Genomic DNA, 115,343 nt, shown 5'->3' on the forward strand with positions numbered 1-115,343 from the left:
CCGAAACGGAGGTCGCCTGAAACACCCCGATCCACAGGTATTGACAATTCCTCGTTGACATCACTCCGCGAATGCAGATGCACGGCGCCCGCCGAGTCCTATCGTTCATGTCGGCCCATCCCGAAGGTTTCGACAGCCTAGAGTCGGCCGCTGACGTGATCGCCGCCTACAACCCGCACCGCCCTCGCCCCGAAAACGTCGACGGCCTTCAAAAAGTCCTCCGCCGACGTGGAGACGGTCGCTGGGCCTGGCGATGGGATCCGGCGTTTGCGACGTCGAATTTTCAGTTCCTGCAGAGTGATTCAGACGACGGCGCAGAGGAGTTCGAGATGATGAGCGCATTCCTTGTCGATGGCGCGCGACAGGTGTCCGCGCCGGCGCTGCTGGTCCGCGGCCTGCTGTCGGACATAGTCTCCGAAGAGACAGTGAAGGATTTCCTCACCTTGGTTCCCCACGCGCAAACCGTTGACGTGTCAGGCGCGGGCCACATGGTTGCTGGCGACAACAACGACGCATTCTCGACGGCGGTCGTCGACTTTCTCGACCGTACCGTTTGACGCCAGTCGTCGGGCTGCGCGGGAGATCCCAGTTCGCCACCTATTCTGCTCGTATGCCAACTGATTCGGCGCGGATGTCGTTTCGCCGACATATCCGCGAGCAGGTCTTGAGGGCGACACGGGAACTCACCATTGAGAAGGGCTGGGAACAAGTCCGAGTGAGTGAGGTCGCCGAACTTGTCGGCGTCTCCCGACCGACGCTATACAAGGAGTTCGGCGATAAGCAGGGACTTGGTGACGCGCTCGTGGTGGCCGAGGGTCAGCGCTTCCTGGAGGGTATCCACGCCATTCTCGCCGAACACACCGGCGACGTTCAGGGCGGCATCACCGCAGCGGTGCGGTTCACCCTGCGTGAAGCAGAAGCCAGTCCGCTCCTGAAGTCGGTGCTGACGTCCAACCACTCAGGGGATGATCGCGCCGGTGCGCCGACGACGGGCGTTCTTCCTCTCCTGCCGACATCGGCGTCCCTGCTCCAGCTCTCCTCCGCGGCTTTGGTCGCGTGGTTTCACGACCACTTCGCCGATCTCGACTCCGAAGACGTCGAGGAGGTCGCAGACGTTCTGGTGCGGCTCACCGTGAGTCACGTCGTTCTTCCCTCCGCGGACATCGCCACCACGGGTGCGCGGATCTCGCGGGTGGCGCTCCGCTACCTCGGCGTTGGCTATAGATAGCTGTGACTTGAGCGGTCTTGGCCTCGATCCACTGACAATGGACTGTTTGTCGGGGTGTCGGGATAAGGAAAGTGCGTTCTGAGCTGGGAAGATTGATATTGTTCAGGCAACAATCGGTCCAGTTCGAGAACGGCACTTCCGGCGCGAGTGTCCCACACGTTCACCCCGCGGTCCGATGTGTTCGATGAGGATATCTGGTGTCGTGCGCGGGCCTGGTGCCGGTGATGGCGCTGGCTGAGCAGGCAGGCCTATCGGAGTTGTTGGCCAACAAGATTCACATCGCAGCTCCCAGGGTCAAGTCGAGGTCGGCCAATCCGGCTCCGAAACTGGCCACCCTGATCGCGAGCATGTAAGCGGGCGCGGATTACATCGATGATGTCGACCTGGTCCGCGCTGGCGGCATAAATCCCTTTTTCCGCCGGGTGTATCCCCCGTCAACGATGGGAACGCTGTTGCGGGAGTTCACTTTCGGTCATGCCCGCCAATTGGATTCGGTGCTGGCCGAGCATCTGGCCGGCTTGTGTGACCGGGTGAATCTGCTGCCCGGCGCGCAGGCTCGGGCCTCCATCGAACACCCGGGGAGAGGCGACGCTGCAGAAAGACGCCGCAAAGGTCGGATCTCCGGACCCGCCGGGACAGCTCAATGTGGTGAGAGCCGGAACTCGCTCGGAGAGCGGCCGGTCCATCGCTTGAAGGCGTGTGAGAAGTTGGCGAGGTCGCTGTATCCGAGATCCGTGGCTATCTCACTCACCGATAGGGATCGGTCGAGTAGCTGCAGCATCGCGCGCTCGCGCAGGAATGCTTGGCGCAACTCGCGAAAGGTGGTCTCCTCTTCGGAGAGGCGCCGCTTGAGTGTGCTGGTGGACATTGACAGCTCATGTGCGAACCAATGTTTACTTCGGCGTCCGGGCTCCTTCTGCAGCAGCCGTCTCACCTTCTCCGAGAACGACGTGGTTTCGCTCCGCTGGTCGAGAGTTCGCTGCAGATCGACGATGGCGAGTCGGTATGCGACGGGATCGGAGAACCGGCACACCTCGTTGAGCGTGTCCGCGGGAACATGGAGGAAGGACATCGGAGCGTCGAAGAACAGGCGCCCGGCGGTAAGGTCGTCCTCGCGATCTTTCAAGGCGGCGGGCGCTGGCCAACTCAAGTGGAGTGTGAGGGTCGGCGCCGCACGGACGAGCATGTCCAGCAGTCGCAACAACGCCAACCCGGCGTACGTGACGGCGAGGCAGTCCAGGGCCCGATCGCTGGTGTGTCCCCAGAGCCCGACGGTGAGGCCTTGGTCATCTGGATGAAACTGTGCTTTGACAGCCGTCGTGATCAACGGCAGATAAGTCAGCAGCTCTACGATCTCGGCCACTGAGCCCGCGCTGACCAGCGGAACACTCAGCGGGCCGAAGGACGTCAACTGTGCCTGTTCGGCTAACGCAAATCCGAGCAGCGTTGCCTGATCGATGTCTAGACCGGGGTACGCCTCACGAAACCACCGTAACGGGGCCTGGACATCACGCTGAATCAGCGTCGCCTCGTCGGTTCCTTCGCGAGCCATGATGTTGCGAAGCCGCGCGACGGCGTCTGGGTCAAACGCCGGGCTCTCGAGCATTTGCACGAATGCGAGTGGGGGCACACCCGCGTCATTGGGGTTCACTGACCATGGCCCCTTTGAGCCGAAATCACAAGTTTCTGACTCCGGCGAACATAGCCGCAGCGCTCATCTGGCGCAAGACTTGTGTCAAGTAACTGAGGACACGCAAGGAGCCTGGCTATGGCAGTTGTCACATTTGTCTCCCACGGCGGCGAGAAGTATGAGGCGCCTCTCGAGGAAGGTCAGTCACTGATGCGGGTCGCGACCAACAATGCGGTGCCCGGCATCGACGGCGACTGCGGAGGCGAAGCCGCGTGCGGCACCTGCCATGTGATCGTCGATCCGCAATGGTCCGATCGGGTCGGCCTCTCCGGGGCCAATGAAGAGGAGATGCTCGCGATGAACCCCGAGCGTCAGCCGACCTCCCGGCTGTCCTGCCAGATGCAGGTCTCTGAGGCGTGGGACGGTTTGATCGTCCATCTGCCCGAGTTCCAACTGTGATGACGAAAGAGAGGTGAGACGTGAGCAATATTCGCGAGGCAGTCACTGCCAAGGCTCAGGCAACAATTCCGATGGACCGAATAATCCAGGGCGCCCACCTCTACGACAGAACGCGGCGCTGGGTCACCGGCACCAACGGTGAAAAAATCTTCATCGAGCGACCGATCCCGCCGGCTGACGAGGTTGAACTGACCGACATCGACCTTAGCAATCCTTTCCTCTATCGTCAGGGTCGCTGGAAGTCCTATTACGAGCGCCTACGCAACGAGGCTCCCGTGCACTATCAGGCCCACAGCGCGTTCGGCCCGTTCTGGTCGGTGACGCGGCATGCCGACATCGTGGCCGTCGACAAGAACCACGAGGTCTTCTCCTCCGAGCCGTTCATCGTCATCGGGAGCCCGCCGCGCTTCCTCGACATTGCGATGTTCATCGCGATGGACCCCCCGAAACACGACCGGCAACGGCAGGCTGTCCAGGGTGTGGTCGCACCGAAGAACCTGCGTGAGATGGAGGGCCTCATCCGCGAGCGGGTGGTAGACGTGCTCGACGCTCTGCCGCTTGGCGAACCGTTCAACTGGGTGCAGCACGTCTCGATCGAGCTAACCGCGCGCATGCTGGCCACGCTGCTGGACTTCCCGTACGAGCAGCGGCGCAAGCTCGTCCAATGGTCCGATCTCGCCACCTCCATGGAGCAAGCCAACGGTGGGCCCTCGGACAACGACGAGATATTTCGCGGCATGGTCGATATGGCTAGAGGTCTCAGCGCTCACTGGCGGGACAAGGCAGCCCGGAAAGCTGCCGGAGAGCTGCCCGGCTTCGATCTGATCACCATGTTGCAGAGCGACGAGAGCACCAAGGACCTGATCGATCGCCCGATGGAGTTCTTGGGCAACTTGGTATTGCTGATCGTGGGTGGCAACGATACGACCCGCAATTCCATGAGCGGTGGTGTTCTGGCGCTGAACGAGTTCCCTGACCAGTTTGAGAAGCTGAAGGCGAACCCCGAGCTGATCCCCAACATGGTCTCGGAGATCATCCGGTGGCAAACCCCGCTCGCGCATATGCGCCGGATCGCCAAGGCCGACACTGTGCTCAACGGGCAGTTCATCCGCAAGGGCGATAAGGTCCTGATGTGGTACGCCTCGGGCAACCGCGACGAGCGCGTGTTCGATCGGCCCGATGACCTGATTATCGACCGGGCCAACGCCCGTAACCACATCTCCTTCGGTTTCGGCGTGCACCGCTGTATGGGTAACCGGCTGGCCGAGATGCAGTTGCGGATCCTGTGGGAGGAGCTGCTTCCGCGGTTCGAGAACATCGAGGTCGTCGGTGAGCCCGAGTACGTGCAGTCCAACTTCGTGAGGGGGATCAGTAAGCTGATGGTCCGCCTCATCCCGAAAGGTGGCGCATGACCGTGCAGCGAGCGGTCATCGCGGGGGCCAGCCACGCGGGCACCCAGCTCGCCGCCAGTCTTCGCCGAGAAGGGTGGGACGGCGAGATCGTCCTCGTCGGCGATGAGTCGGCGTTGCCCTACCAGCGGCCCCCGCTGTCCAAGTCGTACCTGGCCGACAAATGCGAACTGGCCGAACTCGCGATCCGCAACTCGGATTTCTACGCCAAGCAGCGGATCCGACTCCTGGATGCGACGGTGGCGGCGATCGACCGCTCGGCTGGTCATGTCGTGCTGAGTACCGGCGACGCACTGCCCTACGACAAGCTCGCGCTGTGCACTGGCGCCCGGCCTCGTCGGCTCCCCACCCCGGGAGCGGACCTGGCCGGAGTCTTCTACCTACGCACCGCCGCGGACGGCGAGATGATCCGAGAGGCCGCCGGCCCCGGGCGTCGGGCGGTGATCGTGGGCGGCGGCTACATCGGACTGGAGACAGCCGCCTCGTTGCGTGCACTGGGTCTGGAGGTCACCCTGCTCGAGGCGACCGGGCGCGTCCTTGAACGGGTCACCGCCCCGGAGGTATCGGAGTTCTTCGACCGGATCCACCGGGAGGAGGGCGTCAACATCCGGACGGGCACGCTGGTCGAGGCTCTGTCCGGCGACGGCAGGGTCCGCGAAGTAATCCTGGCCAGTGGCGAATCAATTCCCGCCGACCTCGTCATTGTCGGCATCGGCGTGGAGCCGAACACCGAGCTCGCCGCCACCGCGGGCCTGGTCGTCGACAACGGCGTCGTGATCGACGATCGGGCCCGGACTAGCGACCCCGACATCGTGGCCGCCGGGGACTGCGCCAGCCACGACATGGCCCGTTACGGCCGTCGCATCCGCCTGGAGTCCGTGCCGAGCGCGGCCGAGCAGGCCAAGGTCGCCGCCGCGACCGTCTGTGGGAAGTCCAAGAAGATTGCGGCCCTTCCATGGTTCTGGTCAGATCAATACGACCTCAAGCTCCAGATCGCCGGTCTCAACACCGGGTACGACGAGGTCGTCCTCAGCGGCGACCCGACCCGGGACCGCGACTTCACCTGCTTCTACCTCCGTGCCGGCGAGCTCATTGCCGCCGACTGCATCAACCGTCCCCGCGACTTCATGTTCAGCAAGCGGGTCATCACGCAGCAAGTCGCCGTCGAACGGGCCGAACTGGTGCTCGCCGGCTCGGACTGAGGTGCCGGCGGTGCGTAGGCGGTGGGAACGACGACGGCGGATGCGACGCGTGTCTTGGAGAGGTACTTCAGTGACAATTGCCATCCAGCCCCGCTGGCAAAGGAACGCTAGCGGCTGCCCGGCGGTCGCCTTGGCGCAGCGCATCAGGACCTAGTGGGGTTTCCCAACGAGCATGACGATTCTTTCCGGAGGAGCAGCGTCAGAAGTCGGTGCCTGTTCTGTTCTGTTCTGTTCTGACAATGAGGTTAGTTGAGGTTGACGGTGGCGGTATTTAGGGACGAGGACGAGGTCTATGCCTTCCTGGGCGGGATCTTTCGGCGGGGTTTGGAGAAGGAAGGTCTGGCGGACAAGCTCGCGAATTCGGGTGTGGTGTTGCGGGTGCATTACACAGATCCGGATGCGGTTGTGACGGTGGACATGCCGAACAAGGTGGTGGAGACCGGAGCGGCCAGTACCGCGGTGCCCAACGTGGAGTTGTTCATGTCGGCAGACACGGGGAACAAGTTCTGGTTGGGGAAGGTGAACTTGACGATGGCGATGGCCAAGGGAACGGTACGTGCGAAAGGTCCGGTGCCGAAGTTGATCAAGTTGATCCCGCAGGCCAAGAACCTGTTCCCCGAGTACCGGTTGATGCTGGAGAGCCAGAATCGGCAGGACCTCATCGATGCGTGACCCTCGCCTCACCGCGGGCTGTAGGGCGGGTGTGCGATGAGGAGCACGATGCAGGACGTTGCGTTGACTGTGCCCGCGATCGTGGCCCATGCTTCGGCAGTTCATGGCGATCGCGAGGTGCTGACTGCGCGCGGACCCCGGCAGATCTCTGGGGTGTCCTATCGCGAGGTGGGTGAGCGTGCGGCACGGTTGGCAAATGCTCTGCGCCAGATCGGCATCCGTGGAGATGAGCGTGTCGCGACGTTACAGTGGAGCAACCAGGAGCATCTGGACTGTTACGCGGCGGTGCCGTCGATGGGCGCGGTGCTGCATACGTTGAACCTGCGGCTGCCGCCGGAACAGCTGACGTGGATCGCCAATCATGCCGAGGATCGGGTGATCATCGTCGACAGTACGGTGCTGGCCCTTTTGGCGGCGGCGTTGCCGTCGATGACCTCGGTGCGCACGGTGCTAGTGACCGGAACCGGCGATCTTGCCGCGGTCGAGGGGTGCGGAAAGGACGTCCTACGGTACGACGATGTGGTGGCCGCCCAGTCGAGTACGTTCGACTGGCCCGACGTCGACGAGCAGTCGGCCGCAGCGATGTGCTATACGAGCGGTACCACCGGGCATCCGAAAGGTGTTGTCTACAGCCATCGTTCGACGTGGTTGCACTCGCAGGCGGCGTGCACTTCGAATGCCTTGGGCATCGGTCATGACGACACGGTGTTGGCGATCGTTCCGATGTTCCACGCCAACGCGTGGGGGTTGCCGTATGCGGCGATGATGGCCGGCGCGCAGCTTCTGCTGCCTGACCGTTTCCTGCAGGCGGGGCCTCTAGTGGAGATGATCGAGGCGGTGCGACCGACGATGGCGGGGGCGGTGCCGACGATCTGGACCGATGTTCTGCACTACCTGCGCGACAATCCCGGCCATGACGTGAGTTCGCTGAAGATGGTGGCCTGCGGTGGTTCGGCGGTTCCGCGGTCGTTGATGACCGCCTATGACGAGCTGGGCATCCGCATTGTGCAGGCTTGGGGGATGACTGAGACTTCCCCGCTGGCCTCGGTCGCTCTGCCGCGGAGTTCTGATACCCCGGAGAGGTCGCTTCACCTGCGCGCAACCCAGGGCCGGGTGGTGGCCGGTGTGCAGGCCCGCATCGTCGATGACAGCGGTGCAGAACAACCGTGGGACGGAAAATCGGTGGGGGAGATTCAAGTCCGCGGCCCGTGGATCACTCAGTCGTATTACGAGAATGACAGTCCGGCGGCGTCGCCGGACGGGTGGTTGCGTACCGGGGACGTCGGGACGATCAGCGCGGACGCGTTCATCGCGCTGACCGACCGCTCCAAGGATGTCATCAAGTCCGGGGGCGAATGGATCTCCTCGGTGGAATTGGAGAACGAGTTGGCCGCTCACCCTGCGGTGCGCACCGCCACGGTGATTGGAGTGCCCGACGACAAGTGGCAGGAACGGCCGCTGGCGGTGGTCGTCCTGGCTGCCGACCGCACCGCCACCGCGGCGGAGCTGACCGAATTTCTGCGTGCGCGGGTGGCCAAGTGGTGGCTACCGGAACGGTGGGCGTTCGTCACCGACATTCCGCTGACTTCCACTGGCAAGTTCGACAAGAAGAAGCTGCGCCGCCAGTTCGGCGACGGTGACCTCATCATCGAGACGCTGGCGTGAATCATCAATCCACTGCGACCGAAACACTGACGTTAAGGAGACACATATGAAGACACGTGCTGCAGTGCTGTGGGGCCTAGGAGAAAAGTGGGAAGTCGAGGACATCGAGTTGGATCCTCCCGGCCCCGATGAAGTGCTCGTCCAGCTGACCGCGACCGGGTTGTGCCATTCCGACGAACACCTCGTGACCGGCGACCTGCCCATTCCGCTGCCCGTCGTCGGTGGCCACGAGGGTGCCGGCACCGTGGTCGAAGTGGGTGCGGGTGTCGAGAACGTCGCCGAGGGCGATTCGGTGATCCTGACGTTCCTGCCGTCGTGTGGGCACTGTTCCTATTGCGCGCGGGGGATGGGGAACATGTGCGACTTGGGTGCCGCGCTCATGATGGGACCCCAGATCGACGGCACTTACCGTTTCCATGCCCGGGGTGAGGACGTCGGCCAGATGTGCCTGCTGGGCACGTTCTCGGAATACACCGTGGTCCCCAAGGCGTCTCTGGTCAAAATCGACCAGGGGACACCGCTGGACAAGGCGGCGTTGATCGGGTGTGGTGTGACGACCGGGTACGGGTCGGCGGTGCGCACCGGTGAGGTGCGTGCCGGGGATACCGTGGTAGTGATCGGAGCCGGTGGCATCGGCATGAATGCGATTCAGGGTGCCCGCATCGCGGGCGCGTTGAACATCGTGGCTGTCGATCCGGTGGCGTTCAAGCGTGAACAAGCCGGCGGTTTCGGTGCGACGCATGCCGTTGCCACGATCGACGAGGCCTGGTCACTGATCAGTGACATCACCCGCGGCAAACTCGCCGATGTCTGCGTCTTGACCACCGATGTCGCCGAAGGGTCCTACATCGGCGAGGCGCTGTCCTTGGTCGGTAAACGCGGCCGTGTGGTCGTTACCGCGATCGGGCACCCCGAAGACACCTCGATGTCGGGTTCACTGCTGGAATTGACGCTGTATGAAAAGCAGATCCGCGGCGCTCTGTACGGTTCGTCGAACGCCGCCCACGACATCCCGCGGCTCGTCGAGCTCTACAACGCCGGACACCTCAAGCTGGATGAGCTGATCACCCGTGAGTACACCCTCGATCAGATCAACGAAGGCTACGCGGATATGCGATCGGGCCGCAACATCCGAGGACTCATCCGATTCTGATAAAGCAGCCGAAGCGCGGGAGCGCGACCACGGGAGCAAGCGAGCTGAGTACAACGGTTGAGTGCTGCGCGTCTGTGGCTCTTACCGTTGACGTGTTGATGCAGGACTAGCGATCGAAAGTCAATGTGCCCCATCGCCATAGGCGGTCGAGATGCGCGGCTGAGGTTGGCTGCGGTCACGCGTGTTGGTGTTGGCACCTACTGTCAGCCGGGAAGCCGTGATGAAACGTAGCTTTTGACGAGTCTCAACAGTGCTACTGACAAGAGAGGAAGCGGCGATGACGAGGATTCAAATTCCCTATCCCCATAGGAGGGGAGGGCACTGTGGTTCCGGTGCGCTTCGTGACCTTACTGAATGGGCCCAACTCGGATGGGGGACAGAAGCACTCAGTGAAGGATTGGTCTTCACCCTCGGCGGAGCCTTGGACTTCTCGTACGTCCGCTCTACGCAGTTGTTCCCCCAGGTGTACCTGGTAGGACGAGGAAGCGACCTGGAACAAGATTACCTCTCCCGGGTTGGCGCAAAGTTCGTCGTGCGATCGACCGATGACCCGGACGTGGGATGGGCATTTGTGACCGACGAAATCGACAAAGGTCGACCCGTCATGGTCTGGGCTGACATCGGCGAACTTCCTTACCTGCGCGTCCGATTGCACATGAGCCGTCACGACATTGTCATCACCGGATACGATGACGAACAACGGGTCGCCTATGTGGTCGATAATGACCGCGAGACAACCCAGACGGTGGCCTACGACGACCTACGCCGGGCGCGGTCCTCGGTCGGGTTTCCCACACCTACCCGGCACACCACATATCACGTCGACTGGCCAGAGCGAGTGCCAGACCTTGGGCCGATCGCGGCCGCTTCACTCGCCGCGAGCGCAGCGTTCATGCGCGGCGGTGCCGTAGGTGCGCCGCTACTGCGCATCGAGGCAGCTGAAGTCGAATCTTCCGGTTTGAAGGGTGTGCAGGACTTCGCCGATGACGTAGGGCATTGGCCAACGCTGTTCGATGACGATGCCCTGACCGCGGCATTGTTCGGGCTCGGGGCGTTCATCGAGAAAGCCGGTACCGGCGGCGGGCTCTTTCGTACGCTGCAGGCACACGGTTGCCAGAACATCGCCGATCTCCTAGATGACGCCGCCACTGCCGAAGCGGCTGCCGCGGCCCGACATGCTTCCAAAGCGTGGTCTACGCTTGCGGCCGCAGCCACGGATGCCGGCACATCGCTACGGAGTCGTAGTCTAGCTGCGGCCAAAGTCGCCGCGACGATCCCGGACGCCGAAACGCGCCTCGTCGAAGCCCTCGAAACGGCCAGTCGATCCGTTGGCACTGTCGATACCGGCATCGAAGCTCATCTGAAAGGCTATCTGTGAGTGGCACTTCAAACCAATCGAGTTTCCTGGAGACTACTGGTTTCTCGATTGGCAGCATGACGATGTTCAGCGCTTCGCCCAGAACGCGGTCGGTGACGTTCGTGACCCTTGTGCAGAAGGCGAGGTTGACCGTCACCGCTGTGGGGGACAGGATTTGGTATGACCCCTATAGCACCGACGACGACCCCGAGCATTATCGGGCGAGCTATGCGGCGACAGCGTCGAGGGCGTATTGCGGGGCAGGACCAAATGGCTGATAGTGACCGAACTGGAAGGTGTACCGCAGCGATGATCTCGGCGGGCTAACGAGTCCTTTACATACTGTCTTCCGGCGATCAGCCCAGCCGACGTCGGCGCAGTTCTTCAGTCGCATGGTGGTCCATGCACTGCGTGGTCCTATTTAGGAGGATTTCGTCATCGACGAGCAAGCAGAAGATTCGGCCATCGCGTGGTGGCATAACTTTCAGAATCGTGTTATCGCCGCCGACGGCGACTACCTCGATGCGCACCATCCGTGGTGCCTTGGTTGCGGCACAGACAATCCGCACGGTCATCGCCTGCGAGCGCGTCGGCGTGGCGACGGGGTGGGCGCCAGGCATATCTTCGACGGCCGACATCGCGGCGCACCCGGGATCGCACATGGCGGCGCAGTCATGACGGTTCTTGACGACACGGTGGGCATGCTGCTCTACGTCGTCGGTGAGATGGCCGTCACCCGTAAGCTCGACACCGAGTTCTTCGCGCCGGTATTGCTGGGGGTTCCCTACGAGGTCAGCGCGGAGCTCGTGTCCAGAACCGGCCGGAAACTCGAAGTGCGGGCAGAATTGCGCGAGGAAGCCACCGGCCAGCTGGTCGCGTCCGCGTCCGGGTTATTCGTCGTCGTCACGCTGGATCACTTCACTAGCTCCATACAGAAGGCGTCGTCAATACGCTGCACTGCGCGACCACCCTGGGAGGGATGACGCAACCCGTAAATCTGCTCATTTTTCAACCGGCGCAGGCTGCTCGGATTAAACCGGGGCCGACAGGCGGGTTTGCTAAGCAAACGCGTACTCGACCACATCGTGGTGTACCAGCCTTCGGTAGCGTGACGCCGCAGCGTGTCGGCGAAAAGACCGCCGGTCTCATCAGCTGTGGCCCGCAGGGGAGTTGATATCGACCTGGATGTGCGAAGCGGCCGGGTCAGGTTTCTGGCCGAGGGTATACAGGCCAAGACTGCCGAGAAAACCCGCACAATGCTCGATAAGCACTTCGGTCGATAGGTTTAGTTGTCCGTCTATCCAGCGACGGAGAATCTCGAACAGGCCCCCGACACCGTAGGTAGCGGCGAGATCTGCGACCTGAATCACCTCGCTGGGTATATCGAGATGCAGGCGGGCCTCTCTGAGGACGAGCTCCGCAAATTCGGACATCAGTTCGCTTCGCAGCTGCCGAAGCAGGGGTTCAGCGCCCGATTCGACAAACAATATGCGGGCCATGCTGGGATCGTTCTCGATCATCTGAACCAGGGCCTTTATCGGAGCGTAAGCGAGTTCTTGAGGAGCAACGGTGTCATCCGGTATCGCCTTGGTGATCACGGCTTGGAAGGTGGTGGAGATCTTGGTGAACATCGCACGCAGGAGCGCGTCTCTGTCGCGAAACTGCTGGTAGAAGTACCGGCTCGTCACTCCTGACTCCGTACACACAGCGGTCACGGTGCACGCGGCGGCTCCCTGCTTGCCCATGAGCGCGACCGCGGCGTCAATCAGCAGTGCGCGGCGCTGCGCATCGCGTTGAGTTGCGGACAGCCCGCCATAAACACGTGCTGGACTCATGCCCTACATTCTGGCAGTCTCATGTGACAAGGCCTAAAGTCAGATCAGACTACGGAGGAAGGACCCCGTCAAGATGCCGGAAGATCGAGCCTCGACCAAGAGCCGTGTATTGCCAAAACCCCGGCGCGTTCGTTTCCCCATGCCCACCTCCACGAAGCGGCAACACTTCGTGGATGGCGACCTGGTGATGAGCCATTTCATCTCGGTGCTTTCTGCGACCTTCCCGGAAGGGGAAGACTTCTTCATCCGCTCGGTCAAGTATTTCCAGAGTTCCATCGACGATCCCCAATTGCTGACAGCGGTCAAGGGTTTCATCGGACAAGAGGCCACACACCGACACCAGCATCGGCTCCTCAACGAACGGCTCCAGGCCATGGGTTATCCGACCGCGCGGATCGACCGCCACGTCGCACGCCTGATCAAGCTATTGGAGCGGCGCTTTTCGCCAGAAATGCGGCTGTCGATGACCTCTGCATTGGAGCACTACACCGCGACGCTCGCTGAAATCATTCTCACCAGCGATGACGCCCAGAAGCTCATCGGACAGACAGAGGTTCGACCGATTCTGCTGTGGCATGCGTTCGAGGAGTCGGAGCACAAAGCCGTCGCCTTCGACGCCTATCGGCTGATTGGAGGCACCGAGCGCACCCGCGTACGGGGCATGCGGATCGCCTCTGCAATTCTGTTCGGCGAACTCATTCTGCAGACTGCGCTTTCGATGGCCTCTGACAAGGCCTCGTATAACCCGGTCACGTTGGTGCGTAGCCTACATCGCTTCAGTCGCACCCCGATGTTCACCGCCGATGCGCTGCAGCGATTCCGTTCGTACAACCGCCCCGGCTTCCACCCTGATGATTGGGACAGTGCCGCGGTCCTGGAGCGATGGAGCAAGGAACTGTTCGACCAAGACGGCTCACAGAAGGTCATCGCTCAGCCTGGGTAGCAAAAGTGCGTGAGGAGGGCGACGCAGAAAGACACTGTTTCTGCGTCGTTCCTCCAAACAAACGACAGCGCGCCTGTCGTCACGGATTGGATGCCCGGTGGCGGGTCAAGGCGACAGTCATACAGACAAATGCAGTCGGCCTCGAAACTCACGGAAAGGTTAAGCCTCAGCCGCTGACGACGTAGCGTTGAGCCAAGGTTTCAGCCAGTCGGCTAGTGTGCGCGACCACTTCCTTTTCGGTCACCGCAAGCAAACCGGAGTGCCAGGCCGTGATGACTTCGACGAACCCCCCCACCGCAACCAAAGTGTCCATACGAAGGGCCGTCTCGTCGGCGTCTTCTCTGAGATGTGGCCGGCTTGCCTCGACGACCAACTGCGTTGCCTCCTGCAGCGCCACAGCGCGGCGATCTTGCAGCGGTGAGCTACCTACATGCTGAGCGAGGAGGATGTGCGCCCGGCCAGGATCGCGTGCGATCCGGTCAACCACGATGGCGATCGCCGCGGTGATGGTTTCGATCGGCGGCCGATCCACACGCTCGTCGAAGAGCGCGGAAACCTCGCCGAGCATGTCATTGCGAACGCCATCCCACGCTGCGACGAGAAGATCCTCGCGCGTCTTGAAGTCCTCGTAGAAGTATCGATCGTTGAGCCCTGTCCGGGCGCAAACGCCGCGCATAGTCACTGCGGCCCAACCGCTCTCACTCCAAATCTCGGTCGCAGCCTCGATCAATTGCTGCCGTCGCTCTGCTCGACGCTCAGCACCGGTCCGACCACCCCAGACCTTGCTTCTCGACCTCACCTCACCATCTTGACAAAACGTCGGGCTCACGCCCAAACTGGTGGCATGCGACCCCAATGGTGGCTGATGCCCCCAAATGAATATCCTCCCGCACCGGAAATCAGTGTCGCGATCCAAAGGGCAAGCAGATGAGGTTCTTGCCGTTCGGTAATTCACCAGGTAGAACCCACCGCGCCCACGCAGTAGTCACAGGCGCAGGGAGCGGTATCGGCCGCGCGTTCGCCGTTGAGCTTGCTCGCAGAGGTGGACGTGTTGTGTGTGCGGACAAAGACCCCATCACTGCGAAGGAGTCGGCCGAGATGGTGAGGCAGGCCGGCGGCGAGGGTTTCGACGTCGTATGCGACGTCACCGAACTTGAGCAGGTCCGTAACCTCGCTGATGCCAGTGAAGACTGGTTCGGCAAGGCGGCGAGTCTGGTGATCAACAACGCCGGAATCGGTGCCGGCGGCAATCGCATCGGCGATACGTCGGTCGAGGACTGGAACGCTGCGATTTCTGTCAACCTTTGGGGTGTTATCTACGGTTGCGAGACTTTTGTTCCTCGCCTCCGGAGCAACGGCCGGGGCGGAGTGATCAATGTGGCGTCCGCCGCAAGTTTCGGCTCGGCGCCCCGAATGGGCGCATACAACGTGAGTAAGGCCGGCGTGCTCGCTCTGTCCGAGACATTGGCGGCCGAACTCAGCGGTACCAACGTCAACGTCACAGTGCTTTGCCCCACCTTCGTCAAGACGAACATCGCCAATAATCCTCAGATTGAGGAGTCGGCGGCGAGACTCGCGACCAACCTGATGAGGTGGACCGGCATTTCGCCGGATCAAGTGGCTCGAACGACTCTGAACGCGCACGATCGCGGACAAATCTATGTCGTGCCCCAACTGGACGCGAAAATTTTGTGGCAACTGAAAAGAGCTTTACCCGGTCCGTTTACGCGCGCGTTGGGGCTGGTGGAGCGCATGGCCTCGTGGAACGATCCAGCCGACCAGAGGGAGCAGTGAAATGGCGTTCGCATATAGCGACATGCTCGAGACGATCAAGAACAAGCAATGGGCTCTCGCCGATATCGATTGGGACGCCCCTGGTGCGGAGTTGATCACCGACGAACAGCGTCCCAAACTCAAGCAATTCATGTCCGACGTGGTGTGGATTGAGCATGTCGGAGCGCGCGCCTTTGCTGCGATGGCCCCGAAGGCGCCCTTCGAAGCGCTCGGAGACATTTACCGTTACTTTCACGCCGAGGAGCAGCGTCACGCCAACGCCGAACTTGCTCTGATGCGTCGCTGGGGCATGATCGAGGAAGGCGAAAAGCCTGTACCGAATAAGAACATCCGTCTCGTGATCGAGTGGCTAGATCGGTACGCTGAGGCTCTTCCCCTGACTGTCATCGGCGCCGCGATTCCCGCACTGGAGACCGCGCTGGACGGGGCCCTGCTGAAATTTCTCCTTGATGAGGTCGACGACCCAATTTGCGGGGAAGTATTCAATAAGGTCAACAGCGACGAATCGCGGCACCTTGCAGTAGGTTTTCAAGTCCTGAATGACCTCGGCGCCAGTCCCATGCGAATCCATGCAATCCAAACGGTCGGCGCTGTGATGGACCCCCGTATTCTCACTGGCGCGTTGCTGTATATACCGCTTCTCACGCGCATGTTGATGAATCTCAACGCGATGGGGCTATCCGAAGAGAAGCTGTACAACGCGGTGACGCGATATGGCAATGTCGGGGACCGCAGTGAGCACACGCGGAGGGTGCCTGGATATCACATCTTGAAGGCCCACATGTCCTCCTCGATCAAGCGGTCCCAACCCCTTCACTTCGTTTCCCAGCGCTTAGGCAATGCGATCGACATCTTCCCCGTGCAAGTACTCGGGCGACCGCCTTCATGGACGGATGAACTGACCTATGAACCGGTCGCTAAATGACGGACACGGTAACGACTTTGATCGTCGGCGCCGGCTTCGCGGGTATCGGTACGGCGATGAGAATGCTTCAAGCGGGCATTAACGACTTTGTCATCTTGGAGCGATCACATCGCATCGGGGGCACCTGGCGTGACAACACTTACCCCGGCGCCGCCTGCGACATTCCGTCATTGCTGTACTCCTACTCGTTCGAGCCGAACCCAGGCTGGACTCGCGCATACTCGGGGAGCGCAGAGATCCTCGCCTATATCGACGCGATTGTCGCGAAATACGATCTTGGGAGGTTCATTCATTTCGGTGCGGACGTGAGTGCACTGGAATTCGACGAGGATGCCGGAGAGTGGGTTGTCGACACGACCGGCGGCAGGCGGTATAGGGGCCGTTCAGTCGTGATGGCTAGCGGACCACTTGCTGACGCCAGTTTCCCGGATATTCGTGGCATCGAGTCGTACGAGGGGAAAAAGATTCACAGTGCTCGGTGGGACCACTCCTATGACATGAGCGGTAAGAGGGTGGCGGTTATCGGGACCGGGGCGAGCGCTGTGCAGATCGTTCCCGAATTGGTCCAGTTGGCGGCGTCGGTCAAGGTGTTTCAGAGGACGCCCGGCTGGGTCCTACCGAGGGTGAATTTCCGGCATCCGGCCTGGGCGCGTTCGACTTTCAAGCGCATGCCGGCAACCGAACAGGCCCTACGAGGTGCGTGGTTCTGGGCGCATGAGGTCATGGCCGTGGGCATGGTTTGGGATACCGCTGCCACATCTGTCATCCAAGCGGCCGCGAAGGCGAATCTGCGTCGGCAGGTGAAGGATACCTGGTTGAGACGTCAGCTAACACCGCAGTTCAGACCTGGGTGCAAACGCATGCTTATGACTAACGACTATTACCCTGCTCTCCAGGCCGATAACTGCAAACTCGTCAGCTGGCCGATCGCCACACTGGCTCCGAACGGAATTCGAACCGCCGACGGCATCGAGCATGAGGTGGACTGCATAGTATTCGCGACAGGCTTCGATGTGTGTAAACGCGGTACGCCATTTCCGATCCGAGGGCGCGACGGACGAAAACTCGAAGACGCGTGGTCTGAGGGGAGATTTGCCTACAAGAGCGTGAGTGTGGCCGGCTATCCGAATTTGTTCTTCACTTTCGGGCCTAATTCCGGTCCTGGCCACAACTCTGCCCTTCTATATATGGAGGCAGCAATCGATTACATCGTAAAAGCGATCGAGCTCTTGCGCGACGAAGGTAACGGAGTCCATACCCTGGATGTGAAAGAGGGTAGCCAAAACGCGTACCACTCCAATATTCAGCGGCGGTTACGACGCACGACATGGAACTCGGGTTGCAGCAGCTGGTATTTAACGGAGGACGGCTATAACGGCACGATGTATCCGGGCTTTGCGACTCAGTTCACCAGGGAACTGTCCCGTCTGGATATGCGGGATTACGACATCACTCGGCGTGACGATGCTGACCTGAAGTTGACACAAACACGCTGAACTGCAGCAGCGGATAGGGTAAACATCAAAGCGCACGTGAGGAAGTAATGGGTTCTGAGTCTGGGCAGCACTACAAAATTGTAATAGTCGGAGCCGGGTTTTCTGGGATTGGTACAGCCATCAGCCTGTTGAAGGCCGGATTTGCGGACTTTCTTATAGTCGATGACGCCGATGGCGTCGGCGGCACATGGCACTGGAATACGTATCCGGGAATAGCGGTCGATATTCCGTCCTATAGTTACCAGTTCTCTTATGAGATGCGAACATCCTGGTCACGTACTTACGCTCACGGGGATGAGTTGAAGGCTTATGCAGAGCGGTGTGTAGAAAAATACGGACTCCAAAATTACATCCGGTTCAACACGACTGTGGACGAAGCCTGTTTCGACGAAGGCGCCGCACTATGGCGGCTGAGCTGCTCCTCTGGTCAGAATCTGACCGCGCGTTTTGTGATAAATTGCTCTGGCGTTCTCAGTCGGCCGAAGTGGCCTGATATTCCAGGAGTGCGCGACTTCGCCGGCGTGACGCTGCATACGGCCAGATGGGACCACACGAAAGATCTCACCGGTAAGCGGGTGGCGGTGATCGGGACTGGGGCATCTGCGGTGCAGCTGATTCCCGAAATCGCGAAGATCGCATCAAGTCTGACGGTCTTCCAGCGAACGCCGATTTACTGCTTGCCGAAGCCGGATTTCTCCATACCGAGCTGGGCCGCGACAGTGATGCGGTTGGTGCCAGGGGCACAACTGATGACGCGCACTGCGAGTCAGGCGTTCGTCGAGTTCACATTTCCAATCGCAGCTCATTTTCACTCGTTGATCCCTGTGTCGGACCTCATGGAAGAGGCGGCGAAACGCTATATGCGTCGGGCGGTCGACGATCCGGTGACTCGAGACCAACTCATTCCTCGCTATTCGTTGGGTTGTAAGCGACCGAGTTTCCACAATTCCTATCTCGCAACGTACAACCGTCGCAATGTTTCGCTCGAGACCAGCGGCATCACCCATGTCGACCATGCCTCGGTTCACACGGAAGATGGCAAGAGTTATCCGATCGATGTCATGGTCTTGGCCACCGGGTTCAAAGTGATGGAGTCGGGCAATATGCCGACTTATGTGCTGAAGGGACGCGGTGGAGTGGAGCAGTCTGCCTGGTGGGATGAGCACCGCCTCCAAGCCTTCGAGGGTGTGAGCGTCCCAGGGTTCCCGAATCACTTCAATATCTTCGGTCCCTATGGTTACAACGGCTCCTCCTACTTCACACTCATCGAGGCGCAAAGTCGGCATATCGTCCGCTGTCTTCGTCGTGCGCGCACGCTGAAGGCTGATTACGTAGAGGTCAGACAGCAGGCGAACGACCGCTACTTCGCTGACATGGTTAACCGCCGACATCGACAGGTTTTCTGGCAGCCGAGCTGTTCCAATGCCAACAGTTACTATTTCGACAAACACGGCGATGTTCCGTTGCGTCCGTCAACGACCCTGGAGACTTACTGGCGTAGCCGCACCTTCCGGCTCTCCGATTACCGATTTGAACGTCGCGCAGAATCCGTGGGCGCACGGTGACCGACACTGATGCGACGGACCGGCGCCCCAGTCTTGCAAGTCATTTCGTGGCAATGACTTCGCGAAACACACTGCGTCCGCTGTCGCAACTCATCCCGTCGAACGCCCACGGCCTCGCGGTGATGGATCGCGTACTCCGGATGGCGCTTGTGGGATCGCGGCCCCGCCGAAGCGTGGCGGTTCGCACAATAGATACCGAGTTCGCCGGGAATCAGATACGCGGGGATTGGATCACTTCTCCTGCAGTCGATCCACACGCGGTTCCGTTGCTCTACATTCATGGCGGCGCCTACTCCATGTGCTCACCGGCTACCCACCGCGGCCTGCTCGGTGAACTTGCCTCCGCGAGCGGTCGGCCCATCTTTGCGGTGAGGTATCGGCTAGCTCCACGCTATCCCTTTCCCGCTGCCGCCGACGATGCACTGAACGCATACCGCTGGCTCGTCACAGGGCAGCCTTCGGCTTCCGGCGAACGCGGTGTTGCGGTGGCCGGGGACTCGGCGGGCGGCCAGCTCACGATGGCCACCGCCCTTGGCGCACGTAGTGACGGACTTCCGCTGCCGGATTCGATGCTTCTCATGTCTCCGGTCCTGGATCTGACATGTGAACTCGCGAGGGCACGCGAACTTCGCCGCCGTGATCCTTTCGCCTCTGCTCGGTCCGCGGCCCGCGCTCTTGACCTGTACGTGGCTGGTGCAGATCACCGCAATGAGCGAATCAGCGTGCTCGACGCAGACCTCAGGTCCATGCCACCGATCCTGATTCAGGTAGGCGGAAGAGAAATGTTGATCGATGACTCGAGGCATCTTGCCGACCGCCTCCGATCGGCCGGATCAAGCGTTGAGATACAGGTGTACCGGGGACAGATCCACGTGTTCCAAGCCATGTTCCGAATCCTGCCCGAGGCTCGTGAGGCGATCCACCGCGCTGGAAACTTCCTGAAAGCTTCGGCCCACCGGTGAAAGTGTTGGGACCGTGGATGCTCCACTGCCACCGCGCCATCAACTGCTTCTTAGCTGTCTCATGACAGGCGGCTTTGCGAGGGATCCTCGAGGACACGATCCGTCGATAGTGATCATCGGGGCCGGCGTCGCGGGTATCGCCATGGCCCATCAGCTGAAGAGGGACGGATTCACCAACTTCACCATGGTGGAAAAGGCTGCAGACATCGGCGGCGTCTGGCGCGACAACACCTATCCAGGAGCGGCTTGCGACGTGCCGTCAGCGTTGTACTCACTCTCGGACAAGCCCAACACTCGTTGGTCGAGACGTTATGCAGAACAGCCCGAGATACTCCAATATCTTCGCCGACTCGTCCTGGCCGACGGAATGGACCTGCAGCTGCGCACGCGGACCGAAGTCGTCGAGATGACCTTCGATGAACAGGCCGGCCGTTGGCGTTTGGTGACCGAATCCAGCGAGACGATCTGGTGCGATGTCGTGATTTCGGCCGTGGGGCAGCTCTCGCGACCTCATACGCCGAATATTGCCGGCGAAGACACCTTCGAGGGGCCGCGTTTTCATTCGGCGCGTTGGGACCATTCGGTATCGCTGCGCGGCAAGGAAGTAGCCGTCATCGGGACAGGCGCAAGCGCGATACAGTTTGTGCCATGGATCGCACACGAGGCACAGCGCGTAACGCTGTATCAGCGCACGGCGCCTTGGATTTTGCCGAAGTGGGACAGCAGGTACGGACGTCTTCACCAACAGCTGATTAAGGTTCTGCCGCTGTGGCCGCGTCTTGAGCGTTTCGCGGTATGGCTGATTTTTGAAGTGCTCGCAGTGACGTTGGTCGACGCGAAGCCCTTGTCACGCATTCTCGGCGCGGTCGCCCGCTACCACCTCCATCGGCAGGTTGCCGATCCAATGCTGCGCCGGCAACTCACGCCATCAGATGCGCCGGGGTGCAAGCGGGTGTTGTTCTCGAATGATTACTACCCCGCGATTGCCAACGGTGAAGTCTCGTTGGTGACCAACGCGGTTGCGAAGCTTTGCGACAAGGGAGTCGTGACCGACGATGGCGTACTCCACCACGCGGACGTCGTCATTTACGGAACAGGTTTCCGCGCTACCGACTTCCTCGCCCCGATGCGTGTTCGCGGCTGGGGCGGAGTGACTCTGGACGAGGTGTGGGGGACGCAGGCGCACGCATACCTGGGCATTACAGTCCCGATGTTCCCGAATCTCTTTCTCCTCTATGGCCCGAACACGAACGTCGGTTCCGGGTCGATCATTTACATGATCGAGTCTCAGGTCCGCTATGTCGGTGCCCTCATCAAGATTTTGGCGAGTGCCCCAGGGCGTACGGTCGACGTCAGGCCAGACATCGAGCAAAGCTACAACACACGATTGGGCCGGCGGCTGCGAAGGTCGGTGTGGGCGCTTTGCGCGAGCTGGTACACGACCTCGAGTGGCGCGATCCCGACGAACTGGCCTGGGCCTACATTTGCCTACCGGATCCTCACCCGCAAACCACGCAATCACGATTATCTATTCAGGCACGTTGAACGCCTTCAGTTAGACGGCCCGAGTGAGAACGGCGCGAGGCTGCGCAGATGATCCGGGTCGCAGGCGGTGTCTAACATTTCACTGTTCATTGTTCGAATATTGACATTCAGCACATCTATGTAAACTGTTACCAGATACCCGTGCAGCAGAGCGCCCAGGAGGCATCGTGGCTAATCAGCTTCTCGCACTCACGCGTCACCCCAAGGAGCGGTTGACGTCTGTCCTGTTGGCGCCCGCCCCCCGCGTCGTCGATGACAAATGGCGACAGTGGAGTCGGGACTGGAGAGTCCGGGAACTTGCGCTGGCCCCCGCCGGATCTGGGCTGAGAGCCGTCCTAGGGGACGCTGGACTCCCGTTGCTGGGGCACACTGTCGACTACATCCGATTTGGTTCAGAATTCAGTCGGGAGCGTTACGAACGTTTGGGCTCGGTGTCGTGGATGGGCGCATTCGGTACCAAAATGGTGGTCATCGCCGGTCCAGACGCAACGCGTGAGGCGTTCACAAGCGAAGCCAAGGCCTTTTCTCAGGATGGCTGGTCCTTCTTGATCGATGCTTTCTTCCATCGCGGGTTGATGCTCATGAGCTTCGACGAACATTTGATGCACCGGCGCATCATGCAGGAGGCGTTCACGCGTCCTCGCCTGACCGGATATGTCGGGCAGGTGGCCCCGTGCGTTCGCGCAGCCGTGCCCGCGTGGCCGACCGGTCCGTCGGTCCGGATCTACCCGTTGTTGAAGAATCTCACCCTCGATATTGCCACGGATGTCTTCATGGGTGGCCGCGGCAAGGACGAGAGCGCTGCTGTCAACGAGGCGTTCATTTCCACTGTTCGCGCGGCGAGTTCCTTTGTGCGAGTTCCACTCCCGGGCACCAGGTTCCGCGCCGGCGTGCATGGGCGGCGCGTGTTGGAGGACTACTTCTCCCGACACCTGCCGGCCGCGCGTGCAGGCGAGACCGACGATCTATTCGCCGCCCTATGCCAGGCGACCACGGAAGACGGTGAACGATTCTCCGACGAGGATGTGATCAACCACATGATCTTTCTCATGATGGCCGCCCATGATACCTCCACGATCACCACCACTGCTGTGACCTACTTCCTCGCTAAACATCCTGAGTGGCAGGAGAAGGCAGCGGCGGAGGCGCGGTCCTTCGGTGACGATTCGCCAGATATCGACGAACTGGAGCAGATGACGGTCCTCGATCTGATCCTCAAAGAAGCTCTGCGTCTGCTGGCGCCCGTTCCGCTGGTGATGCGCAAGACCGTCCGCGATGTCGCCATCGACGGCTATCACATCCCCCGTGAAACCTTGTGCGCAATCACACCCGCCGTAAATCACTTCGACCGCAGAATATGGAGCGACCCGGACCGTTTCGATCCGTCGCGCTTCGATGAGCCCCGGCGCGAGGACCAACAGCACCGATTCGCCTGGGTGCCGTTCGGCGGGGGGGCGCACAAATGCATTGGGATGCAGTTCGGCACACTCGAGGTGAAGGCAATCCTGCACCAGATGTTGCGTACCTACACTTGGACGGTCCCAAACGACTATCACGTGCGTTGGGACAACACCTCGCTGCCCATTCCCGTGGACGGACTGCCTGTGACGTTGCGGCACCGATGAGCGGTGAGAACTCGCCTTACCTGGAGCCCACGGAGTTCCTCGATTGGCAACATGAATCGGTACGCGACTTCGTTGCATCGGCGACCCGCGGCGCGGTCGACGACACCACGAAGGCCATAGCCATCTTCACTGCGGTCCGCGACTCGATTTGGTATGACCCCTACACCGTGACCGATGACCCGCATGCGTATCGCGCCAGCACCATCGCAACTGCAGACCGCGCTTACTGCGTCCCGAAGGCGGTGCTCTTGACGGCGGCCTGCCGAGCAGCAGGCATCCCAGCGCGGCTGGGGTTCGCCGATGTCCGAAACCACCTTCAGACCGAGACATTGCGTGAGCGGATGGGCGGTACCGACGTATTCGTCTACCACGGATACAGCCTCATGCATCTCTGCGGTGTCTGGGTCAAGGCAACTCCGGCGTTCAATCGCGAGCTATGCGCACGGTTCGGCGTCCCGCCAATTGATTTCGACGGGCGCACAGACGCCCTGCTGCACGGGTTCGCCGGTGACGGCACACAACACATGGAATATCTGAGGGATCGAGGCGCCTTCGACGATCTACCGCTGGCAGAGATCCTGCAAGCGCTCAGAACCCACTACGGGACGCTCATAGGCGATGCGAGTCGCCATCCAGACCTGTTCGCCTGAAGGGCCGATGCGAAATGCACAGCACGATGCAAGACGTCCAGCTCACAATCTCGGCAATTGTCCGCCATGCCGCCTCCATTCACGGAAACAGCGAGGTGATCACCCCCGACGGAACTGGATGCCGAAGTATGTCCTACCGTAGCGTCCTGGGGCGAGCGGGCCGACTTGCCAATGCGTTGCGCGGGCTGGGAATAACGGCAGATCAACGGGTGGCCACTTTTCAGTGGAGTAACCAAGAGCATCTCGAGGCCTACTGCGCGGTTCCCTCCATGGGCGCGGTGCTGCACACCCTCAACATTCGTTTGGCTCCAGAGCAACTCGCGTACATCGCCAACCATGCCAGCGATCAGATCATCCTGGTGGATGCGTCGGTTGCGCCATTGTTGGCTAGTGCGCTACCAGCGATGGAGTCGGTGCATACGGTCATCGCCACCGGGGGCGGCGACCTCGCTCCGCTGCAGCGATGCGGGAAGACGGTGTTGCGTTACGAGGAGATCCTGGCGCAGCAACCGGAGACTTTCGATTGGCCCGAGATCGATGAGCGTTCCGCCGCGGCCATGTGCTACACCAGCGGGACTACTGGAAATCCCAAAGGTGTTGTCTACAGCCACCGTTCGACCTACCTACATGCACTGACCGCCTGCACGTCGAACGCCCTGGCAGTGAGCGAGGCCGACCGTATCCTGGCCATTGTCCCGATGTTTCACGCCAATGCGTGGGGACTGATCTACGCGGCGTTGATGTCTGGTGCGGACTTGGTATTACCCGATCGCCATCTGCAGGCCGCGCCGCTGGTGTCGATCATCGAAGAGACTCAGCCGACTATCGCCGGTGCAGTGCCGACGATCTGGAACGATGTCGATCGATACCTGGAATCGAATCCCGCCCGGGATATCTCCTCACTTCGGCTGGTTGCCTGCGGGGGATCGGCAGTCCCCGTCTCGCTGATGCGGGCATTCGAAGACAAGTACAACGTGCCTATCGTGCAGGCATGGGGCATGACCGAAACCTCGCCGCTGGCTACCGTCGCACGCGCAGCGCACGGAGTAGGCGAGACCCGTGCGTGGGAGATGCGCGAAAGCCAGGGTCGGCCGATGTGCGGTGTCGAGATCCGGTTGCGTGACGACCATAAGAAGACCGTGCCGTGGGACGGTCGATCAGTGGGTGAAATACAGGCGCGGGGCCCGTGGATCACCGGCGCCTACTTCGGCGAAAATGATCCGGACAAGTTCGACGGAGGGTGGCTGCGCACCGGCGACGTCGGCCGGATCGACCCAGACGGGTATCTCACGCTGACCGATCGTGCGAAGGACGTCATCAAGTCAGGTGGAGAATGGATCTCCTCAGTCGAGCTGGAAAACACGCTGATTGGTCACCCGGCGATCTACGAGGCTGCGGTGGTGGCAGTTCCCGACGACAAATGGCAGGAAAGACCGCTCGCCCTGGTCGTGGTTCACCGTGGAGCCGAGGTCGACATCGACCGACTGCGCGCGTTTCTGTTGGACAAGGTCGCCAAGTGGTGGATCCCGGAGCGGTGGAGCTTCGTGTCTGAGATTCCCCGAACAAGCGTCGGAAAATACGACAAGAAGGCCATACGCGCGCGTCACTCCGCCGGCGAGTATCAGATCGAAACGTCCTAAGAAATCAAACCCATTGATATTGAACAGCCGAGAGGGAATCCTGTGACAGCATCAATTTCTCCCTGGATGAGCGCCGAATTGCTCGAGCTTCGTGACCTTGCCGCGAAGTTCTTCTCGACCGAATTGGCACCACATGCGCAACGTTTCGCAGACCAGCACCAAGTTGACCGAGAATTGTGGCACAAAGCCGGCGAACTAGGCCTGCTCTGCATGTCCATACCCGAAGAATACGGCGGGGGAGGCGGCACATTCGCGCACGAAGCCGTCGTACTCGAAGAGCAAGCCCGAGTCGGGGACAGCTCATGGGGCGCAGGGCTGCACAGCGGAATCGTCGCGCACTACATCCTCCAGTATGCGGCCGAAGAACTACGGAGGCAGTGGCTGCCCAAGATGGCCTCAGGCGAAATGATCGGTGCTATCGCCATGACGGAGCCAGGGACCGGTTCTGATCTGCAGAGTGTCAAGACCAAAGCAATTCTTGACGGTGACGAGTACGTGATCACCGGCGCAAAGACCTTCATCACCAACGGTCAGCAAGCCGACCTGATCATCGTCGTCGCCAAGACAGATCCAAGTCAGGGCGCCGCCGGCATCTCGCTGATCGTCGCCGAAGCCGATCGACCCGGATTCCGGCGCGGCAAGGTCCTCGACAAAATCGGCCAACGCGGACAAGACACCTCCGAGTTGTTCTTCGACGACGTAAGAGTTCCCCGCTCGCACCTCCTGGGCGAGACCGAGGGTCAGGGTTTCATTCAGCTGATGACGCAGCTACCTCAAGAGCGGCTCATCGTCGCGGTTGGGGCGGTCGCGGCGATGGAACTTGCCGTGGAGCAGACACTCAAATACACCCGTGAGCGGGAAGCGTTCGGACGGCCCGTCTTCGGCTTCCAGAACACGAAATTCATCTTGGCCGAAGCTGCAACCGAAACGCGCATCGCACGAGTATTTTTGGACTACTGCATCGACCTACACCTCGCGGGCCAACTCGACGTCCAGACCGTCGCCATGGCGAAATGGTGGACCACTGAGCGAGCGATGAAGGTGCTCGATGACTGTTTGCAGCTCCACGGCGGATATGGGTACATGACCGAGTATCCCATCTCGAGATTGTGGGTGGACCAGCGCGTGCAGAAAATCTACGCCGGCACAAATGAGGTGATGAAGGAAATCATCTCGCGTTCCCTATGACCCTGAACGATTTGCCACCTGCACATTACTCACCTGTGAGGGTGATGGCATCGACAGTGGTGCCGTATCGCCACGAAATGGGTGGACATTGCGGATCGGGTGCCCTTCGGGAGTTGATACCAGATGCTCCTATCTTCAGGCAATGAGTTCTTCAGGCAATGAGTTCGTTGGTTCTTCTGCTGGGTTGGCGGAGGGCGTGGTAGATCTCGCGGGCGATGTACGCTTGATGCAGCGCATGATCTCGTTCTTGGTTTTGCCTTCGGCCAGGCGGTGAACGAAGTAGTCGCGGGTGGGCTGGTGACGGTGCATGCGCACCACCAGGATGACGTGCAGGGCACGGTTGGCGTCGCGATTGCCTCCCCAATTGAGCCGGTGGCGGATCGTTTTGCCGCTGGAGGCTTCCAGTGGGCTGACCCCGCAGAGTTTGGCGAAAGCGGCGTCGCTGCCGATCCGAGCGGGGTTGTCGCCGAGGGCGGTCAGCAGGGTGGCAGCGGTGTCGGGCCCGACGCTGTAGCTCGGGTGCGGCGGTGGCGGTGATGGTGTCGACGTGGCGTTCGAGTCGGGCGGCTGCGGTGTCGAGCTGGTGGCAACGTGCCGCCATCGACTTGATAGCAGTAAAGAAAGTTCTCACATCGCAGGCCAGCGGCGGTCAGGCGGGCGTTGGTCGCGCCTGCTGCCCGCGCCGTCTCGATGCGGCGAGGAGCGAGGACAGTCCTGGCTTGTCGTGGTGCCAGGATGCCGTGGCCGTTGAGATGTACAGCGCTCGTCGTCGTGTGCAAGCTTGTGTGGCGGCGGACGGAGGGCGAAGCGTAGCGAGCGGCGCGGACGGGAGCGCCAGCGGACGGGAGCAGAGGGAGCGTAGCGAAGCCCGCAGGTAGCCGCCGGTTCCTCGCGGGCTATGGCGGCCCGGGCTCCGCTGAGCATCAGTTGCGGGTCTGCGCCATGGCGATGGGACTCGTAGGATGGCGGTTGTGAGCGGGATGCTGGCGCAGCGTGCACGGCGAGAGGCCGAGACGCGACTGGTGGGGCAGCTGCGGCGGTTGGCGCATGTGCGGGGTGTCGCGACGACTGCCGAGCGGCTGAGTCGGCGGTTCGATGCCCAGACAGCGGACTCTTTGGTGGCAGCGGCGTGGCTGCACGATATCGGCTACGCACCGTCGTTGCGCCGGACCGGGTTTCATCCGCTCGATGGCGCAGAGTTTGCCCGGGCGGCGGGTTTTCGGGAGCTGGTCGCCTCCCTGGTGGCGTTCCATACTGGGGCGCACGCGGAAGCTGCCGAGCGCGGCTTGTCAGGTTTAGCGGCGTTCAGCGATCCGCCCAGCGATGTTCTGGATGTGTTGACCTTTTGCGATCTGACGACCGGGCCGGACGGGGCGCCGGTATCACCGCGAGATCGATTGATCGAGGTGTTGGGCCGCTATGGACCCGAGGACCCGGTGCACCGCGCGGTCGACGCGGGGCGCGACGAACTGTTGGCGGCGGTCCGACGGGTACGCGATTGGCTGTAAACCCAGCCGGTTAGCCGAGGTAGGGGCTGTCGCGGTGTTGCAGGTAGTGCTCGATGCGCAGTCGCATCGACGGGTGCATGTCCAGATTGGGGATGTCGTCGGGATCGGTCCAGGCGATGTCGGTGCTTTCGTGATCGATGGCCAGGGTACCGCCGAGCACCTTGGTGGTGAAGGACAGAGAGAACTGTTGGCGGACTTCGCCATCGGTGAACGCGACGACATGCTGCGGGTTGGTGTAGACACCGACAAGGCCGGTGACTTCAATGTCGAGCCCGGTTTCCTCTTTGACTTCCCGGACGGCGGTGTCGGCAATCGTTTCGCCGATGTCGTGTCCGCCGCCGGGTAGCGCCCACAGGGTGTTGTCGCGGCGTTTGATCAGCAGGATACGACCCTGTTCGTCGGTGACGATGGCCGAGGCTGACGGAACGACGCTGTTGGGCAGCGGGGCGTTGGGGTCGTTGTAGTAGTCGGTTCGCATAGGGTTCAGCCTTTCGCGCTGAGCGGTCTGGCGCGATCCCAGACCTGGGTGAAAGCGTCTTCGAGGGTGGCCCAGAGCCGTGGTTCGTGGTGGCGCGACAGCACAAGCACGGGGTTGTTGCGCCCGGGTGAGCCGTAGATGTGGAAGTTGACGATCATGGCGTCGTCGACCCGGAAGATCGACGTGTAGAGCGTGGTGTCGTGGGTGCGGATATCCAGCCCCGGGGTATCGGCATGCGGGGCGAGCAACTCCACGGACGTGCGGCAGCGGGCGATGACGGCCTCGCCGATGCCTTCCTCCTTGCCGCGCAGGATCGTGGTGGCAGTGTCAGGATCCCCGACGAGAAACCGCACCGCCACACCGCGGGCGGCGGCGTCGAGCAGAATGTCGAGGAAGCCGTCGAGGGTGTCAAACAGGAACGTGGCCGCCAGGACGAGGATGTCGATGCCGGTGGTGGCGTCGCCGAAATGCTGCTGCCACGTCGTGATCGGCAGCTGGGTGCGGCTGGCATACAGCGTCGCGGTGAACGGACCACCCAGCGACGTCGTCGCCAGCGCGCTCGCGGTAGGGGCAGGATACTGGTTGGGCCACAGGTTGTGCGGTGTGCAGCCAAGCAGCTTAGCGGCGCGGCGGGCGTTGTCCTCGCGGACGTTGTAGTCGATGTTGGCCAGCCAGCGGCGCACCGTCTTGATATCCACGCCCACCGCAGTGGCGAACCTCTGTGGGGAGAGTCCCTTGGCGTGCAGCCGTTGGGTGAGGCGATCGTTGGGGATCGTGGCGGCCTCGGCGTCGCCGTCCTGATCGCCCGTCGTCTCAGCGCACATCTTTCCGTGTCATCCCTGTCCATCCTCAGCGCGTGGTTCCTAGTTTGCCATGCGACTGCCGCCGCCCCGCGGCGGTGATGCCCGTCCGATGCCCACGGGCATGTCCCTGTCGTGTCCGAAATGTCTGCGGCAGTGTCGGCAATGCCTGCCAACGTCCCTCGCTACGTCCGCGATGTCCACGTGAACTGAGCCCAGCGCCGCAACGGGGCGCAAACAGATCACGAAAGGAACAGCGGGACAATGCGTTTAAGAATCGACACATCAGGCACACGGTTCATCGTCACCCGAGCGGCCGAGCCGCGGCTGAACTTCGAGACCGGCAGCCCAAAAGTGGACACCGCCACCGGCGTGCCACTGTATGCCGCGCAGCTGTTGGCGTTGGATGACACCGGTGGTGAAGTGCTCAACGTCACCGTCGCCGGGGATCCGAAAGTGACAGTCACCCAACCTGTTTCAGTCGCGGGTCTGGTTGCTATCCCTTGGGCTCAAGGTGATCGCAGCGGCGTGGCGTTCCGTGCCGACGCCATCACCCCCACCAACCCCGCGGCTGCGCCGAGCGATCAAGCGTCCCGCGCGCAGAAATAACCCCATTTGCTGGGGCGCGGCGCTCGTGGGTGTCGCGCCCCAGCACGTGAGCTGCTATCGACCATTCACTCACCAGAGGGACGCTTGTCATGGCATCAAACTACAAAAACAGCAAGAACTCTCAATCCAACGACGACGACTGGATCACCGACCTCATCCTCTCACTGTTCAAAGCGGCCGGGTATCTGCTGTGGTGGGCGGTCCTGTTCCCGGCCATCAGCATCCCGATCATCGCCAGCGTGGCGATGGCCATTACCCATGGCTCACGCGCGGGTCTGATCATCGGTATTGCTTTCGCTGCCGCGTATGCGGGCTGGGCGTGGCTGGACCCGCGATCGTTTCACGGATGGGTCACCGAGCCGGTGCGGCGGCGCTGGTTGACCTGGTCGCGCTACACCCGCACCTGGCAATCGGTGTGCACCCTGCACGGCCTGACCGCCACACTTGGCGAACGCACCTTGGTGCCGACCTTGCAGTCGGTGCGCATCGGCAAGACGACCGACGTCCTGGCGCTGCGAGTGGTCACCGGCCACTCCCTGGCTGATTGGCACAAGCAATCCGAGGCGCTAGCCGCCGCCTGGCGTGCCGACCGGATCGCCATCCGCGCGACCGCGCCCGGAGAGCTACGCATCACCCTGATGCGCGGCGACGTGCTGGCCGACCCGATTGCCCTGCCCATGCCCACGACGGCGACTGCGGTGGATGTGGGGTCGCTGCGGGTCGGGATCACCGAAACCCGCCACTGGTGGCACCTACCTCTGCTTGGCCACCACCTGCTCGTGGCTGGCGCGACCGGCGCGGGGAAAGGTTCAGTGTTGTGGTCACTGATCGCTGGCCTCGCCCCCGCCGTGAAAACCGGACAAGTGCGGCTCTGCGTCATCGACCCGAAAGGCGGCATGGAACTGGGCGCCGGAGCACCCATGTTCACGGTGTTCACCCACGACGCCACTGGCACCACCCTGTACCTGCTGCGGCAACTAGTGGAGGTGATGCACGCCCGCGCCAATCGGTTACGGGGCAAGACGCGCATGCACACCCCGACTCCGACTGAGCCGTTATTCGTGGTGGTGATCGATGAGATCGCCGCGCTGACTGCGTATGTGACCGACCGCAAGGTGCGCAGCGAAATTGAACAGCTGTTGGGCCTGCTGCTCTCCCAAGGCCGGGCCGTCGGCATTTCGGTGGTGGCAGCGGTGCAAGATCCGGCCAAAGACACCCTGCCGATGCGGCAGCTGTTTACCGTGCGAATCGGGTTGCGGTTGACCGAAGCCACCCAAACCACCATGGTTTTGGGCCAGGGCGCCCGCGACGCGGGGGCCGACTGCGATCACATCCCCGACACCACTCCCGGTGTGGGCTACATGATGATCGATGGCACGGCCCAACCGGTGCGGGTACGGGCATTTCACGTCGCCGACCACGACATCGCCACTCTGGCAGCACGATTCCGGCCACCTCGTGCCGCGACCCGAACCAACCAGTCCAACAGCGGGCGCACCGACACCGCCCGGGGTCAACGGTGACTACTGCAACGACAGCCCCCACGCTGGTGTTGCCCGGGGTTCCCGGCTCGATCGACACCAATGCGGTGGTGGATCAGATGGTGCGCCGCGCGTCCTCGACGGGGTTCGAATCGTGGTGGCGGCGCGCGGAATCTGTTGGCTTCTGCGCCCACCCCATCCAACTCAGAGGTACCGACGAGATAGGCCGCGATCGGGTGGTGTGGACACGGTGCAACAACCGCCGCGCACAGGTATGCCCATCGTGCTCAGACCTGTACGCCCGCGACACGTGGCAGCTCGTGCACGCTGGCACCGCCGGCGGCCACCACAACATCCCCGCAGCAGTGGCCGATCGTCCGCAGGTGTTCGTCACCCTCACCGCACCTAGCTACGGGCCTGTTCACGCCGCCGCGCGTGCAGGCGACAAGAAGCAGCGTGTGTGTCGCGACCACCACCACACTGGCGGCTACCGCCGATGCCCGCATGGGAAACCACTGTGGTGCAGCACAACCCACGGCGAAGGTGATATCTATGCGGGACAGCCGATCTGCGCGGACTGCTACGACTACACCGGGCATGTCCTGTTCACATGGCACCTGCCCGAACTGTGGCGACGCTTCACCATCACCCTGCGACGCACACTGCGCCGAGAGCTACGTGCTTCGGGCGCCGACCCGGATGCGGTGCAGGTCAGCTTCATCAAAGTCGTCGAACTGCAAGCCCGGCTCATCCCGCACATTCATGCCCTGATCCGCCTCGACCCGCCCGACAGCGATGACTCTGGCGGTCATGACTGGCATGCGCCCCTTGCGGCAACCGAACTGGCCACCATCATCCAACAGGCCGTTCGAACCGTGGCCGTGACGGTCACCGACTCATCCTCAAATACAGCGACACGCTCATCCTCAAATACAGCGACACGGGTGATCAGGTTCGGCACACAAGTCGACACCCAACCCATCGACAACCGGCACGCCGGCACGGACGGCTCTGCTGTGCAGGAGGATTCACCACACGGCGGGGTTCTTCCAGGCCGCCGCGTAGCTCGCTACCTCGCGAAATACGTCACCAAATCCTTAGCTGACGTCGGGATCAGCGCGCGACGCATCTCCACCGAGGCCATCGCTGACCTCGATGTCTGCGACCACGTTCGGGCGATCCTGACCGCCATCAGCCAACTCGCCGATAAGGGACTGGCCGGTGTCGGTCGGTGGCTGCACACCCTGGGCTACCGGGGCCACATCACCAGCAAATCCCGCCGCTATTCCACCACGATGACCGCGCTGCGCGAACGTCGCGCGGCCTGGACCCGTGAACAACGTTTAAAAAGCACTGCGCACCAACATGATCTCGGCCTCGACTCCACCGATGGCGATGATCTGGTGGCATGGGAATTCGATCGTGCCGGCCCCACCAGCCTCGGCGACCGGACCCTCATCTACTCCGCGGCCGTCCAACACATCCACACCCGCCGCATCGGACTGATCGAAGTCCGTGGCCAAGCCCGCAATCAACAATGGGATCCGCCAGGGGGAAGCGATGGCTGACAGGTCCCGAGCAGCACGTGCTCGCTCCGGGTGTGACGCTCGTCCCGATGCGCCGACGGTGTCAGAGGGGGGTGTTGAAATTGTTGTGCCCAACCAATATCGACTTCCGTCCGAGGCCAACCGCGCGCTGGTACACGTGATAATGGCTGTGCGGGACCGGATGCTTGGATCAGGGAGGGGAGTGGCGTGAGCCTGAGGTTCGCCTTCTATGGCCGAGTGAGCACGGAGGACGCTCAAGACCCGGAGGCGAGCCGCAGCTGGCAGAAGCGGCGTGCCATGGACCTGATCACTCCGCACGGCGGATTCATCGCCGCCGACTACTTCGATGTGGGACAGAGCCGTTCACTGCCGTGGAAGCGCAGGCCAGAGGCGTCACGTCTGCTTGCTGATGTCGCTTGTCGGGACCGTAGCTTTGATGCCGTAGTGATTGGGGAACCCGCCCGTGCGTTCTACGGGCCGCAGTTCGCGCTCACCTTCCCTGTCCTCACGCACTACGGAGTTGGCCTGTGGGTACCCGAGGTCGGCGGAGCGGTCGATCCCGGCTCCGAGGCACACGACCTGGTGATGACTCTGTTCGGCGGCATGAGCAAGGGAGAGCGCGCTCGAATCCAGATGCGCGTCCGTACGGCGATGTCAGCACTCGCGCACGACACCGCCAGATATCTCGGTGGTCGACCACCCTACGGTTACCGGCTCGTCGATGCCGGCCCGCATCCAAACCCTGCCAAGGCCAATCTTGGGCAGCGGCTTCACCGCCTCGAACCCGACCCCGCGACATCTTCGGTCGTCGAGCGGATCTACCGCATGTACGCCGACGGAGCGGGCCTGCGCTATATCGCGCAACGGCTCACCGACGATGGTGTACCGTCACCGAGCCAGTACGACCCGGCACGGAATCGGCATCGTGACCCACGAGGATGGTCCCATTCGGCGATCCGCGCGATACTCGACAACCCGGCGTACCGCGGTATCCGTGTTTGGGGCAAGCAGGAGAAATACGAGGTTCTGGTCAACCCCGATGATGTCGCTGCGGGGTATGAGACTCGTATGCGGTGGCGTGATGAGGCCGACTGGATCGCACCAGAACGCCGCACGCATGAAGCGCTGATCCGTGACGAACTAGCGCAGGCTGTTCGTCTTCGGATGCAGGCGCGGCGGGGTCCCGGTCTTGTTTGCAGCAGAGAGTCAACAGTGCCATATGCACTGCGTGGGCTGCTGTTCTGTGCCGCATGTGGACGGCGGATGCAGGGCGCTGCCCGCGCCGGGAAGCGAACAACACGCATCCTCTACCGTTGTGAGCTCGGTAAGTCGCGTTCGGTACCCGCGGACCTGAGTGATCACCCGCGCACCGTCTACCTCCGTGAAGATGAGGTGACTGCGCGACTTGACGAATGGATCGCCACCCTGGCCGATCCGGCCGACTTGGCACGCGGGCAAGACGCGGACCCGGTAGCAGGGGCTGGCTACGCGGCCTTGCGGCGCCAGCTCAGCGAGGCGAATGCGAAGGTTGCTGCTCTGGTTACCGCCGTGGAGTCTGGTGTGGCCGTTGAGGATTTGACTGTTGCATTGCGCCGCCGCACCGCCGAGCGCGACGAGCTGAAGGTCCGTCTTGAGCAAGCGGAGCGACCTCGCGTCATGACTGCCGCACAAATCAGCGAGTTGGTTGAGGAATTGGGCGGGCTGTCAGCAGTGCTTGGTGAGGCAACCGGGGCGGAACGCGCTCAGGTATACGCAAGCCTGGGCCTGCGCCTCGACTACGACCCGCATCTTCAGCGAGTCACGGCGACTGCCGACTTAAGTCGTGTCGCCGGACGTGTCCGAGGGGGGACTTGAACCCCCACGCCCGTTAATAGGGCACTAGCACCTCAAGCTAGCGCGTCTGCCATTCCGCCACTCGGACCTACCCGGCTCGGCCGGGCAGCTAAGGCTAACGGATGCCACTCGCCGACCCAAACCCAGCCCAGATGGTAGGAAAGGTAGCTGTGACGGCGATACCCGATCCTGTCGACGAGGTGGTCGAACTCGTCAGTGCCCTCATCCGTTTCGACACCAGCAATACCGGTGAGCCCGAGACCACCAAGGGCGAGGCCGACTGCGCGCTGTGGGTGGCCGCCCAACTCCAGGAAGTCGGCTACGACACCGAATACATCGAGTCCGGCGCACCGGGGCGCGGCAACGTCTTCGCCCGCCTCAACGGCAGCGACCCCGCCCGCGGCGCACTGCTGATCCACGGCCACCTCGATGTGGTGCCCGCCGAGGCCGCCGACTGGAGCGTGCACCCGTTCTCCGGTGCGGTCGAGGACGGCTACGTGTGGGGCCGCGGCGCGGTCGACATGAAGGACATGGTCGGCATGATGATCGCGGTGGCCCGCCACCTCAAGCAGGCCGGCATCGTGCCGCCGCGCGATCTGGTGTTCGCGTTCGTCGCCGACGAGGAGGCCGGCGGCGAATACGGCGCGCACTGGTTGGTGGAGAATCGGCCGGACCTGTTCGAGGGAGTCACCGAGGCGATCGGCGAGGTCGGCGGTTTCTCGTTGACGGTGCCGCGCCGCGACGGCGGGGAACGACGGCTGTATCTCATCGAGACGGCCGAGAAAGGCCTGTGCTGGATGCGGTTGCGGGCCACCGGCCGGGCCGGGCACGGCTCGATGATCAACGACGAGAACGCCGTCACCGCCGTGGCCGAGGCGGTGGCACGCCTGGGCCGCCACCAGTTCCCGATGGTGGTCACCGAGGCCGTGGCGCAGTTCCTGACCGCGGTCAGCGAGGAGACCGGATACGCCATCGACGTCGACTCCCCGGACCTGGAGGGGATGATCGAGAAGCTGGGGCCCATGGCTCGCATTCTCAACGCGACGCTGCGCGACACCGCCACCCCGACCATGCTGCGCGCCGGCTACAAGGCCAACGTGATCCCGGCGACGGCCGAAGCGGTGCTGGACTGCCGGGTGCTGCCGGGGCGCCAGGCCGCGTTCGAAGCCGAGGTGGACGAGCTGATCGGCCCGAACGTGACCCGGGAGTGGATCACCAACCTGCAGCCGGTCGAGACGACCTTCGACGGGGACCTGGTCGAGGCGATGAACGCCTCGCTGCTGGCCTGCGACCCCGAAGCGAGAACCGTTCCCTACATGATGTCCGGGGGCACAGACGCAAAAGCGTTCGTGCAGTTAGGGATTCGCTGCTTCGGGTTCACCCCGCTGCGGCTGCCGCCGGACCTCGACTTCGCCGCGTTGTTCCACGGTGTCGACGAGCGGGTGCCGGTGGACGCGCTGAAGTTCGGTACCCGCGTGCTGCATCACTTCCTGACACACTGTTGACATCCCCCCGATGAGAGGACCCTTCATGACTTCTGCCCCCGACCCCTACGCTGCGCTGCCGCAGCTGCCCACCTTCGCCCTGACCTCGTCGTCGGTCACCGACGGGCAGCCCCTGGCCGCCGCGCAGGTCAGCGGAATCATGGGCGCCGGGGGACAGGACGCCAGCCCGCAGCTGAGCTGGTCGGGATTCCCCGAGCAGACCCGCAGCTTCGCGGTAACCGTCTACGACCCGGACGCCCCCACCGCCTCCGGGTTCTGGCACTGGGCGGTGGCCAACCTGCCGGCCACCTGCACCGAGTTGCCGGAGGGCGTCGGCGACGGCAGCCTGCTGCCCGGTGACGCGCTGACCCTGGCCAACGATGCCGGGCTGCGCCGCTACGTCGGTGCCGCACCGCCGGCCGGCCACGGCCCGCACCGCTACTTCGTCGCGGTGCACGCCGTCGACGTCGAGAAGCTGGACCTGGCCGAGGACGCCAGCCCGGCCTATCTGGGCTTCAACCTGTTCATGCACGCGATCGCGCGTGCGGTGATCGTCGGCACCTACGAGCAGCACTGATCGCCGAGCGTGCAGTAAGGTCCGCCCCCACCTGGGCTTTTGCCGGACGCTTCTGCACGCTCGCGGGAGATGGGAGCGGGAGGGGAGGGGATCAACGAGCGGCGGAGCCGACCGCCTCGGACAGTGAGGCGAACCCGCCGTCGCGCAGCCGCTGCGCCAGGCCGTCGTGGATGCCCCTGGCCCACAGGCCGCCGCCGTAGATGAACCCGGTGTAGCCCTGCAGCAGCGAAGCGCCGGCGGTGATGCGCTCCCACGCGTCGTCGGCGGTCTCGATGCCGCCGACGCTGATCAGCACCAGCCGGTCACCGACGCGGGCATACAACCGGCGCAGCACCTCCAGCGCGCGGCGCGCCACCGGGGGCCCGGAGATGCCGCCGGCCCCCAGTTCGGCGACTCCCGGGGTGACCAGCCCGTCGCGTGACACGGTGGTGTTGGTGGCCACGATCCCGGCCAGCCCCAACTCCACCGACAGGTCGGCGACGGCGTCCAGGTCGTCGTCGGCCAGATCGGGTGCGATCTTGACCAGCACCGGCACGGTGGTTTCGGCGCGCACCGCGGCCAGGATGGGCCGCAGCTGCTCGACGGCCTGCAGGTCGCGCAGGCCCGGGGTGTTCGGTGAGCTGACGTTGACCACCAGATACGACGCCAGTGGCCCCAGCAGCCGGGCGCTGGCGCGGTAGTCGTCGACAGCGTCTTCGGGCGCGGTGGTCTTGGTCTTGCCGATGTTGACCCCGATCGGCACGTCGGCGCTGTGCCGGGCCAGCCCCGTGGCCAGCGCCCCGGCGCCGTGGTTGTTGAACCCCATCCGGTTGAGCAGGGCGCGGTCGGCCGGTAGACGGAACAATCGCGGCGCCGGGTTGCCCGGCTGCGGGGCGGCGGTCACGGTGCCCACCTCGGCGTAGCCGAATCCCAATGCGCCCCAGGCGTTGACGCCCAGGCCGTCCTTGTCGAAGCCGGCGGCCAACCCGAGCGGGCCGGGAAATCGCACACCGAACACGGTACTGGCCAGTATCGGATCGTGTGGCGCCAGAAGGCGTTTCATCGCCCGGCGGGCAGGACGCACGGCGGTGGCCCCGCGCAGCCCGGCGAACACCACGGTGTGGATGCGCTCGGCCGGCACCATGAAGAATGCTCGGCGCATGGCGCCGTAGAGGCTCATCGGCCTACAGTCCCGGCTGATCGACGGTGCCGACTGTGCTCAATCGGGATTTCTTGCGGCGCAACAGAACCCGCCGGCTTCCGTCGGTGTACAAGCGCACGCGGGTCAGCTCCCAACCTCGGTATTCGGCCTCGATGGACAACCGGGTGGACGCCCCGATCCGGGTGACCTCCGGCGGCAGTCGCAGCGGTATCCACTCATAGTCGTCGGACAGGTCGGTGTCCCAACCCGCCGGCAGCCGGCCTCTCCGCAGGCCTGTCAATGTCGCCCCGCGGCGTGCTCGATCACCTGCACACCGGCCCCGGAGCCCGACACCACGTACAGGGTGTCCGACTTGTCGTCGTAGGCAAGGGTGTTGGGCTGCTGCACGGTGGGGTATAGAACCCTTTCCACGGGGATTCCGGTGGCCAGATCGTAGCCGATCACGGTGTTGTCGGCGGTCTGCGACACCCAGGCGAACCCGCCCGATCCGGCCACGCCGTAGGGGGACTGCGGCACCGGGTAGGCCTGCCGCAGGATCAGCGGATCCATGCCGTACACCATCAACTGGCCGCCGCGGGTATCCGCGGCCAGCAGTGGTCCGTCCGCCGAGACCGACAGCGTGGTGGCGCCCTGCCCGGCCCGCAGGGCGTATTGCGGCTTGCCGTCGGCGCCGATGGTGGTCACCGAGGTCTGCCCGCGGTCCAGGACGGCAACGATATTGGCTTGCGCCACAAGCTGATCCACCCTCGCGAAGATCTTCGCGACGGCAGCGGTCCGCAGACCGTCCGCGGTCAGGGTGTGCACAGCCCCGTCGGCGCTGCCCAGCACCAGCGTGCCGTCGGAGCGCCGGGCGATCGCGGTGAAGTCGACGTCCGCGGCGTCGGCGACGTCGACCCGGCTGACCTGGCGAGTGGCCGGCTCCACCCGGAAGTAGCCGCCGCGACCGGACAGGTACACCACGCCGTGGCCATCGCCGGTCAGCGCGGTCGCCGGACCGGGCAGCGCCAAGCTGCCGGTGGCCGCTCCGAACAGGCTCACGGTGGCGTCAGGGCGCAGCGCCACCAGGGTGCCCGCGTCGAACACCGCTCCGGTCGCCGCGGCGGCCAGCGGCCGGACCGTACCGGCCGGGTGCTGGGTGCCGGCGGGGGAGACGGCGGGTTCGGCCGCCGGGATCGTCGGCGGCGCCAGAGAGGGGCGCGCTGAACAGGCCGCGACCAGCAGCAGCGGCAACAGCAGGACGGATAGCTTCGGCACGACCACCGATTCTAAGGAAGGTATCGACACCGGGTCGGCATGTCCCGGGTAACAATAAGTTCGCTTACGTGTAATCTCCCGTCCATGACGGTCACTGATGACTGGCAGCTGACATGTTCAGATTTCCTCATCGAGGAGATCTGGACCGGCGCGTTCGCGAGCGGCTTCGGCGAAGTCGGTGACGGACGCAGCTTCTCCTTTCATGTCGAGCATCAGCAGTTGGTGATCGAGGTGTATCGGCCCCGGCTGGCCGGGCCGGTGCCACACGCCGAGGACGTGGTGGCCAGCGCTGGCCGAAGCCTGTTCGACATCGACGTCGCCGACGAGCGCAGCCTCGCCGCGGCGGTGCGGGACGTGGTGGCCGATCTGACCCGCTGAGCCCCGCCCGGTACGGTCTGAGCTCATGTCGGTACTCGAGTCCGCGATGTCGTGGCCCCAAGTCGTGGTCTTGGCGATTGTGCAGGGACTCACCGAGTTTCTGCCGATCTCATCCTCGGGTCACCTGGCCCTGGCGTCGCGACTGTTCTTCGCCGGCGACGCCGGAGCCTCTTTCACGGCGGTCACCCAGCTCGGCACCGAAGTGGCCGTGCTGGTCTATTTCGCCAAGGACATCGTGCGTATCCTGCGGGCCTGGTTCACCGGGCTGCGCAACCCGCAGCGGCGCCACGATCTGGACTACCGGATGGGCTGGTACGTCATCATCGGCAGCGTCCCGATCATGGTCATCGGGGTGCTGTTCCAGCACTTCATCCGCGGCGACGTGCGCAACCTGTGGGTGATCGCCTCGGCCATGGTCGGGTTCTCGTTGGTGATCGCCGCCGCCGAATACTTCGGCCGCCAGCACCGCCACGCAGACCAACTGACCGCCAAAGACGGCTTCCTGGTCGGCCTCGCCCAGTGCCTGGCCCTGGTTCCCGGAGTCTCGCGCTCCGGGTCGACGATCAGCGCCGGCCTGTTCCTGGGATTGGACCGGGAGCTGGCCGCCCGCTTCGGTTTTCTGCTGGGCATCCCGGCGGTGTTCGGCTCCGGCCTGCACGAGCTGCCGAATGCGTTCCAGCCGGTCACCGAGGGGATGAGCGCCACCGGGCTGCAGCTGGCGATCTCGGTGATGATCACCTTCGTGGTCGGCTACGCGGCGATCAGCTGGCTGCTTCGGTTCGTCAGCAGCCACACCATGTATTGGTTCGTCGGCTACCGGATCATCGTGGGCACCGCGATACTCGGGTTGCTGGCCGCGGGCGTGGTGGCGGCCTAGCCATGACGGTCATCCTGCTGCGCCACGGCCGCTCCACCGCGAACACCGCGGGGGTGCTGGCCGGGCGCACCGAAGGCGTGGAACTCGACGACAAGGGCCGCCAGCAGGCCGCGCAGCTGGTGGACCGCTTCGCCGGCCTGCCGATCAAAGCCGTGGTGCGCTCACCGCTGCTGCGCTGCCGCGGCACCGTCGAGCCGCTGGCCGCCGCCCTGGAGCTCGAGCCGGTGATCGACGAACGCCTGGCCGAGGTGGACTACGGGTCCTGGACCGGCCGCAAGATGAGTGAGCTGACCGGCGAAGCGCTGTGGCGGGTGGTGCAGGCCCAGCCCAGCGCGGCGGTGTTCCCCGACGGCGAGGGATTGGCGCAGGTGCAGGCCCGCGCGGTGACCGCGGTGCGCGAGCACGACCGGCAGCTCGCCGAACAGCACGGCGCCGACGTGCTGTGGGTGGCGTGCACCCACGGCGATGTCGTCAAGGCCGTCCTGGCCGACGCGCTCGGCATCCACCTGGACGGGTTCCAGCGGATCGTCGCCGACCCGGCATCGGCCAGCGTGATCCGCTACACAGCACTGCGCCCGTTCGTCATCCACGTCAACCACACCGGGCCTTCTTTGGCTGCGGCGGTGAAGATTCCGCCACCCCAGGATGGCCCGTCCAGCGACGCCGTCGTCGGCGGGTCCACCACGTAGTTGCCCGAGATACCGGTCGCAGCGACGACTGCCGGTATTTTGGATATGCCATGTCCCGAGCAATCCACGTCTTTCGCACTCCCGACCGCTTCGTGGCCGGGACCGTCGGCCAACCCGGAAACCGCACCTTCTACCTGCAGGCCGTCCACGACGAACGGGTGGTGTCGGTGGTGCTGGAGAAACAGCAGGTCGCGGTGCTGGCCGAGCGGATCGTTGCGCTGCTGCTGGAGATCAACCGCCGGTTCGGCACCCCGGTTCCCCCCGAGCCCGCCGAGATCGAGGACCTGAACCCGCTGGTCACACCGGTGGACGCCGAGTTCCGGGTCGGGACCATGGGCTTGGGCTGGGATTCTGAGGCACAGACCGTGGTGGTGGAGCTGCTCGCCGTCAGCGAGACCGAGTTCGACGCCTCGGTGGTGCTCGACGACACCGAGGACGGCCCGGACGCGGTGCGGGTGTTCCTGACGCCCGAATCGGCGCGCCAGTTCGCCACCCGGTCGAATCGGGTCATCTCGGCGGGCCGCCCGCCGTGCCCGCTGTGCGACGAGCCGCTGGACCCGGCCGGTCACATCTGTGTGCGTACCAACGGCTACCGGCGGGGCGCCTTCGGGCCTGGCGACGAGCCGGAGGAGTCCGATCTCTGACGATCGGGAGGTGCTGCGCTGCGGGCAGCTGGAGATCCTCGGCCGGATCCGCTCGGCCAGCAACGCCACCTTCCTGTGCGAGGCGACGCTGGCCGAGCACCGCCTGCACTGCGTCTACAAGCCGGTCGCCGGGGAGCAGCCGCTGTGGGACTTCCCGGACGGTACCCTGGCCGGCCGGGAACTGGCCGCGTACCTGATCGCGGTCGAGATGAGTTGGAATCTGGTGCCCCACACCATTATTCGGGACGGTCCCGCCGGTCCCGGCATGGTTCAGCGGTGGATCGACCAGCCCGATCCGGAGCCGACGCCCGGTCTGGTCGACGTCGTGCCCCCGGAGAAGATTCCCGACGGATACCTGCCGGTGCTGCAGGCCTACGGCTACGACGGCGACCCGGTCACCCTGGTGCACGCCGACGATGTCCGGCTGCGCCGCATGGCGGTGTTCGACGCGGTGATCAACAACGCCGACCGCAAGGGCGGCCACATCCTGGCCGGCGCTGACGGCGGGGTCTACGGCGTCGACCACGGCGTGAGCCTGCACACCCAGGACAAGCTGCGCACCGTGTTGTGGGGTTGGGCGGGCCGCCCGTTGGCTGACATGGCCGACGATGCGGTGTCGGCGGTGTCCGGCCTGCTCAGCGCTCTGGACGGCCCGCTGGCCGCCGCGCTGGAGCCGCACCTGACCGCCGACGAGATCGCCGCCCTGCGCGGGCGCGCCACCGACCTGCTGGCCCATCCGGTGATGCCGGGACCGCAGCGGCACCGCCCGATACCCTGGCCGGCGTTCTAACCGGCGTCAGGCGATGCCCAGGGTGCCGGCGGTCAGTCGCCACAGCCGTTCGGCGACCTGGCCGGGGTCGGGGCGCGGGGCGGCCCTCAGCTGTTGGGCGACCCCGAGGCGCAGGCCGCCGATCACGTAGGCGCCGGCGCTGTCGGGGTCGATGTCCGCCGGCAGTTGGCCGAGGTCTTGGCCGCGGCGGATGTTTGCGGCGGCGTCGTCGCTCATGTTCTGGATGTAGACGGCCTCGAGTTCGCTGAGCTGGGGGTCCAGCGCGACGCGGGTGAGCAGGATGCCCGCCAACGGGTTCTGGAAGTGGTAGGCGACGAAGCATCGGGTGCGCTCGCGTTCCCGGTCGCCCCAGTCGGCATCGGGCAGGTGTGCGTCGGCGGTCGCGTTGCGCAGCCCGGTGAAGAAGCCGTCGTAGACGGCGGCGAGCAGGCCGGCCTTGGAGCCGAAGTGGTGGTACAGGGCGCCGGTGCTGAGCCCGGCCCGCCGGGTGAGTGCGCCGAGCTCCAATATCCCTCCGGCGTCGATCAATTCGTCGCGGGCCGCGTCGAGCAACTGTTGACGCCCGATCGGAGCTCGTGCCACAATCCGACAATAACAGAAATCAGTTATGTTATTTCGTGATCGAGGTGTTTCGGTGGCCGTGGAAGTGACGTCGCACGCCGATCTGCTGGACAAGGACCTGGCCGGTACCTATCGGCGCACGGCGAGCGCCGGCGCAAGCGTTGACCCCGACGTCGTCGCCGCGGATCTGGCCGCCGTAGAGCGCGACGGATATGTCATCCTGCCCGATCTGCTCAGCGTTGCCGAGCTGGCGGAGATTCGCGCGAGCGTCACCCCGCTGTTGGACAAGACCGGACGCAACGGGTTCGAAGGGCGTGCGACGCAACGGGTCTACAGCGTGCTCAACAAGACCCGCGCGTGTGACGGTATCGTTGATCACCCCCGGGTGCTGGCGCTGCTGGACCGCCTCTTCATGCCCAACTACCTGCTGTCGATGTTGCAGGTGATCAACATCGAGCCCGGTGAGCAGGCTCAGATGCTGCACACCGACGACGGTTTCTATCCGTTGCCGAGGCCGCGAAAAGCGTTGGGGGCGGCCACGATCTGGGCCATCGACGACTTCACCGGCGACAACGGCGCCACCGACATCCTGCCCGGCAGCCACCAGTGGGGAGACCGCGAGCCCGCCGACGCCGACCGCGAACCGGTGGTGATGAACGCCGGATCGTGCGTATTCTTCCCCGGCACCCTGTGGCACGGCGGGGGCGCGAACCGGTCACAGCAGGACCGGCTGGCCGTGACCGCTCAATACTGTGAGCCCTGGCTGCGCCCGCAGGAGGCGTTCACCCTCTCCATGACACGCGACACCGTGCGCGTCGTCTCCGAGGACATTCGCCGGATGCTCGGCTACAGCATCCACCCGCCGTTCATCGGCCAGGTCGACGGAATGCACCCCAAACGACTGTTGGAGCCCGGCGCGCAGCAACTCTGAGCGCGGCGGGGATACTGCCAGACGTGACGTTGACCGACGCGGCGCTGGCCGCCGAACTCGCCGTCGAGGCGGGCAAGCTGTTGCTGGCGGTCCGTGACGAGGTGGGTTTCTCCCAGCCGTGGCACCTCGGTGACGCCGGTGACGGCCGCGCCAACCGCCTGATCCTCGACGGCCTGCGCGACGCCCGCCCCGGCGACGCGGTGCTCAGCGAGGAGTCACCCGACGACCTGGCTCGGCTGCACGCCGACCGGGTGTGGATCGTCGACCCGCTGGACGGCACCCGCGAATTCACCACCCGGGGACGTGACGACTGGGCGGTGCACGTCGCGTTGTGGCAGCGCGACAGCGGCGATGCCGGTGCCATCACCGACGCCGCGGTGTCCCTGCCGGCCTACAACAATCGGAGCAACGTCGTCTTCCGCAGCGACACCGTCACCGCCCCCACCGTGCCCGACGATGACGGGCGTCCCATCCGGGTTGCGGTCAGCGCCAGCCGGATGCCCGCGGTGGTGCGGCTCATCCGCGAGGTGGTGGACGTCGAACCGGTGCTGATGGGTTCGGCGGGCGCCAAGGCGATGGCGGTGGTGCGCGGCGACGTGGACGCTTACCTGCACGCCGGCGGCCAGTGGGAGTGGGATTCGGCTGCTCCGGGCGGGGTGGTGCGGGCAGCGGGCATGCATGCCACCCGACTGGACGGCTCGCCGCTGCGCTACAACCGGCCCGATCCCTATCTGCCCGACCTGCTGATGTGCCGTCCCGAGGTGGCGCCGACGCTGCTGGACGCGGTCCGGCGGACGCTCTTTTAGAGGGGGCCTTACAGTCGTGGGCATGCAATCGTGGTCCGCGCCGGCCGTTCCGACCCTGCCCGGGCGCGGCCCGGCGCTGCGTCTGTACGACACCGCCGACCGTCAGGTGCGCCCGGTGTCCCCGGGCCCGACGGCCACCATGTACGTCTGCGGCATCACGCCCTATGACGCCACCCATCTCGGCCACGCCGCCACCTACCTGGTGTTCGACCTGATCCATCGGCTCTGGCTCGACGCCGGACATCAGGTGAATTACGTGCAGAACGTCACCGACGTCGACGACCCGCTGCTGGAGCGCGCCGCCCGGGACGGCGTTGCGTGGCAGCGCCTGGCCGCCGACCAGGTCGAGCTGTTCGGTGCGGACATGACGGCGCTGCGGGTGCTGCCGCCGCAGCACTATGTGGCGGCCACCGAGGCCATCGCCGAGGTGATCGAGGTGGTCGAGAAGCTGCTCGCCGCCGGCATCGCCTACGTGGTCGAGGGCGAGTACGCCGACGTCTACTACCGCGCCGACGCCACCGAGCAGTTCGGTTACGAGTCCGGCTTCGACCGCGCGACCATGCTGGAGTTGTTCGCCGAGCGCGGCGGCGACCCGGACCGGGCCGGCAAGACCGACCCGCTCGACGCGCTGCTGTGGCGGGGCGCCCGGCCGGGCGAACCTAGCTGGCCGTCACCGTTCGGCGACGGGCGGCCGGGTTGGCATGTCGAGTGTGCCGCGATCGCGCTGAGCCACATCGGCACCGGGCTCGACATCCAGGGCGGCGGGTCCGATCTGGTCTTCCCGCATCACGAGTTCTCCGCCGCGCACGCCGAATCCCTCACCGGCGAAAGGCGTTTCGCCCGGCACTATGTGCACGCCGGGATGATCGGATGGGACGGGCACAAGATGTCCAAGAGCCGCGGCAACCTGGTGCTGGTCTCCAAGCTGCGCGAGCAGGGCGTGGAACCGGCCGCCATCCGGTTGGGTCTGCTGGCCGGGCACTACCGCACTGACCGGTTTTGGGACGACGCCACCCTGGATGAGGCAGTCGTCCGACTGGACCGCTGGCGTGCCGCCACGAAGCTTTCGGCCGGCCCCGACGCCGAGGACGTGATCGCACGGCTGCGCCGCTACCTTGCCGATGACCTCGACACCGTCAAGGCGCTGGCCGCCCTGGACGGCTGGACCACCGACGCACTGGAGTACGGCGGCCACGATGCCGCCGCACCCGCGCTGGTGGCCACCGCGGTCGATGCCCTATTGGGTGTGACGCTGTAGCGTTTCGTCCCATGACTCCGATCAATTCCCAGGTGGTCTTCATCACCGGCGGTGCGCACGGTATCGGCGAGCAGCTGGCTCGTCGCCTGCACTCCCGGGGCGCCTCGCTGGTCCTGACCGACCTGGACCAGGCGGGCCTCGACAAGCTGGCCGCCGACCTTGGTGACCGGGTGCTGACCGCCGTCGCCGACGTGCGCGATCTGGGCGCCATGCAGAAGGTGACCGCACAGGCCACCGAGCGTTTCGGCGGCATCGACACCGTGGTGGCCAACGCCGGAATCGCCAGCTACGGGTCGGTGCTCAACGTGGATCCCGAGACGTTCAAGCGGGTCATCGACGTCGACGTGATGGGGGTGTTCAACACCGTGCGTGCCGCGCTGCCGTCGGTCATCGAGCGCCGCGGCTACGTGCTGGTGGTGTCTTCGCTGGCAGCGTTCAGTCCGCTGGCCGGCATGGCGTCCTACGACGTGGCCAAGGCCGGGGTCGAGCACTTCGCCAGTGCGCTGCGCCAGGAAGTCGCCTACCTGGGTGTGGAGGTCGGGTCGGCGCATATGGCCTGGATCGACACCCCGCTGGTTCGCGACAGCAAGGCCGATCTGGGGGCCTTCGACGAGATGCTGGGCAAGCTTCCGTGGCCGCTGAACAAGACCACCTCGGTCGACAAGTGTGTGGACGCTTTCGTCAAGGGCATCGAGGGCCGCCGCCGCCGGGTCTACTGCCCGGGCTGGGTGGGCGTGTTCCGCTGGCTCAAGCCGGTGCTGACGCTGCGGGCGGTGGAAGCACCGTTCGTCAAGGGCGCGGCCACCATCGTGCCGCGGATGGACGCCGAGGTCGCCGCGCTGGGCCGCTCCACCAGCGCCTACAACGAGACGCTGGAGAATTAGCCCGACTCAGCGCCGGCGCCGCCGCAGGTAGCGCTCGAACTCCGCGGCCAGTGCGTCGCCGTCGATCTTGTTCAGCGCCTCGGTCATGTCCACCTCGGCGTCGCCGCGTTCCTCCAGTGAGGCCACGTATTCCGCGATCTCGTCGTCCTCGCTGGCCATCTCCGAGACCGCCAGCTCCCATTCCTCGGCCTGGGCCGGCAGGTCACCGAGGGGCACCTCGACGTCGAGCACGTCCTCGACGCGCTGCAGCAGCGCGACGGTGGCCTTGGGGTTGGGCGGCTGGGAGACGTAGTGCGGTACCGCCGCCCAGAACGTCACCGCCGGAATGCCCGCGGCCACACAGGCGTCCTGGAACACCCCGGTGATGCCGGTCGGGCCCTCGTAGCGGGTCTCGGTCAGCCCGAATCGGGTCGCCGACTCCGCGGAGTAGGCCGCACCCGAGACCGGCACCGGCCGGGTGTGCGGGGTGTCGGCCAGCAGGGCGCCCAGGATCACCACCGTGTCCACGTCGAGGTGTTCGATGACCGCCAGCAGCTCGGCGCAGAACGTCCGCCAGCGCATGTTGGGCTCCACGCCGTGCATCAGCACGATGTCGCGGTCGCTGCCGGGCGGGCGGGCGTGCGAAATCCGCATCGACGGCCACACCAGCTCGCGGGTCACGCCGTCGAGCTGGCGGATCACCGGCCGGTTCACCTGGTAGTCGTAGAAGGCTTCGTCGTCGATGTCGACGATCAGCTTGGCCTCCCAGATGCGGTTGAGGTGCGCCAGCGCGTCGCTGGCGGCATCGCCGGCGTCGTTCCAGCCCTCGAACGCCGCCACCACGATGGTGTCGTGCAGGTCGGGCAGCGCAGTGCCGTCATCCGGTCGGGTCACGGCATCAGCCTACGGCGTGCGCCATGGTCGCGGGCCTCACCGGACCGGCCGAGTCGGCATCGTGATCGGGGCATTCGTAGTTATGTCGGAGGACGACGTAGACTCTTTCGGGTCGAGAGGCGTTGCAACGGTTAACCGGTCTGTGCCGGTGGCCGCCACGCTCGACAGAGTTAAGGACGCCTTCCGTCACGGAAGGAGCCCGCGTGAATACCTTTGAGCCCAACATCCGGCCCGACTGCACCGACGAACTGACGGCTGCTCTGGGCCGGCGGATCATGGTGATCGACGGCGCGATGGGCACCGCGATTCAGCGTGACCGGCCGGACGAGGCCGGTTATCGCGGCGAGCGATTCAGCGACTGGCCGAGCCCGCTGCAGGGCAACAACGACCTGCTCACCCTGACGCAGCCGCAGATCATCGAGGGCATCCACCGCGAGTACCTCGAGGCGGGCGCCGACATCCTGGAGACCAACACGTTCAACTCGAACGCGATCTCGCTGGCCGACTACGACATGGCCGATCTGAGCTATGAGTTCAACTACGCCGGCGCCGCGTTGGCGCGCAAGGTCGCCGACGAGTTCAGCACCCCCGAAAAGCCTCGCTACGTGGCCGGGACACTCGGGCCGACGACCCGGACCGCGTCGATCTCGCCGGACGTCAACGACCCCGGAGCCCGCAACGTCTCCTACGACCAGCTGGTCGCCGCCTATCTTGAGGCTGCCAGCGGCCTGGTCGACGGTGGTGCCGATATCCTTCTGATCGAGACGATCTTCGACTCGCTGAACTCCAAGGCGGCGGTGTTCGCCGTCGAGACGCTGTTCGAGGACCGTGGGCGCCGCTGGCCGGTCATCATCTCCGGCACCATCACCGACGCGTCCGGACGCACGTTGTCAGGTCAAGTCACCGAGGCGTTCTGGAACTCGATCCGGCACGCCAAGCCCATCGCGGTGGGTCTCAACTGTGCCCTGGGTGCGCCGGAGATGCGGCCCTACATTGCCGAGATGTCGCGAATCGCCGACACCTATATCTCCTGCTACCCGAACGCCGGCCTGCCCAATGCCTTCGGTGAGTACGACGAGACTCCGGATCGTCAGGCCTCCTACATCGCCGACTTCGCCGACGCCGGCCTGGTCAACCTGGTCGGGGGTTGCTGCGGAACGGCGCCGGGGCACATCGCCGCAATCGCCGAGGCGGTCGAGGGCAAGTCGCCGCGCCAGGTGCCGAAGATCGAGGTCGCGACTCGGCTTTCGGGCCTGGAGCCGCTCAACATCACCGACGATTCGCTGTTCGTCAACATCGGTGAGCGCACCAACATCACCGGCTCGGCCCGGTTCCGCAACCTGATCAAGGCCGAGGACTACGACACCGCGCTGTCGGTGGCGTTGCAGCAGGTCGAGGTCGGTGCGCAGGTCATCGACATCAACATGGACGAGGGCATGATCGACGGCGTCGCCGCGATGGACCGGTTCACCAAACTGGTCGCGTCCGAGCCGGACATCAGCCGCATCCCGGTGATGATCGACTCCTCGAAGTTTGAGGTCATCGAGGCGGGTCTGAAGAACGTGCAGGGCAAGCCGATCGTCAACTCGATCTCCATGAAGGAGGGCGAGGAGAAGTTCATCCACGAGGCACGGCTGTGCCGCAAGTACGGTGCCGCCGTCGTCGTGATGGCCTTCGACGAGCAGGGGCAGGCCGACAACCTGGAGCGCCGCAAGGAGATCTGCGGGCGCGCCTACCGGATCCTGACCGAGGAGGTCGGCTTCCCGGCCGAGGACATCATCTTCGACCCGAACTGCTTCGCGCTGGCGACCGGCATCGAGGAGCACGCCACCTACGGGATCGACTTCATCGAGGCCTGCGCGTGGATCAAGGAGAACCTGCCCGGGGTGCACATCTCCGGCGGTATCTCGAACGTGTCGTTCTCGTTCCGGGGTAACAACCCGGTCCGCGAGGCGATTCACGCGGTGTTCTTGTTCCACGCCATCAAGGCCGGCCTGGACATGGGCATCGTCAACGCCGGCGCACTGGTGCCCTATGACTCGATCGACCCCGAATTGCGGGAGCGCATCGAGGACGTCGTGCTGAACCGTCGCGAGGATGCCGCCGAGCGGCTGCTGGAGATCGCCGAACGGTTCAATTCCTCGGAGAAGGGCGAAGATCCCGCGGCGGCCGAGTGGCGATCGCTGCCGGTGCGCGAGCGGATCACGCACGCGCTGGTCAAGGGCATCGACGCCCACGCCGACGAGGACACCGAGGAACTGCGGGCTGAGATCTCCGCCGCCGGTGGCCGGCCGATCGAGGTGATCGAGGGCCCGCTGATGGATGGCATGAACGTCGTCGGCGACCTGTTCGGCGCGGGCAAGATGTTCCTGCCCCAGGTGGTCAAGTCGGCCCGGGTGATGAAGAAGTCCGTGGCGTACCTGCTGCCGTTCATCGAAGCAGAGAAGCAGCCGGGCGAAGGCGACCACACCAACGGCACGATCGTGATGGCGACGGTCAAGGGCGACGTCCACGACATCGGCAAGAACATCGTCGGAGTTGTGTTGCAGTGCAACAACTACACCGTCATCGACCTCGGGGTGATGGTGCCCGCCGACAAGATTCTGGCCGCGGTCAACGAGTATGACGCCGACATGGTCGGCCTGTCCGGCCTGATCACCCCGTCGCTGGAGGAGATGGCCGGCTTCGCCGCGGAGATGGAACGCGAAGGTCTGCAGATCCCCCTGCTGATCGGCGGCGCGACCACCTCGAGCGCTCACACGGCGGTGAAGATCGCGCCGCGGCGCAGCGGTCCGGTGATCTGGGTGAAGGATGCATCGCGCTCGGTCCCGGTCGCCGCCGCGCTGCTCGACGACAAACAGCGGCCGGCGCTGCTGGAGCAGACCGCAGCCGACTACCAGTCGCTGCGGGAACGGCACGCCCAGAAGAACGAGCGACCGATGGTGCCGCTGGAGAAGGCCCGCGCGAACCGGACGCCGATCGAGTGGGACGACTACACACCGCCGGTTCCGGTGCAGGGCTTGGGCGTTCGAGAATTCCTCGACTACGACCTCGCCGAGTTGCGCGAGTACATCGACTGGCAGCCGTTCTTCAACGCCTGGGAGATGAAGGGTCGCTTCCCCGACATCCTCAACAACCCGGCGTCGGGCGAGGCCGCCCGCAAGCTCTACGACGACGCCCAGCAGATGCTCGACCGCGCCATCGAGGAGAAGTGGCTGACGGCCAACGCGGTGATCGGGTTCTTCCCCGCCAACGCCGTCGGTGACGACGTCGAGGTCTACACCGACGACACCCGCACCGAGGTGCTGACCATGTTCCACAACCTGCGTCAGCAGGGCGCGCACCGGGCGGGTATCCCGAACCGGTCGCTGGGCGACTTCATCGCTCCCAAGGAAACCGGTCTGGCCGACTACATCGGTGCCTTCGCCGTCACCGCAGGGCTCGGCAGTGGCGAGAAGATCGCGGAGTTCAAGGAAGCCCTCGACGACTACAGCGCGATCCTGCTGGAGTCGGTCGCCGACCGGTTGGCGGAGGCCTTCGCCGAGCGGATGCACCAGCGGGTTCGCAAGGAGTTCTGGGGATTCCAGCCCGATGAGACCTGGGACAACGACGAGCTGATCGCCGAGAAGTACCAGGGCATCCGTCCCGCCCCGGGTTACCCGGCCTGCCCGGAGCACACCGAGAAAGCGACCATCTGGAAGTTGATGGACGTCCACGAGCGGACCCGCATCGAGCTGACCGACTCGATGGCGATGTGGCCGGGCGCAGCCGTGAGCGGCCTGTATTTCTCGCACCCGCAGTCGCAGTACTTCGTAATCGGCCGGTTGGCCCAGGACCAGGTCGCCGATTACGCGAAGCGCAAGGGCTGGACCCTTGCCGAAGCCGAGCGCTGGCTGGGCGCCAACCTCGGCTACAACCCGGAGGACTGAGCCCTGCTGCTTCGTGCGGTGCTGTGGGACATGGACGGCACCCTGGTCGACTCCGAAAAGCTGTGGGACGTCGCGATGGAGGCGCTCTACGACCACCTCGGGGGAGTGCTGACGCCGGAGGTCCGGTCGGCCACCGTGGGTGGCAGCGCGGCGAACAACATGCGCATCGTCTACGACGACCTGGGCCTGGAGCCCGAACCGGCGGCCATGGCGGTCTCGGCGGACTGGCTCAACGACTACACCGGCGGGTTGTTCGACGCCGGGCTGCCCTGGTGCGACGGCGCCCTGGAGCTGCTCGACGCGCTGGCCGCCGCGGCGATACCGATGGCTCTGGTGACCAACACCCCGCGAGGGTTGGCCGAGCGGGCACTGAACACCATCGGCCGGCACTACTTCTCGGTGTCGGTCTGCGGCGACGAGGTGGCGCACGGCAAACCCGCGCCGGATCCCTACCTGCGGGCCGCGGGACTGCTCGGTTATGCGCCGGCCGACTGTCTGGCGGTGGAGGACTCGGTGACCGGGGCTGCCTCGGCCGACGCTGCGGGCTGTCCGGTGCTGGTGGTGCCCAATGCGGTGCCGGTGCCCGGCGGGCCGCGGCGTCGCCAGGTGGATTCGCTGGTCGGGTTGTCGGTCGCTGATCTGCACACCGTTCATGCCTCCCTCCGCGAGCGTGCGTGTCTGTCCGCCGACACGCCGTGACGGGCGTACATCTGTGCACGCTCGCGGCCGGTCGCGGCCGCATGCAACAATCCCTACCCGTGAAGACCTTCGAGGATCTGTTCGCCGAGCTCGGTGAGCGTGCCGCCGCCCGGCCGGCCGGCAGTGCCACCGTGGCCGCGCTGGACGCCGGGGTGCACACCATCGGCAAGAAGATCCTGGAGGAAGCCGGCGAGGTGTGGCTGGCCGCCGAACACGAATCCGACGACGCGCTGGCCGAGGAGATCAGCCAGCTGCTGTATTGGACCCAGGTACTGATGCTCTCGCGCGGGCTCACCTTGTCCGACGTGTACCGGAAGCTGTGACCATGTTGCGTATCGCGGTCCCCAACAAGGGGGCGCTCAGTGAATCCGCCGCCGAGATACTGTCCGAGGCCGGCTACCGCAGCCGCACCGACGCCAAGGACCTGACCGTCATCGACCCGGTCAACAGGGTCGAGTTCTTCTTCCTGCGGCCCAAGGACATCGCGATCTACGTCGGGTCGGGGGAGTTGGACCTCGGCGTCACCGGCCGCGATCTGGCGCTGGAATCCACCGCGCCGGTGCGCGAACGGCTGGCGTTGGGATTCGGGTCGTCGCGGTTCCGCTACGCCGCCCCGGCCGGACGAGACTGGACGGTCGGCGACCTTGCCGGCAAGCGTATCGCCACGGCCTACCCCAACCTGGTTCGTAAAGACCTGGCGGCCAAGGGAATCGAGGCGAATGTCATCCGACTGGACGGCGCGGTGGAGATCTCGATACAGCTTGGGGTGGCCGATGCGATCGCCGACGTCGTCGGTTCGGGACGCACCCTGCGTCAGCACGATCTGGTGGCTTTCGGTGAGACACTGTGTGATTCGGAGGCGGTGCTCATCGAGGCGGCCGAGCCGAACGGCCGGAGCGAACAGACGGCCGCGGCCCGCGACCAGTTGGCCGGCCGGGTGCGCGGCGTCGTTTTCGGCCAGCAGTACCTGATGCTGGACTACAACTGTCCACGTGCGGCGCTCGACCAGGCTGCCGCGATCACCCCGGGCTTGGAGTCGCCGACCATCGCCCCGCTCGCTGAGCCGGACTGGGTGGCGGTGCGGGCGCTGGTGCCGCGCCGCGACGTCAACGCGATCATGGATTCGCTGGCCGCGATCGGGGCCAAGGCGATTCTGGCGTCCGACATCCGGTTCTGCCGTTTCTGAGCAGTATCGGCGTGTTAGCGTCCGGAAGACCCTAGGAGGCTGAAAAGTGACGCATTTCCTCGTGCTGGTGCTGGCGCTGCTGATCGGGGCGGTCGCCGGACTGCGTGCCCTGACCGCGCCGATGGTGATGGCATGGGCAGCAGCGTTGCACTGGATCAACCTCGACGGCACCTGGGCGCAGTGGCTGAGCCACCCGGCGACGGTCACCGTGTTGACCGTGCTGGCGGTCATCGAGCTCATCACCGACCTGCTGCCGGGGACCCCGCAGCGCACCGTGGCCGTGCAGTTCATCGCGCGGATCGTGCTGGGCGCCTTCGCCGGTGCAGTACTCGGGACCGCCTGGAACTACACCTGGACGGCGCTGGGGGCCGCGATGATCGGCGCGGTGATCGGCGCGCTGGTCGGCCTCGGACTGCGTCAGCGTCTGGTCGCGGCTACCGGCGGCCGCGACCTGCCGATCGCACTGCTGGAGGACAGCGTCGCGGTGCTGGGCGGGTTTGCCGTCGCGGCGTTCACCGCCGTGCTGTAGCCCGATGGCGGTGACCCGCGGCGCCCGACTCCGCAGGCTCCGCCGCGCTTGCGATCCCCGCTGTGACTCTTTAGCGCTTCTGCACCAGCAGGGTCTGCGCCGAGGTTCCGATGAACCCGGTGTGGTCGAACAGTTCGGCGGTGGTCGCACCGATGCCGTCCGGCCCGATCGACGCCCGGGCCCGCATACCGAATTCGTCTCCGGTGGGCAGCCGGTGCAGGTGCACCACGGTGTCGGTGTTCATGAAGACGTACTGATCCACCGGCAGGGCCGCGCCGATCCCGTTCGCCGAGTCCACCACCATCGCCAGCCGTTGCAGGGCGGTGGTCGGCCGGTCGTCGCTCAGCGGCACCTGCGGGCGCAACCAGGCCACCGCGGCGCCGTCGCGTGACTCCGGCTGGGCCCGCCACTGCACTGATTGGGCGTAGCCGGCGTTCTGCGCGAACCAGGCCGGCGGCGGTAGTGCGGGCCCCTCGATCAGCGGCGGATGCCGGTCGGTACTCACCGCCGCGGTGTCGCCGATCGCCAACGCCCAGGCGCTGAGCCGGGCCACCGGCCGGTCGTCGTCGCCGGCCCGCATCTCGGCCTCCAGCAGGCGGATTCGTCGACCCGGCCGCTGCACCCAGGCCCGCACCTTGACCGGGGCCACCGGGATCGCACCCAGTATGTCCAGGCTCAGCCGGCCGATCCGCTGACCGGAGTCGGTGAGCAACTCCTCGATCTCACGGGTGAGCAGTGCCAGCGGGGGAGAGCCATGCTGCAGGTCGGGGCCCCAGACGCTGGCGGTCAGTTCACTGGATTCGAATACCGCCTCGCCGGCGTCGTTGCGGTGGACCAGTCGGTAGTAGCCGGCGTTCATTAGCCGAACCCTACGGGTCCCGGCCGGGGGCACCCTTGCGTAGGGTTGACGGCTGTGTCCGAATCGGGGATCTTCCAGGCGGGCGATCGGGCCCAGTTCACCGACGCCAAGGGCCGCCGCTACACCACGGTGCTTGTTCCCGGCGGCGACTTCCACACCCATCGCGGAGCCATCCCGCATGACGAGGTGATCGGGCTGTCCGACGGCAGCGTGGTCAAGTCCGCCCAGGGAGATGCGTTCCTGGTGCTGCGGCCGCTGTTGGTCGACTACGTGATGTCGATGCCGCGCGGGGCGCAGGTGATCTACCCCAAGGACTCCGCCCAGATCGTCCACGAGGGCGATATCTTCCCCGGGGCCCGCGTGCTCGAAGCCGGCGCCGGGTCCGGGGCCCTGACCCTCTCACTGCTGCGGGCCGTCGGGCCGCAAGGCCGGGTGATCTCCTACGAGCTGCGTGACGACCACGCCGTGCACGCCCGCGCCAACGTCGAGACGTTCCACGGTGAGCTGCCGGACAACTGGCAGCTGGTGATGGGCGATGTCGCCGACAGTGATCTGCCGGACGGTTCGATCGACCGGGTGGTGCTGGACATGCTGGCGCCCTGGGAGGTGCTCAACACCGTGTCGCGCGTGCTGATACCGGGCGGGGTGCTGGTGATCTACGTCGCCACCGTCACTCAGCTCTCCCAGGTGAATGAGGCTCTGCGCGAACAACAGTGCTGGACCGAGCCGCGGTCGTGGGAGACCATGCAGCGCGGCTGGAACGTGGTCGGGCTGGCGGTGCGGCCCCAGCACGCGATGCGCGGGCACACCGCGTTTTTGGTATGCGCCCGCCGGCTGGCGCCGGGCACCGTCACGCCGACCCGGTTGGGACGCAAACGCTCGGTGTAAAACGGCTTGCGCCCCAACCTCAGTCGTCGCTGCGGCTCAACCCGCGCCGCACCGACAGCAGCTCCACCTCCGGGCGTGCGGCCACCAGGCGCTCGGCGGCGTCGAGCACCTCGACCAGATGGCCCCGGTCACCGGAGACGGCGGCCAACCCGATGCCGGAACGTCGGTGCAGATCGGTCGAATCCGTCTCTGCGGCAGACACAGTGAACTTGCGTTGCAACTCCGCGACGATCGGGCGCACCACGGAGCGCTTCTGCTTGAGCGAGTGCACGTCACCGAGCAGCAGGTCGAATTCCAGCCAGCCGATCCACATGGCTACCGCGTGGGGGTGCTCTCGGTGTGGGCGTTTCCGAACGCCAACAGGGTCTTGGCGGTGTCCTGCGACAGCTGCCACGCCTCGCCGGTCGGCTTGAACTCCATCGGGAAGCTGAATCCGGCGGTGTCGGGGTTGGCGGTGTTGACCGCGACATCGGCCGTCACGTAGCCGGGGTGGCGGTCCGACCATCCCAGGCCGGTGACCTCCAGGTTCAGTGGTAGGTATCCGCCGTCCCGCAGGGCGGTGGAGAACTTGTCGATGATGGCGGCGTCGGCGGGTTTGGCGCCTTCGACGAGGGGCAGCTTGTCGGCACCGGGAACCGCAGCGTCGGACAGCCGGTAGAGCACGTCGGCCAGCGCCTCGGGCGCCGGTAGGGGGGAGGCCGGCGAGGCAGTCGTCGTCGCGGTCGAAGTCCAGGGCGGCGGCGCCACCGGCTCGGCCGAGCCGCCGTCCCCGCAACCCGACAACGTCAAGGCCGCCACAACGGCGGTCAACGCGCGGCGAAGCCGGGACATCGAGGAACGTCCGATCAGCCGGACGTCATCTGCGACAGCGTCATCAGCGAGTTGCGGGACAGCTTCCAGCCGTCCTGGTCGACGAACGACAAATTGACCGTGCGCGGCTCCATCGTCGGCCCGGAGGCAGTGACGTCCGCGGTCGCCACACCGGGACCGGCCGGCGCGATGTTGGCCACGTTGATCGCCAGCGGGAACTTGCCCTTCTGGACGCCCTTGCGCATCTTGTGGTCCATGATGGCGGCCTCGGCCCCGCCCAGGCCGCCCTCGATCAGGTAGGACTTGCCCACGGCGGGCACGTTGGGGTCGGCCAGGGTGTTCAGAACGCCGGTCAGCTGTTCGGGTGCGGGCACGTCGGCGATAGCCGGGTCCAGAGGCTGGGGGTACCTCCCGCTTGCGGGGGACGGAGCGAAAAACACCGTCACCGGTGCCGCGGTGGCAGCCGGAGCGACGGTTGCCAGGCAGCTCACAGCCGATGCTGCCGCAGCGATGGCGGCGACGGTCGCTACACGTGTGGCTAGGGATTTCACGCTCACGGGGTTCCTTTCGATCGGCTGAATCGCAACCCAGGCTAACAGCGCGAACCGGTGTGTCGGCCTGCCACTGCGCCCGCGAATGCACAATGGCCGGTAGCGTTGAGGTATCCGTCGCTTCAACTTCCAGTTGGGGAAAGGAGCGCAACATGGCCACTGTGGAAGAGCCCGGGCGTCCCGAGTCCGACGATGCCGCCGAGCTTGAGGACTTGCGTCGCGAGGCCGCGGTGCTGCGCGAGCAGTTGGGCAGCAGAACGGGCCCGCAGGACACGTCGCGGGTCGGCCGCGACATCCGCGCGCTGGAATCGCAGATCGACTCGCTGACCACCCGCAACGCCAAGTTGATGGACACCCTCAAAGATGCGCGCCAACAGTTGCTGGCGCTGCGTGAGGAGGTCGACCGGCTGGGACAGCCGCCGAGCGGCTACGGAGTCCTGCTGGGCACCCACGACGACGACACCGTCGACGTGTTCACCTCCGGCCGCCGGATGCGGGTCAACATCTCGCCCAACATCGAGGTCGCGACCCTCAAGAAGGGTCAGACCGTCCGGCTCAATGAGGCGCTGACGGTGGTCGAGGCCGGCAGGTTCGAATCGGTCGGCGAGATATCCACGCTGCGCGAGATCCTGGCTGATGGCCATCGTGCGCTGGTGGTGGGCCACGCCGATGAGGAACGCATCGTCTGGCTGGCCGAGCCGCTGGTGGCCGACGATCTGCCCGAGAGCATCCCGGACGCCCAGGCCGATGATCGGCGCCCCCGCAAGCTGCGCCCCGGTGACTCGCTGCTTGTGGACACCAAGGCCGGCTACGCCTTCGAGCGCATCCCCAAGGCCGAGGTCGAAGACCTGGTGCTCGAGGAGGTGCCCGACGTCAGCTACGGCGACATCGGCGGCCTGACCCGCCAGATCGAGCAGATCCGCGACGCCGTGGAGCTGCCGTTCCTGCACAAGGACCTCTACCGCGAATACGCGCTGCGTCCGCCCAAAGGCGTGCTGCTCTATGGCCCGCCCGGCTGCGGCAAGACGCTGATCGCCAAGGCGGTGGCCAATTCGCTGGCCAAGAAGATGGCCGAGGTCCGCGGCGACGACGCCCACGAGGCCAAGTCGTACTTCCTCAACATCAAGGGCCCCGAGCTGCTGAACAAGTTCGTCGGCGAGACCGAACGCCACATCCGGCTGATCTTCCAGCGAGCGCGCGAGAAGGCCTCGGAGGGCACTCCGGTCATCGTGTTCTTCGACGAGATGGACTCGATCTTCCGCACCCGTGGCACCGGTGTCTCCTCGGACGTGGAGACCACTGTCGTGCCTCAGCTGCTCAGTGAGATCGATGGCGTGGAGGGGCTGGAGAACGTCATCGTGATCGGTGCCTCCAACCGCGAGGACATGATCGACCCGGCGATCCTGCGGCCCGGCCGTCTCGACGTCAAGATCAAGATCGAGCGCCCGGATGCCGAAGCGGCACAGGATATCTTCTCCAAGTACCTGGTCGAGACGCTGCCCGTGCACGCCGACGACCTCGCCGAGTTCGGCGGGGACCGCGCGGCCTGCATCAAGGCGATGATCGAGAAGGTCGTCGACCGGATGTACGCCGAGATCGACGACAACCGGTTCCTGGAGGTCACCTACGCCAACGGTGACAAAGAGGTCATGTACTTCAAGGACTTCAACTCCGGGGCGATGATCCAGAACGTCGTCGACCGGGCGAAGAAGAACGCCATCAAGTCGGTGCTGGAGACCGGCCAGCCCGGCCTGCGTATTCAGCATCTGCTGGATTCGATCGTCGACGAGTTCGCCGAGAACGAGGATCTGCCCAACACCACCAACCCCGATGACTGGGCGCGGATCTCGGGCAAGAAGGGCGAGCGGATCGTCTACATCCGCACCCTGGTCACCGGCAAGAGCTCGAGCGCGTCGCGGGCCATCGACACCGAATCCAACCTGGGCCAGTACCTGTAGGGATCACCCCTGGCGCGAGGGTGCGTGTCTGTGCGGCGACACGCCCAAAATGTCGTACATTGATGCACGCTCGCGCCGGCCAACGAGCCGCGCGACTACGCTCGACCTGATGCGACTCCGCTTTTCTCCCGACGATGAGGACGCCTTCAACGAGGCCCGTGATGCATTGCTCGACGAATTCGTCCGCTGGCTGGACCGACCCGAACCAGAGTGTGCCGAGTTGGTCGGCGATGCCGGGCTGTTTCTGGACTGGCGCCACGGCTACTCCACCGGGGTGCTCGACGAGTTCACCGAGGACGACATCTCCGAGTTCCTGCTGGAGTGGTGCCCGCGCAAACTGAGCGCCCCACCCGAGGGCGCGGCGGGTACATGTCGGGCGGTCGGCGCCTTCATCGAGTTCCTGTTCCGCACCCGGCGGCTGGTCGGTGGCGCCGACCGAGCCGCCCGGCTGATGACGCTCGCCGATGACCTGGCGCCGGCGATGCGCGATGCGATGGCCGACCCGGCGAACTTCGGGATGGCCAAATCGATGTTCGCCGGTCTCGGTGATGTGTCCGGACTGTCGATGGATGAGTTGAAGGCCGTTGTGCAGCAGCAGATGGATGCGCACAACGTGTTGCCGATCGAGCAGCGCAGGGCGGCCACGGACCGCTTCTTCGAACCGGAGCCCGAGCCATTGGAGCTGCCGTTCGTGTACGTCCCGCCGCCGATCGCCGAGGTCGAGGAGGGAGCAACTGCCGCACCTTTGCTGGTGAAGGTTCACGCGCTGCGCGGGTATCTGGGTCCGGACGGCAAGCCGTTGACGCAGAAGGGCAACCTCAAGCTGGCCGACGGCCGGGCGTTGATCGCGCTGCTGGACACCGGCGACGTGATGGACCCGAAGATCGGCGCCAAGACCTTCAAGACGAAGTCGACCGAGGAGCTGAGCCGGCTGACGTTCATCCTCGACGTCGCCAAACAAGCCGGTGCTGTCCGGGTGCACAAACGGTGCCTGGTCTCGGTGAAGGCGTGGGGCACTCGGTCGCCACTAAAGGGCGCGGCCGGGCTGTTCGACGCGATCATGGAGCTTGGCCCGTTGAAATCGCGGATCTACTACCGGAATTCGCTGTTGGACCTGCTCGACGAGTTGCTTGACGACGGGATCGTGCACTGGCTGGCGCCGCTGCTCGGCTATCGCACCGAGATGTCATTCGACGACATCGTCGAGTGGGCCCGATCAGTGGTGGATCAGCAACTTGCGCCGTATCGGCCGGATCACTGGTCACCGGACCTGGTCGACCGCCTGGTGCAGAAAAAGATCGCCCGGATAATGGAGAAACTCGAGCTGGCCGGGGTGCTGTGCTGGGCGGATCGGATCGAGACGGCGGATTCCTACGGCGACATAGAGTACGGCGGTGGCCGGGTCGTGCTGACCGCCCTGGGCCGTCACGTCCTTCCCGATTATCTCGACGAGGCCGGGTATGCGCTGCGGCGCGCCGAAGACCTCACCGATGCCGACGGCGCAGCACTCATCGATGCCTTGATCGGGGCGGACGGTGTTGCCCACGACTCCGTGCTGGCCGGCTGGCAGCCGGGAAGATCTACGGTGGAGCGGGTCGAGATGATCTGCTCGGCACTGGTTGCGGCGCCCGATGCCAAGCGCCGGGTGATGGGTTTTCACGCGCTGGACCTGTTCGACCTCGACACCGCCGAACCACTCGTCCGCCAGTTGCTGGACAGCCAGGTGGCCGGGCATGCAGCGTTGTGGCTGATGGCGCGTGATCGCGCTGACGTCGCCACGCTCGGCGGTTTCGTTGATGCACTGGTGCGGGTGGACATCCTCGCGGGTGAGCTGGATGACCCGGATGAACTTTGTGAGGCCTTCCTTGCCGACCCGGATCCGCTGCGACTACTCGACGACATGTGGCGACAGGCCACACCCGAGACGGTGTTGGTCCTTGACATGCTGGGTAGCCACCTCAAGGACCCGAAACTTGCCAAAGCGGCCCGCAAGGCCGCCATGCGTCACCGCAGTTGGATGGCCAACCGTCCGTGAGCCGCCCACCGGATCTCCGGGTGGTCTCAGCGCTCAAAGAATGGGCGTGTACCTCATGTTCGGGCACCGGCGACCTGTTGTTCATGGAGGACGCGGGTCCGCTGTGTCTGGGCTGCGCAGACCTCGGGCACCTGGAATTTCTGCCCTCCGGTGACGCGGCGATGACCAGACGCGCCAAGAAGGCCAGTGGGCTCTCGGCGGTGGTGGTGCGCTGGAGTCGGTCACGAAAGCGCTATGAGCGCCAAGGCATCCTGGCTGAACCAGAGGCGATCGAGCATGCGGTAGCGGTAGGATCCGCTCGAAGCGGGGCCGGCCGGGCGCTGGAACCAGGTGCCGTTCCTCTCGCTGTGGTCGCGTCGGTCCGGCACGCCGACACCGGCTACGACGAACTGCTGATGTCCGGCGTCGACCGGAAAGCGGCTCGGGAACCGATATCTGGCCGCGTCGATGCCGTCCTCGATGGCTGGCAGACGCCCTCGCCTAGGCTCTAGGTCATGCAACGGATCATCGGGACCGAAGTCGAATACGGCATCGCTTCGCCGTCGGATCCGACCGCGAACCCGATCCTGACCTCCACCCAGGCGGTGCTGGCGTATGCCGCCGCCGCCGGAATCCCGCGTGCCAAGCGCACCCGCTGGGACTACGAGGTGGAGTCCCCGCTGCGCGACGCCCGCGGTTTCGACCTGAGCCGTTCGTCCGGCCCGCCGCCGATCATTGACGCCGACGAGGTCGGGGCGGCCAACATGATCCTGACCAATGGGGCCCGGCTCTACGTCGACCACGCCCACCCGGAGTACTCCGCGCCGGAGGTCACCGACCCGCTGGACGCGGTGATCTGGGACAAGGCCGGCGAGCGGGTGATGGAGGCCGCCGCCCGCCATGTGGCCAGCGTTCCGGGTGCCGCCAAGCTGCAGCTGTACAAGAACAACATCGACAACAAGGGCGCCTCCTACGGCACCCACGAGAACTATCTGATGAGTCGGCAGACCCCGTTCACGTCTATCATCGCCGGGTTGACCCCGTTCCTGGTGTCCCGGCAGGTCGTCACCGGCTCCGGCCGGGTCGGGCTGGGTGCCTCCGGTGACGAACCGGGTTTCCAACTCTCCCAGCGCGCCGACTACATCGAGGTCGAGGTGGGCCTGGAGACCACCCTCAAGCGCGGCATCATCAACACCCGCGACGAGCCGCACGCCGACGCCGACAAGTACCGCCGGCTGCACGTCATCATCGGCGACGCCAACCTGGCCGAGACCTCGACGTATCTGAAGGTGGGCACCACCGCCCTCGTCCTCGACCTGATCGAGGAGGGCCACGAGCACGGAATCGATTTGAGTGATCTGGTCCTGGCTCGCCCGGTGCGCGCGGTGCACGTCATCAGCCGCGACCCCACCTTGCGGGCGACGGTGGCGCTGGCCGACGGTCGCGAGATGACCGGCCTTGCGCTGCAACGGATTTACCTCGACCGGGTGACCAAGCTGGTGGACGTACGCGACCCCGACCCGCGGGCCACCGACATCCTTGAGACCTGGGCGCGGGTTCTCGATCAGCTGGAACGCGACCCGATGGAGTGCGCCGACCTGCTGGACTGGCCGGCCAAGCTGCGTCTGCTGGAGGGCTTCCGGCAGCGGGAGAACCTGACCTGGTCGGCACCGCGACTGCACCTGATCGACCTGCAGTACTCCGATGTGCGCCTCGACAAGGGCCTCTACAACCGGCTGGTGGCCCGCGGCTCCATGCAGCGGCTGATCACCGAGCAGCAGGTGCTCGACGCGGTGGACAACCCGCCCACCGACACCCGTGCCTACTTCCGCGGTGAGTGCCTGCGCCGGTTCGGGGCCGATATCGCCGCCGCCAGCTGGGACTCGGTGATCTTCGACCTGGGCGGCGAGTCGCTGGTGCGCATTCCGACGCTGGAGCCGCTGCGCGGCAGCAAGGCACACGTCGGGGCATTGCTGGACTCGGTGGACAGCGCGGCTGAACTGGTCGAACAACTCACCACGTAGCCACCGCGCGCCTTAGCCAGCGTCGGCGTCGGCGCCGACGGTAGGGTGGAGAAACCGGCGTGCGCGTCATGCGCAGGCCGATGGAGACGCAGGAGGCAGCGATGGCTCAGGAGCAGACCAAGCGTGGCGGTGGCGGCGGCGATGACGACGACCCCACCGGTCCCGCGGCCGCCGGCCAGGAGCGTCGCGAGAAGCTGACCGGCGAGACCGACGATCTGCTCGACGAGATCGACGACGTGCTGGAGGAGAACGCCGAGGACTTCGTCCGCGCATACGTCCAAAAGGGCGGCCAGTGAGCTGGCCCTTCCATGACCGTCTTCCTACCGCTGCCGCGCTTCCCGGGTTGCCGTCGAGCTCGGTAGACCTGTCGTCGTTCTCGGATTTTCTGCGCCGGCAGGCACCGGATCTGTTGCCGGCCGGCGGTAACAGCCTGCAGGGGTTGTCCGGCGCCGACCTGCCGCACGGTACCACGATCGTTGCGCTGAAATACCCGGGTGGTGTGCTGATGGCCGGCGATCGGCGCTCCACCCAGGGCAACATGATCGCCGGGCGTGACGTACGCAAGGTCTACGTCACCGACGACTACACGGCCACCGGGATCGCGGGCACCGCGGCGGTGGCGGTCGAGTTCGCCCGGCTCTACGCCGTCGAACTGGAGCACTACGAAAAGCTCGAAGGGGTGCCGCTGACGTTCGCCGGCAAGGTCAACCGGCTGGCGATCATGGTGCGCGGCAACCTCGGTGCGGCCATGCAGGGGTTGCTGGCGCTGCCGCTGCTGGTGGCCTATGACATCGACGAGGCCGACGGACAGCACGCCGGACGCATCGTGTCGTTCGACGCCGCCGGGGGCTGGAACATCGAGGAGGAGGGCTACCAGTCGGTCGGCTCGGGCTCGATCTTCGCCAAGTCGTCGATGAAGAAGCTCTACGCGCAGGTGACCGACGCCGACTCGGCGCTGCGGGTGGCCGTCGAGGCGCTCTATGACGCCGCCGACGACGACTCCGCCACCGGCGGACCGGATCTGGTGCGCGGTATCTATCCGACCGCGGTGACGATCGGTGCCGAAGGCGCCGTCGACATCCCCGAGGACCGCATCGCCGAACTGGCACGCGAGGTCATCGAGAACCGTACTCGCGGGACCGCTTCGGGACCGCGCACCAAGCGGGGTAAGAAATGAGTTTTCCGTATTTCATCTCGCCCGAGCAGGCGATGCGTGAGCGTGGCGAGCTCGCCCGCAAGGGGATTGCCCGCGGGCGCAGCGTGGTGGCGCTGGCCTACGCCGATGGTGTGCTGTTCGTCGCCGAAAACCCTTCGCGCTCACTGCAGAAGATCAGTGAGCTCTATGACCGGGTCGGCTTCGCCGGCGCGGGCCGCATCAACGAGTTCGAGAACCTGCGCCGCGGCGGCATCCAGTTCGCCGACACCCGCGGGTATGCCTATGACCGCAAGGACGTCACCGCGCGGCAGCTGGCCAATGTCTACGCGCAGACTCTCGGCACCATCTTCACCGAGCAGGCCAAGCCTTACGAGGTGGAGCTGTGTGTGGCCGGGGTGGCCTACCAGGGTCAGACGAAAGCCCCTGAGCTGTACCGGATCACCTATGACGGCTCGATCTACGATGAACCGCATTTCGTGGTGATGGGCGGTACCACCGAGCCGGTGATCGCCGCACTCAAGGAGTCCTACGCCGAGAACGCTCCGCTGGCCGACGCCCTGCGGCTGGCGGTGGACGCCTTGCAGCAGCCTGATGCCGCCAATGGCGCCGGGCCCCGCAAGCTGGGGCCGGGCACTCTGGAGGTGGCCATCCTGGACGCCAACCGGCCGCGGCGGGCGTTTCGGCGGATCGCCCGGTCGACGCTGGAAGAGCTTCTGCCGCAGCAGGATTCCGATACCAAGGACTGACAACGCCATCGGCGCGGCTTTGGAGTACGTCTCGCTGGGCTACGCCGTGGTGGCCTATCAGCTCATGCGGTCCCCCGGTTTGGCGTGGTTCGTTCAGGTGCTGGCAGACGTGGTCGGCGGCGGGCCCAGGGTTATCGGTCGATCCGGAAACGCTTGACCCGCGCCCCTGCGCCCGAGGCCAACTCGACGCGACTGCGCGGCACCCCGAAATGCTCGGCCAGCACCCGGATCACGGCGGCGTTCGCCTTGCCGTCCACGGCCTGCTCCCGCACGTAGATCGTTAATTGACCGTCGTCGTCGGCTTCTATCAGCGGGCCCTTGCGGCTGCCGGGTTTTACCTTCACGACGACGGTTTCGGTGCTGCTCACGGCAACAGCATCCCCGGCCCGCGAGCGTGCACAGTTGTACAGCCCATCCCGGCGTGTCGCGTACAAACATGCACGCCGGCGGGAGAGGGCCGGCCGCGCGAACCCTACCGCGCGACGATCACCGACGAGCCGTGCCCGAACAGGCCCTGGTTGGCGGTGACGCCGACGGTGGCGCCCTCGACCTGCCGGCCGGTGGCCTGACCGCGCAGCTGCCAGGTCAGCTCGCACACCTGGGCAATGGCCTGCGCCGGGATCGCCTCACCGAAGCAGGCCAGCCCGCCGGACGGGTTCACCGGCACCCGGCCACCGATGGTGGTGGCGCCGCTGCGCAGCAGCTGCTCGCCCTCACCCTTGGCGCACAGACCCAGGTGCTCGTACCAGTCGATCTCGAGTGCGGTGGACAGGTCGTAGACCTCGGCCAGGCTGACGTCATCCGGGCCGATCCCGGCTTCGGCGTAAGCCGCGTCCAGGATCTGGTCCTTGAACACCCGGTCTGATCCCGGCACGACCGCGGTGGAATCGGTTGCGATGTCCGGCAATTCGGGCAGGTGCTGGGGGTACTGCGGGGTCACAGTGGACACCGCGCGCACCGACGGTACGCCGTCGAGCGAGCCGAGGTGCTTCTTCGCGAACTCCGCGCTGGCCACGATCAGCGCCGCAGCCCCGTCGGAGGTCGCGCAGATGTCGAGCTGGCGCAGCGGGTCGGAGACCACCGGGCTGGCCAGCACGTCGGCGACCGCGGATTCCTTGCGGTAACGGGCATTCGGGTTGTTCAGACCGTGCCGGGAGTTCTTCACCTTCACCTGGGCGAAGTCCTCGGAGGTCGCGCCGTAAAGGTCCATCCGGCGGCGCGCCAGCAGCGCGAAGTACACCGGGTTCATCGCCCCGATCAGGTGGAACCGCTGCCAGTCCGGGTCGTTCTTGCGCTCACCGCCGACCGGGGCGAACGCGCCCTTGGGGGTGGTGTCGGCGCCGATCACCAGCGCCACGTCGCAGAACCCGGCCAGGATCTGGGCCCGGGCGCTCTGCAGCGCCTGCGAACCGGAGGCGCAGGCGGCATAGCTCGAGGACACCGGAACCCCGTTCCAGCCCAGCTTCTGGGCGAACGTCGAACCGGCGATGAAGCCCGGGTAGCCGTTGCGGATGGTGTCCGCGCCGGCGATGAACTGGATCTGGGTCGCGTTCAGGCCGGCGTCGGCCAGCGCGGCGCGAGCGGCCACCACCCCGTACTCGGTGAAGTCGCGGCCCCACTTACCCCACGGGTGCATGCCCGCGCCCAGGATGTACAGCGGCTCAGCCATTGGAGTCCACCTTCTTCCATGCGTAAACGGTGCGTTGCACGCCGTCGTCGTCGGTGTAGAGCGGCATGGTGGCCAGCTCCATCTCCATACCGACCTTCAAGTCCGCGGCCAGCGTGCCCTCGACCACCTTTCCCAGCACGATCAGGCCCTCGTCGGCCAGTTCCACCGCGGCGATCGCGAACGGCTCGAACGGGTCGGACGGCGGATACGGCGCCGGAGGCAGGTACCGGTTCTCGGTGTAGCTCCAGATCGTGCCGCGCCGCGACAACGCGACGGGCTCGAGCACATCGCCGTCGCAGGCGGGGTTGGGACAGTTGTTCTCACGCGACGGGAACACATAGGTGCCGCACTGCGGACACTTGGCGCCGATCAGGTGGGGGAGGCCGGCGTCGTCGGTGGCGAACCACCCGTCGATGGCCGGCTGCGAGGCTACGTCTGGCACCCGGTCAGCGTACCCAACCGCGAAGCCAAACTGAAACGTGTTGCAATTCCACCGGCCGCACCGGGCGCCCACCCGCGGTGCCTAGAGTTGGGGCCGTGAGCCAGACCCAACCCACCCTGCTGCTCCTGGACGGAAACTCGCTGGCATATCGGGCGTTCTACGCCCTGCCCGCGGAGAACTTCAAGACCCGCAGTGGCCTGACCACCAACGCCGTCTACGGGTTCACCGCGATGCTGATCAATCTGCTGCGCGACGAAGCCCCCACCCACGTCGCCGCCGCGTTCGACGTCTCCCGGCAGACGTTCCGCTCCGAGCGGTTCCCGGAATACAAGGCGACCCGCTCGGCGACCCCCGATGAGTTCCGCGGCCAGATCGACATCACCAAGGAAGTGCTCAATGCGCTGGGCATCACCACGCTGTCCGAGGCCGGCTACGAGGCCGACGACCTGATCGCCACCCTGACCACCCAGGCTGACGCCGAGGGCTACCGGGTGCTGGTGGTCACCGGCGACCGGGACGCACTGCAGCTGGTCAACGACAACGTGACCGTGCTCTACCCGCGCAAAGGCGTCAGCGACCTGACCCGGTTCACCCCGGATGCCGTCGTCGAGAAGTACGGCCTGACCCCGGCGCAGTACCCGGACTTCGCGGCGCTGCGCGGCGACCCCAGCGACAACCTGCCCGGCATTCCCGGTGTGGGGGAGAAGACCGCCGCGAAGTGGATCACCGAATACGGCTCGCTGCAGGGCCTGGTCGACCAGGTCGACACCGTCAAGGGCAAGGTCGGAGATTCGTTGCGCGCCAACCTGTCCACGGTGATCCTCAACCGGGAACTGACCGACCTGGTGCGCAACGTGCCGCTGGCGCAGACGCCCGACACGCTGCGGCTGGTGCCGTGGGACCGCGAGCAGATCCACCAGCTCTTCGACGACCTGGAGTTCCGGGTGCTGCGCGACCGGCTGTTCGAAACCCTCGCGACGGCCGAGCCCGAGGTCGAGGAGGGCTTCGAGGTTCGCGGCGGTGCGCTGGAGCCGGGAGCGGTCGCGGCCTGGCTGGCCGAACACGCCGCCGACGGCAGGCGGGCCGGGCTGACCGTGATCGGCAGCCACCGCAGCTTCGACAGCGATGCCACCGCACTGGCGATCGCCGCCGCCGACGGCGAGGGCGGCTACCTCGACACAGCCACGCTGACCGCAGACGACGAGACGGCGCTGGCCGCGTGGCTGGCCGACCCGGCCCGACCCAAGGCGGCCCACGAGGCCAAGCTGGCCAACCACGACCTCGCCGGGCGCGGCTGGACACTGGACGGCGTCACCAGCGACACCGCCCTGGCCGCCTACCTGGTGCGGCCCGGCCAGCGCAGCTTCAGCCTCGACGACCTGTCGGTGCGTTACCTGCGGCGCGAGCTGCGGGCCGAATCCGATGAGCAACAACAGCTCTCGCTGCTCGACGACACCGACGGCGTGGACGATCAGGCGATTCAGACCGCGATCCTGCGGGCGCGCGCGGTCACCGATCTGGCCGATGCGCTGGACGCCGAGCTGGCCCGCATCGATTCCACGGCACTGCTCGCCGACATCGAACTGCCCGTCCAGCGGGTGCTCGCCGAACTGGAGACCGCCGGGATCGCCGTCGACCTCGATCACCTGAACGGGCTGCAGAGCCGGTTCGGCGATGCGATCCGCGACGCCGCCGAAGCCGCCTACGCGGTGATCGGCAAGCAGATCAACCTCGGCTCACCCAAGCAGCTGCAGGTGGTGCTCTTCGATGAGCTGGGCATGCCCAAGACCAAGAAGACCAAGACCGGCTACACCACCGACGCCGATGCGCTCCAGACCCTGTTCGACAAGACCGGGCATCCGTTCCTGGAACACCTGCTGGCCCACCGCGACGTCACCCGGCTGAAGGTGACCGTCGACGGATTGCTGAAATCCGTTGCCTCCGATGGCCGAATCCACACCACGCTGAATCAGACCATCGCCGCCACCGGCCGGCTGTCGTCCACCGAACCCAACCTGCAGAACATCCCGGTCCGCACCGACGCCGGCCGCCAGATCCGCGACGCGTTTGTTGTCGGTAGCGGTTACACCGAGCTGATGACGGTCGACTACAGCCAGATCGAGATGCGCATCATGGCGCACCTGTCGCGGGATGCGGGCCTGATCGAGGCGTTCAACACCGGTGAGGATCTGCATTCGTTCGTCGGGTCGCGGGCGTTCGGCGTGCCCATCGACGAGGTGTCTGCGGACATGCGGCGCCGCGTCAAGGCGATGTCCTACGGCCTGGCCTACGGGCTGAGCGCCTACGGACTGTCCTCCCAGCTCAAGATCTCCACCGAAGAGGCCAAGGAGCAGATGGACGCCTACTTCGACCGCTTCGGCGGCGTGCGCGACTATCTGCACGAGGTCGTCGAGCAGGCCCGCAAGGACGGCTACACCTCCACGGTGCTGGGCCGGCGGCGCTACCTGCCGGAGCTGGACAGCAGCAACCGCCAGGTCCGTGAATCCGCCGAGCGCGCCGCGCTCAACGCCCCGATCCAGGGCAGCGCCGCCGACATCATCAAGGTGGCGATGATCGACGTCGACACTGCCCTCAAGGCCTCCGGGCTGCGGTCACGGATGCTGCTGCAGGTGCACGACGAGCTGCTGTTCGAGGTGGCCGACGGTGAGCGCGAGCCGCTGGAGGCGCTGGTACGCGACAAGATGGGCAACGCCTACGAGCTCAGCGTTCCGCTGGAGGTCGCGGTGGGATACGGGCGCAGCTGGGACGCCGCCGCGCACTGAGCCGGTGCGGCCCACACGGGCATCGAAAGACAAGGGAAATCCCTGTATCGCGGCGCCCTGCTTCTCGTTCGGTGATGAATCGACACACCTGTTCCACTGGGCGGGCGACAAATGGCTTTCGGACCGCGGCATGTGGACTGTGGACGGCATCACGTTCACGAACCGCTACGGCCACACTGCCACCGTGTCCTAGACGCGAGCTTCTAGGTCGAATGCATTGCCGATGGCTTCGGCCAGGGCGGGCTCCTGCGATGCGAGCAGGAAGCCGATCTGACGGCCAAGGGCGGTCACCGGAATGGTTTGGACGTTGTCGCAACTGACGACCGACGGCTGGTCCAGCCCGTTGACGGCGCCGACCGGGACCTCGGTGGACAGCCCTCGGACCGTTGACGTGATCGGCGCGACGGTGACGTTGGTGAGATGCGGACGCACGAGCTCGCGGGTGAGGATCAGGACGGGCCGGGTCTTGTCGAGCTGAGCGATGTGGATGGGTCGCATCAGTCGATGTCGAGGGCGGCGCCTGCAGCGTGGCCGGCCAGCGAGTCCAGATCGCTCGCCGCGGGTGCGCCGGCCGCGAGAATCTGCGCGTCGCGTTCGGCGAGACGGCGGCGACGCTCCCGTTCCAGCGCCCGCACCACGACGGCCGCCCGGCTGCGGGCGCCCTCATGCCGGACCTCGCCATCGATGAAGGCGACGATCTCGTCGGGCAATCTCACCGCGATCTGGGTGCTCACCCGACCGATGGTACCAGTTTGGGATGCAGTCGCCTGATCCCTACCGCCGCGCCGGCAGCGGCGACCGGTAGCCGGCCATGGTGTGCAGTACCGGCGCCGCGGCCCGCGCGGCCACCACCCCGTAGGCATCCTCGTGCTGCAGCGCGTACACCTCCGGGTCGCCGAAGCCGCGATCGATGCGGTCGCGCACGAAGGCAAGCTTGACCACCTGGGCGGCGAAACTCTTCACCGACCTGCCGGCGGGCCGGCCACCGATGCGCCGCGCCTCGCGGATCGCCAGCTTGCGGCTGCGGATCGAGCCCAGCCAGGTCTGCTCGTTCGGGCTGATCAGCCGGTCCGCCACCATCGTCGGCAACGTGACGGCCACCAGGTGCTGCTCGTGGCGGCGGCTCACCATGGCCAGCGTCACCATCAGCACGAAGATCGGGACCATCCAGAACACGTAGGTCACCAGGAACGCCTGACCGCCGCCCATCGCCAGCGAGGCGTTCCACAGCGCATGCATGCCCACCGCCGCCAGGTAGCCGAGCAGAATCATCAATGCCTTGGCCCAGAACCCGTGGCGGCGCAGCGCGAAGAACACCCCGATGCCCGTCATCGTGGTGAACAGCGGGTGCGCGAACGGCCCGAAGATCAACCGCATGATCGCGACAGTGGCCATCTTGGCCGGTGATTCGGCCGGCGCGATGTAGACGATGTCCTCCATCCAGGCGAAGCCCACCGCGGTCACGCCGGCGTAGACCATGCAGTCGGTCAGGGAGTTCAGGTGGTGGCGTCGCCGGCCGGTCAGCATGATCAGCAGGAACAAGCCCTTGGCGGCCTCTTCGATGAACGGCGCCTGGATCGCCGCCTGGTCGAACGACTTCGACACCAGCGGTTTGATCTCGGCCACCGTGGACCCGAACGTCTCCAGGCCCACCGCCAGCAGCACCGCCACCGAGGCACCCCAAAGGAACGCCAGCTGCAGCAGACGGCGGGGTTCGGGCTCCCAGCGGTCCAGCCAGCGATAGCACAACAGCACCACCAGCATCGCCATGCTCGACAGCACCAAAGCGGTCAGGGTGCCGCCCGGATTTGACGCCGTGAACAGCAACACCAGCAGCGTCGTCAGGATGGCCAGCAGGATGATGACGAGGCGCGACGCTCCGACCTTGCGGTTCCGCATCTGGGGCATAGCGAGGCAGCGTAGACCACCGGTTTGTCCAGCGTGCAACGTGTCGAGTAGCCTCAACAGGTAGTCCGCGACCGGTCCCCAGACCTACATCGTGGGCCACCGCATGCTCAGGCATGCGTGACTAGACCATCACGACCCAGTCCCTACTACCTCAACTTGTCCGGAGCAACCCAACACATGCCAAGTCCCACCGTCACCTCGCCGCAAGTAGCCATCAACGACATTGGCTCGGCCGAGGACTTTCTCGCCGCCATCGACAAAACGATCAAGTACTTCAACGATGGCGACATCGTGGAAGGGACGATCGTCAAGGTTGACCGGGACGAGGTCCTGCTCGACATCGGTTACAAGACCGAAGGCGTCATCCCCTCTCGCGAGCTGTCCATCAAGCACGACGTCGACCCCCACGAGGTGGTGTCCGTCGGTGACGAGGTCGAGGCTCTGGTCCTGACCAAAGAGGACAAAGAGGGTCGTCTGATCCTGTCCAAGAAGCGCGCCCAGTACGAGCGCGCCTGGGGCACCATCGAAGAGCTCAAGGAGAAGGACGAGGCCGTCAAGGGCACCGTCATCGAGGTCGTCAAGGGCGGCCTGATCCTCGACATCGGTCTGCGCGGCTTCCTGCCAGCCTCCCTGGTGGAGATGCGCCGGGTTCGCGACCTGCAGCCCTACATCGGCAAAGAGATCGAAGCCAAGATCATCGAGCTGGACAAGAACCGCAACAACGTGGTGCTGTCCCGTCGCGCCTGGCTGGAGCAGACCCAGTCCGAGGTGCGCAGCGAGTTCCTCAACCAGCTGCAGAAGGGCGCCGTCCGCAAGGGCGTCGTGTCCTCGATCGTCAACTTCGGCGCGTTCGTCGACCTGGGCGGCGTGGACGGCCTGGTGCACGTCTCCGAACTGTCCTGGAAGCACATCGACCACCCGTCCGAGGTGGTTCAGGTGGGCGACGAGGTCACCGTCGAGGTGCTCGACGTCGACATGGACCGCGAGCGCGTCTCGCTGTCGCTCAAGGCCACCCAGGAAGACCCGTGGCGGCACTTCGCCCGCACCCACGCGATCGGCCAGATCGTGCCGGGCAAGGTCACCAAGCTGGTGCCGTTCGGTGCGTTCGTCCGAGTCGAGGAGGGTATCGAGGGCCTGGTGCACATCTCCGAGCTGGCTGAGCAGCACGTCGAGGTGCCGGACCAGGTGGTCGCGGTCGGCGACGACGCCATGGTCAAGGTCATCGACATCGACCTGGACCGCCGCCGGATCTCGCTGAGCCTCAAGCAGGCCAACGAGGACTACACCGAGGAGTTCGACCCGTCGAAGTACGGCATGGCCGACAGCTACGACGAGCAGGGCAACTACATCTTCCCCGAGGGCTTCGACGCCGAGACCAACGAGTGGATCGAGGGTTTCGACAAGCAGCGCACCGAGTGGGAGGCCCGCTACGCCGAGGCCGAGCGCCGGCACAAGATGCACACCACGCAGATGGAGAAGTTCGCCGAGGTCGCTCAGGCCGAGTCGTCGCACTCCAGCTCGAACGGTTCGCATCGTGACGACGCGCCGGCCGGTGGTTCGCTGGCCAGCGACGAGCAGCTCGCCGCACTGCGCGAGAAGCTCGCCGGCAACAGCGCGTAGTAGCGCCTGGGCGATTTGAAGGGACGCAGGTGCTGCGTATCGGTCTGACCGGCGGTATCGGCGCCGGTAAGTCGACGGTGTCGGCCACCTTCAGTCGCCACGGCGGCGTCATCGTCGATGGCGACGTCATCGCTCGTGAAGTGGTGGAGCCCGGTACCGAAGGCCTGACCGCACTGGTCGAGGCCTTCGGGCCGGGCATCCTGCTTTCCGACGGAAGTCTGGATCGCCCGGCCCTGGCGGCGATAGCGTTCAGCGACGAGGACAAGCGGGCCACCCTGAACGGGATCGTGCACCCGCTGGTGGCACGCCGCCGGGCGGAGCTGATCGCCGCCGCCGGTGACGATGCCGTGATCATCGAGGACATCCCGCTGCTGGTCGAGTCGCAGATGGCGCCGATGTTCCCCCTGGTGATCGTCGTGCACGCGGACGTCGAAGTGCGGGTGGCCCGACTGCTCACCCACCGCGGCATGTCCGAGGACGACGCCCGGGCCCGCATCGCCGCGCAGGCCACCGAGCCGCAGCGGCGCGACGTCGCCGACGTGTGGCTGGACAACTCCGGGTCCCCCGACGACCTGGCGGCGCAGGCACTGCAACTCTGGGAGCAGCGCATCCTGCCGTTCGCCGACAACATCAAGGCCGGCCGAGCGGTGCCGTTGCCGACGACGCCGGTGCCGGCCGATCCGACCTGGGCGGATCAGGCGCAGCGCATCCTGGCCCGGTTGCGGACCCACTGCGGGCACCGGGCGCAGCGCATCGAGCATGTCGGCCCGACCGCGGTGGCCGGGCAGGGCGCTCCGGACGTCATCGACATACAGGTCACGGTGGAATCCGTCGCGGTGGCCGACGAGCTCGTCGAGCCGCTACTGGCCGCCGGCTACCCCCGCGTCAGCTCCGATGCCTACGCCTCCGCGGACCCGGGGCGACCCACCGCGGTTCGGGTGGTGTCTGCAGGGGCCTGATCAGGCCATGCTGCTGATCAGCGCGCCGCACAGCATTGCGCCGACATGCGGGTCGTTGGTGTTGCCCCAGGTGTTGACGAACCGGTCGCTCTTGACGGTGGTGACGTCGTCGACCTTGATCTCACAGTGCACGTTCGCCGTCGTCGGGAACTTCAGCCGGATCACCATGCCGGCCTTGCTCGGGTCTGCCATCACGGTGTTGGCCTCGAACGGTGCGCCGAACCCGTCGAGGTCCGCGCTGGCGGTCTCGGTGTCGTTGCGCATGAACGTGACCACGCTGCCGGTGGTCCAGGCGTCGACCCTGGCGATGTAGGTGACGTTGTGCAGCTCCTCGGCGGCGGACGCCGGCGCCGGGATCAACTGACCGCAGCCCAGCACGGCCACAGCGGTCGCGATCGCGGCACTCAGTCTCAGGTTGACGTTCATGGTCACGAGGTTACCCGGCCCAGGACAGTTGCATCCCGTAGTCGCCGCTCAACCACTCGTGGAGGTCGTAGCCGTGCCGTGCCAGGCCGTCGACGGCGGTCACCGCCCGCAGCACCGCCCGCTCGGCGGCTTCCTCGCTGAGCAGCCCGGCCCGTACGGCGGTCAGCAGCTCGTCGGTGTCGGCGAGCTCGACGCCGGCCCCGGTACGCACCACCAGGTCCAGATAGTGGTCCTGGGAGTGCCAGCGCTCCGGGCCCGCGGTGTAGTCGCCGACGTCAAGGTAGAAGTCCTGGTCGCGCTCGTGGCCCGGATTGAAGTGGAAGACTGTCGCGCGCAGTCCCAGCGTGGGCAGCAGCCACGACTCCAGATACCGGAACTGGGCCCGGCCCGGGGTGGGCCGGGCGACGTAGAGACCCCACGGCTGCACCGTGAAGACGTCGACGTCGCGCACCACACCCTTCGGGTCGGTGTTGGTGTAGGCGACCAGGTCGAAGGTCTCCTGCTTGGGGGCGTGCACCGCTGGCCTCCTCTCACTGTCAGATACCCGGCTTACCCTGGGTGCGTGGCTTTCGCAACGGAACACCCCGTGATCGCACATTCCGAATACCGCCCGGCCGGTGACGCGGTCGACGGCCTGGTGCGTACCGGCGGCCGTTTCGATGTGGTCAGCGAATATCAGCCGGCCGGCGACCAGCCCACCGCCATCGCCGACCTGGAGCGCCGGATCGCCGCGGGGGAGAAGGACGTGGTGCTGCTCGGGGCCACCGGCACCGGCAAGTCAGCCACCGCGGCCTGGCTCATCGAACGGTTGCAGCGCCCCACCCTGGTGATGGCGCCGAACAAGACGCTGGCCGCGCAACTCGCCAATGAGTTACGAGAGATGTTGCCGCACAACGCTGTTGAATACTTCGTCTCGTACTACGACTACTACCAGCCGGAAGCCTACATAGCCCAGACCGACACCTACATCGAGAAGGACAGCTCGATCAACGATGACGTGGAGCGGCTGCGTCACTCGGCGACCTCGAGCCTGCTGTCCCGGCGCGACGTGGTGGTGGTGGCCTCGGTGTCGTGCATCTACGGCCTGGGCACCCCGCAGTCCTACCTGGACCGCTCCGTCGAGCTGACGGTGGGTGCCGAGGTGCCGCGGGACGCACTGCTGAGGTTGCTGGTCGACGTCCAGTACACCCGCAACGACATGTCGTTCACCCGCGGCTCGTTTCGGGTGCGGGGCGACACCGTCGAGATCATCCCGTCCTATGAGGAGCTGGCGGTCCGCATCGAGTACTTCGGTGACGAGATCGAGGCGCTGTACTACCTGCATCCGCTCACCGGCGACGTGGTCCGCAAGGTCGACTCGCTGCGGATCTTCCCGGCCACGCACTATGTCGCCGGCCCGGAGCGCATGGGCCAGGCCATCTCCACCATCGAGGAGGAGCTCACCGAACGGCTCGCGGAGCTGGAGGGCCAGGGCAGGCTGCTGGAGGCCCAACGGCTGCGGATGCGCACCAACTACGACATCGAGATGATGCGCCAGGTCGGCTTCTGCTCGGGCATCGAGAACTACTCCCGACATATCGACGGTCGCGGTGCGGGCACGGCGCCGGCCACCCTGATCGACTACTTCCCGGAGGACTTCCTGCTCATCGTCGACGAGTCGCACGTCACCGTGCCGCAGATCGGCGCCATGTACGAGGGCGACATGTCGCGTAAGCGCAACCTGGTGGAGTTCGGCTTCCGGCTGCCCTCGGCGTGCGACAACCGGCCGCTGACCTGGGAGGAGTTCGCCGACCGTATCGGGCAGACGGTCTACATGTCGGCCACCCCGGGGCCCTACGAGCTAAGCCAGGCCGGTGGTGAGTTCGTCGAACAGGTGATCCGCCCCACCGGCCTGGTGGATCCGAAGGTCGTGGTCAAACCCACCAAGGGCCAGATCGACGACCTGATCGCCGAGATCCGCCAGCGCGCCGCGGCCGACGAGCGGGTGCTGGTGACCACCCTGACCAAGAAGATGGCCGAAGACCTCACCGACTATTTGCTCGAGATGGGGATCCGGGTGCGCTACCTGCACTCGGAGGTCGACACGCTGCGCCGGGTGGAACTGCTGCGTCAGTTGCGGCTCGGCGACTACGACGTCCTGATCGGCATCAACCTGTTGCGGGAGGGCCTGGACCTGCCGGAGGTGTCGCTGGTGTCGATCCTCGACGCCGACAAGGAGGGCTTCCTGCGTTCCACCCGCAGCCTGATCCAGACCATCGGCCGGGCGGCGCGCAACGTCTCCGGCGAGGTGCACATGTACGCCGACAAGATCACCGACTCGATGCGGGAGGCCATCGACGAGACCGACCGGCGCCGGGCAAAGCAGATCGCCTACAACGCGGAGAAGGGCATCGACCCGCAGCCGCTGCGCAAGAAGATCGCCGACATCCTCGACCAGGTGTACAGCGAAGCCGCCGACACCGAGGCCGGTGAGGTGGCGATCGCCGGGTCGGGCCGCAACTCCTCGCGGGGACGGCGGGCGCAGGGCGAGCCCGGCCGGGCCATTAGCGCCGGGGTTTTCGAGGGCCGGGACACCGCGGGCATGCCCCGCGCCGAACTGGCCGATCTGATCAAGGATCTCACCGAGCAGATGATGAACGCGGCCCGCGACCTGCAGTTCGAGCTGGCGGCCCGGATCCGCGACGAGATCAGCGATCTGAAGAAGGAGCTCCGGGGCATGGATGCGGCCGGGCTCAAGTGAGTCCCGTCGTCGTCGTGTCCGGTGCGCCGTGATTGACTTCAAGCGGTGGTGGATCTGACTGAATCGGTGGCGGCTGACGCCGCCGTGAGCACAGGCAGCTGGCGTGAGCTGCTCGGCCGGCGATATCTGGGCACCTCGGCCGTGCTGGCCGGGGGCGTGGCACTCTACGCCACCAACGAATTCCTCACGATCAGCCTGCTGCCCAGCACCATCAAAGACATCGGCGGCGAACGGTATTACGCCTGGGCCACCACGCTGTATCTGGTCGGCTCGGTGGTCGCCGCCGCGGCGGCCAACGCGGTGCTGGTGCGCATCGGCTCCCGCCTGGCCTACCTGGCCGGTGTGCTGTCCTTCGGTGTGGGCGCCGCGGTCTGCGCGATCGCCCCCCACATGGAGATTCTGTTGATCGGCCGAACCCTGCAGGGCATGGGCGGCGGCTTGTTGGCGGGGCTGGGGTATGCGCTGATCAACGCGGTGCTGCCCAGTTGGCTGTGGACCCGGGCGTCGGGACTGGTGTCGGCCATGTGGGGCGTCGGCACCCTGGTCGGGCCGGCCGCCGGCGGCCTGTTTGCCCAGTTCGGCGTCTGGCGATGGGCGTTCGGTCTGATGGTCGTGCTGTCCGGGGTGATGTGCGTGGCCGTCAGTGTGGTGCTGCGGGCCAGCCGCCCGAGTCAACACCACGAATCGATGGCCATCCCGGTGCGGTCGCTGCTGCTGCTCGGCGGCGCGGCGCTGGTGGTGAGCACCGCCCAGCTGCCGCGCAACATGCTCGGTGCGGCCGGCCTGCTGGTCGCCGGCGCCGGTCTGCTGGCGGTGTTCCTGGTCGTGGACCAGCGCTCGTCATCGGCGGTGCTGCCGCCCAGTGCCTTCCGGCCGGGCCGGGAGAAGTGGATCTACCTGACGTTGGGCCTGCTGATGGCCACCACGAAGGCCAACCTCTACATCCCGCTGCTCGGTCAGCGGCTGGCTCACCTGGCGCCGGTGATGGCCGGATTCCTGGGTGCCGCGCTGTCCACCGGCTGGACCATCAGCGAGATCGCCAGCGCCTCGGTCAGCAAGGCGCGGGTGGTCGTCGGACTGGTGATCTGCGGGCCGCTGGTGATGGCGGCGGGTTTGGCGGTGGTCGCGTTCGCCCGGATGAGCCATTACAACCCGACGGCGGTCGGCGCCATCTGGGCGATGGCACTGCTGGTCGTCGGGATGGGCGTCGGCGCCGGCTGGCCGCACCTGTCGGCGTGGGCCATGAGCTGCGTCGACGACCCCGCCGAAGGCGGTACGGCCGCCGCGGCCATCAACACCGTCACGCTGATCGGCGGAGCGTTCGGTGCAGGTATCGCCGGCCTGGTGGTCAACACCGCGATGAGCACCGGTGAACCGGCCGCCCGCTGGCTGTTCGCGATCTTCGCCGTGCTCGCCACCGCTGGGTGCGTGCTGTCCTATCGGGCCAGTCGCGACGACGACGCCGGGGTGCTCACCGGATCGCCTTGATCACCTGACTGAAAGTGAACTGCCAGCGCTCGACGACGTGGAAGCCCAACTTACGCAGCATCCGTCCGTCGGGGGTGCGGGCGAAGCGGGTTCCGGGCGGCAGCATGACCGCAGCCTGATGAGCCGGCAGGGTGTGGTCGTGGTTGGTGACCGTCCAGATGACCGGGCAGTGGTCGAGCTGATCGGCCAGCGCCGACACCGAAAGGTGCCCGTCCCACAGCCGGCCGAGGCTCTGCCGGTGCGGTCCGCGGCCGGGATCGATCAGCTTCGCGTACGACGCGGGCCGTGCGGCCGTCAGCGCCCGGATCGGGCCGGGCATCCACCGGGTTGTGTTGTCGATCAGCAGGCAGTCCCCGGGGTGGGCGTGTGCGTCGATCACGTCGGCGACCGCGCTGTAGTCCCAGCCCTTCTCCTTCGTGTACCGATCGCGTTGATCCACAACATAATTGGGTGCTGCCGCCACCGCCAGCGCCACCACAACGGCGATCACAGCCCGACGGGATCCGGCGAGGGTGGTGACCGCGACCGCCAGTGCGATCGCCATCGCCGGGGCGGTGCCGATCAGATACCGCGGGTAGTAGACCGGTCTCCCCAGCACCGAATAGGCCAGCGTGACCAGTGTCGGAATCAGCATCCACGCAGCACAGAGCACCACCAGCCGGCGGGTGTCCGGGTCCGGTGCCGGGCGGGCGCCGACCCGAACCGCGACCTCGGCCCCGACGAGCATCAGCCAGGCCAGGACAGCGAACGCAACGCTGTTGTCGAAGTACTGCTGCTGCACGACTTCGACGACGGTGGACAGGTTCAGCGGGTGAATCCAGGCGACCTGGCGGATCTGGCTCTGGCTGAGCACCACGAACGGGACCAGCAGCGTCAGCGCGACACCGACTGCGCAAGCCCACCGCCGCCGGGCTGTGGAGTTGCGGCCGGACAGGATCACCGGGTGCGCCGCCACCGTGAGCACTGTGAAGATGTTGAGCAGTCCCACCGCGACCACCGCCGCGCCGTAGCCCACCCACAGCGGCCCGGTGTTGCGGCGCGCCGCCGCGACGCACAGCACGGTCAGCCAGACCGCGGCGGCGGCCGCGAACGCATACGGGCGGGCTTCGGTCCCGGCCCAGGTCACCCTGGGCAGCACGGCGTACAGCACGCCGGCGCACACCCACAGCTGCCGTCCGGCGTACTGGCGGCACAACACCACCAACCCGGCGGCGCCGATGCCGACCGCCAGACAGCTGGGCAGCCGCGTCCAGAACTCGGTGGCCGGGAAGATCGCGAACCAGCCGTGCATGAGCAGGTAATACAGGCCGTGGACTGCGTCGATGTGGCCCAACATGTGCCACAGCTCGGGCAGTGAGCGCTGGGTCGAGGCCGAGATGGTGGCCGCCTCGTCGAACCACAGTGACGGCCGACTCACCCCCACGGCGCTGATGGCGGTGGCCACGACCGCGACCAGGGTCGCGTCGGGCCGGCGACGCGGGCGCGGCGGTGGGCCCGCCATCGTGCGCACCGGCTGCCGGGTCGCGACCAGGCTCAACGGTGTGCGCTGTCGGTTCGGATGAGGGTGATGAGAATTCACGCTACTACCGCCGGGCGCACCGTGTCGGCTACGTCACCAGGGGTCCAATGCGGGGTTCACGTCGCTTGATGTGCCCTGGTGTGGTGGACACGTGATGCCCAATTACCCCCATCGGGGCCGCTGACGCGTTAATGTCGCCATGGTTTGTTAGGCGAATTTGGCAACACATCACCGAGAGGGTTTACGGATGAGCGGCTACAAGACCGTCGTGGTAGGTACGGACGGCTCGGATTCTTCGCTGCGTGCCGTGGACCGGGCGGCTTACCTGGCCTCCGGTGAAGGCTCCAAGCTCGTCATCACCACGGCGTACCTGCCGCATGCCGATGACCCGCGGGCCGCCGACGCGCTTAAGGACGAGAGCTACATCGCCTCCGGCAACGCCCCGATCTACGCGATCCTCAAGGAAGCCAAGGAGCGGGCCATCAAGGCCGGTGCCTACGAGGTCGAGGAGAAGGCCATCGTCGGCGCTCCGGTCGACGCGCTGGTGGAGTTGGCCGAGTCGGTTAAGGCCGACCTGCTGGTGGTCGGCAATGTCGGCCTGAGCACCATCGCCGGTCGGCTGCTCGGTTCGGTGCCGGCCAACGTGTCGCGCCGCTCCAAGATCGACGTGCTGATCGTCCACACCACGGGGTAGCAGGCTCACCAGCCCCGCTGACGCCACTCCTTCAGATGCGGGCGCTCGGCGCCCAGCGTCGTGTCATCACCGTGACCGGGGTAGACGACGGTGTCGTCGCCGAAGCGGCCGAACACCTTGGTCTCGACATCATCGAGCAGTCGCTCGAAATCGCCGGGCTGCCAAGTCTTTCCGACACCTCCCGGAAACAGGCAGTCGCCGGTGAACAGCTGCGTCACGCCGCCGGCGGCCGCGGCGCCCAACGCCAGCGCCACCGACCCCTCGGTGTGGCCCTGCAGATGGATCACATCGAAGCTCAGATCCCCGACGGTCACGGTGTCGCCGTCGGCCAGGATCCGGTCCGGTTTCACCGGCAGCGGCTCGGCATCCAGGGCGTGCGCGGCCGTCGGCGCCCCGGTCGCCTCGGCGACCTCGGCCAGGGCCTGCCAATGGTCGAAGTGCTGGTGGGTGGTCAGGATCAGCGACACCTGCGGTGCCTGCTCGCGCACCAGGGCCACCAGATTCTCGGCGTCGTTGGCGGCGTCGATCAGCAGCGTCTGGCCGGTGTTGGCGCACGTCACCAGGTAGGCGTTGTTGTCCATCGGGCCCACCGAGGTCTTGATGATGGAGGCTCCGGGCAGCACCCGCCGGGCCGCGGTTCCGGGTTCGACGTGCCCGGTGTAGTGGTCGTCGACCGAGATCTTGCGCGTCATGTCCGCCACGGTACTGGCCCTGCGGCGCCTGTCGGTACCGGCACATAGCATGGGAGCCGTGTCTGACCGGCTGATCGTCAAGGGTGCCCGTGAACACAACCTGCGCAGCGTGGACCTCGACCTTCCCCGGGATGCGCTGATCGTCTTCACCGGGCTGTCTGGGTCGGGCAAGTCTTCGCTGGCCTTCGACACGATCTTCGCCGAGGGCCAGCGCCGCTACGTCGAATCGCTGTCGGCCTACGCCCGGCAGTTCCTCGGCCAGATGGACAAACCCGACGTCGACTTCATCGAGGGCCTGTCACCGGCGGTGTCCATCGACCAGAAATCCACCAACCGCAACCCGCGCTCCACGGTCGGCACCATCACCGAGGTCTATGACTATCTGCGGCTGCTGTATGCCCGCGCCGGCACACCGCACTGCCCGGTCTGCGGTGAGCGCATCGCGCGGCAGACCCCGCAGCAGATCGTCGATCAGGTGCTGGCCATGGACGAGGGTCTGCGCTTTCAGGTGCTGGCCCCGGTGGTGCGCACCCGCAAGGGCGAGTTCGTCGACCTGTTCGAGAAGCTGAACACCCAGGGCTACAGCAGGGTTCGGGTCGACGGGGTGGTGCACCCGCTCACCGATCCGCCCAAGCTGAAGAAGCAGGAGAAGCACGACATCGAGGTGGTCGTCGACCGGCTCACGGTCAAGGAGTCGGCCAAGCAGCGGCTCACCGACTCGGTGGAGACCGCGCTCGGCCTGGCCGACGGCATCGTGGTGCTGGAGTTCGTCGACCGCGACGAAAATGACCCGCACGGCGCCCCCAGAGAGCAGCGGTTCTCCGAGAAGCTGGCCTGCCCCAACGCACATCCGCTCTCGGTCGACGACCTGGAGCCGCGCTCGTTCTCGTTCAACTCGCCGTACGGGGCCTGCCCCGAGTGCGCCGGGCTGGGCATCCGAAAGGAGGTCGACGCCGAACTGGTGGTGCCCGACCCGGAGCGCACCCTGGCCGAGGGCGCGGTGGTGCCGTGGTCGATGGGCCCCACCAGTGAGTACTTCACCCGGATGATGGCGAGCTTGGGCGAGTCCCTGGGCTTCGACGTGGACACCCCGTGGCGCAAGCTGCCGGCCAAGGCCCGCAAGGCGATTCTCGAGGGCTCCGACGAGCAGGTGCACGTGCGCTACCGCAACCGCTACGGCCGGACCCGCTCCTATTACGCCGAGTTCGAGGGCGTGATGGCGTTTTTGCAGCGCAAGATGGAGCAGACCGAGTCCGAGCAGATGAAGGACCGCTACGCGGGCTTCATGCGTGACGTGCCGTGCCCGGAATGTGCCGGCACCCGGCTCAAGCCGGAGATCCTGGCGGTGACGCTGGCCGCCGGTGACTACGGCAGCCGATCCATCGCGCAGGTGTGTGACCTGTCGATCGCGGACTGCGCGGACTTCCTGGGTGCGCTCACCCTGGGCCCGCGGGAGCAGGCCATCGCCGGCCAGGTGCTCAAGGAGATCCAGTCGCGGCTGAGCTTCCTGCTCGACGTGGGCCTGGAGTACCTGACCCTGTCGCGGGCGGCCGGCACCCTGTCCGGTGGTGAGGCGCAACGCATTCGGCTGGCCACCCAGATCGGCTCCGGGTTGGTCGGGGTGCTCTACGTGCTCGACGAGCCGTCGATCGGGCTGCACCAGCGCGACAATCGCCGGCTGATCGAGACCCTGGTGCGGCTGCGGGATCTGGGCAACACCCTGATCGTCGTCGAGCACGACCTGGACACCATCGCGCACGCCGACTGGATCGTCGACATCGGTCCGGCGGCCGGGGAGCACGGCGGGAAGATCGTGCACAGCGGGACGTACGCCGAGCTGCTGGCCAATTCCGAGTCGATCACCGGGGCCTATCTGTCCGGTGCGAAAACCATTGCGGTGCCCGATGTTCGGCGCAAAGTCGATACCAGACGCCAACTCGGGGTGGTGGGCGCCCGGGAGCACAACCTGGCCGGGGTGGACGTCGCGTTCCCGCTCGGTGTGCTCACCGCGGTCACCGGGGTGTCCGGCTCGGGCAAGTCCACACTGGTCAACGACATCTTGGCGGCGGTGCTGGCCAACAAGCTCAACGGCGCGCGTCAGGTGCCGGGCCGGCACACCCGGATCACCGGGCTGGACTACCTGGACAAGCTGGTGCGTGTCGACCAGTCACCGATTGGGCGCACCCCGCGGTCCAACCCGGCCACCTACACCGGGGTGTTCGACAAGATTCGCACCCTGTTCGCGGCCACCACCGAGGCCAAGGTCCGCGGGTATCAGCCGGGCCGGTTCTCGTTCAACGTCAAGGGCGGCCGCTGCGAGGCGTGCACCGGCGACGGCACCATCAAGATCGAGATGAACTTCCTGCCGGATGTCTACGTGCCCTGCGAGGTCTGCCACGGCGCCCGCTACAACCGGGAGACCCTGGAGGTGCACTACAAGGGCAAGACCATCGCCGAGGTGCTCGACATGTCGATCGAGGAGGCCACCGAGTTCTTCGAGCCGATCACCGCGATCCACCGCTACCTGCGCACCCTGGTCGACGTCGGGCTGGGCTATGTGCGGCTGGGCCAGCCGGCGCCGACGCTGTCCGGCGGTGAGGCGCAGCGGGTCAAGCTGGCCTCCGAGCTGCAGAAGCGTTCCACCGGGCGCACCATCTACATCCTCGACGAGCCCACCACCGGGCTGCACTTCGAGGACATCGCCAAACTGCTGGGCGTCATCAATGGCCTAGTCGACAAAGGCAATTCAGTGATCGTCATCGAGCACAACCTGGACGTGATCAAGACCGCGGACTGGATCATCGACATGGGCCCCGAAGGCGGGGCCGGCGGTGGCACCGTGGTGGCCTCGGGAACGCCGGAGGAGGTGGTGGCCGTCCCGGAGAGCTACACCGGCAAGTTCCTCGCCGAGATCCTCGGCGCGCCGGCCAAACCGGCCAAGGCGGCCAAGCGTGGGCGTAAGAAGGCCAGCGCCTAACGGTCGTCGGGTAGCAGGCGGAATGCGGCGGCATCGTTGAGGGGGACGACGGCGCGAAAATCGCGGCGGTCAAGCGTGAGCACCGTGTCGGTGTCAAACTTATCGGCCAGCACGACGCTGACTGCGTCGGTGAGGTCTAGCTTCAATGCGGCGTAGCGGTTTTGGACCATTCGGGCGGCACGCAGTTCGGCGGCCAGAACAGCGGGGATCGCGATCCGCCCAGTCTGTTCCTGACGCAGTATCCAATCGTTGATCGCCAGTGCATCGCGCCGGCCCACGAGCTTGGTCGCGACGTGTTCGATTTCGAGAAGGACCAGCGGGGAGATGACGGTCAGTGCCGCCTCGGCCAGAGAATCACGTGCCGCGATGTGCTCCGGGTCAGCAGAGTTGAATGCGGCTACCAGTCCGGAGGTGTCACCGATGACGATCATGGGGCGTGGTACGCGGCGACTCCACTGACGATGTCATGGATCTCATCCGCGGTCACGGCGTGGCCGAAATCCAGCGCCGGAATATCCCAGTTCTTCGGCCAACGACGTGCCCGCAGGGCGGCGAGGTGGAATGCCTCGCGAAAGTACTCGGATTCGGGCCGCCCGTCCCGTGCGGCCGCCTCTTTGATCACCGCGAGATCATCCTCGTCGACCATCACTGTGGTCTTCTTGAGAGCCATATGGTTATGGTACCAGTACCATAAGTTAGTGCGGCGCCGCCTTGACCAGCGGCGACGGGAACCGCGGCGGCACCCGCACCCCGTCCAGCCAGTCGGTGAGCTCCCGTGCCCGCCGCGTCAGCGCGTCGCGAGCGACCCGGCCCGGGTCCTCCAGGAACTGCACCCGCACCTTCGCGGCGGCGTCCTGACACCAGCCGCCCACGATCCGGCCGTTCCACCACGCCGTCGGGCCGGCGTTGCCGTTGTTGTCGAACAGCTGGCCGCGATGCGCGCCCAGATACCAGTCGCGGTGATACCAGCCCATGGTGGTGACGTCGAGGCCCGGCAGCAGCGCGCCCCACTCCTCGACGTCGGGTTCGGGCTCCAGATCATCGGGCAGCGCATACCCCGGGGTGCCGTGCAGGTCGACGTCGACGACGCCGATGTCGCGCAACGCTTTTCGGATTGCGGTCTTGGTTGTGCCGAACCACCAGGTGATGTCCTCGGCGGTGGTCGGCCCGAACGCGCGCAGCCAGGTGCCGACCAACTGAGCCTGGGCGGCCTCGGTGCTCATCGGCTCACCCGGCTCGCCCAGCCAGTCGGTGGCGGTCGCCCACCGCGGGCGCGACGAGGTCCAGCCGCCGTCATTGGGCCCGCGCACGATGTCACCCTGCGCGCCGAGCACGGTCAGCGCCCGCGGCGCCAGGTGCGTCTGGCCGCCGTAGGACTTGCCGGGCGCGGGATCGTAGGTGCCGGCCAGCTCGGGCAGGGCACTGCGCAGCGCGGCGCTGCTGGTCGGACCGTGCTCGCCGAGGTGCCGCAGCACGGCGTCGCCGGCTCTGGCCAGCCAGTGTTCGCCGTCCTCGGCGACCCCGGCCTTGCCGACGTCGGCGATCAGCTTGCGCCGTTCGGCGCCGGCCACCCGGTCGCTGGCGGCGGCCTGCACGGCCGGCAGGTCGGCGGGGTCGATCACCCACAGCGTGCGGCGCATCGCCAGATGCTTGACCAGTGACCGCTTCTCATACAGGGCGTCGTTCAGGTCGGCGACGGCGAACGGTGACGAGCGCGCCCACAGCGACAGATACGGCGTGGCGGGATCGGTGCCGTGCAGGCCGATCAGGGTCGCCGCGATCTGGGCGATCGACTCACCGGCGGTATCAGGGGTCAGGAAATGTCTGCGCGCCAAACGGTTTCGCCGCTCGTCGACGGTGAAGCTGCGCACCGGTCAGTGCTCACCCTCGCGCATCGACTTGCGGATCTGCTCCAGCCGGTCGGCGGCGGCGCGCTGGCGGTCCTCGAACTGCTGCTCGACGGCGCGGCCCTCCTGGCTCTCCGAATCGAGCTCCTGGGCGCCGATCGAGGTCTGAAAGCGGCTTTCGATCTTCTCGCGTACCGAGTCGAACGTCGGCACGCCGGCGTCGTCATAACCGGTGTCGGGCTGCGGCTCGTTCGGATCGTCACCCATGCTCGACACGTTACCGGCGGCGGTCGAAGTAGCGGACCATCAATTCCCAGTAGCCCATGGTCAGCGTCATCGCCACCGCGGTCGCGATCGCCGTCGGCAGCAGCCGCCGACGGCGGGCGCTGACCAGGGCGGCCGCGGTCGCGACGCCGCCGGCCAGGTTCACCAGCAGGGCGGCGTCGCGCGGGCGGGCGGTGATCCACCGTTCCTCGCCGAGCATGGCGCGGGTGGACCAGGCCGCCTGATCGGTCGGCTCACCGAAGATCACCGGGTTCAGCGCGAACCACACCGATATCCAGGCGGCATCCCGCCAGGACCGTCGCCACACCGGAACCAGGATCAGCGGTGTCGTCGCCCACCGGGTCCAGGCGCTCCACGGGTTGGCGTGCCGGGCGAACACCGCGCGGCGGATGCGGGCTATCACCTCTCCATGATGATCCACAATTGCGGTCAACGCGGCTTGGCCAGCGGGAACGGCAGCGTGTCCCGGATGCTGTGGCCGGTGATGAGCATGACCACCCGGTCCACCCCCATGCCGAGGCCGCCGGTCGGGGCCATCGCGTACTCCAGGGCCTGCAGGAAATCCTCGTCGAGCTCCATGGCCTCGGTGTCGCCGCCGGCAGCCAGCACCGACTGCTGATGCAGCCTGCGGCGCTGCTCCACCGGGTCGGTCAGTTCGCTGTAGGCGGTGCCCAATTCGACGCCCCACGCCACCAGATCCCACCGCTCGGCCACGCCGGGCCGGCTGCGGTGCGGCCGGGTCAGCGGCGAGACCGAGGTGGGGAAGTCGGTGTAGAAGGTGGGCCGTTCGGTGCGCGACTCGACGAGGTGCTCGTAGAGTTCGAGCACCACCTGGCCGGCGTCCCACTGCCGCAGGAAGTGCACGCCCACGTCGTTGCACAACCGGCGCAGGGTGCCCAGGTCGGTGTCGGCGTCGATCTGCTCGCCGAGGGCGTCGGACACCGCGTCGTGAACGGTGCGCACCGGCCACTCGCCGGAGATGTCGACTGGTTCCAGCTCGCCGTCGGCGCCGGGCCGCATCACCACCGGGGCGCCGTTGGCGGCTACCGCCGCGTTCTGGATCAGCTCGCGGGCACCGTCGATCCAGGCGAGGTAGTCGCCGTGGGCCTGATAGGCCTCCAGCAGGGTGAACTCCGGGTTGTGGCTGTAATCGACGCCCTCGTTGCGAAACGCCCGGCCCAGCTCGAACACCCGCTCCACCCCACCCACGCACAGTCGCTTGAGGTAGAGCTCCGGCGCGATCCGCAGGTACAGGTCGAGGTCGTAGGCGTTGATGTGGGTGACGAACGGCCGGGCGTTGGCCCCGCCGTGCAGTTGCTGCAGGATCGGGGTCTCTACCTCCAGGAATCCCTTGGCGAACAACGTGTCCCGGATGGAGCGCAGCACGCTGCTGCGGGCGGTGATCAGCTCGCGGGCCTCGGTGTTGATCGCCAGGTCGACGTAGCGCGATCGCACCCGTGCTTCGGGGTCGGTCAGACCCTTCCACTTGTCGGGCAGCGGGCGCAGGCACTTGCCGACCAGCCGCCACCGCTGCACCAGCAGCGACGGTGTGCCGTTGCGGCTGTGGCCGATGTGGCCGGTCGCCTCGATCAGGTCGCCGAGATCGACGCCCGCGCCGAAGTCCGCGGCGCGCCCGCCCTCCACTCCGGTGAGTACCGAATTGTCCAGCAGCAGTTGCACTTCACCCGACCAGTCGCGCAGCTGTGCGAACAGCACGCCGCCGAAGTCGCGGATCCGCAGCACGCGGCCCGTCACCGACACGCCCTGGCTGGGGTCGGTGTCCAGGGCTTGTGCCACGGTGTGTGAAGGAGGTGAGCCCACCGGGTAGGCATCGACGCCGCTGTCCTGCAACGACTTCAGTTTGTCCAGCCGGACCCGGACCTGTTCGGGAAGCCGGGGCGCTGCCTCGGCGGGTTCGGCGAACTCGGCCGGCCCGGTGAGGCCGTCGGGCGCGGTGCCGTCGCTGTGCAGCATCCCGGTGGCAGCCACCGCGGCGGGCACCGCCGAGTGGTGGCCGGTGTGCTGTTCCTGGCGCCGCGAAAACGGCAGCACCAGAAAGCCTTCGGCGATCACCGAGGCGACACCCACCCGGGGGATCAGCCTGGCGTCCTCGTAGCAGGCGTAGCGCGGCACCCACTGCGGCTGATATTTCATGTTCGACCGGTACAGCGTCTCCAGCTGCCACCAGCGGGAGAAGAACATCAGCAGGCGTCGCCACAACCGCAGCACCGGCCCGGCACCGAGCTGGGCGCCCTGCTCGAAGGCGGCCCGAAACATCGCGAAGTTCAACGAGATCCGGTTGACTCCGATGGTGCCGGCCTGCAAGGCCAGTTCGCTGACCATCAATTCGATGGTGCCGTTGGGCGATTGCGGCGAGCGGCGCATCAGATCCAGCGAGACGCCGCTGTTCCCCCACGGCACCAGCGACAGCATCGCCACCACATCGCCGGCCTTGGGATCACCGCGCAGCGCCTCGACCAGCAGGCAGTCGGCGTCGGCCGGGTCGCCGAGCCGGCCCAGCGCCATCGAGAAGCCGCGCTCGGATTCGGTGTCGCGCCAGGCGTCGGCGCGTTGCAGCACCAGTGTCATCTCGTCGGCGCCGATCTCGCTGTGCCGGCGCATCCGCACGGTCAGCCCGGACCGCCGGGCCCGCGTCACCGCCTGGCGCACCCCGCGCATGTCCGGGCCGGACAACTTGAACTCCGAGGGCCGCAGGATCGCCTCGTCGCCGAGTTCCAGCGCGCTCAGCCCGGCCTCCTGGAAGGCGTGGGCACCGGCGGAACTGGCGCCCATGACGCCCGGCGCCCAGCCGTAGTCTTCGCATTCGCGCAGCCAGGCCGCGATGGCCTGCGGCCACGCCCGCGGGTCGCCCACCGGGTCGCCGCTGGCCAGGCAGACGCCCACCTCGACCCGGTAGGTGATCGCGGCACGCCCGTTGGGGGCGAACACCACCGACTTGTCCCGGCGGGTGGCGAAGTAGCCCAGCGAGTCGTTGCGCCCGTACTGCTCCAGCAGCCCCCGGATGGCCGACTCGTCCTGGCCGGTGAGCGCGTTGTCGGAGCGCTGGGACAAGAACAGCACGATCGCCGCGACGATCAGGGCCAGCGCCCCGAGCAGCCCGCACAGCGCTTTGAGACCGAAGTCGGGCTTGCCGGGGAAGAAGTCCGGTTCCAGCAGCGCGAAGCCGACGACCCGGTTCACCACGTAGGGCAGCCGCATCGGCGGCTCCACGGATCCGGGGAACATCTCGATGAGCGCCCAGCACAGCCCGATCGCCACCGCCCAGCCGGCCAGCAGCGTCGCCGCCGATCTCAGCAGCGCCCCGCGGCGGACCTTGGCCCAGAACTGCCCGTAGGACGCCACCAGCAGCACCAGAGCGGCGCTGTGCAGGGCCAGGCCCACGTAACTGCTGATGCCCTGCGCGGTGTCGGTGGTGCCGCCGAGAAGGCGTTTGATGTTCCAGGCGGCGCCCACCAGCACGTTGGCCAGCAGCAGCCACCAGGCGATGCGCTTGCGGGCGCTGAGTGCGGCGGCCAGCAGCACCAGTACGAACGCCCAGGCCAGGCTGGTGTCGGGGAAGTTGAACAGGTACTTGTCGATGAACTCTCGTGGCACCCGGATGATCCAGCGGATCACCGGGGACATGCTGCCCAAAAGCGTCAGCGTCGCGGCGATACCGACAGCCCAGGCGGCTGCTGCGGGCACCCAGTGCAACCGGGAGGTCGAGCGGCTGCGCGAGCGCGGCTGAGTCAGCGTCATAGTCCGCGAGAATAAGCAGTTGAACCTGGAAAATCGGTGTGAGATGCGCGCCGGGAATGCGCAGCCGTACTGGCGGGATTCCGGCTGAACGCATTGTTGCTGCTAGACTTCCTTCCGCGACCGTCCCGGCGTACGCCAGGACAGCAAGTGGAGTTCCCTCCCACCACTGGCCACGGAGCTATCCGCAGGCCCTGTGGTCCGGTCGCAGGCGGTGCGAATCGCCTGCTCTGCGCGGTGCGCAGGTGGCCCGATGCTATTCGGGTTGCGATCGGTCGGTATTGGGCCCTGCTTCGTGCAGGGCTTTTTTGCTGGTGGGTGGGGTCAGCGCCGCTGCGTCCGGACGAGCACTGCGGCGGCCGCGACCGGAAAGACTACCCAGGGAGGTCCCATCAGCACTGAGATCCGCGTCAACGAGCGCATTCGTGTACCTGAGGTCCGTTTGATCGGCCCGGGCGGGGAACAGGTAGGCATTGTGCGCATCGAAGATGCGCTTCGCGTCGCCGCGGATGCCGATCTTGACCTTGTCGAAGTTGCTCCGACCGCCAAACCGCCGGTCTGCAAGATCATGGACTACGGCAAGTACAAGTACGAGGCGGCTCAGAAGGAGCGCGAGTCTCGCAAGAACCAGCAGCAGACCGTCGTCAAGGAACAGAAGCTGCGTCCCAAGATCGACGACCACGACTATGCGACGAAGAAGGGCCACGTGGTCCGCTTCCTCGAAGCCGGGGCGAAGGTCAAGGTGACCATCATGTTCCGTGGCCGCGAGCAGTCCCGGCCGGAGCTCGGCTACCGACTGCTGCAGCGGTTGGGCGCCGACGTCGCCGAGTACGGCTTCGTCGAGACCTCCGCCAAGCAGGACGGCCGCAACATGACGATGGTGCTGGCACCGCACCGCGGCGCGAAGACCCGGGCCAAGGCGGCCGAGCAGGCCAGCGCAGGCACGGCTGCACCGGCACCGGCACCGGACGCCGCACCCGCTGCTGACGCAGCACCTGCCGCTGACGCCGCACCCGCGGCCGATGCGGCCGAGCAGCAGTAGAACGCAACACCGACACCAGAACTGAGGAAACATGCCCAAGGCGAAATCCCACAGCGGCGCTTCGAAGCGGTTCCGTCGCACCGGAACCGGCAAGATCGTCCGGCAGAAGGCCAACGCCCGCCACCTGCTCGAGCACAAGTCGAGTAAGCGCATGCGCCGGCTCGCCGGCCGCACCGAGGTGGCTGCCAGCGACACCAAGCGTGTCAACGCGATGCTGAACGGCTGACAGCCGCTTCACCCGACGCAAACCCCTTTACGCCCCAACGAGAGTAGGAACACCCCATGGCACGCGTGAAACGCGCAGTCAACGCCCAGAAGAAGCGCCGTACAGTCCTGAAGGCTTCGAAGGGTTACCGTGGCCAGCGTTCGCGGCTGTACCGCAAGGCCAAAGAGCAGCAGCTGCACTCAATGACCTACGCCTACCGGGACCGTCGTGCCCGCAAGGGCGAGTTCCGCAAGCTGTGGATCACCCGCATCAACGCGGCGGCCCGCGCCAACGACATCACGTACAACCGCCTGATCCAGGGCCTCAAGGCCGCTGGTGTCGAGGTGGACCGCAAGAACCTCGCCGAGATCGCCGTCAGCGACGCGGCCGCGTTCACCGCGCTGGTCGAGGTCGCCCGGGCTGCGCTGCCTGAGGACGTCAACGCGCCGTCCGGCGAGGCCGCCTGACCATAGCGGCCGATGCTGACCGAACGTTCGGCTCGCGTGGTCGCGGCGGTCAAGCTGCACCGGCACGTGGCCAGGAAGCGCGAGCAGCGCTTCCTGGCCGAGGGGCCCAATCTGGTCGAGGCCGCCATCCGTCGCGGCCTGGCCGTCGAGGTCTTCGCCACCGAGGCGGCCGCCGACCGTCACGGCGATCTGCTTGCGCAGACGCCGATCCAGCTCGTCACCGAGCGCGCGGCAAAAGCACTGTCGGACACCGTCACACCGGTGGGACTGATCGCGGTGTGCGCACTGCCCGAACCAGAGCTGAACGAATTGCTCTCCGGCGCACCGAAATTGGTGGTAGTCGCGGTGGGAGTCGGTGAGCCGGGCAATGTCGGCACGCTGATCCGCATCGCCGATGCCACCGGCGCCGACGCGGTGGTGCTGACCGGCAACAGCGTCGATCCCTACAACGGAAAATGCCTGCGTTCCTCGGCGGGCAGCATCTTCACCGTCCCGGTCGTGGTGGACGCCGACACCGACGCGGTGCTCGCGGCGCTGGCGCAGGCCGGGCTGCAGGTGCTGGCGACGGCCTTGGACGGTGAATTGAGCTTGGACGACGCCGATCCGGTGTTGGCCGCGCCGACGGCATGGCTGTTCGGCCCGGAAGCCCAGGGGTTGCCGGCTGCCACCGCCGCGGCCGCCGATCACCGGGTGGTCATCCCGATGTCCGGCGGCGCCGAAAGCCTGAATGTTGCTGCGGCCGCTGCGATCTGCCTGTATCAGAGCGCGCGGGCGCAGCGCAGGGCCTAAATCGTTCTAGGCGGCCTTCGGCCTCGGCCGAGGTGGTCGCACCCCGGCCAGCGAGAAGGTGCTGTGCACCAGCGATCCCGCTCGCTCGATCAGGCTCATCCGCCGTGACACCCGCGGAACGTAGTGCATTCCGTTGTCGCGCCGGCTCTTCGGAGGCGCCATGAACCACGGTGCCTCCTCCAGGGGTGCGTCGGCACCGAGCTTGCCCTGCTCGCGCTTGTAGCCGGCCAGTGCACGCGGATGCAGCCGGATCTCCTCGGGCACGAAGTTGAACGCGAGGTGACTGAACTTGCCGATCAGCCGGAACAGGACCTCGTCTCCCTCGGACCAGCGCAGGCCGGCCTTCTCCCGCACTACCGGCTCGAACAGGCCGGCGGCGATCCAGCGCTGCACACCCAGCATCGGCTTGAACAGCTGGTCCCACATTCCGGTGGGCATCATGACGAACCACGGCTTGGGGATGCGCATGTAGAGGATGTCCTGCGCGGCTTTGGTGAGCTCCAGGTCGTCTTCGCAGACCCGGTCCCAGTACTCGCAGAAGTCTTCCCAGCTCTTGGGTACCGGCCGCATGCTCATGCCGTACATCCGGTACCACTGCACGTGTTCGTCGAACAGCTGGTGCTTCTCGGCTTCGGTGAGCCCGCCGCAGAAGTACTCGCCCAGCTTGATGATCAGCATGAAGAACGTGGCGTGCGCCCAGTAGAAGGTCTCGGGGTCCAGGGCGTGATAGCGCCGGCCCTGGGAGTCGATGCCCTTGATGTCGCGGTGGTAGTCGCGGACGGCGGCGCCGGTGTGCTGGGAGCGGGCCCCGTCGTAGACCACGCCCATGATCGGGTACACCGACCGTGTCACGCGCTGCAGTGGCTCGTTGAACAGGCTGGAGTGCTGCTCCACGCCGGCTCCCAGGCCGGGATACATGTTCTCGATGGCACCGATCCACATGCCCATCACGCCGGTGCGGATGTCGCCGAAGTACTTCCAGGTCAGCGACTCTGACGTCAACGGTTCGACGGCCGGGACGGGCTTGGGGGCAACCGCACCGGCGTGCTGGGGCAGCTGCTCGGTGGACGTGGTCGTTGTCAAGGTCATCACGTCTCCTCAATCGATCGAAACTGAAACCACGATAATTGTGACAACGCTTGTTGTCTACATTATCCGGGCGCGTCGCGGCTGGAAAAATGGAGAGTGTCGCGCGCCACGTCGCTACGTCGTTGCCGCTAGCCGTTACAGCCACCTACTCTGAGGCGCATGGACCTTGAGTCGGTCGGCGAACACGCCGGCGAGCTCGAGGAAGCGGGAGAGATGGCCGAGCACGTCCGCCGCCGTTCGTTCTTCCTCGATGACGCCGCTGCCTGGCTGAACCGCACCACCAACGACGACCGAGTGGTCGATCTGGTGCGCCGGGTGCGCCGCTCGCTTCCCGGCGACCCGGACTTCGGCGACCCGCTGTCCACCGCGGGCGAAGGCGGCCCGCAGACCGCGGCGCGGGCGGCCGACCGCCTGATGGGGGATCGGTCCGCGGCGTCTCGTGAGGTCAGCCTGGGTGCGTTGCAGGTCTGGCAGGCACTGACCCAGCGGGTGTCGCGGGTTCCGGGCAACGCCGAGGCGACGCTGGTCTTCACCGACCTGGTCGGTTTCTCCACCTGGTCGCTGCAGTCCGGTGACGATGCCACCCTCACCCTGCTGCGACGGGTGTCGCAGGCCGTCGAGCCGCCGCTGCTCGACGCCGGCGGCCGGATCGTCAAGCGGATGGGCGACGGGTTGATGGCGGTGTTCCGCAACCCGCTGGTGGCGGTGGCCGCGGTGCTGCAGGCGCAGGAGGCCATCGCAACGGTCGAGGTCAATGGTCATACGCCGCGGATGCGGGTCGGTATCCACACCGGTCGGCCGCAACGGCTGGCCGACGACTGGCTGGGCGTGGACGTCAACATCGCCGCCCGGGTCATGGAACGGGCCACCAAGGGCGGCATCGTGGTGTCCGGACCGACCCTGGAGCGCATCGCGCCCGAGGAACTCGCGGAGCTGGGTGTGGTGGCCAAACGGGCCCGCCGTCAGGTGCTGGCGCCCAAGACCACCGGTGTGCCGGCCGACCTGATGATGTATCGGCTCAAGGTGGTTGACCGCGAGACGCCCGCCGAGGGCTGACCGCGAATCCCGCGCATGAGTGGAGGAACCCGGTTCCTTGGAATAGGCTGCGTGAGCAACATAACTTTCTGGGTCGTCCACTCAGGTCATCTTCAGTGCAGAAGCGGGGAATCATGTCGCGTCGGGAGCAGCGCCGTAAGGGCACCAATCGGTTGGTGGGGGCCGGCGGCACTGCGGCGGCGTTCCTGGCGTTCGGCATGGCCCCGCTGACCGCGGCCCCCGCGGCGCACGCCGACCTCGACTTCGACTGGCTGACCGACCTGTTCGCCCCGGCCCCGGACGCGACCCCGTGGTGGGACAACAGCGGCGTGGACTCCAGCACCTGGGACATCAGCTCGTGGTTCGGACCCGCCGACCCGGGTAGCGCCGATGACAGCTCGTCCGCGTTCGATCTGACCGCGCTGTGGAACACGCTGTTCTACCAGCCGATGTACACGGCCATGGAGGCGTGGATCGAGAATCCGGCCAACGCGTCGATCCTCACGATGATCAACTCGCTGAACACGAATGACGCTTACTGCGGCCTGATCTGCAACGGTGCGGACGGCACCGAGGACAGCGTCAACGGCGGTAACGGCGGCTGGTTGTTCGGTGACGGCGGGGCCGGCTTCGATGGCGGTTCCGGCGGTAACGCCGGGATGGTCGGCAACGGTGGTGCCGGCGGAGATGCCACCGTCGGTAACGGTGGTGCCGGCGGTCTCGCCGGCTCGATCATGGGCATCGGCGGCGCGGGCGGCGACGGCGGCGCGGGCGGGAACGGCGGCGACGGCGGTGCTGCCAACGGCTGGCTGTTCGGCATCGGCGGCGCGGGCGGGGACGGCGGTGCGGGCACGGCCGGCGCCGCTGGCATAGCTGGTGTTTGGGGCACCAACAACGGGCTTGGTGACAATGGCGGTGTCGGTAGCGCGGGCGGCACCGGTGGCAAGGGCGGTAGCGCCAGCTCCCTGCTCGGCGGTGGTGGCGCGGGTGGTAACGGCGGTGCTGGTGGACAGGGCGGCCAAGGCGGCACGGGTGCGGCCGGCGACGCCGACCACCTCAACGGTGGCACCGGCGGCAATGGCGGTTCGGGTGGTGCGGGCGGTGCGGCCGGCGCCGGTGGCTCCGGTGGCACGTTCGGCACGAAGGGTGCCGACGGCACGGCCAGCACGGTCAACGGCGATGGCGGCCAGGGCGGTACGGGCGGCGCCGGTTTGGCCGCCGGCGCCGACAACGTTGCCGGCGCGGGCGGCCTGGGCGGCAACGGCGGCAGCGGCGGCGAGAGCGGCAATGGTGGTACCGGTGGTTCTGGCGGCGTAGGTGGTGCCGGTGATGACACGCAGGCTGCCGGAACCGGCGGTCACGGCGGTGAAGGCGGTGACGGCGGCAAGATCGGCAACGGCGGCACCGGTGGTGTCGGTGGTGCCGGTGGTGTCGGTGGCACCTACACGGACGCTGTAGGTGGCACGGGTGGTGTCGGTGGATCCGGTGGTGCCGGCGGTACCGACGCGGGTAATGGCGGTGCCGGCGGTGTCGGTGGTGCCGGTGGCGCCGGGCACGACGGGATCAAGGGCGACAACGGTGCGGCCGGTGACTTCACCACCGGGAACGGCAACGGCGGCGACGGTAAGGCCGGTGGCCACGGCTTCGACGGCGGTCAGGGCGGCGCCGGTGGCGCAGGCGGTGCAGCTCAAAGCGACACGGGCACGGACGGGGCCAACGGCGACGGTGGGGTCGGCGGCGCCGGTGGCGCTGCGGGCGCGGGCGGCGATGGCGGCAACGGTGCCGCGGGTACCTGGGCGAACGGCGGCACCGGCAACGGCGGCAACGGCGGTCAGGCCGGTGCCAATGGCACCGGCGGCACCGGCGGGGTCGGCGGCGCGGCCGGCGGCGCAGGCGCCACCGAAGGCGACGATGGCGCTTCGGGCAGCTCTGATCCCACCGAGGCCAGCAAGGGTGGCAACGGCGGTGACGGTGCCGCGGGTGTCGCGGGCCATGAGGACGGCGGCAACGGTGGCACCGGCGGCAACGGTAAATACGGCGGCGATGGCGGCAGCGGCGGCAATGGCGGTGCCGCGCTCGTGGGCAGCGACGGCGACGGTGGCAACGGCGGTGCCGGTGGCAATGGCGCTGACGGCAATGGGTCCAAGTCGAGCGATGGCGGCGACGGCGGCCAGGGCGGTAATGGCGGCGCGGGCGCTGGCACCGGTGCTGGAGGGCTCGGCGGTAACGGCGGCCACGGTGGTAACGGCGGCGCCGGTTCGACCGGAGCCGAAGGCAGCTTCGCCAACGGCGGTACCGGCAATGGCGGTAATGGCGGCACCGGCTTCAACGGTGGCAAGGGCGGCGCAGGCGGTGCCGGCGGCGGATCAGACGAGTCCGGAACCAACGGCAGTGGTGGCACCGGCGGTACGGGCGGCCAAGCCGGTGCGGGCGGCAACGGTGGCAACGGCGCCGATGGTGACTGGGATTCGAAGGGCCAGTATGGCTTCGGCTCCGGTGGCACGGGAGGCAACGTCGGTACGGCTGGCACCGTGGGCACGGGCGGCGCTGCGGGTGAAGCAGGCACTGGCGGCACCGGTGGCGTAGCCGGCACTGCGGGCGCGGATGGCGTAGGGGTTGTCCCTGGCGCGCACGGTGGCGATGGCGGTGACGGCGCCGAGGGCGACTCCCTCCACCTCAACGGTGGAGCCGGTGGCGACGGCGGCAACGGCGGTACCAACGGCAACGGCGGCAATGGCGGCACGGGTGCCAACGGTGTCGGCTACGACGACGACACGAAGGACACCGGCAATGCGACCACCGGCGGCAACGGTGGTGCCGGAGGCAACGGCGGTGCCGGCGGCACGGTAGAGGGCGACGGTGGCACCGGCGGTAACGGCGGCAATGCTTCCCCCACCACCAACCCCGACTACACCAACACCACCACCGCGACCAAGGGCGGCAGTGGCGGCGCCGGCGGCAAGGGTGGGGCCGCGACCAATGGCGATGGCGGCAACGGCGGCAAGGGCGGCAATGCCGGCACTGGCACCCAGTATGGCGGCACCGGCGGCGCTGGTGGTGCTGGTGGCGGTGGTACCACCGGCGGTGGTATCGGCGGCGACGGTGGGGCCGGCGCGGTCGCGACCGGCTGGAATTCCGATGGCACCTGGGGCATCGACGGATTCAGCAACAAGTTCGGCGCGGGCACCATACTCGGCGTGTCCGGCGCCGGTGGGGCCGGCGGCGCCGGTGGGGCTGCGACAACAGGCGACGGCGGCACCGGTGGCAATGGCGGCAACGGTGGCGGAGACACAGCCAGCGCAGGCACACGGGTGATCTGGGGTGGCGCGGGCGGTGCCGGTGGTGCCGGTGGCGCGGCGACCGTCAGCGCCGGCACTGATGATGCCCCGGCCCCGACCAGCGGCGACGGTGGTATCGGCGGTAATGGCGGGCAAGGCGGCCAGGGCACCATCACCGGCGGCAGCGGCGGCAACGCCGGCGCCGGCGGCGCCAGCACAAGCGGCAAAGGTGGCGACGGCGGCGTCGCAGGAAACGGTGCTGCGGCTTCGGGCTGGAACGACGCCAACGGCAGCCTGGCCGGTAAGGGCCAGATCCTGGGCTTCGGCGGCAGCGGTGGCAACGGTGGGGCCGGCGGTAACGGCGTGACCGGCGGTAACGGCACCGACGGCGGTACCGGCGCGGCTGGCATTTCCGGCGGCAACAAGTTCGGCTCCGGTGGAACCGGCGGCAATGGTGGGGCAGGCGGCACCGGCACCACCGGCAACGGCGGCAACGGTGGCGACGGTGGTGCCAGCGGTGACGGAAGTTGGCGGGCCCACGACGGCGGTGCCGGCGGCGCCGGCGGCAGCAGCACCAGCGGCAACGGCGGCACCGGCGGCGAAGGTGGTCAGGGCGGTTCCCTCACCGCCGGTGGCGGAACTGCGCCGACCAACGGCCAGGGAGTCATCGTCGGCAACGGTGGCGCGGGCGGCGCGGGTGGCAGCAGCACCGATTCCGCCACCACAGCCCAAGGTGGCGTCGGCGGTCAGGGCGGCAACGGCGGCAACGGCACCGGCTCCACCAAGGGCGGCACCGGCGGCACCGGTGGCACCGGCGGTGCGACCGGCGCCAACAAGGGCACGGCCGGAGCCGCGCCCACGGCTCCCACCACCACGACCGGCGGCGAAGGCACCGCCGGTGGTGCACCCGGTGCCAAGATCACTTCGCCCAGCACGGACGAGGGCACCAGCTAGCACGGCAGACGAAAGCCTCGCACGCCCCACCGCGTGCGGGGCTTTCGCCGTCAGGTCGATAAGATCGGCACTTGCGTCACGCCCGTGTCGCAGTCCGACCTGCGCACTCGAGGAGAACGTCGCCGCGTGGCCGATCAGCCCGTCGATCTGTCCGAGGAAGCCCTGGCCGTCGCGGTCAGCGCTGCCCGAGACGCCTTCACCGCCGCCGCGGACCTGGACGCCCTGGCGCGGGCCAAAACCGAGCACCTGGGTGACCAGGCGGCGCTGGCGCTGGCGCGGCGGGCCCTGGGTGGCCTGCCCAAGGAGGACCGCGCTGATGCGGGCCAGCGGATCAACGCCGCCCGCGGCGCCGCCCAGCAGGGCTACGACCAGCGGCTGGCCGAGTTGCGTGCCGAACGTGACGCCGCCGTGCTGGTCGCCGAGCGTATCGATGTCACGCTGCCGTCGGCGCGCACCCGCGTCGGCGCCCGGCACCCCATCACCATGCTGGCCGAACACGTCGCCGACACCTTCGTCGCGATGGGCTGGGAGCTGGCCGAAGGCCCCGAGGTCGAGGCCGAGCACTTCAACTTCGACGCACTGAACTTCCCCGTCGACCACCCGGCGCGCAGCGACCAGGACACCTTCCACATCGCCCCGGCCGGGTCGCGGCAACTGCTACGCACCCACACCTCGCCGGTGCAGATCCGGGCGCTTTTGGCCCGCGAACTGCCGGTCTACGTCGTCTCGATCGGCCGCACCTTCCGCACCGACGAACTCGACGCCACCCACACCCCGGTGTTCCACCAGGTCGAGGGGCTGGCGGTGGACCGCGGCCTGACCATGGCGCATCTGCGCGGCACCCTGGACGCGTTCGCGCAATCCGAATTCGGGCCGGCCACCCGCACCCGCTTCCGGCCACACTTCTTCCCGTTCACCGAACCGTCGGCCGAGGTCGACATCTGGTTCGAGGGCAAAAAGGGCGGCCCCGGCTGGGTGGAATGGGGTGGCTGCGGGATGGTGCACCCCAACGTGCTGCGCGCCGTGGGCATCGACCCGGACGAATACTCCGGCTTCGCGTTCGGGATGGGATTGGAGCGGACCCTGCAGTTCCGCAACGGCATTCCCGACATGCGCGACATGGTCGAAGGTGATGTCCGGTTCTCCCTGCCGTTCGGGGTGGGTGCCTGATGCGTATTCCCTACAGCTGGCTGCGCGAGGTACTGACCGCGGGCGCAACGGGTTTCGACATCTCCGCGCAGGAGATGGAGGAGGCGCTGCTGCGGGTCGGCCACGAGGTCGAGGACGTACACACCCTGGGGCCGGTCACCGGCCCGTTCAAGATCGGCCGGGTCGTCGAGATCGAGGAACTCACCGAGTTCAAGAAACCCATCCGGGCCTGCCGTGTCGACGTCGGCGAAGCGCAGCCGCGTGACATCGTGTGCGGCGCCACCAATTTCGCGGTCGGTGATCTGGTGGCCGTGGCGCTGCCGGGAGCGGTGCTGCCCGGTGATTTCGCCATCGCCACCCGCAAGACCTACGGCCGCACCTCCGACGGAATGATCTGCTCGGCGTCGGAAATACGTTTGAGCACCGATCATTCCGGCATCTTGGTGTTGCCGGCGGGTACCGCAGAGCCGGGCGCCGACGCCCGTGAGGTGCTGGGCCTCGACGACGTGGTCTACGAGCTGGCGATCACCCCGGACCGCGGCTACTGCATGTCGGTGCGCGGTCTTGCCCGCGACCTGGCCTGCGCCCTGGACATCGACTTCGTCGATCCCGCTGCGGTTCCGGCGCTGCCGGCCGAGGGCGAGGCCTGGCCGCTGAGCGTGCAACCGGGCACCGGGGTGCGCCGCTTCGCGCTGCGCAGCGTCACCGGTATCGACCCGGCGGCGGTCTCGCCCTGGTGGCTGCAACGCCGGCTGGCGCTGTGCGGCATCCGGGCGATCTCCCCGGCCGTCGACACCACCAACTACGTCATGGTCGAACTCGGCCACCCGATGCACGCCCACGACCGGGCCCGCATCACCGGCGGATTCGGCGTCCGTTTCGCCGCGGCCGGCGAGACCGTCACCACCCTCGATGACGTCGAGCGCAAGCTGGATGCGGCCGACGTGCTCATCGTCGACGACGTGGCCACCGCCGCGATCGGCGGCGTGATGGGCTCGGGCAGCACCGAAATGCGGGACGACTCCACCGATGTGCTGCTGGAGGCCGCGATCTGGGACCCCGCGGCGGTGTCACGCACCGCGCGGCGGCTGCACCTGCCCAGTGAAGCCGCGCGGCGCTACGAACGCTCCGTGGACCCGGCCATCTCGGTGGCCGTGCTGGACCGCTGCGCGACCCTGCTCGCCGAAATCGCCGGGGGAGTCGTCGAACCGAGCCTGACGGACTGGCGCGGTGAGCCGGCGGTTCAGGACTGGAGTCAGGCGCCCATCGAGATCGCCGCCGACCTGCCTGACCGCTTCGCCGGGGTGAGCTACCCGCAGGGCACCACAGTGCGTCGCCTGACCCAGATCGGTTGTGCGGTAACGGGTACCGAGGTGCTGACCGTCACCCCGCCGAGTTGGCGGCCGGACCTGCGCCAGCCCGCCGACCTGGTCGAGGACGTGCTGCGGCTGGAGGGGCTGGAGACCATCCCGTCGGTGCTGCCCGCCGCACCGGCCGGGCGCGGCCTGACCGCCGCCCAGCGGCGCCGCCGTGCGATCGGCAAGTCACTGGCGCTGGCCGGCTACGTCGAGGTACTGGGTTCGGTGTTCTTGCCGGCCGGGGTGTTCGACACCTGGGGCCTGCCCGACGACGACCCGCGCCGCGCCACGGTGTCGGTACTCAATCCGCTGGAATCCGACCGGCCGCAGCTGGCCAGCACCCTGCTGCCCGGGCTGCTGGAAGCCTTGGGGCGCAACGTGTCCCGCGGCATGAGCGACGTCGCGCTGTTCGCGATCGCCCAGGTGGTGCAGTCGGCGGGCCCGGCCGAGTTCCCGGCCGTCACGCCCGTCCGGCGTCCCACCGACGCCGAGATCGCGGCCATCGATGCCGCCTTGCCGCGTCAGCCGCAACACATCGCGGTGGCGCTGACCGGCCTGGCCGAACCGCGTGGCCCGTGGGGCCCGGGCCGGCCGGCCGACGCCGCCGACGCCATCGAGGCCGCCCGGGTGATCGCCCGCGCCGCCGGTGTCGAGGTGACGCTGCGCGCCGGGGCATACCTGCCGTGGCATCCGGGCCGCTGCGCCGAGGTGCTGATCGCCGACACCGTGATCGGGCACGCCGGGCAGCTGCATCCGGCCGTCATCGAACGCGCCGGACTGCCCAAGGGCACCTGTGCGGTCGAGTTGAACCTGGATGCCATCCCGGTGAGCGCGGCGCTGCCTGCGCCGCGGGTGTCGCCGTTCCCGGCGGTGTTCCAGGACGTCGCGCTGGTGGTCGATGAGGCGGTGACCGCCGCATCGGTGGCTGACGCGGTTCGTGAGGGCGCCGGTGAGCTGCTGGAGGACGTCGCGCTGTTCGACGTCTACACCGGCCCGCAGGTCGGCGAGGGCCGCAAGTCGCTGGCGTTCGCGCTGCGCTTTCGAGCCGCCGATCGCACGCTGACCGAGGACGAGGCGAGTGCGGCCCGCGACGCCGCCGTCGCCTGCGCCGGCGACGCCGTCGGCGCCGCGCTGCGGGGGTAACACTTCCCGCGCCGCAGAGGAGCCACGTAGTACCACCGACGGCCGACCGGGCCATCGGGGATCGGCAAATGCACCCGGCCCCTCTGCGGATCAGTTGAGGAATTCGCAAGGCGGGTTCAGGCCCGCAATTAAGTAGCTCCCGTCGAATCCGGCAGATATTGCAGTGGAGCTCTACTGAGCTGGTCGCAGCGAATGCGAGTGACGATTCTCACTGGTTCAACTCGCAGCCGGTGAACGGAGCTGATCATGCAATTGGCAATTCGTCCCATGGTCACCTTTGGCGTCGCGGTGATCGGCGCCGTCCTGATTCAGGTCACGCCCCTGGCCGAACCCACTGTCGGCTATCGCGGGGTCGAACTCGCTGCTGCCGTGGACAGCATCGACTTAGTCGGCTCGGTCGATGCGTTGGTCGCCGGTGCGTGGACGGCAGGAGTCGGAGTGTCCACCGCCGATCTCGGCTCCGAGCAGCCGAACCCCGCCGACATGGTCCTCCCTCTGTACCTGGACCCGGAATTTTGGCAGGCTTGGTGGGACGAGCTGACAACCGGTAACGGCGTCGGCGCCTGGTTCATGCTGATCAATGCCGCAGCGGAGCTTCCCATAATCGGCCCCATTTTCTCGGTCATAGGGCTTGCCTCAATATTCGTGCCAATGTGGTTGGCTACCATTCCGCATATTGAGTTTTCTGGCTTCGACGGCAATCCTGCCGTTGCCGAGGGAGTGGGAGTTCTGGGAGACGGTGCAGCCCCTGACTTGGATCTCGGTGCCGTGATGCCGATCCTGGACTCCAGTGCGACAGGCGACCTGGGCAGCGCATTCGACTCTGCCGGAGTTGCGGACATCGCGACAGTGCCCGACATCAGCCCGATCCCGGACCTCGACGGGGTTCTGACGAGTCTCATGCCCTGATGCCGAGCGACAACTACAGCAGCACAGGGCGTTCGGTCTCCCAGAGCGCACGCCACTGGTGTTCCTCGTCACTCTTCTGGCGGTTGAGTTCCGCCGATGGGCTGCTGAGGTGAATCTCGGGGGGCTCGGCGAAGAAGTCGCCCGCGCCCCGCGACGACGCGCCGGCCCCGGTGTCCAGATAGCAGTAGCCCTGTCCGGAGAGTTCCTCGGTGCGGTCGAGGATCCCCAGATAGTGCAGGGCACTGCGGGTCGCCGACACCGCGCCGTTGCGGGCGAACGCCGCTGCCTTGGGCAACGATCGACCCCAGGGCGTGGTGACGGTCGTGGTGTCGCCAATCGCGTAGATGCCCGGATGTCGGGTTGCCATGGTGGCGGTATCGACGCTGATCCAGTCCTCGTCACCGATGGTGATGGCCGGGCGGTGCGGCGGGATGAACATCAACAAGTCGAAACCGGCCTCGGTGCCGTTGTCGAAGGTGACTACCCGGCGCGCTGCGTCAACGGCGGCGACCTGATGTTCGGCGTGGAATGCGATGCCACGCTGCCGCAGGAGCTCGACGAGCTCGCCCCCCGCGTAGGGGCCGGCGGACGGCATGGGTTGCACTTCGGGCGTGTAGGCGGTGATCTCGGTGGCGGCTCGTGCACCCGTGGTCTCCAGCAGGTCGGCGGCAAGCATCGCGCCCTCGTAAGGAGCCACCGGGCAGCGATAGACCGGTGAGGTCACCAGGAACATCAGTCGCCCGCCGGTGAAGCCGCTCAGGGCACGGTGCGCCTCGGCTGCGGCGTCCCGGTCGTAGTAGTGAACCGCCACCCCTGTGGTCACCGCGTCGGTCAGCCCGGGCACGCGATCCACGGCGTTGTGTGCACCGGTGGCCAGGATCAGGGCATCGAACTCCAGCGTGGTGTCGTCATCGAGGGTGACCTGTTGCCGCTGCGGGTCGATGGCACTGACTCGGCCGGTGACCCGGTTGACCCGGTTCAGTGCGGCCTCGGTGGGCCGGATCGGCACGCTGTCTGGTGCCCGCCAGCCTCGCATGACCCACGGCAGGGTGAATCCGAGGAAATGGGAGAAGTCCTCGTCGACGATGGTGATGTCGATCTTGTCGAGTATTGCTGCTGCCGAGCCGAATTCGGCTATCTCCTTGATAACGCTCAAGCCGCCGACGCCGGCTCCGAGGATGAGCAGTTTCTTTGCGACGGGGGCGTGCGGCATGGGTGCTTCCTTCCATCGGTGGTTCGGTGCGGGTCTGGCTCAACCGCGGTCCGGGGCAAGATCCGGTAATACCCGCTGGGGTATATTTGATACCCTAGCGGGTATACGCAGTGCGGTCCAGTGCGGCCGCGGACACGAGGGAATGCACCGATGGAATGCGACCAAGCTGCTACTGGAACTGAACGGGTGACCTTCAAGCCGCCGCGCCCACCGGGGTGGCCCTTGGAGCGTGTTCTGCATCTGATGGCGGGGACCGTGGTGCTGACCAGCGCAACGCTGGCGTACCTCTTTGGCCCGCTGTGGCTCATCCTGACCGGCTTTGTGGGCGCCAGTCTGCTCCTCGACGCATCCGTGGGCTGGTGTCCGGCGAGCCTGGTGCTGTACCGCCTCGGTATACGCACTTCCGCGGAGTGCGGGCTGCACCGAGCCAGCCGCATTCCGTAGCGGCCTGTTGCGAAACCCTGTGCGGGTGCATGCTGGGTGGCACGGCTCCGCATGACCGCGGGGTGCGGGGGAGTCTCCCGAAGGGATCGCACATGGCGGCCGTTCATCACCGCTACCTCACCGTCGACGGGCACCGGATGTTCTTCCGCCAGGCGGGGGAGCCTGATTCGCCCGCCGTGGTGCTGTTGCACGGCTTTCCGACCAGCTCATACATGTTCCGGAACCTGGTGCCGTTGCTCGCCGACCGCTACCACGTCGTCGCGCCGGACCACCTGGGCTTCGGGCTGTCCGACGCCCCGACCGTCGAGGACTTCGACTACACCTTCGACGGCCTCACCGAGCTGACCGCGAGCTTGCTGCGAGCCCTGGGAATCCGCCGCTACGCGATGTACGTCCAGGATTACGGCGCACCGATCGGATGGCGGTTGGCGCTGGATGACCCGGAATCGATCACCGCGATCATCACGCAGAACGGCAACGCCTACGACGCCGGATTTGTCGAGAGCTTCTGGAAGACGGTGCGGGACTACCAGTTTGCCCAGACCCCCGAGAGCGAGGCCGCGGTCCGGCAGTTCCTCACTCTCGAGGCCACCCGATGGCAGTACGTCACCGGAGTGGCCGATGAGACTCTGGTGGACCCCGAATCCTGGTGGCACGACTACACGTTGCTGTCGCGTCCCGGAAACGATCGGGTGCAACTGAAACTGTTCCGGGACTACGCCAGCAACGCACCGATGTATCCCCAGCTGCACGACTACTTCCGGGCCAGCCAGGTGCCGTTGCTCGCGGTCTGGGGTCGCGGTGATGAGATCTTCGGTCCGGCGGGTGCGGAAGCCTTTGCAGAAGACCTGCCGGCCGCCCAGATCCACCTGCTCGACGGCGGCCACTTCCTGCTCGAGTCCGCACTGACCGAGGTCACTGCACTGATCCGCGCCTTCCTCGCCACGGCATTTCGAGAGGAGTCGACTCCATGACGCAACGGGCCGAAACCTATGACGTCGTCGTCCTCGGCGCCGGACCGGTCGGCGAGAACGTCGCCGACCGCGCCCGGGCCGCCGGATTGAGCGTGGCGATCGTGGAACGCGAACTCATCGGCGGCGAGTGTTCCTATTGGGCATGCGTGCCCAGCAAGGCCCTGCTGCGGCCGGCGCTCGCGATCGCCGACGCCCGCCGCGTTGCCGGTGCCCGTGAAGCCGCCAGTTCCCGGATCGACGCCGCCGCGGTCTTCGTGCGCCGCAATCACTCTGTCGGGGACTGGAACGACGCCGGGCAGGCGGACTGGATCGAGGGGATCGGCGCGACGCTGGTGCGCGGCCACGGACGGCTGGACGGGCCGCGACGGGTGGTCGTCACCACCGATGGTGGCAAGGTGATCCTGACCGCCCGGCATGCCGTCGTGGTCTGCACCGGGACCAGGGCGGTCCTGCCTGATCTGCCCGGCATGGTCGAAGCCCGCCCGTGGACGAATCGTGAAGCCACCGAGGCGAGTTCGGTCCCCGGGCGGCTCGCGGTGGTCGGCGCCGGTGGAGTGGGCGTCGAAATGGCCACCGCCTGGGCGGGTTTGGGTGCAGCGGTGACGCTGCTGGTGCGCGGGGCCGGGCTGTTGCCGCGGATGGAGCCGTTCGTCGGCGAATACGTCGCTCGCGGGCTGACCGACGCGGGTGTCGATGTGCGCACCGGGGTTTCGGTCGCCAGGCTTGAGCGTGCAGGTGACGGCCCGGTGCGCCTGGAGCTGACCGACGGCAGCGCGCTTGACGTCGACGAGATCCTGTTCGCGACCGGCCGCGCACCGCTGACCGATGACATCGGGCTTGAATCGGTGGGACTGACCCCGGGCGATTGGCTCGACGTCGATGACACCTGCCGGGTCAAGGCGATTGATGACGGCTGGCTGTACGCGTGCGGCGACGCCAATCATCGCGCATTGCTGACCCACCAGGGTAAATATCAGGCGCGTATCACCGGCGACGCCATCGGTGCCCGGGCCGCTGGGATGCCGTTGGACATCGCGCAGTGGGGCATTCATGACGCCACCGCCGACCATCACGCCGTGCCGCAGGTCTTCTTCACCGACCCCGAGGCCGCCGCGGTCGGACTCACCGCCGAGCAGGCACACAAGGCAGGCCACCGGGTGTAGGTGGTGGACGTGGAGATCGGCGACGCGGTGATGGGGGCCAAGCTGCACGCCGACGGATACACCGGGCGGGCACGCATGGTCGTCGACGCCGAACACGAGCGGCTGCTGGGCGTGACGTTCGTCGGCCCCGGGGTCGCGGATCTGCTGCATTCGGCCACCATCGCGGTCGCCGGTCAGGTGCCGATCAGCCGGCTCTGGCATGCGGTGCCGTGTTTCCCGACGATCAGCGAGGTGTGGCTGCGGCTCCTGGAGGCCTACCGGGATGCGGAGCGGGGCTAATTTGCGCCGAGCGTGCAGAAATGTACGGTAAAACGCAGGTCGGGGCGGGACCTTCCTGCACGCTCGCGGGGGAGATACCTAATTAATTTGCTTATAAATGCATAATCATGCAGAATCGCCGAGTGACCAAAGCGATCAAAGTGGCGGTGGCCGGTGCCAGCGGCTACGCCGGAGGCGAGATCCTGCGGCTGCTGCTGGGGCATCCCGCCTACGCCGACGGCCGGCTGGAGATCGGCGCGCTGACCGCCGCCGGCAACGCCGGCAGCCTGATGGGGGAGCAGCACCCGCATCTCATGCCGTTGGCCGACCGCGTCCTCGAATCAACCGACGTCGACACCCTGACCGGGCACGCCGTGGTGTTTCTCGGTCTGCCGCACGGACATTCGGCGATACTGGCCGAACAACTCGGCGACGACACCGTGGTGATCGACTGCGGCGCGGACTTCCGGCTGGACGACCCCACCGACTGGGAACGCTTCTACGGCTCGGCGCACGCCGGCACCTGGCCCTACGGCCTGCCCGAGCTGCCCGGCGGTCGCGACAAACTCAAGAACGCCCGGCGGATCGCGGTGCCCGGCTGCTATCCCACCGCGGCCCTGCTGGCACTGTTCCCGGCGGTCGCCGCCGGCCTGATCGAACCCGACGTCACCGTGGTCGCCGTCAGCGGCACCTCCGGCGCCGGCAAGGCCGCCAAGGTCGACCTGCTCGGCTCGGAGGTGATCGGCTCGGCACGGGCCTACAACATCGGCGGCGCCCACCGGCACACCCCCGAGATCGGCCAGGGGCTGCGGGCGCTCACCGATCGCGACGTCACGGTGGCCTTCATCCCGGTGCTGATCCCCACCTCGCGGGGCATCCTGGCCACCTGCACCGCCAAGACCACGGCATCCCTGTCGGAGCTGCGGACCGCCTATGAAAAGGCCTACCAGACAGAGCCGTTCGTGCACCTGCTGCCCGAAGGACAGCTGCCCAAGACCGGATCGGTGATCGGCAGCAACGCCGCGCACCTGGCGATCGCCGTCGACGAGGACGCCTCGACGTTCATCGCGATCGCCGCGATCGATAACCTGGTCAAGGGCACCGGCGGCGCCGCGGTGCAGGCGATGAACCTGGCGCTGGGCTGGCCTGAGGCCGAAGGGCTTTCGACCGTGGGAGTAGCGCCGTGACCGAGACCAGACTGCTGCGTGAGCAGGGTGTCACCGCGCCGGCGGGCTTCCGGGCGGCCGGAATCGCCGCCGGTATCAAGGCTTCCGGCAATCCGGACCTGGCGCTGGTGTTCAACGAGGGGCCGGACTACGCGGCCGCGGGGGTGTTCACCAGCAACCAGGTCAAGGCCGCGCCGGTTCGGTGGAGCCAAGAGGTGCTGAAAAGCGCCCGGCTCAAGGCGGTGATCCTCAATTCCGGCGGCGCCAACGCCTGCACCGGCCCGGGCGGCTTCCAGGACACCCACACCACGGCCGAAGCGGTCGCGGCCGCGCTGAGCCAGTGGGGCACCGAAACCGGCGCGGTGGAGGTGGCGGTCTGCTCCACCGGCCTGATCGGCGACCGGCTGCCGATGGACAAGCTGCTGGCCGGGGTCACCGAGATCGTGCAGGAGATGGCCGGCGGACTGGTCGGCGGCGACGAAGCAGCCCGCGCCATCATGACCACCGACACCGTGCCCAAACAGGTTGCGCTGCACCACAAGGACAACTGGACGCTGGGCGGCATGGCCAAGGGTGCCGGCATGCTGGCGCCGTCGCTGGCCACTATGCTGGTGGTGCTGACCACCGACGCCAAAGCCGACGCCGCCACCCTCGACCAGGCGCTTCGGCGGGCCACCAAGCTGACCTTCGATCGGCTCGACATCGACGGCAGCTGCTCCACCAACGACACGGTGCTGCTGCTGTCCTCGGGTGCCAGCGGGATCACCCCCAGCGCTGAGGAACTCGAGGCCGCCGTCCTGGCCGCCTGTGATGACCTGTGCGCGCAGCTGCAGGCCGACGCCGAGGGTGTCACCAAGCGGGTCACGATCACGGTGGCCGGCGCGGGCAGCGACGACGACGCGTTGGTCGCCGCCCGCTGTATCGCGCGCGACAGTCTGGTCAAGACCGCACTGTTCGGCTCCGACCCGAACTGGGGCCGGGTGCTGGCCGCCGTCGGCATGGTGCCGTTCACCATTGACCCCGATGCGATCACGGTGTCGTTCAACGGTTCTGCGGTGTTCAGCGAGGGCGCACCGATGCCGGGTGCCCGGGAGGTCGACCTGTCCGGGGCCGACATCGCCGTCACCGTGGAGCTGAACCAGGGTGCCGGTCGCGCCACGGTGCGCACCACCGACCTGTCCCACGCCTACGTCGAAGAGAACTCGGCGTATAGCTCATGATCACCACCGACATCAAAGCCCAGGTGCTGGCCGAAGCCCTGCCGTGGCTCAAGCAGCTGCACGGGAAGGTCGTCGTCGTCAAATACGGCGGCAACGCGATGACCGACGACACCCTCAAGCACGCGTTCGCCGCCGACATGGCGTTCCTGCGCAACTGCGGAATCCACCCGGTGGTGGTGCACGGCGGCGGGCCGCAGATCAGCGCCATGCTCTCCAAACTCGGCATCGAAGGCGACTTCAAGGGCGGATTCCGGGTCACCACACCGGAAGTACTCGACGTGGCGCGCATGGTGCTGTTCGGCCAGGTGGGCCGCGAGCTGGTGAACCTGATCAACGCCCACGGGCCCTACGCCGTGGGCATCACCGGTGAGGACGCGGCACTGTTCACCGCGGTGCGGCGCAGCGTCACCGTCGACGGGGTGGCCACCGATATCGGCCTGGTGGGCGACGTCGACCAGGTCAACACCGCCGCGGTCTTGGATCTGATTGCCGCAGGCCGGATTCCGGTGGTCTCCACGCTGGCTCCCGACCCCGACGGGGTGGTGCACAACATCAACGCCGACACCGCCGCGGCCGCGCTCGCCGAGGCGCTACAGGCCGAGAAGCTGTTGATGCTCACCGACGTCGACGGCCTCTACACCGACTGGCCCGACCGCGAGTCGCTGGTCAGTGAGATCGATACCGCGACACTGGCCGGGCTGCTGCCGAAGCTGGAATCCGGCATGATCCCCAAGGTCGAAGCCTGCCTGCGCGCCGTGCGCGGTGGCGTTCCCAGCGCTCACATCATCGACGGCCGGGTCGAACACTGCGTGCTGGTCGAGTTGTTCACCAACGCCGGCACCGGAACCAAGGTGGTGAACGCGTGAGCCTGCAAGACCGCTGGCAAGCGGTGATGATGAACAACTACGGCACCCCGCCGCTGGCGTTGGTCAGCGGCGACGGCGCGGTGGTGACCGATGACGCGGGCAACAGCTACGTCGACTTCCTCGGCGGCATCGCGGTCAACGTGCTCGGCCATCGGCACCCGGCGGTGATAGAGGCCGTCACCACCCAGCTGAACACGTTGGGGCACACCTCGAATCTGTATGCCACCGAACCGGGCATCGCACTGGCCGAAGCGCTCACTGGCCATCTCGGCTCGCCGGCGCGGGTGTTCTTCTGCAACTCGGGCACCGAGGCCAACGAGGTGGCCTTCAAGATGACCCGGCTCACCGGCAAGACCAAGATCGTCGCCGCGCAGAAGGCATTTCACGGCCGGACCATGGGATCGCTGGCGCTGACCGGCCAGCCCGACAAGCAGGCGCCGTTCGAGCCGTTGCCCGGCTACGTCACCCACGTGCCCTACGGCGACACCAAAGCTCTTGCTGCCGCCGTGGATTCGGACACCGCAGCAGTGTTCCTGGAGCCGATCATGGGGGAGGGCGGCGTCGTCGTCCCGCCGGCCGGCTACCTGGCCGAGGCCCGCGGGATCACCGCGGCACACGGCGCGCTACTGGTTCTCGACGAGGTGCAGACCGGCATCGGGCGTACCGGCGCGTTCTACGCCCACCAGCACGACGGCATCATCCCCGACATCATCACGCTGGCCAAGGGTCTGGGCGGCGGCCTGCCGATCGGGGCGTGCGTGGCCGTCGGCGCGGCGGGGGATCTGCTGCAACCGGGCAGTCACGGCAGTACTTTCGGCGGCAACCCGGTCTGCACCGCCGCCGCGTGCGCAGTACTCAAAACGCTGGCCGACGGTGACCTGATCGCCCGGGCCGGGGTGCTGGGAAAGACCCTGAGCCACGGCATCGAGGAACTGGGCCACCCGCTGGTCGACCACGTCCGCGGCAAGGGTCTGCTGCAGGGCGTGGTACTGACCGCACCGCAGGCCAAGGCCGTCGAACTGGCGGCCCGGGGCGCCGGATTCCTGGTCAACGCCGCCGCGCCCGACGTGGTCCGGCTCGCCCCGCCGCTGATCATCACCGACGACCAGATCGGCGCCTTACTCACCGCCCTGCCGGGCATCCTCGACACCGCCCAGGAGGCTGCACAGTGATCCGCCACTTCCTGCGCGACGACGACGTGACGCCGGCCGAGCAGGCTGAGATCCTCTCGCTGGCAGCGGAACTGAAAGCCGAGCCGTTCAGCCGCCGGCCGCTCGAAGGCCCCCGGGGGGTCGCGGTGATCTTCGACAAGAACTCCACCCGAACCCGGTTCTCCTTCGAGGTCGGCATCGCGCAGCTGGGCGGGCACGCCGTCGTCGTCGACGGCCGGTCAACCCAACTGGGCCGCGACGAGACACTGGAGGACACCGGGCAGGTGCTGTCGCGCTATGTCGACGCGATCGTCTGGCGCACCTTCGCCCAGGACCGGCTGACCGCGATGGCCACCACCGCAACGGTTCCGATCGTCAACGCCCTCTCCGATGAGTTCCACCCCTGCCAGGTGCTGGCCGACCTGCAGACCATCGCCGAACGCAAGGGCGCCCTCAAGGGACTCAAGCTGACCTACCTCGGCGACGGCGCCAACAACATGGCGCACTCGCTGATGCTCGGCGGCGTCACGGCCGGTGTCCATGTCACCGTCGCCGCCCCGGACGGCTTCACCCCCGACCCCGCCGTCGTCTCCGCCGCCCGGAAACGCGCCGCCGACACCGGCGCCTCGGTCACCCTCACCGCCGACGCGGCCACAGCGGCCACCGGCGCCGACGTACTCGTGACCGACACCTGGACCTCGATGGGTCAGGAAGACGACGGCCTGGACCGGGTCGCGCCGTTTCGTCCCTACCAGATCAACGACGAACTCGTCGCGCTGGCCGACTCGGAAGTGACTGTGCTGCACTGTCTTCCGGCACACCGCGGCGACGAGATCACCGACGCGGTGATCGATGGGCCGCGCAGCGCGGTGTGGGACGAGGCCGAGAACCGGCTGCACGCGCAGAAGGCGCTGCTGGTGTGGCTGCTGGACCGGTCGCGATGACCAAGCCCGACAGCAACATCACCCGGGTGGGCCGCCAGGCCCGCATCGTGGAGCTGCTGTCGTCGGCTCCGGTGCACAGTCAGACCGAACTGGCCGCGCTGCTGGCTGCCGGCGGCATCGGCGTCACCCAGGCCACCCTGTCGCGCGACCTCGAAGAGCTGGGTGCGGTGAAACTGCGCGGCGTCGACGGGGGCGCCGGGGTGTACGTGGTGCCTGAAGACGGCAGCCCGGTACGCGCGGTCACCGGTGGCACCGAGCGGCTGTGCCGGCTGCTGGGGGAGCTGCTGGTCTCCACCGACGCCACCGGAAACCTCGCCGTGCTGCGCACCCCGCCCGGCGCCGCGGACTACCTGGCCAGCGCCATCGATCGGGCCGCGCTACCGTACGTGGTCGGCACGATCGCCGGGGATGACACCATCTTTGTGGCGGCACGCGAGCCGATGACCGGCAGCGAACTGGCCGCGACCCTCAAAGACCTGCAATAACACCCGCACGAACAAGGAGAATCTCGATGTCCGAACGCGTCATCCTGGCGTATTCCGGTGGCCTGGACACCTCGGTGGCGATCAGCTGGATCGGCAAGGAGACCGGCCGCGAAGTGGTCGCCGTCGCCATCGACCTCGGCCAGGGCGGCGAGGACATGGAAGTGGTGCGCCAGCGGGCCCTGGACTGCGGTGCTGTGGAGGCCGTCGTGGTCGACGCCCGCAATGAGTTCGCCGACGACTACTGCCTGCCGACCATCAAGGCCAACGCGCTCTACATGGACCGCTACCCGCTGGTCTCGGCCATCAGCCGGCCGCTGATCGTCAAGCACCTGGTCGAGGCTGCTCGCAGCCACGGTGGCACCGTCGTCGCGCACGGCTGCACCGGTAAGGGCAACGACCAGGTCCGCTTCGAGGTCGGATTCGCCTCGCTGGCACCGGAATTGAGTGTCATCGCCCCGGTGCGTGACTACGCCTGGACCCGGGAGAAGGCGATCAAGTTCGCCGAGGACAACGCGATCCCGATCAACGTCACCAAGCGCTC

Annotated in this window: 107 protein-coding genes, 1 tRNA gene and 4 pseudogenes (1 of these 112 running past the window's edge); 77 read left to right on the forward strand and 35 right to left on the reverse strand. The window is 66.6% G+C overall.

The genetic code is table 11. The annotated features are described in order from the left end of the window. Positions 1-50 precede the first annotated feature (50 nt). The 3 genes and pseudogenes from K6T84_RS10895 to K6T84_RS10905 form a co-directional block, all read left to right on the forward strand. A pseudogene (locus tag K6T84_RS10895) lies at positions 51-557 on the forward strand (alpha/beta fold hydrolase); the annotation flags it as partial. Between the two features lie 92 nt (positions 558-649). Further along, the gene (locus K6T84_RS10900) at positions 650-1,228 is read left to right on the forward strand and encodes a TetR/AcrR family transcriptional regulator (protein ID WP_174682934.1); all 579 of its coding nucleotides are present in this window, start codon (positions 650-652) and stop codon (positions 1,226-1,228) included. Positions 1,229-1,375: 147 nt separating this feature from the next. Then, positions 1,376-1,800 (forward strand): annotated as a pseudogene (locus K6T84_RS10905) (IS1380 family transposase); the annotation flags it as partial. Positions 1,801-1,868: 68 nt separating this feature from the next. Here the strand turns inward: K6T84_RS10905 and K6T84_RS10910 are convergent. Beyond that, positions 1,869-2,834 (reverse strand): helix-turn-helix transcriptional regulator, encoded by a 966-nt coding sequence (locus K6T84_RS10910; protein WP_059087303.1) that lies wholly within the window; start codon positions 2,832-2,834, stop codon positions 1,869-1,871. 162 nt (positions 2,835-2,996) lie between these two features. Here K6T84_RS10910 and K6T84_RS10915 point away from each other — a divergent pair, with 162 nt between their 5' ends. The 7 genes from K6T84_RS10915 (at position 2,997) to K6T84_RS10945 (ending at position 10,796) form a co-directional block, all read left to right on the forward strand. Continuing rightward, positions 2,997-3,317 (forward strand): 2Fe-2S iron-sulfur cluster-binding protein, encoded by a 321-nt coding sequence (locus K6T84_RS10915; protein WP_012394830.1) that lies wholly within the window; start codon positions 2,997-2,999, stop codon positions 3,315-3,317. A 71-nt stretch (positions 3,318-3,388) separates the two neighbouring features. Beyond that, positions 3,389-4,729, forward strand: coding sequence for a cytochrome P450 (locus K6T84_RS10920; RefSeq protein WP_046285458.1), 1,341 nt, complete (start codon positions 3,389-3,391; stop codon positions 4,727-4,729). After that, positions 4,726-5,928 carry an NAD(P)/FAD-dependent oxidoreductase gene (locus K6T84_RS10925; RefSeq protein WP_046285459.1) on the forward strand — a complete coding sequence of 401 codons (1,203 nt, stop codon included), beginning with the start codon at positions 4,726-4,728 and terminating at the stop codon, positions 5,926-5,928. Before K6T84_RS10920 ends, K6T84_RS10925 begins: the two co-directional genes overlap by 4 nt. A gap of 261 nt (positions 5,929-6,189) precedes the next feature. Next, on the forward strand, positions 6,190-6,600 hold the full coding sequence (locus K6T84_RS10930; RefSeq protein ID WP_016889191.1) for an SCP2 sterol-binding domain-containing protein: 411 nt from the start codon (positions 6,190-6,192) through the stop codon (positions 6,598-6,600). Positions 6,601-6,636: 36 nt separating this feature from the next. Next, a complete protein-coding gene (locus K6T84_RS10935; RefSeq protein WP_046188900.1) occupies positions 6,637-8,265 on the forward strand; it encodes a fatty acid--CoA ligase in 1,629 nt (542 codons plus the stop codon). A gap of 46 nt (positions 8,266-8,311) precedes the next feature. Then, a complete protein-coding gene (locus tag K6T84_RS10940; protein ID WP_046188899.1) occupies positions 8,312-9,418 on the forward strand; it encodes an NDMA-dependent alcohol dehydrogenase in 1,107 nt (368 codons plus the stop codon). 277 nt (positions 9,419-9,695) lie between these two features. Further along, complete coding sequence (locus K6T84_RS10945) at positions 9,696-10,796, forward strand: BtrH N-terminal domain-containing protein (protein ID WP_046285460.1); 1,101 nt, start codon at positions 9,696-9,698, stop codon at positions 10,794-10,796. A 335-nt stretch (positions 10,797-11,131) separates the two neighbouring features. Here the strand turns inward: K6T84_RS10945 and K6T84_RS10950 are convergent, their stop codons facing one another. After that, on the reverse strand, positions 11,132-11,413 hold the full coding sequence (locus K6T84_RS10950; protein ID WP_163648679.1) for a hypothetical protein: 282 nt from the start codon (positions 11,411-11,413) through the stop codon (positions 11,132-11,134). Here K6T84_RS10950 and K6T84_RS10955 point away from each other — a divergent pair. Next, positions 11,381-11,758 carry a PaaI family thioesterase gene (locus K6T84_RS10955; RefSeq protein WP_073916453.1) on the forward strand — a complete coding sequence of 126 codons (378 nt, stop codon included), beginning with the start codon at positions 11,381-11,383 and terminating at the stop codon, positions 11,756-11,758. The two genes, K6T84_RS10950 and K6T84_RS10955, sit on opposite strands and share 33 nt — an antisense overlap. 165 nt (positions 11,759-11,923) lie before the next feature. On the opposite strand, the gene K6T84_RS10960 is transcribed toward K6T84_RS10955, so the two are convergent. After that, on the reverse strand, positions 11,924-12,610 hold the full coding sequence (locus K6T84_RS10960; protein WP_046285463.1) for a TetR/AcrR family transcriptional regulator: 687 nt from the start codon (positions 12,608-12,610) through the stop codon (positions 11,924-11,926). A 73-nt stretch (positions 12,611-12,683) separates the two neighbouring features. Between K6T84_RS10960 and K6T84_RS10965 the strand changes: the two genes are divergently transcribed. Then, positions 12,684-13,553 carry a metal-dependent hydrolase gene (locus K6T84_RS10965; protein WP_046285464.1) on the forward strand — a complete coding sequence of 290 codons (870 nt, stop codon included), beginning with the start codon at positions 12,684-12,686 and terminating at the stop codon, positions 13,551-13,553. A gap of 166 nt (positions 13,554-13,719) precedes the next feature. Here the strand turns inward: K6T84_RS10965 and K6T84_RS10970 are convergent, their stop codons facing one another. Further along, positions 13,720-14,352 carry a TetR/AcrR family transcriptional regulator gene (locus tag K6T84_RS10970; protein ID WP_095562669.1) on the reverse strand — a complete coding sequence of 211 codons (633 nt, stop codon included), beginning with the start codon at positions 14,350-14,352 and terminating at the stop codon, positions 13,720-13,722. A 128-nt stretch (positions 14,353-14,480) separates the two neighbouring features. On the opposite strand from K6T84_RS10970, the gene K6T84_RS10975 reads away from it, so the two are divergent. The 10 genes from K6T84_RS10975 (at position 14,481) to K6T84_RS11020 (ending at position 26,943) form a co-directional block, all read left to right on the forward strand. After that, positions 14,481-15,347: an SDR family NAD(P)-dependent oxidoreductase gene (locus K6T84_RS10975; protein ID WP_046285465.1), complete on the forward strand. Its 867-nt coding sequence runs from the start codon at positions 14,481-14,483 to the stop codon at positions 15,345-15,347. A 1-nt stretch (position 15,348) separates the two neighbouring features. Further along, the gene (locus K6T84_RS10980) at positions 15,349-16,272 is read left to right on the forward strand and encodes a hypothetical protein (RefSeq protein WP_046285466.1); all 924 of its coding nucleotides are present in this window, start codon (positions 15,349-15,351) and stop codon (positions 16,270-16,272) included. Beyond that, the gene (locus tag K6T84_RS10985) at positions 16,269-17,768 is read left to right on the forward strand and encodes a flavin-containing monooxygenase (RefSeq protein ID WP_046285467.1); all 1,500 of its coding nucleotides are present in this window, start codon (positions 16,269-16,271) and stop codon (positions 17,766-17,768) included. Before K6T84_RS10980 ends, K6T84_RS10985 begins: the two co-directional genes overlap by 4 nt. A 47-nt stretch (positions 17,769-17,815) precedes the next feature. Further along, positions 17,816-19,333 carry a flavin-containing monooxygenase gene (locus tag K6T84_RS10990; RefSeq protein ID WP_046285468.1) on the forward strand — a complete coding sequence of 506 codons (1,518 nt, stop codon included), beginning with the start codon at positions 17,816-17,818 and terminating at the stop codon, positions 19,331-19,333. Next, positions 19,330-20,295, forward strand: a complete 966-nt coding sequence (locus K6T84_RS10995) for an alpha/beta hydrolase (protein ID WP_046285469.1) — start codon at positions 19,330-19,332, stop codon at positions 20,293-20,295. Before K6T84_RS10990 ends, K6T84_RS10995 begins: the two co-directional genes overlap by 4 nt. Positions 20,296-20,356: 61 nt before the next feature. Next, the gene (locus K6T84_RS11000) at positions 20,357-21,892 is read left to right on the forward strand and encodes a flavin-containing monooxygenase (RefSeq protein WP_046285470.1); all 1,536 of its coding nucleotides are present in this window, start codon (positions 20,357-20,359) and stop codon (positions 21,890-21,892) included. Between the two features lie 115 nt (positions 21,893-22,007). Continuing rightward, on the forward strand, positions 22,008-23,465 hold the full coding sequence (locus tag K6T84_RS11005; protein WP_047037865.1) for a cytochrome P450: 1,458 nt from the start codon (positions 22,008-22,010) through the stop codon (positions 23,463-23,465). After that, positions 23,462-24,115, forward strand: a complete 654-nt coding sequence (locus K6T84_RS11010; protein ID WP_012394811.1) for a transglutaminase-like domain-containing protein — start codon at positions 23,462-23,464, stop codon at positions 24,113-24,115. Before K6T84_RS11005 ends, K6T84_RS11010 begins: the two co-directional genes overlap by 4 nt. Positions 24,116-24,129: 14 nt before the next feature. Continuing rightward, entirely contained in the window at positions 24,130-25,755 is a 1,626-nt protein-coding gene (locus K6T84_RS11015) for a fatty acid--CoA ligase (protein WP_046286959.1), read from the forward strand. 66 nt (positions 25,756-25,821) lie between these two features. Further along, positions 25,822-26,943 (forward strand): acyl-CoA dehydrogenase family protein, encoded by a 1,122-nt coding sequence (locus tag K6T84_RS11020; protein ID WP_016889182.1) that lies wholly within the window; start codon positions 25,822-25,824, stop codon positions 26,941-26,943. A 135-nt stretch (positions 26,944-27,078) separates the two neighbouring features. Here K6T84_RS11020 and K6T84_RS11025 read toward each other — a convergent pair whose 3' ends face one another. Then, positions 27,079-27,558, reverse strand: coding sequence for a transposase (locus K6T84_RS11025; RefSeq protein WP_081288816.1), 480 nt, complete (start codon positions 27,556-27,558; stop codon positions 27,079-27,081). 356 nt (positions 27,559-27,914) lie between these two features. Between K6T84_RS11025 and K6T84_RS11030 the strand changes: the two genes are divergently transcribed. Continuing rightward, the gene (locus tag K6T84_RS11030; protein ID WP_012394808.1) at positions 27,915-28,451 is read left to right on the forward strand and encodes an HD domain-containing protein; all 537 of its coding nucleotides are present in this window, start codon (positions 27,915-27,917) and stop codon (positions 28,449-28,451) included. Positions 28,452-28,461: 10 nt separating this feature from the next. Here the strand turns inward: K6T84_RS11030 and K6T84_RS11035 are convergent, their stop codons facing one another. Both K6T84_RS11035 and K6T84_RS11040 read right to left on the reverse strand, forming a co-directional pair. Beyond that, on the reverse strand, positions 28,462-28,929 hold the full coding sequence (locus K6T84_RS11035) for an NUDIX hydrolase (RefSeq protein WP_012394807.1): 468 nt from the start codon (positions 28,927-28,929) through the stop codon (positions 28,462-28,464). Positions 28,930-28,934: 5 nt separating this feature from the next. After that, positions 28,935-29,753 carry a hypothetical protein gene (locus K6T84_RS11040; RefSeq protein WP_012394806.1) on the reverse strand — a complete coding sequence of 273 codons (819 nt, stop codon included), beginning with the start codon at positions 29,751-29,753 and terminating at the stop codon, positions 28,935-28,937. A gap of 240 nt (positions 29,754-29,993) precedes the next feature. Between K6T84_RS11040 and K6T84_RS11045 the strand changes: the two genes are divergently transcribed. The 4 genes from K6T84_RS11045 (at position 29,994) to K6T84_RS11060 (ending at position 35,220) form a co-directional block, all read left to right on the forward strand. Further along, on the forward strand, positions 29,994-30,338 hold the full coding sequence (locus K6T84_RS11045; RefSeq protein WP_011893911.1) for an SCO3933 family regulatory protein: 345 nt from the start codon (positions 29,994-29,996) through the stop codon (positions 30,336-30,338). Between the two features lie 89 nt (positions 30,339-30,427). Next, positions 30,428-31,861: an FtsK/SpoIIIE domain-containing protein gene (locus K6T84_RS11050; RefSeq protein WP_046284113.1), complete on the forward strand. Its 1,434-nt coding sequence runs from the start codon at positions 30,428-30,430 to the stop codon at positions 31,859-31,861. Then, on the forward strand, positions 31,858-33,387 hold the full coding sequence (locus K6T84_RS11055; RefSeq protein WP_095562670.1) for a replication initiator: 1,530 nt from the start codon (positions 31,858-31,860) through the stop codon (positions 33,385-33,387). Before K6T84_RS11050 ends, K6T84_RS11055 begins: the two co-directional genes overlap by 4 nt. Positions 33,388-33,573: 186 nt before the next feature. After that, positions 33,574-35,220, forward strand: coding sequence for a recombinase family protein (locus K6T84_RS11060; RefSeq protein ID WP_012394803.1), 1,647 nt, complete (start codon positions 33,574-33,576; stop codon positions 35,218-35,220). Here the strand turns inward: K6T84_RS11060 and K6T84_RS11065 are convergent. Further along, positions 35,202-35,287 (reverse strand) — tRNA-Leu (locus K6T84_RS11065). The genes K6T84_RS11060 and K6T84_RS11065 overlap by 19 nt on opposite strands. 64 nt (positions 35,288-35,351) lie before the next feature. Here K6T84_RS11065 and K6T84_RS11070 point away from each other — a divergent pair. Both K6T84_RS11070 and K6T84_RS11075 read left to right on the forward strand, forming a co-directional pair. Next, on the forward strand, positions 35,352-36,704 hold the full coding sequence (locus K6T84_RS11070; protein WP_224865445.1) for a M20/M25/M40 family metallo-hydrolase: 1,353 nt from the start codon (positions 35,352-35,354) through the stop codon (positions 36,702-36,704). Between the two features lie 25 nt (positions 36,705-36,729). Then, entirely contained in the window at positions 36,730-37,260 is a 531-nt protein-coding gene (locus K6T84_RS11075; protein WP_224865446.1) for a YbhB/YbcL family Raf kinase inhibitor-like protein, read from the forward strand. Between the two features lie 91 nt (positions 37,261-37,351). Here K6T84_RS11075 and K6T84_RS11080 read toward each other — a convergent pair whose 3' ends face one another. The 3 genes from K6T84_RS11080 to K6T84_RS11090 are packed head-to-tail and all read right to left on the reverse strand — an operon-like array spanning position 37,352 to position 39,661. Beyond that, positions 37,352-38,419 carry a quinone-dependent dihydroorotate dehydrogenase gene (locus tag K6T84_RS11080; protein ID WP_225400229.1) on the reverse strand — a complete coding sequence of 356 codons (1,068 nt, stop codon included), beginning with the start codon at positions 38,417-38,419 and terminating at the stop codon, positions 37,352-37,354. Between the two features lie 4 nt (positions 38,420-38,423). Next, entirely contained in the window at positions 38,424-38,681 is a 258-nt protein-coding gene (locus K6T84_RS11085) for a DUF5703 family protein (protein ID WP_224865448.1), read from the reverse strand. Further along, positions 38,678-39,661: a YncE family protein gene (locus tag K6T84_RS11090; RefSeq protein ID WP_408066093.1), complete on the reverse strand. Its 984-nt coding sequence runs from the start codon at positions 39,659-39,661 to the stop codon at positions 38,678-38,680. Before K6T84_RS11090 ends, K6T84_RS11085 begins: the two co-directional genes overlap by 4 nt. A gap of 78 nt (positions 39,662-39,739) precedes the next feature. Between K6T84_RS11090 and K6T84_RS11095 the strand changes: the two genes are divergently transcribed. Genes K6T84_RS11095 through K6T84_RS11115 form a run of 5 tightly spaced genes read left to right on the forward strand, consistent with a single transcriptional unit; the run spans position 39,740 to position 43,033 of the window. After that, positions 39,740-40,033 (forward strand): hypothetical protein, encoded by a 294-nt coding sequence (locus K6T84_RS11095; protein ID WP_224865449.1) that lies wholly within the window; start codon positions 39,740-39,742, stop codon positions 40,031-40,033. A gap of 46 nt (positions 40,034-40,079) precedes the next feature. Further along, a complete protein-coding gene (locus K6T84_RS11100) occupies positions 40,080-40,910 on the forward strand; it encodes an undecaprenyl-diphosphate phosphatase (RefSeq protein ID WP_224865759.1) in 831 nt (276 codons plus the stop codon). Between the two features lie 2 nt (positions 40,911-40,912). Further along, complete coding sequence (locus K6T84_RS11105) at positions 40,913-41,599, forward strand: histidine phosphatase family protein (protein ID WP_225400228.1); 687 nt, start codon at positions 40,913-40,915, stop codon at positions 41,597-41,599. 50 nt (positions 41,600-41,649) lie between these two features. Next, positions 41,650-42,243 (forward strand): Rv2134c family protein, encoded by a 594-nt coding sequence (locus K6T84_RS11110; RefSeq protein WP_225400227.1) that lies wholly within the window; start codon positions 41,650-41,652, stop codon positions 42,241-42,243. Next, a complete protein-coding gene (locus tag K6T84_RS11115) occupies positions 42,212-43,033 on the forward strand; it encodes an Rv2133c family protein (RefSeq protein WP_408066096.1) in 822 nt (273 codons plus the stop codon). Before K6T84_RS11110 ends, K6T84_RS11115 begins: the two co-directional genes overlap by 32 nt. 6 nt (positions 43,034-43,039) lie before the next feature. Here the strand turns inward: K6T84_RS11115 and K6T84_RS11120 are convergent, their stop codons facing one another. Then, positions 43,040-43,615 (reverse strand): TetR/AcrR family transcriptional regulator, encoded by a 576-nt coding sequence (locus tag K6T84_RS11120; RefSeq protein WP_224865453.1) that lies wholly within the window; start codon positions 43,613-43,615, stop codon positions 43,040-43,042. A 52-nt stretch (positions 43,616-43,667) separates the two neighbouring features. On the opposite strand from K6T84_RS11120, the gene K6T84_RS11125 reads away from it, so the two are divergent. Genes K6T84_RS11125 through K6T84_RS11140 form a run of 4 tightly spaced genes read left to right on the forward strand, consistent with a single transcriptional unit; the run spans position 43,668 to position 47,473 of the window. Next, the gene (locus tag K6T84_RS11125) at positions 43,668-44,525 is read left to right on the forward strand and encodes a phytanoyl-CoA dioxygenase family protein (RefSeq protein WP_224865454.1); all 858 of its coding nucleotides are present in this window, start codon (positions 43,668-43,670) and stop codon (positions 44,523-44,525) included. A gap of 23 nt (positions 44,526-44,548) precedes the next feature. Beyond that, on the forward strand, positions 44,549-45,331 hold the full coding sequence (locus K6T84_RS11130; RefSeq protein ID WP_304621264.1) for a 3'(2'),5'-bisphosphate nucleotidase CysQ: 783 nt from the start codon (positions 44,549-44,551) through the stop codon (positions 45,329-45,331). Between the two features lie 22 nt (positions 45,332-45,353). After that, a complete protein-coding gene (mshC, locus tag K6T84_RS11135) occupies positions 45,354-46,589 on the forward strand; it encodes a cysteine--1-D-myo-inosityl 2-amino-2-deoxy-alpha-D-glucopyranoside ligase (RefSeq protein WP_224865455.1) in 1,236 nt (411 codons plus the stop codon). 11 nt (positions 46,590-46,600) lie between these two features. Continuing rightward, positions 46,601-47,473, forward strand: a complete 873-nt coding sequence (locus tag K6T84_RS11140; RefSeq protein ID WP_225400225.1) for an SDR family oxidoreductase — start codon at positions 46,601-46,603, stop codon at positions 47,471-47,473. A 6-nt stretch (positions 47,474-47,479) separates the two neighbouring features. Here the strand turns inward: K6T84_RS11140 and K6T84_RS11145 are convergent, their stop codons facing one another. Then, complete coding sequence (locus tag K6T84_RS11145; RefSeq protein ID WP_225400224.1) at positions 47,480-48,346, reverse strand: PAC2 family protein; 867 nt, start codon at positions 48,344-48,346, stop codon at positions 47,480-47,482. 203 nt (positions 48,347-48,549) lie between these two features. On the opposite strand from K6T84_RS11145, the gene metH reads away from it, so the two are divergent. From metH to K6T84_RS11170, 5 genes are read left to right on the forward strand one after another with little or no spacing between them, the layout of a single operon-like run. Then, a complete protein-coding gene (gene metH, locus K6T84_RS11150) occupies positions 48,550-52,275 on the forward strand; it encodes a methionine synthase (protein ID WP_224865458.1) in 3,726 nt (1,241 codons plus the stop codon). A 6-nt stretch (positions 52,276-52,281) separates the two neighbouring features. Further along, entirely contained in the window at positions 52,282-52,974 is a 693-nt protein-coding gene (locus tag K6T84_RS11155) for an HAD family hydrolase (RefSeq protein ID WP_224865761.1), read from the forward strand. Positions 52,975-53,015: 41 nt separating this feature from the next. Beyond that, positions 53,016-53,297, forward strand: a complete 282-nt coding sequence (locus K6T84_RS11160) for a phosphoribosyl-ATP diphosphatase (RefSeq protein WP_225400223.1) — start codon at positions 53,016-53,018, stop codon at positions 53,295-53,297. A gap of 2 nt (positions 53,298-53,299) precedes the next feature. Further along, positions 53,300-54,160 carry an ATP phosphoribosyltransferase gene (gene hisG, locus K6T84_RS11165; protein ID WP_224865460.1) on the forward strand — a complete coding sequence of 287 codons (861 nt, stop codon included), beginning with the start codon at positions 53,300-53,302 and terminating at the stop codon, positions 54,158-54,160. A 46-nt stretch (positions 54,161-54,206) separates the two neighbouring features. Beyond that, the gene (locus tag K6T84_RS11170) at positions 54,207-54,689 is read left to right on the forward strand and encodes a DUF4126 family protein (RefSeq protein ID WP_224865461.1); all 483 of its coding nucleotides are present in this window, start codon (positions 54,207-54,209) and stop codon (positions 54,687-54,689) included. A gap of 70 nt (positions 54,690-54,759) precedes the next feature. Here K6T84_RS11170 and K6T84_RS11175 read toward each other — a convergent pair whose 3' ends face one another. After that, a complete protein-coding gene (locus K6T84_RS11175) occupies positions 54,760-55,548 on the reverse strand; it encodes a thioesterase family protein (protein WP_224865462.1) in 789 nt (262 codons plus the stop codon). Positions 55,549-55,602: 54 nt separating this feature from the next. On the opposite strand from K6T84_RS11175, the gene K6T84_RS11180 reads away from it, so the two are divergent. After that, complete coding sequence (locus K6T84_RS11180; protein WP_224865463.1) at positions 55,603-56,436, forward strand: tRNA (adenine-N1)-methyltransferase; 834 nt, start codon at positions 55,603-55,605, stop codon at positions 56,434-56,436. 19 nt (positions 56,437-56,455) lie between these two features. On the opposite strand, the gene K6T84_RS11185 is transcribed toward K6T84_RS11180, so the two are convergent. The 3 genes from K6T84_RS11185 to K6T84_RS23985 are packed head-to-tail and all read right to left on the reverse strand — an operon-like array spanning position 56,456 to position 57,803. Beyond that, positions 56,456-56,749, reverse strand: a complete 294-nt coding sequence (locus K6T84_RS11185) for a DUF503 domain-containing protein (protein WP_224865464.1) — start codon at positions 56,747-56,749, stop codon at positions 56,456-56,458. Between the two features lie 2 nt (positions 56,750-56,751). Then, positions 56,752-57,267: a lipoprotein LppK gene (lppK, locus tag K6T84_RS11190; RefSeq protein WP_224865465.1), complete on the reverse strand. Its 516-nt coding sequence runs from the start codon at positions 57,265-57,267 to the stop codon at positions 56,752-56,754. Between the two features lie 14 nt (positions 57,268-57,281). Further along, positions 57,282-57,803, reverse strand: coding sequence for an MTB12 family secreted protein (locus K6T84_RS23985; RefSeq protein ID WP_526025539.1), 522 nt, complete (start codon positions 57,801-57,803; stop codon positions 57,282-57,284). 146 nt (positions 57,804-57,949) lie between these two features. On the opposite strand from K6T84_RS23985, the gene arc reads away from it, so the two are divergent. From arc to prcA, 7 genes are all read left to right on the forward strand, one after another. Beyond that, a complete protein-coding gene (gene arc, locus K6T84_RS11200) occupies positions 57,950-59,755 on the forward strand; it encodes a proteasome ATPase (RefSeq protein WP_224865467.1) in 1,806 nt (601 codons plus the stop codon). 109 nt (positions 59,756-59,864) lie between these two features. Then, complete coding sequence (locus K6T84_RS11205; RefSeq protein ID WP_224865468.1) at positions 59,865-61,790, forward strand: hypothetical protein; 1,926 nt, start codon at positions 59,865-59,867, stop codon at positions 61,788-61,790. Further along, on the forward strand, positions 61,787-62,281 hold the full coding sequence (locus K6T84_RS11210) for a DUF2293 domain-containing protein (RefSeq protein ID WP_225400222.1): 495 nt from the start codon (positions 61,787-61,789) through the stop codon (positions 62,279-62,281). The genes K6T84_RS11205 and K6T84_RS11210 overlap by 4 nt, the downstream gene beginning before the upstream one ends. Positions 62,282-62,284: 3 nt before the next feature. After that, positions 62,285-63,793, forward strand: a complete 1,509-nt coding sequence (gene dop / locus K6T84_RS11215) for a depupylase/deamidase Dop (RefSeq protein ID WP_224865470.1) — start codon at positions 62,285-62,287, stop codon at positions 63,791-63,793. Between the two features lie 101 nt (positions 63,794-63,894). Then, positions 63,895-64,089, forward strand: a complete 195-nt coding sequence (locus tag K6T84_RS11220; protein ID WP_085081669.1) for a ubiquitin-like protein Pup — start codon at positions 63,895-63,897, stop codon at positions 64,087-64,089. Further along, positions 64,086-64,970, forward strand: a complete 885-nt coding sequence (gene prcB, locus K6T84_RS11225; RefSeq protein WP_225400221.1) for a proteasome subunit beta — start codon at positions 64,086-64,088, stop codon at positions 64,968-64,970. The genes K6T84_RS11220 and prcB overlap by 4 nt, the downstream gene beginning before the upstream one ends. Further along, positions 64,967-65,695 carry a proteasome subunit alpha gene (prcA, locus tag K6T84_RS11230; RefSeq protein WP_225400220.1) on the forward strand — a complete coding sequence of 243 codons (729 nt, stop codon included), beginning with the start codon at positions 64,967-64,969 and terminating at the stop codon, positions 65,693-65,695. Before prcB ends, prcA begins: the two co-directional genes overlap by 4 nt. A gap of 131 nt (positions 65,696-65,826) precedes the next feature. On the opposite strand, the gene K6T84_RS11235 is transcribed toward prcA, so the two are convergent. The 3 genes from K6T84_RS11235 to K6T84_RS11245 all read right to left on the reverse strand — a co-directional run bounded on the left by K6T84_RS11235 (position 65,827) and on the right by K6T84_RS11245 (position 67,806). Then, entirely contained in the window at positions 65,827-66,063 is a 237-nt protein-coding gene (locus tag K6T84_RS11235) for a DUF167 domain-containing protein (protein WP_224865473.1), read from the reverse strand. Positions 66,064-66,167: 104 nt separating this feature from the next. Then, on the reverse strand, positions 66,168-67,364 hold the full coding sequence (locus K6T84_RS11240) for a lipid-transfer protein (protein WP_224865474.1): 1,197 nt from the start codon (positions 67,362-67,364) through the stop codon (positions 66,168-66,170). Next, the gene (locus K6T84_RS11245) at positions 67,357-67,806 is read right to left on the reverse strand and encodes a Zn-ribbon domain-containing OB-fold protein (RefSeq protein WP_224865475.1); all 450 of its coding nucleotides are present in this window, start codon (positions 67,804-67,806) and stop codon (positions 67,357-67,359) included. Before K6T84_RS11245 ends, K6T84_RS11240 begins: the two co-directional genes overlap by 8 nt. A gap of 77 nt (positions 67,807-67,883) precedes the next feature. Between K6T84_RS11245 and polA the strand changes: the two genes are divergently transcribed. Then, positions 67,884-70,589, forward strand: a complete 2,706-nt coding sequence (polA, locus tag K6T84_RS11250; protein ID WP_408066094.1) for a DNA polymerase I — start codon at positions 67,884-67,886, stop codon at positions 70,587-70,589. A gap of 189 nt (positions 70,590-70,778) precedes the next feature. On the opposite strand, the gene K6T84_RS11255 is transcribed toward polA, so the two are convergent. From K6T84_RS11255 to K6T84_RS11265, 3 genes are read right to left on the reverse strand one after another with little or no spacing between them, the layout of a single operon-like run. Continuing rightward, entirely contained in the window at positions 70,779-71,087 is a 309-nt protein-coding gene (locus K6T84_RS11255; protein WP_224865477.1) for a type II toxin-antitoxin system PemK/MazF family toxin, read from the reverse strand. After that, positions 71,087-71,323: a YlcI/YnfO family protein gene (locus K6T84_RS11260; RefSeq protein ID WP_224865478.1), complete on the reverse strand. Its 237-nt coding sequence runs from the start codon at positions 71,321-71,323 to the stop codon at positions 71,087-71,089. Before K6T84_RS11260 ends, K6T84_RS11255 begins: the two co-directional genes overlap by 1 nt. A 40-nt stretch (positions 71,324-71,363) precedes the next feature. Continuing rightward, positions 71,364-72,488 carry a PrsW family intramembrane metalloprotease gene (locus tag K6T84_RS11265; protein WP_224865762.1) on the reverse strand — a complete coding sequence of 375 codons (1,125 nt, stop codon included), beginning with the start codon at positions 72,486-72,488 and terminating at the stop codon, positions 71,364-71,366. A 186-nt stretch (positions 72,489-72,674) separates the two neighbouring features. Between K6T84_RS11265 and rpsA the strand changes: the two genes are divergently transcribed. Next, entirely contained in the window at positions 72,675-74,117 is a 1,443-nt protein-coding gene (rpsA, locus tag K6T84_RS11270) for a 30S ribosomal protein S1 (RefSeq protein WP_224865479.1), read from the forward strand. Between the two features lie 29 nt (positions 74,118-74,146). Next, positions 74,147-75,058: pseudogene (coaE, locus tag K6T84_RS11275) on the forward strand (dephospho-CoA kinase); the annotation flags it as partial. 18 nt (positions 75,059-75,076) lie between these two features. Here coaE and K6T84_RS11280 read toward each other — a convergent pair. Together K6T84_RS11280 and K6T84_RS11285 are read right to left on the reverse strand one after the other, a co-directional pair. After that, positions 75,077-75,502: a hypothetical protein gene (locus K6T84_RS11280; RefSeq protein WP_224865480.1), complete on the reverse strand. Its 426-nt coding sequence runs from the start codon at positions 75,500-75,502 to the stop codon at positions 75,077-75,079. A 10-nt stretch (positions 75,503-75,512) separates the two neighbouring features. Next, the gene (locus K6T84_RS11285; protein ID WP_224865481.1) at positions 75,513-76,019 is read right to left on the reverse strand and encodes a ribonuclease FAU-1 family protein; all 507 of its coding nucleotides are present in this window, start codon (positions 76,017-76,019) and stop codon (positions 75,513-75,515) included. Positions 76,020-76,064: 45 nt separating this feature from the next. Here K6T84_RS11285 and uvrB point away from each other — a divergent pair, with 45 nt between their 5' ends. Beyond that, entirely contained in the window at positions 76,065-78,242 is a 2,178-nt protein-coding gene (gene uvrB, locus K6T84_RS11290; RefSeq protein WP_224865482.1) for an excinuclease ABC subunit UvrB, read from the forward strand. A 54-nt stretch (positions 78,243-78,296) separates the two neighbouring features. Next, a complete protein-coding gene (locus tag K6T84_RS11295; protein ID WP_224865763.1) occupies positions 78,297-79,730 on the forward strand; it encodes an MFS transporter in 1,434 nt (477 codons plus the stop codon). Here K6T84_RS11295 and K6T84_RS11300 read toward each other — a convergent pair. Next, positions 79,714-81,267: a glycosyltransferase family 39 protein gene (locus K6T84_RS11300; protein WP_329786680.1), complete on the reverse strand. Its 1,554-nt coding sequence runs from the start codon at positions 81,265-81,267 to the stop codon at positions 79,714-79,716. The two genes, K6T84_RS11295 and K6T84_RS11300, sit on opposite strands and share 17 nt — an antisense overlap. A gap of 229 nt (positions 81,268-81,496) precedes the next feature. On the opposite strand from K6T84_RS11300, the gene K6T84_RS11305 reads away from it, so the two are divergent. Beyond that, positions 81,497-81,943: a universal stress protein gene (locus K6T84_RS11305; RefSeq protein WP_224865484.1), complete on the forward strand. Its 447-nt coding sequence runs from the start codon at positions 81,497-81,499 to the stop codon at positions 81,941-81,943. Positions 81,944-81,948: 5 nt separating this feature from the next. On the opposite strand, the gene K6T84_RS11310 is transcribed toward K6T84_RS11305, so the two are convergent. Then, positions 81,949-82,635, reverse strand: a complete 687-nt coding sequence (locus K6T84_RS11310; RefSeq protein WP_224865485.1) for an MBL fold metallo-hydrolase — start codon at positions 82,633-82,635, stop codon at positions 81,949-81,951. 58 nt (positions 82,636-82,693) lie between these two features. Here K6T84_RS11310 and uvrA point away from each other — a divergent pair, with 58 nt between their 5' ends. Continuing rightward, positions 82,694-85,612, forward strand: coding sequence for an excinuclease ABC subunit UvrA (gene uvrA / locus K6T84_RS11315; protein ID WP_225400218.1), 2,919 nt, complete (start codon positions 82,694-82,696; stop codon positions 85,610-85,612). Here the strand turns inward: uvrA and K6T84_RS11320 are convergent. From K6T84_RS11320 to lysX, 6 genes are read right to left on the reverse strand one after another with little or no spacing between them, the layout of a single operon-like run. Continuing rightward, positions 85,609-86,043, reverse strand: coding sequence for a type II toxin-antitoxin system VapC family toxin (locus tag K6T84_RS11320; protein WP_224865487.1), 435 nt, complete (start codon positions 86,041-86,043; stop codon positions 85,609-85,611). The genes uvrA and K6T84_RS11320 overlap by 4 nt on opposite strands. Further along, positions 86,040-86,282 carry a ribbon-helix-helix protein, CopG family gene (locus tag K6T84_RS11325; RefSeq protein WP_224865488.1) on the reverse strand — a complete coding sequence of 81 codons (243 nt, stop codon included), beginning with the start codon at positions 86,280-86,282 and terminating at the stop codon, positions 86,040-86,042. The genes K6T84_RS11320 and K6T84_RS11325 overlap by 4 nt, the downstream gene beginning before the upstream one ends. A gap of 25 nt (positions 86,283-86,307) precedes the next feature. Further along, complete coding sequence (locus K6T84_RS11330) at positions 86,308-87,483, reverse strand: winged helix DNA-binding domain-containing protein (protein ID WP_224865489.1); 1,176 nt, start codon at positions 87,481-87,483, stop codon at positions 86,308-86,310. Positions 87,484-87,486: 3 nt separating this feature from the next. Continuing rightward, positions 87,487-87,726, reverse strand: a complete 240-nt coding sequence (locus K6T84_RS11335) for a hypothetical protein (RefSeq protein WP_224865490.1) — start codon at positions 87,724-87,726, stop codon at positions 87,487-87,489. 10 nt (positions 87,727-87,736) lie between these two features. Next, positions 87,737-88,147 (reverse strand): DUF6653 family protein, encoded by a 411-nt coding sequence (locus K6T84_RS11340; protein ID WP_329786681.1) that lies wholly within the window; start codon positions 88,145-88,147, stop codon positions 87,737-87,739. Positions 88,148-88,173: 26 nt separating this feature from the next. Further along, on the reverse strand, positions 88,174-91,503 hold the full coding sequence (lysX, locus tag K6T84_RS11345) for a bifunctional lysylphosphatidylglycerol synthetase/lysine--tRNA ligase LysX (RefSeq protein WP_225400217.1): 3,330 nt from the start codon (positions 91,501-91,503) through the stop codon (positions 88,174-88,176). A 388-nt stretch (positions 91,504-91,891) separates the two neighbouring features. Here lysX and infC point away from each other — a divergent pair, with 388 nt between their 5' ends. Genes infC through K6T84_RS11365 form a run of 4 tightly spaced genes read left to right on the forward strand, consistent with a single transcriptional unit; the run spans position 91,892 to position 94,003 of the window. After that, a complete protein-coding gene (infC, locus tag K6T84_RS11350) occupies positions 91,892-92,542 on the forward strand; it encodes a translation initiation factor IF-3 (RefSeq protein ID WP_224865765.1) in 651 nt (216 codons plus the stop codon). 31 nt (positions 92,543-92,573) lie between these two features. Continuing rightward, complete coding sequence (gene rpmI, locus K6T84_RS11355) at positions 92,574-92,768, forward strand: 50S ribosomal protein L35 (protein ID WP_224865492.1); 195 nt, start codon at positions 92,574-92,576, stop codon at positions 92,766-92,768. Between the two features lie 56 nt (positions 92,769-92,824). Beyond that, on the forward strand, positions 92,825-93,214 hold the full coding sequence (gene rplT, locus K6T84_RS11360; RefSeq protein ID WP_224865493.1) for a 50S ribosomal protein L20: 390 nt from the start codon (positions 92,825-92,827) through the stop codon (positions 93,212-93,214). Between the two features lie 12 nt (positions 93,215-93,226). Next, positions 93,227-94,003: a TrmH family RNA methyltransferase gene (locus tag K6T84_RS11365; RefSeq protein WP_224865494.1), complete on the forward strand. Its 777-nt coding sequence runs from the start codon at positions 93,227-93,229 to the stop codon at positions 94,001-94,003. A 6-nt stretch (positions 94,004-94,009) separates the two neighbouring features. On the opposite strand, the gene K6T84_RS11370 is transcribed toward K6T84_RS11365, so the two are convergent. Beyond that, positions 94,010-95,092: an oxygenase MpaB family protein gene (locus K6T84_RS11370; RefSeq protein WP_225400216.1), complete on the reverse strand. Its 1,083-nt coding sequence runs from the start codon at positions 95,090-95,092 to the stop codon at positions 94,010-94,012. Positions 95,093-95,251: 159 nt separating this feature from the next. Between K6T84_RS11370 and K6T84_RS11375 the strand changes: the two genes are divergently transcribed. The 5 genes from K6T84_RS11375 to K6T84_RS11395 all read left to right on the forward strand — a co-directional run bounded on the left by K6T84_RS11375 (position 95,252) and on the right by K6T84_RS11395 (position 104,918). Further along, on the forward strand, positions 95,252-96,148 hold the full coding sequence (locus tag K6T84_RS11375) for an adenylate/guanylate cyclase domain-containing protein (RefSeq protein ID WP_304621263.1): 897 nt from the start codon (positions 95,252-95,254) through the stop codon (positions 96,146-96,148). A gap of 113 nt (positions 96,149-96,261) precedes the next feature. After that, positions 96,262-100,359, forward strand: coding sequence for a PE family protein (locus tag K6T84_RS11380; protein WP_304621262.1), 4,098 nt, complete (start codon positions 96,262-96,264; stop codon positions 100,357-100,359). 126 nt (positions 100,360-100,485) lie between these two features. Beyond that, a complete protein-coding gene (gene pheS, locus K6T84_RS11385) occupies positions 100,486-101,529 on the forward strand; it encodes a phenylalanine--tRNA ligase subunit alpha (RefSeq protein ID WP_225400215.1) in 1,044 nt (347 codons plus the stop codon). Continuing rightward, the gene (gene pheT / locus K6T84_RS11390) at positions 101,529-104,009 is read left to right on the forward strand and encodes a phenylalanine--tRNA ligase subunit beta (protein WP_225400214.1); all 2,481 of its coding nucleotides are present in this window, start codon (positions 101,529-101,531) and stop codon (positions 104,007-104,009) included. Before pheS ends, pheT begins: the two co-directional genes overlap by 1 nt. Positions 104,010-104,255: 246 nt before the next feature. Next, entirely contained in the window at positions 104,256-104,918 is a 663-nt protein-coding gene (locus K6T84_RS11395; RefSeq protein ID WP_225400213.1) for a hypothetical protein, read from the forward strand. 13 nt (positions 104,919-104,931) lie between these two features. Here the strand turns inward: K6T84_RS11395 and K6T84_RS11400 are convergent, their stop codons facing one another. Then, the gene (locus tag K6T84_RS11400; RefSeq protein WP_225400212.1) at positions 104,932-106,131 is read right to left on the reverse strand and encodes an NAD(P)/FAD-dependent oxidoreductase; all 1,200 of its coding nucleotides are present in this window, start codon (positions 106,129-106,131) and stop codon (positions 104,932-104,934) included. A gap of 186 nt (positions 106,132-106,317) precedes the next feature. On the opposite strand from K6T84_RS11400, the gene K6T84_RS11405 reads away from it, so the two are divergent. The 10 genes and pseudogenes from K6T84_RS11405 to K6T84_RS11450 form a co-directional block, all read left to right on the forward strand. Next, positions 106,318-106,575 (forward strand): YgaP family membrane protein, encoded by a 258-nt coding sequence (locus tag K6T84_RS11405; RefSeq protein WP_225400211.1) that lies wholly within the window; start codon positions 106,318-106,320, stop codon positions 106,573-106,575. A 92-nt stretch (positions 106,576-106,667) separates the two neighbouring features. Beyond that, positions 106,668-107,549 (forward strand): alpha/beta fold hydrolase, encoded by an 882-nt coding sequence (locus K6T84_RS11410; RefSeq protein ID WP_225400210.1) that lies wholly within the window; start codon positions 106,668-106,670, stop codon positions 107,547-107,549. Next, positions 107,546-108,991: pseudogene (locus K6T84_RS11415) on the forward strand (dihydrolipoyl dehydrogenase family protein). The gene K6T84_RS11410 and the pseudogene K6T84_RS11415 overlap by 4 nt, the downstream one beginning before the upstream one ends. A 107-nt stretch (positions 108,992-109,098) precedes the next feature. Further along, positions 109,099-110,157: an N-acetyl-gamma-glutamyl-phosphate reductase gene (argC, locus tag K6T84_RS11420; protein WP_224865503.1), complete on the forward strand. Its 1,059-nt coding sequence runs from the start codon at positions 109,099-109,101 to the stop codon at positions 110,155-110,157. Further along, entirely contained in the window at positions 110,154-111,356 is a 1,203-nt protein-coding gene (gene argJ / locus K6T84_RS11425) for a bifunctional glutamate N-acetyltransferase/amino-acid acetyltransferase ArgJ (RefSeq protein WP_225400209.1), read from the forward strand. Before argC ends, argJ begins: the two co-directional genes overlap by 4 nt. After that, positions 111,353-112,222 carry an acetylglutamate kinase gene (gene argB, locus K6T84_RS11430; protein WP_224865505.1) on the forward strand — a complete coding sequence of 290 codons (870 nt, stop codon included), beginning with the start codon at positions 111,353-111,355 and terminating at the stop codon, positions 112,220-112,222. Before argJ ends, argB begins: the two co-directional genes overlap by 4 nt. Then, the gene (locus K6T84_RS11435) at positions 112,219-113,394 is read left to right on the forward strand and encodes an acetylornithine transaminase (protein ID WP_224865506.1); all 1,176 of its coding nucleotides are present in this window, start codon (positions 112,219-112,221) and stop codon (positions 113,392-113,394) included. The genes argB and K6T84_RS11435 overlap by 4 nt, the downstream gene beginning before the upstream one ends. Beyond that, positions 113,391-114,317 (forward strand): ornithine carbamoyltransferase, encoded by a 927-nt coding sequence (gene argF / locus K6T84_RS11440; protein ID WP_225400208.1) that lies wholly within the window; start codon positions 113,391-113,393, stop codon positions 114,315-114,317. Before K6T84_RS11435 ends, argF begins: the two co-directional genes overlap by 4 nt. Further along, positions 114,314-114,802, forward strand: a complete 489-nt coding sequence (locus K6T84_RS11445) for an arginine repressor (protein ID WP_224865767.1) — start codon at positions 114,314-114,316, stop codon at positions 114,800-114,802. Before argF ends, K6T84_RS11445 begins: the two co-directional genes overlap by 4 nt. A gap of 26 nt (positions 114,803-114,828) precedes the next feature. Then, positions 114,829-115,343, forward strand: the start of a protein-coding gene (locus K6T84_RS11450) for an argininosuccinate synthase (protein ID WP_224865508.1). The gene runs 682 nt beyond the window's last position; only the first 515 of its 1,197 coding nucleotides appear in the window; it begins with the start codon at positions 114,829-114,831; its stop codon lies off the right edge, out of view.

The sequence above is a fragment of the Mycobacterium zoologicum genome (assembly GCF_020181635.2).
In the GTDB taxonomy this organism is placed as follows: domain Bacteria; phylum Actinomycetota; class Actinomycetes; order Mycobacteriales; family Mycobacteriaceae; genus Mycobacterium; species Mycobacterium zoologicum.

Bases quoted from the DNA above. Each gene is read 5' to 3' on its own strand.
- K6T84_RS11395 (WP_225400213.1), top strand. From the start codon at position 104,256: ATGCAATTGGCAATTCGTCCCATGGTCACCTTTGGCGTCGCGGTGATC.
- pheT (WP_225400214.1), top strand. From the start codon at position 101,529: ATGCGTATTCCCTACAGCTGGCTGCGCGAGGTACTGACCGCGGGCGCA.
- K6T84_RS10925 (WP_046285459.1), top strand. From the start codon at position 4,726: ATGACCGTGCAGCGAGCGGTCATCGCGGGGGCCAGCCACGCGGGCACC.
- K6T84_RS11040 (WP_012394806.1), bottom strand. From the start codon at position 29,753: ATGTGCGCTGAGACGACGGGCGATCAGGACGGCGACGCCGAGGCCGCC.
- K6T84_RS10940 (WP_046188899.1), top strand. From the start codon at position 8,312: ATGAAGACACGTGCTGCAGTGCTGTGGGGCCTAGGAGAAAAGTGGGAA.
- K6T84_RS11000 (WP_046285470.1), top strand. From the start codon at position 20,357: ATGACAGGCGGCTTTGCGAGGGATCCTCGAGGACACGATCCGTCGATA.
- K6T84_RS11185 (WP_224865464.1), bottom strand. From the start codon at position 56,749: ATGTGGATCGGCTGGCTGGAATTCGACCTGCTGCTCGGTGACGTGCAC.
- K6T84_RS11410 (WP_225400210.1), top strand. From the start codon at position 106,668: ATGGCGGCCGTTCATCACCGCTACCTCACCGTCGACGGGCACCGGATG.
- K6T84_RS11100 (WP_224865759.1), top strand. From the start codon at position 40,080: ATGTCGTGGCCCCAAGTCGTGGTCTTGGCGATTGTGCAGGGACTCACC.
- K6T84_RS11075 (WP_224865446.1), top strand. From the start codon at position 36,730: ATGACTTCTGCCCCCGACCCCTACGCTGCGCTGCCGCAGCTGCCCACC.
- K6T84_RS11375 (WP_304621263.1), top strand. From the start codon at position 95,252: ATGGACCTTGAGTCGGTCGGCGAACACGCCGGCGAGCTCGAGGAAGCG.
- K6T84_RS10910 (WP_059087303.1), bottom strand. From the start codon at position 2,834: ATGCTCGAGAGCCCGGCGTTTGACCCAGACGCCGTCGCGCGGCTTCGC.
- K6T84_RS11105 (WP_225400228.1), top strand. From the start codon at position 40,913: ATGACGGTCATCCTGCTGCGCCACGGCCGCTCCACCGCGAACACCGCG.
- K6T84_RS11015 (WP_046286959.1), top strand. From the start codon at position 24,130: ATGCACAGCACGATGCAAGACGTCCAGCTCACAATCTCGGCAATTGTC.
- K6T84_RS11400 (WP_225400212.1), bottom strand. From the start codon at position 106,131: ATGCCGCACGCCCCCGTCGCAAAGAAACTGCTCATCCTCGGAGCCGGC.
- K6T84_RS11445 (WP_224865767.1), top strand. From the start codon at position 114,314: ATGACCAAGCCCGACAGCAACATCACCCGGGTGGGCCGCCAGGCCCGC.
- K6T84_RS10980 (WP_046285466.1), top strand. From the start codon at position 15,349: ATGGCGTTCGCATATAGCGACATGCTCGAGACGATCAAGAACAAGCAA.
- K6T84_RS11035 (WP_012394807.1), bottom strand. From the start codon at position 28,929: ATGCGAACCGACTACTACAACGACCCCAACGCCCCGCTGCCCAACAGC.
- dop (WP_224865470.1), top strand. From the start codon at position 62,285: ATGCAACGGATCATCGGGACCGAAGTCGAATACGGCATCGCTTCGCCG.
- K6T84_RS11335 (WP_224865490.1), bottom strand. From the start codon at position 87,726: ATGGGTGACGATCCGAACGAGCCGCAGCCCGACACCGGTTATGACGAC.
- K6T84_RS11050 (WP_046284113.1), top strand. From the start codon at position 30,428: ATGGCATCAAACTACAAAAACAGCAAGAACTCTCAATCCAACGACGAC.
- K6T84_RS10945 (WP_046285460.1), top strand. From the start codon at position 9,696: ATGACGAGGATTCAAATTCCCTATCCCCATAGGAGGGGAGGGCACTGT.
- K6T84_RS11080 (WP_225400229.1), bottom strand. From the start codon at position 38,419: ATGAGCCTCTACGGCGCCATGCGCCGAGCATTCTTCATGGTGCCGGCC.
- hisG (WP_224865460.1), top strand. From the start codon at position 53,300: ATGTTGCGTATCGCGGTCCCCAACAAGGGGGCGCTCAGTGAATCCGCC.
- K6T84_RS11140 (WP_225400225.1), top strand. From the start codon at position 46,601: ATGACTCCGATCAATTCCCAGGTGGTCTTCATCACCGGCGGTGCGCAC.
- K6T84_RS10960 (WP_046285463.1), bottom strand. From the start codon at position 12,610: ATGAGTCCAGCACGTGTTTATGGCGGGCTGTCCGCAACTCAACGCGAT.
- K6T84_RS11325 (WP_224865488.1), bottom strand. From the start codon at position 86,282: ATGGCTCTCAAGAAGACCACAGTGATGGTCGACGAGGATGATCTCGCG.
- mshC (WP_224865455.1), top strand. From the start codon at position 45,354: ATGCAATCGTGGTCCGCGCCGGCCGTTCCGACCCTGCCCGGGCGCGGC.
- K6T84_RS11240 (WP_224865474.1), bottom strand. From the start codon at position 67,364: ATGGCTGAGCCGCTGTACATCCTGGGCGCGGGCATGCACCCGTGGGGT.
- lysX (WP_225400217.1), bottom strand. From the start codon at position 91,503: ATGACGCTGACTCAGCCGCGCTCGCGCAGCCGCTCGACCTCCCGGTTG.
- K6T84_RS10985 (WP_046285467.1), top strand. From the start codon at position 16,269: ATGACGGACACGGTAACGACTTTGATCGTCGGCGCCGGCTTCGCGGGT.
- K6T84_RS10990 (WP_046285468.1), top strand. From the start codon at position 17,816: ATGGGTTCTGAGTCTGGGCAGCACTACAAAATTGTAATAGTCGGAGCC.
- K6T84_RS11255 (WP_224865477.1), bottom strand. From the start codon at position 71,087: ATGCGACCCATCCACATCGCTCAGCTCGACAAGACCCGGCCCGTCCTG.
- K6T84_RS11365 (WP_224865494.1), top strand. From the start codon at position 93,227: ATGCTGACCGAACGTTCGGCTCGCGTGGTCGCGGCGGTCAAGCTGCAC.
- K6T84_RS11380 (WP_304621262.1), top strand. From the start codon at position 96,262: ATGTCGCGTCGGGAGCAGCGCCGTAAGGGCACCAATCGGTTGGTGGGG.
- K6T84_RS10975 (WP_046285465.1), top strand. From the start codon at position 14,481: ATGAGGTTCTTGCCGTTCGGTAATTCACCAGGTAGAACCCACCGCGCC.
- K6T84_RS11310 (WP_224865485.1), bottom strand. From the start codon at position 82,635: ATGACGCGCAAGATCTCGGTCGACGACCACTACACCGGGCACGTCGAA.
- rpsA (WP_224865479.1), top strand. From the start codon at position 72,675: ATGCCAAGTCCCACCGTCACCTCGCCGCAAGTAGCCATCAACGACATT.
- rpmI (WP_224865492.1), top strand. From the start codon at position 92,574: ATGCCCAAGGCGAAATCCCACAGCGGCGCTTCGAAGCGGTTCCGTCGC.
- K6T84_RS11020 (WP_016889182.1), top strand. From the start codon at position 25,822: ATGAGCGCCGAATTGCTCGAGCTTCGTGACCTTGCCGCGAAGTTCTTC.
- K6T84_RS11205 (WP_224865468.1), top strand. From the start codon at position 59,865: ATGCGACTCCGCTTTTCTCCCGACGATGAGGACGCCTTCAACGAGGCC.
- arc (WP_224865467.1), top strand. From the start codon at position 57,950: ATGGCCACTGTGGAAGAGCCCGGGCGTCCCGAGTCCGACGATGCCGCC.
- argC (WP_224865503.1), top strand. From the start codon at position 109,099: ATGCAGAATCGCCGAGTGACCAAAGCGATCAAAGTGGCGGTGGCCGGT.
- K6T84_RS10950 (WP_163648679.1), bottom strand. From the start codon at position 11,413: ATGTCGGCCGTCGAAGATATGCCTGGCGCCCACCCCGTCGCCACGCCG.
- rplT (WP_224865493.1), top strand. From the start codon at position 92,825: ATGGCACGCGTGAAACGCGCAGTCAACGCCCAGAAGAAGCGCCGTACA.
- K6T84_RS11110 (WP_225400227.1), top strand. From the start codon at position 41,650: ATGTCCCGAGCAATCCACGTCTTTCGCACTCCCGACCGCTTCGTGGCC.
- K6T84_RS11175 (WP_224865462.1), bottom strand. From the start codon at position 55,548: ATGAACGCCGGCTACTACCGACTGGTCCACCGCAACGACGCCGGCGAG.
- argB (WP_224865505.1), top strand. From the start codon at position 111,353: ATGATCACCACCGACATCAAAGCCCAGGTGCTGGCCGAAGCCCTGCCG.
- K6T84_RS11220 (WP_085081669.1), top strand. From the start codon at position 63,895: ATGGCTCAGGAGCAGACCAAGCGTGGCGGTGGCGGCGGCGATGACGAC.
- K6T84_RS11160 (WP_225400223.1), top strand. From the start codon at position 53,016: ATGCAACAATCCCTACCCGTGAAGACCTTCGAGGATCTGTTCGCCGAG.
- K6T84_RS10935 (WP_046188900.1), top strand. From the start codon at position 6,637: ATGAGGAGCACGATGCAGGACGTTGCGTTGACTGTGCCCGCGATCGTG.
- K6T84_RS11010 (WP_012394811.1), top strand. From the start codon at position 23,462: ATGAGCGGTGAGAACTCGCCTTACCTGGAGCCCACGGAGTTCCTCGAT.
- K6T84_RS11095 (WP_224865449.1), top strand. From the start codon at position 39,740: ATGACGGTCACTGATGACTGGCAGCTGACATGTTCAGATTTCCTCATC.
- K6T84_RS10965 (WP_046285464.1), top strand. From the start codon at position 12,684: ATGCCGGAAGATCGAGCCTCGACCAAGAGCCGTGTATTGCCAAAACCC.
- K6T84_RS11305 (WP_224865484.1), top strand. From the start codon at position 81,497: ATGAGCGGCTACAAGACCGTCGTGGTAGGTACGGACGGCTCGGATTCT.
- K6T84_RS11045 (WP_011893911.1), top strand. From the start codon at position 29,994: ATGCGTTTAAGAATCGACACATCAGGCACACGGTTCATCGTCACCCGA.
- K6T84_RS10920 (WP_046285458.1), top strand. From the start codon at position 3,389: ATGGACCGAATAATCCAGGGCGCCCACCTCTACGACAGAACGCGGCGC.
- K6T84_RS11070 (WP_224865445.1), top strand. From the start codon at position 35,352: ATGGTAGGAAAGGTAGCTGTGACGGCGATACCCGATCCTGTCGACGAG.
- K6T84_RS11320 (WP_224865487.1), bottom strand. From the start codon at position 86,043: ATGATCGTCATCGGTGACACCTCCGGACTGGTAGCCGCATTCAACTCT.
- prcA (WP_225400220.1), top strand. From the start codon at position 64,967: ATGAGTTTTCCGTATTTCATCTCGCCCGAGCAGGCGATGCGTGAGCGT.
- K6T84_RS11265 (WP_224865762.1), bottom strand. From the start codon at position 72,488: ATGCGGAACCGCAAGGTCGGAGCGTCGCGCCTCGTCATCATCCTGCTG.
- lppK (WP_224865465.1), bottom strand. From the start codon at position 57,267: ATGTCCCGGCTTCGCCGCGCGTTGACCGCCGTTGTGGCGGCCTTGACG.
- K6T84_RS10915 (WP_012394830.1), top strand. From the start codon at position 2,997: ATGGCAGTTGTCACATTTGTCTCCCACGGCGGCGAGAAGTATGAGGCG.
- K6T84_RS11370 (WP_225400216.1), bottom strand. From the start codon at position 95,092: ATGACCTTGACAACGACCACGTCCACCGAGCAGCTGCCCCAGCACGCC.
- K6T84_RS11280 (WP_224865480.1), bottom strand. From the start codon at position 75,502: ATGAACGTCAACCTGAGACTGAGTGCCGCGATCGCGACCGCTGTGGCC.